A 112,498-nucleotide genomic window follows, 5' to 3' on the forward strand; every position below is an offset into this window, starting at 1 on the left:
TCGGCGTCGCGGCCGGCTTCTGCGAGCGCATCCACGTGATGCGACACGGGCGGGTCATCGAGGAGGCCCCGGTCGACAAGCTCTACGCCGAGCCGGAGCATCCGTACACGAAGGCGCTGCTCGGCGCCGTGGTCGACCTCACGATCGACGTGCACGAGCCGATCCGCACGGCCGCCGAGGTGCTCGAGCGCGGTACCGAGCCGGTGGCCGAGGCCGGGTCGATCAGCGCGGTCGACCAGGCTCGCGAGACCGGCGACGTGCTGGTCGACGTGCAGGGCGTGTCGAAGGTGTTCACCCTCGGCTCCGGCCGCCGTGTGACCGCGGTCGACGACGTGTCGTTCCAGATCCGTCGCGGCGAGACCGTGGGGCTCGTGGGCGAGTCGGGCTCGGGCAAGTCGACCGTGTCGAAGGCCGTGCTGGCGCTCGGCGGGATCGATGCCGGAGCCGTCGTCTTCGACGGGCACCGCCCGCACGAGATGCGCGGCGAGGAGCTGCGGCAGCTGCGGCGACGGATGCAGATGGTGTTCCAGGATCCGTTCTCCGCGCTCAACCGCCGGCAGACGGTGGCCCAGATCATCGAGGCGCCGCTGCTCGCGCACGGCATCGGGACCAGGGCGACCCGGGCCGAGAAGGTGCGCGAGGCCATGCACCGCGTGCGTCTGGACGAGGAGTTCACGCACCGGCTGCCCCGCTCGATGTCGGGCGGCCAGTGCCAGCGGGTGTCCATCGCGCGGTCGCTCGTGCTCGAACCGGAGTTCCTCGTCCTCGACGAGTCGGTGTCGGCGCTCGACGTGTCGATCCAGGCGCAGGTGCTCAACCTCCTCCGCGAGCTGCAGGCCGAGCTGGGTCTGACCTACCTCTTCATCAGCCACGACCTCGCCGTCATCCGGTACATGTCCTCCACGGTGGCGGTGATGCAGCAGGGCCGGATCGTCGAGATCGGCGCCCGTGACGCCCTGTTCGCGGATCCGCAGCATGAGTACACGCGCGGGCTGATGGCCGCGATCCCGGTGGCCGACCCGGTGCTGGAGCGTCGCCGACGTGCGGAGGCCGCGGCGCTCTGGCAGTCTCAGGGAGCGGTGACCGGCGCGGTTCCGGCCGGCGTGGGAAGGAAGGCATGATGACGAGCACGGCGATCGGCGATCGCATCCGCATCCCCCGCACCCGGGCGCGCATCGGCGTGGCCCGGCGCGACATCACGCCGCCCGTCGGCATCCGTGCGAAGAACTGGGGTCCCGCCGACTGGGAGCGCTCCGAGGGGGCGCACCGTCCGTTCGAGCTCACCGCGCTCGCCGTCATCGGGGGCGACGATCGTCCGCGCGTGCTGCTCGCGGTCGACGGAACCTGGTGGCGTCGCGTGGCCGACGAGCGGAGCGTGCGCGGGGCGATCCTCGACGGCCTCGGGCTCCAGCCCGACCAGCTGATGCTCTCGCTCTCGCACACCCATGCCGGTGCGGTGCTCTGCGCGGCCGACGCGCACCTGCCGGGCGGGGAGCTGATCCCGGGGTACCTCGAAGCGCTCGCCGCGGCGGGCATCGCGGCAGGACGCGAGGCACTGGACGGCGCGGTTCCCGGACTCATCGAGTGGACGACCGGCACCTGCACTCTGGCCGCCGACCGCGAGCTCGATGTCGACGGCCGACCGCTGGTGGGCTACAACCCCGCGGGAGCGGCCGATGACACGGTGACGGTCGGGCGCCTCAGCGTCGACGGCGCGGTGCGCGGCACGATCGTCAACTACGCGTGCCACCCGACCACGCTCGCCTGGCAGAACCGCGAGGTGTCGCCGGACTACGTCGGCGCCATGCGCGAGATCGTCGAGGCCGCCACCGAGGCGCCGTGCCTGTTCGTGCAGGGGGCCTCGGGGGAGCTGGCCCCGCGTGAGCAGTACACCGGCGATGTCGCGGTGGCGGACCGTCACGGACGCTCGCTCGGCCATGCGGTGCTCGCGGCGCTGGACGCGCTGCCGGTCCCGGGGGAGGAGTTGACGCTCGAGGGCGTCGTCGAGTCCGGTGCGCCGCTCGCGATCTGGGCCGGACGCGCAGCCGCCGGCGGGGAGGGCGCGGCGGGTTCCGTGACGCGCGTCGAGCTGCCCCTGCGCGACCTGCCGACGCTCGACGAGCTCGCCGAGGAGTGGAAGGACATCGACCCGCGCTCCCGCGAGGAGCGCCTCGGTCGTGCGCGCAACCTGCGTGACGGGTACATCGACGGCCCGACCGTGCAGCATCCGGTGTGGGCCTGGCGTCTGGGCGATGCCGTGATCGTCGGGCATCCCGGCGAGGCGTACTCGCGGCTGCAGACCACGTTGCGGGCGCGCTTCCCGGAGACGCCGATCGTCGTGATGAACCTCACGAACGGCCCCGGCTTCGTGTATCTGCCGACGCGCGACGCCTACGAGCGCGGGGCCTACCAGGCCTGGCAGACCCCGCTCGCGCCCGGAGCGCTCGACCTGCTCGAGGAGCACGCCGTCGTGGTCGTCGCGGCCCTGCTCGACCGCTGATCGCGCCCCGACTACACTTGCTATAGCAAATCTCGCCGACCCTGAGGAGAGCCATGACCGCCCCCGTCGCCATCGTCACCGGAGGATCCGCCGGCATCGGCTGGGAGATCGGCCAGCGCCTCGCGGCGGACGGGTATCTCGTCGTCGCGGCCGACCGCGTGCCCGGTCTCACGGCGCAGGAGAACCCCGCCGGCATCCTGTGGCGCGAGCTCGACGTGACCGACCATGCCGGTGTCGACCGGGTGTTCGGCGAGATCGAGGCCGAGCTCGGCCCGATCGAGGTGCTCGTCAACAATGCCGGCATCCAGCGCCACCGCGGCATCGAAGACCTCAGCTGGGACGAATGGGCTGCGGTGGTCGACGTCAACCTGCACGGCGTCTTCTCGGCGCTGCAGGCCGCAGGCAAGCGGATGCTGGAGCGCGGCGAGGGCCGCATCGTCAACATCTCGTCCATCTCGTCGCGCGGCTCGGCGGGACGCGCGCCCTACGCCACGACCAAGGCCGCGGTGATCGGGCTGACCTCGACCGCGGGTGCCGAGTGGGCCTCGCGCGGTGTGCGGGTCAACGCCGTCGCCCCCGGCTACGTCGACACCGGGGTGTTCCGTCAGGGTGTCGAGGCGGGCACGCTCAGCCTCGACACGATCCTGTCGCGCATCCCGGCGAAGCGCCTGGCCGAGGCGAGCGAGATCGCCGCGGCGGTCAGCTTCCTCGTCTCCGACCAGTCGCGCTACATGAACGGCCAGACGCTCTACGTCGACGGCGGCTTCATGGTCGACTACGGCGTGCCGCTGGCGAAGAAGCCCGAATGAGCACGATCGCCCGCATCGACACGGCCACGGCTGTGCTGCCGCTTCCGGCGCCCCTGCAGCTGGGCGCGATGACAGTGACGCGTCGCGAGTACAGCGCGGTGCGGGCGACCGCTGACGACGGCACGACCGGGGTGGCCTACTGCCTCTCGCGCGAGGCGCCGATGGCCGAGATCGTCGAGCGGCTCGTCGCAACGCACGCGGTGGGGGCGGATGCCGACGACCCCGCTGCGACGTGGGAGCGGATGCTGCGCGGCAGTGCCATCGTCGGACGGGTGGGTCTGGTGCGGCGGGCGATCGGCCTGGTTGACATCGCCCTGTGGGACATCGCGGCGCGGCGTGCGGGTGTGCCGCTGTGGTCGCTGCTCGGCACCGGCGATGCTCCCCGTGAGTCGATGCTGGTCGCCGCCTACCCCTCGCCGTCGCGCACCCCGCGCGAGGTCGCCGACGAGGTGCTGGCACAGGCGGACGGTTGGACGAACGTGAAGATCTCCCGCTCGCCCGACCCCGCCTACATGCGAGAGCTCATCGCGACCCTGAACGCGGAACTCCCCGCCGACACGGGACTCGTGGTCGACGTCGGCTTCGGCTGGCCTGACGCGGACGCCGCCTTGGCCGAGATCGCGCAGTGGGGCGATCCGCAGCTCGCCTGGCTCGAGGACCCCCTGCTCCCCGAGGACGCCGCGGGCGTCGCCCGCATCCGTCGCGAATCGGGGCTGACCGTCTCGGTCGGCGATGAGGTGACCGACCCCGCCGTGCTGAAGGCGCTGGTCGAGGTCGGCGGCGTCGACGTGCTGCGCCTCGACGTCGTCGCGATCGGCGGTGTGACCCCTGCCCGCGAGATGATCGCGTGGGCCGTGGAGCGCGGCGTGCCGGTGTCGGGGCACGTCTATCCTGAGGTCACCGCGCACCTGGGCATCGGCGTCGAGACCTTCGCGCGCGGCATCAACCCGTACGACCCGGCGCCCTCGTTCATCCTCGGCGGTCCGTCGTTCGAGGGGCGGGTGCACCCGACGGATGCCGTAGGCCTCGGCTTCGACCTCGACCCCGCCGTCTTCCGATTCGAGAGGGACTGAGATGACAGACTCCCCGCGCAGCGTCGTCACGAACCGCAGCGTCGTCACGAACCGCAGTGTCGTCACGAACCGCAGTGTCGTCGTGACCGGCAGCGGCAAGGGCATCGGCCGAGCCATCGCGGAGCGCCTGACCGCCGACGGCTGGATCGTGGTCGGGCTCGAGCGCTCGCCGGGGTCCGGCACGGTCGAAGAGGGCATCGTGGCGGAGGTCGTGCTCGGCGACGCCGCCGACCGCGCGACGCATGAGCGCGCCGCCGCAGCCGCCCGCGCCCGGGCGCCTCTCGCCGGCTGGGTGAACAACGCCGGCATCACGAAGCGCACGCCGCTGCACGACCTTGACGAGGACACCGTGCGCGAGATCCTCGGCATCAACGGCTTCGGATACATCTGGGGCTGCTCGACCGCGGTCTCGGCCTTCGTGGATCAGGGCGTCGCGGGGGCGATCGTGAACATCGGCTCGATCCACGGCCGCGCGTCCTTCACTGATCACGCGGCCTACGAGTTCACGAAGGGCGGCATCGACGCGCTGACCCGCAGCGTCGCCGTGACTTACGGCGGACTCGGCATCCGCGCCAACACCGTCGCGCCGGGCGGCGTGCGCACCCCGCACCTCGAAGCCCAGATCGCGCGGGCCGCCGACCCGGCCGCCGAGGAGCGCGCACTCGCCGAGGGACCGCCCATGGGGCGCATCGCCCGTGCCGAGGAGGTCGCGGCCGTCACGGCGTTCCTGCTCTCCGACGAGGCTCCGTATCTCTCGGGGCAGTCCATCGCGGTCGACGGCGCCTGGACGGCATCCTTCGGCGACATCGCGGTCGACCACGCGCTGCGGGAACGGTTCGGGGCCTGACGGTCGGGCAGCAAGAGGGACCGAGGCGATGGAGAGGTCCGTCACGGGTGACCTCGACGATCTTCCTCAGAGGAGAGATCGCACGACCGCATGAGCACCTGTCATGGCGTAGCGATCGCGAAGCTCGTCGAGCAGCGCGCCGGGAGTCGTGTTGCGTCGTGTCGACAGCTGCAGGAGGGACCGAGCCCCCGCATGTGGATGTGCTGCGACCGTGTTCGCCGCGAATTCTGCGGGGTTGAGCGTCTCGATATTGGCGTCGCGGAGAGCTCGCGACGTCCGGAATCCGGCTCGCTCGTCGTCCGTCACGATGGCGTCCGCCTTCCCGATGATCGCGGCGTGCGCGACATGTCCGTCGTCGCGATCCTCGAGCTGATAGTCGTACGCCCTGTTCTTCGGTGCCGTGATGGTCGACCCCGGGAAGGCTTTCGTCATCTCCTCGAACAGGTGGGCGCGAGCGTGATCGCTGTCGCCGGGATCGACGCCCCGCCGGTCATCGATCCGCGCGAGGACGTAGTCGAGTTCGAACAGGATCCCCGTGCCCCATAGGGGTGCGTATGCTCTCTCTGCCGCGAGCTGGAGCAGGAAATCACGCTGAAGGCCAGGCACGAGGGCGCAGGTGTCGAGGACGGCCGTGTACACCCGATGAGTGTTCCACAGCCGCTGCGCGTCTATCGCTGCGTCAGCGAGCTTTGCGGGCTTCTGTGAGCAATTCCGAGATGTCGTCGACGTCTGCGTCGCTGTACCGGGCGGAACTCTCCGCGATGAAAGCACGGCGACGCGACTGAATCTCATCCCGGTATGCCAGGACGTCGGAGAGGTAGAGCTTCCGCCTCACCGTTCCGGGGACGTGTGCAGGGAGTTCGCCGGCCTCGATCAGCTGCACGACGGTGGGCCGACTGATACCGAGGATCTCGCCGGCCTGCTGAGTCGTGAGCTCCTGATCACGAGCGGAGATGCTGACGGACTGACCGTGACTCAACGCAGCTGCTGCTTGTCTGAGGACGGCGTAGAGCTGTTCACTGAGCTCGACACGGTCATGTTCGCCCGCACCGCTGAGGAAGAAGCTCGGCTCCGGTGCTCCGCCGCGGCGCGCCTCGTGCGCTTCCATGAAGCTGAGCAGCGTGGCGATCTGATCCGCCTGTTCGGGTACCGGGGAAACGGTCGTGTCCTGCGCGCGTGATGCAGCCATGAACTTCTCCTCGGCCCGCCGGCTTGATGTGAACGGGACGTTTACAGGTTATCGCTGAAACGAAAGAAACGAAAGATGCGTAAGAAACGAAGGCGGCGACATCGCGGTCGACCCCGCCCTGCGGGAGCGGTTCGGGGCCTGACGGTCGGGCAGCCGCAGGCCGTCGTCAGCGGAGATACGCGTCCACGAGCAGCGCACCGCGGATGACGCGCAGCTCGTCGAGGATGCGCCTCAGGCTCTTCGCGCTCACCGAGGACAGCGCGAGGTCGTGCGGACCGAGAGGTTCGAGCTTTCCGGTCCGGATGCGGATGACCTCCCAGCCCGCGGCGCGGAGGGCGCGGTCCTTGCGCAGGTCGGCGTCCTGCCGCTTGCCGACGTGCTCCAGACCGTGGCGCCCGACGGTGTCGTACTCGAGCGCGACGCGCAGCTCCGGGGGCACGATGTCGGGCCAGACCTCGGTGTGACGGAAGAACGGGCGCGAGACCTTCACGGCGTTCACGGCCGGGTCGAACTCGATCAGGCTCTCGAGTTCCGCCCGCAGGCGTCCCTCCGCGGCGGAGGCAGGGCGCGGTGCGCACGCGCTCTCGAACGCAGTCCCCGCGGGCAGGTCGGGCGTCTTCGTGCAGATCGCGGGCGCCGGGCGACGGGGCTTGCGGGGCAGGGCGCGGGCTTCGCCGAGCACGACCGGCTGCGGGCGGGCGAGCGCGGAGCACTCCGGGCACCAGGCGGAGCGGCGTCGCACCTGTCCCGGACGCTCGCGCTGCTCTGCCGGGGTCGCGGCGAACCGGTGCCCGACCGCGCACTCCCAGCAGAGGAGCACATCGGCCGCGAGCGGGATCTGCGACAGGACGATGCCGTGGTTCAGCTCCGGATGGTACTGCCGAATCAGTTCCGGATACGCCGCCCACCCGGCACGGTAGGTGCCCACGTCATGTGGAACAGCGCGACCGCGGGAGAACTGCCGTCGCGCCCACCACTGCATCACCGCTTCCGGCACGCGCCGACCATACCCGCCGTCACAGACACCGCCTCGTGCCAGCTGACACCGATACCGATACCGATACCGGCACCGATACCGACGCCGATACCGCTTCCGGTGTCCCCGGTCCGTGCGACGATCCGCACGTCGACGGGAGAACGGGATGCGTGGGGAAGCCACGGTGCTGCATGCCGACCTCGATGCGTTCTACGCCTCGGTCGAGCAGCGTGATGCGCCGGAGCTGCGGGGCCGGCCCGTCATCGTGGGCGGCGGGGTCGTGCTGGCGGCGAGCTACGAGGCGAAGGCCCGCGGCGTGCGCACCGCCATGGGCGGACGGCAGGCGCGGGAGCTCTGCCCCGATGCGATCGTGGTCCCACCGCGCATGGACGCCTACTCTGAGGCCAGCAAACAGGTGTTCGCGATCTTCCGCGACACCACCCCGCTCGTGGAGGGGCTGTCGATCGACGAGGCGTTCCTCGAGGTCGGGGGTCTGAGGCGGATCGCGGGCAGCCCCGAGCAGATCGCGGCGCGGCTGCGCGAGCGCGTGCGCACGGAGGCCGGACTCGCCATCTCGGTCGGAGTCGCGCGCACGAAGTTCCTCGCCAAGGTCGCCAGTGCCGTGAGCAAACCCGACGGCCTGCTGGTCGTGGAGCCCGAGCGCGAGGAGGAATTCCTGCTTCCCCTGCCGGTGGAGAGGCTGTGGGGCGTGGGGGCGGTGACGGCGGAGAAGCTGCACCGCTACGGCGTCCGCACGGTGGGGCAGCTCGCCGAGCTCGAGGCGGCCACCGCCGAGCGGATGCTGGGCAAGGCGACCGGGGCCCATGTGCACGCGCTGGCCCGGCTGCGGGACCCGCGCCCGGTCGACACCACTCGGCGACGCGGGTCCATCGGCTCGCAGCGGGCGCTCGGCAGCCGACCGCGATCGGCCGAGGAGCTCGACCTCATCCTCACCCAGATCGTCGACCGGCTCGCTCGGCGGCTGCGCGACGGCGGCCGTGTCTGCCGCACCGTCGTGCTGCGTCTCCGGTTCGGCGACTTCTCGAAGGCCACGCGCTCCCGCTCGCTCCGCGCGCCGACCGACCGCACCGCCGTGCTGCTGACCCTCGCGCGCACGCTGCTCGCGGCGGCGCAGCCCGAGATCGCCGACCGCGGCATCACCCTGCTCGGCATCTCTCTGTCGCAGCTCGACCGCGCCGACCGTGTGCAGCCCGAGCTGCCGATCGACTGGGGCGACGAGGCGCGCCTCGACGGGGTGCTCGACACCCTGCGTGATCGCTACGGCGCGAGCTCGGTGTCGCGGGCGGCCCAGCTCGGCCGCGACCCGGGCTGGTCGTCCCCGATCCTGCCCGAGCACGAGTGAACCGGCACGATGCGCAGGGTTCCCGGGCCGGTCCGGTACCGTGAGCTCGACGCGCCGAGCCGAAGAAGGACGCAGCTGCATGAACGCACTCAGCCGGACGGGATGGTACCTGGTGGTGCTGGTGCGCGGGCTCCTGCTCTGGGTCCTGATCCCGTTCGCCGTCCTCGCCTGGCTTCTCGTCCATTCGTGGGCGCAGAAGGCCTCCCGCCGGCAGACGCTGTGCTGGTACGACACGCATCTGACCGTGGCGCTCGTGAAGGGTCCGTTCCGCCTGATGATCGCTCCCGAGCATCGGCGCTTCGAGCGGATTCCGAGGATGGCGGCCATGGAGTCCCGAAAGACCAGCTTCGTCGGCATGGACGCCGTCGAGCTCTTCGACCTGGTGTGATGGCGGGCGGTCCAGGACGGAGACGTGCTGCGGTTCAGGCCTTGAGCATCGACGCCCGCGCGATCAGGCCGTCCACCACGTCGAAGGTCGCGATGGTCTCGGTCGCGACGCCCGCGTTGATGACCTGCTCCTGCGCGACGACCCACCGCGTGCCGAACAGCACGCTGGTCTCGATCACGCACGACAGCTCGGGGTTCTGCAGCCGCGGCTCGTAGAAGGCGCGGATCGCGTCGGTACCCACCACGGGTTCCGGCGCGACGCCGGTGATCACGGCATCCGCGGCGTAGGTCGCGACGAACGCGTCGAGGTCGTGCGCGTTGAAGGCGTCGAGCTGCGCCTGCACGGTATCGAGGGCAGAGCGGTCGAGGGCGGTGCGGTCAGTCAATGCGAACTCCTCCGTTGACGTCGTAGGTGGCGCCGGTGATGAACCGGGCCCGCTCCGACGCGAGTGATGCGATGATCCAGGCGACGTCTTCCGGCTGCCCGAATGCACCGAGCGGGATGCCGGCCTCGAGCTTCTCGCGTCCGGCGCCCTGCAGCTGGTCGGTGATGGCGCTCGCGACCGGGCCCGGCGTGACGGCGTTCACGCGGATGCCCTCGGCGGCGAGGTGCCGGGCGAAGCTGCGTGTGATGGCGAGGATCGCGCCCTTGCTCGCGGCGTAGTGGATGCCGGTCTGCAGCGCGCCGACCTGGCCGGCGATCGAGGCGATGTTGATCACCGAGCGGTCGCCCTCGGCGGCCCGGAGCAACGGGAGAGCGCCGCGGGTCAGGAAGAAGGTGCCGCGGGCGTTGGTCTCGAGGACCATGTCCCATTCGTCGAACTCGATGTCGTCGTAGGGGGTGTACGGGCAGACGCCGCCGTTGTTGACGAGCACGTGCAGCGAGCCCCACGCGGCCGTGACCTCGGCGATGAGCGCGTCGATCGACGCGCGCTCGCGCAGGTCGAGGCGGGAGACGTGCACCTCGGGTGAGCCTGCGTCCCGGCACTCCTCGGCGATGCGGAGGGCTTCGGCCTCGCGCCCGGCATACGTGATCCAGAGGGCGGCGCCCTCGCGGGCGAGTTCGAGGGCGGCGGCGGTTCCGATACCGGAACTCGCCCCCGTGATCAGAGCGCGGCGAGCAGTCATGACTCGATGCTATAGCAAATTGTGAGGCTGTCCAGGATGTGCGGCTCGCGCTGTACAAGCATTTGCTAGATGCTATAGCATCGCTGTCATGACCGAGCCCTTCATCCTCGTCAGCGACTGCGACCTGCCAGGAACCGTCATCGAAGACACCCTCCGCCAGGCGGGACTGCGCGCCGAGCGTGCCGCATCCGGCAGCCTCGACGACATCGCCGCCGCCGGTGCCGACGCCGAGGGCCTCGTCGTCCAGTGGGCCCAGATCACCGGCGAGGTGATGGATCGGATGCCGAACCTCCGCGTCATCAGCCGCGTCGGCATCGGCTACGACATGGTCGACGTCGAGGCGGCGACCGCCCGCGGCATCGCCGTCGCGAACACCCCGAGCTACTGCATCGAGGAGGTCGCCGCGCACACCATCGCGATGATCATGACCCAGGCCCGCGGCCTCCCGGCCTACGACCGCGCCGTCCGCGCCGGCACCTGGAAGGCCGTCGACGCCCGTCCGCTCGCCGTCCGCCCGTCGACCACCACCGTCTCGGTGCTCGGCTTCGGTCGCATCGGCTCGATCGTCGCCCGCGGATGCCGGGCGCTGGGCTTCCGGGTGCTGGTCGCCGATCCCTACGCTCCCGCGGACGCCGTGCGCGAGGCCGGATGCGAGCTCGTCGAGATCCCGGACGCCGTGGCGCAGGCTGACATCCTGACCCTGCACGTGCCGCTCACCGACGCGACCCGGCACCTGATCGACGCCGCGGCCCTCGCGACCATGAAGCAGGGCGCGGTCGTGGTGAACACCTGCCGCGGTCCGCTCATCGATGAGGAGGCGCTCGCCGCCTCGCTGCGCGCCGGGCATCTGGGCGCCGCCGCGCTCGACGTGTTCGCGGGAGAGCCGCTCGCCGCGGACTCCCCCCTGCGCGACCTCGACGAGGTGCTGCTGACCCCGCACGCCGCGTGGTTCTCCCCCGAGGCGCTGGAGGATCTCCCCGTGCACGCGGCGGAGAACATCATCCGCTACCTGGCCGGCGAGTCCGTGCCGATCGTCAACCCGACCTACGCCGCCGCGCGCTGACCGAAGGATCATCATGGAACTGCTGCGACTCGGTCCCGTCGGCGACGAGCGTCCCTTCGTCCGTGACGAGGGCGTCGTGTACGACCTCTCGCCCCTCACCGTCGACATCGACGGTGCCTTCCTCGCGGCCGATGGCATCGCCCGCGTGCGCGAGGCTCTGGCCCGCGGTGAACTGAGCGCGGTCGCCGTCGACGGGCTGCGCATCGGCGCGCCCGTCGCGCGTCCGACCGCCGTGGTCTGCATCGGCCAGAACTACGCGGCCCACGCGGCCGAGTCGGGTTCGCTGCCGCCCGAGCATCCGGTCATCTTCTTCAAGCACCCGAACACGGTCGTCGGGCCGAACGACGTCGTGCTGCTGCCGCCGGGCGCCGAGAAGGTCGACTGGGAGGTCGAGCTGGCGGTCGTGATCGGCAAGACCGCGCGGTACCTGCCGTCGCCGGAGGCCGCGCGCGACGTCATCGCCGGTTACACGATCTCGAACGACGTGTCGGAGCGCGCGTATCAGCTCGACGTGTCGGGCGGACAGTGGTCGAAGGGCAAGTGCTCCGAGACGTTCAACCCGCTCGGACCCGCGCTCGTCCCCGCCGACGAGGTCGACCCGCAGGCGCTGCGACTGCGTTCGTCCGTGAACGGCGAGCCGCGTCAGGACTCCTCGACGGCGGACATGATCTTCCCGGTGCTGCAGATCGTCCACGAGCTGAGCCAGTACCTGGTGCTCGAGCCCGGCGACGTGATCAACACCGGCACCCCGCAGGGCGTCGCGCTGTCGGGCCGCTTCCCGTACCTGCAGGACGGCGACGAGATGACCATCGAGATCGAGGGACTCGGCCGTCAGCACCAGCGCACCGAGCGGGTGCACCTGGGCTGATCCGCAGTTCCCTCCCGGCGGCCTGTGTCCGGGGCACGGTTCCTTTTGCTGAGTGCACCGTGTCTCGGTCAGAGGCCGTCGGGGCGTCTCGGGGGCGGATGTCGCGTCAGCCCGCGAACGGCGTGACCGGGATGCCGCGCACGCCGGGCTGCACGGCGAAGACCGAACCGGCCTCGGTGCCGTGGTCCGCGGGCAGTCCCTGCGCGGACGTCGTGATGTAGAGCGTGTCGAGGTCGTCGCCGCCGAACGTGCAGGCGGAGGCCTGGGGCACCGGGAGCTCGATGGTCGCGATGAGCCCGCCCGTCGCGTCGTAGCCGTGCACCGCGCTGCCACCCCAGAGCGCGACCCACACGCTGCCGTCGGCGGCGACCGTCAGGCCGTCCGGCGAGCCCTGGTCGGCGGGGATCACGGCGAACGCGCGGCGGCCGCGAAGCTCGCCCTCGGCCACGTCGAACACATCGATCCGGTGCGTCGCGGTGTCGACGTAGTACGCCCGCCGGCCGTCCGGGGAGAACCCGACACCGTTGGAGATCGTGGCCCGCGGGAGCACGGTCGTGACGTTCAGGTCGGCGTCGAGGCGCAGCACGCTTCCGGCGTCCGCCGCCGCGTCGTAGGCCATGGACCCCGCGAGCAGGCGGCCGCGAGGGTCGCAGCATCCGTCGTTCATGCGCACGCACGGATCGTCGCCCAGCGAGGCGACCGCGCGGACGTCGCCGTCCACGTCATCCGCGAGGTACAGGGTGCGCGCCCCCACGGCCACGAGGCCGCCACCGGCGCGCGGCCGGGCGAAGGCGAGGTACTCGTCGTCGATGTGCTGACGGGTCACCCCGTCGGTGCGCAGCGTGAGCAGGTCGCCGGCGTTCCCGTCGACCCAGCGCAGTCCACCCCAGCCCGTCGACCACACGGGGCCTTCGGCGTGGTGCGCGACCGGGCCGGTGACGTTCTCGGGGGTCATGCTTCTTCGCGGGGCTGCGCGCGCGGCGGGGCGGGGCGCAGCGGATCGGCGACCGGGATGCGCTCGGGCTCCGGCTGCGGGGCGGTCTCGGCTGCGGGTGCGGCGGCGGGCGCGGACGCTGCCGACGGGGCGGTACCGGCCTGTGCCGGCAACTCCCGGGCCACCTGCTTCTCGAGCACGGTGACGGCCTCGTCGGAGAGCAGGATGAGCCCGTCGAGTTCCTCGCGGACGCGCTTGTAGGCGACGTTGCGCTCGGCCTGCGTGGCCGAGTCGTCGACGGCCACCTTGAGCAGCTGCTGCGCCCGCTCGAGCCGCTTGCGCTCCGGCTCGGTGAAGGTGGAGTCGCGCAGACGTCGCGCGTCCTTCTCGGCGATCTCGAACGCGACCGCGTAGTCGCCGACCGCCTGCAGGTACTCGGTGATCTGCTGCTCGGACACCTTCGCGTCGGGGGATGCCGGGCGCAGGGCGTCGGCGGTCTTCTTCGCCCGCAGGAAGGCGGCGGTCAGCGGCTGGCGTCCGTCGCTCATGGCCGGGAACGCGATGAGCTTCGCGACATCGAGCTCGTAATCGAGCCAGCGCGCGGTGATCTCGTCGTGCTCGGCGAACAGTCGCGCGACCAGGTCGTTCGGGGCGACGGATGCCGTCGTGTCGACGACAGAGGGCCCGCGGCGCTTGGACTGCTGGGTGAGGGCTCGGGCCTCGATCTCTGCGGTCTTCAGCTGCGCCTTCATGCGAAGGGTCTCCAGGCGGCGCTCGTGACGGCGCTTGGAGCCTTGCTCCCACGCCTTCGCCGCACCGCCGGCCATCCCCATGATGGGGAAGATGAGCCACCAGTAGTGCCCCGCGAAGGTCCAGAAGCCCTGGATGAACTCTTCCATGATGGGTTCAGCCTACTGCGGAGGGCCGTCGCGCCCGAGTGCAGTTGCGGGCGTGACGACCCTCGGGGTCACCAGTCGTGGACGGTGCCGTCGTGGAGGCGGTTGTAGGGGAGGTAGGCCTGCTCGTACGGGTACTTGCCCGCTTCGTCGAGGTCGAGGTCGACGCCGAGTCCGGGTTTGTTGCCGGGGTGCAGCATCCCGTCGGTCCAGGTGAACGACTGCTGGAACACCTGGTCGGTGCGGGAGCCGTGCTGCATGTACTCCTGGATGCCGAAGTTGTGGATCGACAGACCCAGGTGCATCGCGGCGGCCATCCCGACCGGGGAGATGTCGGTGGGGCCGTGCATCCCGGATTTGATCTGGTACATGGCCGCGTAGTCGAGAGTCTTCTTCAACGCGCTGATCCCACCCATGTGGGTGACCGCGCCGCGGACGTAGTCGATGAGCTGGTCGCGGATGATGTCCTTGAAGTCCCAGACCGTGTTGAAGATCTCCCCGATCGCGAGCGGCGTCGTGGTGTGCTGGCGCACCAGACGCAGAGCTTCCTGGTTCTCCGCCGGGGTGCAGTCCTCCAACCAGAACAGGTCGAACGGTTCGAGGTCCTTGCCCAGCCGTGCGGCCTGGATCGGTGTCATCCGGTGATGCCCGTCATGCAGCAACGGCAGGTCCGCCCCGAACTCGTTGCGCACCGCCTCGAACACCCCGGGCAGATGGTTCAGGTACGCCCGGGTGTCCCAGTCCTCCTCCACCGGACGCGCACCGCGGCGGGCGGGCTCGTGGTCGTACCGCGCCTCCCCACCCCCGGCGTCCGCGGCCTGCGACGCGATCCCGTAGATCGCCTTCAGGGTCGGCACCCCGGTCTGCACCCGGATCGCCCGGTATCCCTGCGCCTGGTGCGCACGGATCGAGTCGAACAGTTCGGGCAGCTCCTTCCCAGACGCGTGCCCGTAGGCGAGGAGTCCGTTCCGGCTCGCACCGCCCAGCAGTTGGTACACGGGGAGCCCGGCGACTTTCCCCTTGATGTCCCACAGGGCCATGTCGACCGCGGCGATCGCGGCCATCGTCACCGGACCCCGCCGCCAATAGGCGCTGCGGTAGAGGAACTGCCAGGTGTCCTCGATCCGCGACTCATCCGCCCCGATCAACAGCGGCACCACATGCTCGGTCAGATACGCGACCACCGCGAGCTCCCGCCCGTTCAACGTCGCATCCCCCAACCCCGTCACCCCATCCGCGGTCGTGATCTTCAACGTCACGAAATTCCGATCCGGACTGGTGACGATCACCTCAGCCTTATCGATGCTCATCGGGTGCCTCCTACGGTGGTGCGGGCGTCGGTCGTGTCGGACGCGGGTTCCCCGGCGATGAGCACCTCTCGGGGAGTGATCGAGCGGTCGCCGGGGGCCCAGTCGAAGAGCAGCACGTCGGCACGCGCGCCGACGGTCCAGTGGGGTCCGTCGTCGAGGACGGCTGCCGGGGCCGAGGTCGCGAGCCGCACGGCGGCGGCCAGAGACCCCGTCAGGCGCGCGACGGTCGCGACGCCGACGTCGAGGGTCTGTACGGACCCCGCGAGGAACCCGGTCGACACGTGCCGGAGGGCGCCGTCGTCGGCGAAGTGCACGCCGCCGCCCACGGTCGAGACGCCGCCGTCGAGCAGGGCTGCCGGTGTGGCCACGGCGTCGCTCACCAGGAAGAGGCCGTGATCGCGCTTGGCGGCGATCATGGTCGCGAGGGTGGCGTCGGGAAGATGATGGCCGTCGGCGATCACGCCGGCTGCGAGCCGCGGCTCCGCGAGCTGCGTCCACAGATAGTTCGGATGCCGGGGGAGCACCGCGTGGGCGCCGTTGCCGAGGTGCGTGGAGAGCGTGGCCCCGGCGTCGACGACCGCGGCGATCTCGGCATCCGAGGCGTGGGTGTGGCCGACCGCGACCCGCACGCCGTGCGCGACGAGGAAGCGCGTGGCCTCGACGGAGCCGGGGTGGTGCGGAGACAGCGTCACGATGCGCAGCAGGCCCGGGGCGGCGTCGAGCCAGGACTGCAGCTCGGCGATCGACGGCGGGCGGATGTGCTCGAGCGGATGCACCCCGCGAGGACCGTCCTGGTCGGACAGGCTCGGGCCTTCGACGTGGATCCCTGCGACCGCGCGGGAGGTCGTCGTCGAGTCGCGCACGGCCTCGGCGATCGCGCGGATGCGGGCGACCATCTCGGCGGGCGACGCGGTGATGACGGTGGGCAGGAAGCGGGTGACGCCGTGCCCCGCGAGTGAGCGGGCCATCGCGGCGATGTGCTCCGGGTCGGGCTCGGCGGCGTTGGCATCCCCCTCGAGATGCCCGTTCACCTGCAGGTCGATCAGTCCGGGGCCGATCCAGGGTGCGCCGTCGCCGGGGTCGGCGATCCGCGCGAGGGAGCCGATGCGGCCGTGCTCCACGACGAGTTCGAGTCCGCCGGAGCCGAGGGCGTCGCGTCCGCGCAGGACGGCCGCCGCGGTCATCGTGCCGCCTGCACGGCCTCGACGGGAGAGGGGTGCAGCAGCGAGGCGGCGTCGCGGTCCACGTGCACCTCGCAGTGGGAGTGCCGGCGCAGCACGGTGCACGGCCAGTGGGCGCTGATGGGCTCCTCGACGAGGGCGCGGACGGCTTCGGCCTTGCGCGCATCGGGGACGGCGCACACCAGGTGGGCACCGTTCATCAGGGCGGGGATGGTCAGCGTCAGCGCATGGGTGGGCACGGCGTCGAGGGTATCGAAGCACTCGTCGTCGACCTGCTGCACGCGGCTCGCCAGGTCGAGCTGCACGGTGCGCACGGGGCAGGGGTCGGTGAGGTCGGCGTCGGGCGGGTCGTTGAACGCGATGTGCCCGTTGACCCCGATGCCCAGGCACACCAGGTCGATGGGGCCCTCGGCGAGCAGCGCGGCGTACTCCTCGGTCGCGGCCTCCGTGCCGAGCTCGGTGCGCATCGGGTGGAAGGCGGCGGGCTGCACCGCGTCGACGAGGTGCGCGCGGAGCCAGTTGCCGAAGCGCTGGGGAGCCGCGACGTCGAGACCGATGTACTCGTCCATGTGCAGGATCGTGATGCGGTCCCACGGCACGTCGACCTCCGCGGCGAGGGCGCGGTAGACGTCGAGCTGACTCGGGGCGGCGGCGGCGATCATCCGTGCAGAGCCTCGCGCGGCCACGGCCTCGCGCAGCGTGTGCGCAGCCGATCGTGCGGCGGCGGCGCCCATCGCGGGGCGGTCGGGGTGGGCGTGCAGGGCGAACGTCGTCGTGCTCATGATTCGCAAGAGTAATGCAACCGCTTGCAAAGTCAAGCCCCGGATCGCGATCGGATGCGGGGTGCGACGGGCGCGTCCGTGCTCCGCGCGCCCCTCCGATCGCGCGCGGCGGCGGTGCACGGGCTTAGTGTGTGTGACGTGACAGGCAATAGGAAGCCGGCATCCGGTTCGGTGACGATCGGCGACATCGCGCGCGTGGCCGGGGTCTCGCGCTCGACGGTGTCGCGCGCGTTCAGCCGCCCCGAGCTGCTCAACCCCGAGACGGTCCGGCGCGTGAAGGCGGCGGCCGAAGAACTCGGGTACGTCGTGAACCACGCGGCCCGAGCGCTGTCCACCGGACGCTTCGGCAACGTCGCCGTGGTCGTGCCCGATATCGCCAACCCGTTCTTCCCGCCGCTCGTGCGCCGCGTGCAGACCCTGGCCGACGCCGCCGGGTACGCGGTGTTCCTCGGCGACTCCGACGAGATCGCCGACCGCGAGGCCAACCTCACGTCGCGGCTCAGCGCCCAGGTCGAGGGCTTCGTGCTCGCCTCGCCGCGACTCGACGAGGAGCGCATCCGCGAGCTCGATGCCGCGCGGCCCGTGGTGCTCGTGAACCGCGACATCGACGGCCTGGCGCGGGTGCTCATCGACCCCAGCGGCGGGCTCGACGAGGCCGTGGCGCACCTGCACCGCCTCGGCCACCAGCGCGTCGTGTACCTCTCCGGGCCCCGCGAGTCGTGGTCCGACCAGCAGCGTCGGTCGGCTCTCGCCCGGGCCGCCGAGCGTGCGGGTCTCGAGGTGATCGTGCAGGAGCTCGGGCGTCCGAGCTCGGCCGCCGGGCGCGACGCGGTGGGCGGCATCCTCGCGTCCGAGGCGACCGCCGTCATCGCGTTCGACGACGTGGTCGCGCAGGGCGTCATGGCCGGGCTGGCCCTTCGCGGCATCGACGTGCCGCGCGACATCAGCGTGATCGGATGCGACGACACCCTCGCCTCCGGCACGCATCCCGCACTCACCACGATCTCCGCGGCATCGGCTGCGGCGGGGGATGCCGCGGCCGAGCTGCTGCTCGGCATCCTCGCCGGCGGGGAGCGGTCGGATGCCCGCGTCACGATCGCCACGCACCTGGTCGTCCGGGCCACGACGGAGGCCGTGCACAGCATCGGCGGTTGACCATGCAACCGGTCGCATGATTTACTGTCGCCCATGCCTCGGATCGCGATCATCGGTGCCGCCCATCCGCACGTCGACTATGTGCTCGACGAGCTGACCCGGGCCGACCGCGCCGACTTCGTGCTCGTCGGGGTGCAGGACTCCGACCGTGCGGTCGCCGAGCACCACGCCGCCCGATTCGGCGTCCCGGCGTACGACCGGGCCGACGATCTGCTGGCCGAGGGCGTCGACATCGCGGTCATCGCCGGCGTGTACGGAGCTCGCGGCTCCGACGTCGTCGCCGCGCTCCGCGCCGGGGCCCACGTGCTCGCCGACAAGCCGCTGTGCACGACGCTTGACGAGCTCGACGAGATCGAGGCGGTCGCGGCGGAGGTCGGGCGCACCGTGAACCTGCTCCTCGAGAAGCGCGGCTACCCGGAGACGCTGGCCGCCCTCGACGTGGTCAGGGCGGGGGAGCTGGGCGACATCGTCGGCATCACCTCCTCCGGACCCCACAAGCTCAACCGCGACCAGCGTCCGGCGTGGTTCTTCGACCGCGCGCAGTACGGCGGCATCCTCACCGACCTCTCGGTGCACGATCTCGATGCCGCGCTGCTGTTCGCGCCCGCCGACGAGGGCGTCGTGCGCGGCGCCGTGTCCGCCCCGCTCGGCGGTGCGGAGGGATTCACCCGCTACGGGGCCGCGACTCTCACGACCCCGAACACGGTGGTCAGCGCGGAGGTCAGCTGGCTCACGCCGCAGGCCTCCGATGTGCACGGCGACTACCGCCTGCGACTGATCGGCACCCGCGGCACGGCGGAGATCTTCTGGGCACGCGGTCGCGTCGAGGTGACCACCGAGGACCGGGCGACGCGGGATCTCGATCTTCCGCCGGGTCTGCGTCCGGCGGAGGAGGCCCTCGACGCGTTCGCCGCCGGCCGCACCCCCGCGGTCGGCACGCGCGACTCCCTCGCGGCGACCCGGCTCGCGCTCCTCGCCCAGGAATCCGCCGACCGCGACGGCGCCGCGCTCCCCTGGTCGCGCCTCTCAGACTGACCCCGACGGACGCCCCGACGTCCATGACAGGAGACATCATGACCGAAACGCTGCGCATCGCGATCGTCGGCGCGGGGGTGATCGGCGCCGTCCACGCGCGTCTCGTCGCGGCCCTCGGCGACGCCGGTGCTCTCGCCGCGATCATCGACCTCGACGAGGTGAGGGGGCGGGCACTCGCCGAGCAGTACGGCGTCCCCTTCCACACCTCTGCGGCGGAGGCGTACCGCACGGAGGAGCTCGACCTCGCGGCGGTGTGCCTGCCCAGTGCCTTCCACGCGGACGCGGTGGTCGAGGCGCTGGAGGCCGGGCTGGACGTGATCGTCGAGAAGCCGATCGACGTCACCCTCGACGCGGCGGACCGCATCCGCGCCGCGGAGCAGGCCTCCGGGCGCACGGTCTCCGTCATCAGTCAGCGCCGGTTCCAGCCGGTGGCCTCGTTCATCCGCCGGTCGATCGATGCCGGTGCGCTCGGACGCGTCACCTCGGGTGTCGTGGAGTCGGCCTTCTTCCGTCCGCAGGAGTATTACGAGTCCGGCGACTGGCGTGGTACCGCGGCGATCGACGGCGGCGGGGCGCTCATGAACCAGGGCATCCACGCGCTCGACCTGCTGCTGTGGATGCTCGGCACCCCGGTGTCCGTGAGCGCGAAGACCGGTCGACTCGCCCACGAGGGCATCGAGGTCGAAGACGTCGCCGGCGCCACGATCGAGTTCGAGAGCGGAGCCATCGGGCTCCTGCTGGCCAGCACCGCCGCCTACCCCGGCCTGCCCGTGCGCCTCGCGGTGCACGGCTCGGAGGGGACCGCGGTGATGGAGAACGACGGGCTGTCGTTCTTCGCCTCGGCGACCGCGGACCAGCCGGAGGCGGACGCGCTGATCGAGCACGACGTCCCCGAGGGCTGGAGCGACGTCGACATGGCGCACCGTCGGCAGTACCTCGACGTGATCGAGGCGATCCGCGGCGGAAGCCGTCCCGCGATCACCACGGACGACGGGCGCCGCGCGCTGCAGGTCGTGCTCGCCGTGTACGAGTCCGCCCGCACCGGTCGTCCCGTCGACCTCCACGAGTGAAAGAGGATGAGAGACATGGAAACGAAGAACGTCGCGATCGTCGGCATCGAGAACAGCCACGCCGAGGAGATCATCCGGTATCTCAACGTCGAGCAGCCTGCCGATGTCCCGGTGCGCGTCGTCGCGCTCGTCGCCGGTGAGGACGAGCGCACCCGCGAGCTCGCGGAGCTCGGCGGCATCGAGCGGATCGTCGCCGCGTCGTCGGACCTGCTCGGGAGCATCGACGCCCTCATCGTCACGTCCCGCGACGGGGCGCAGCATCGCGCCCACGCGGTCCCCTTCCTCGAGGCCGGCACTCCCGTCTGGGTCGACAAGCCGCTCGCGGCGAGCGTCGCAGACGCGCAGGAGATCGTCGCCGCGGCCGAGCGCGGGGGCGTCGCCCTCACCTCGTCGTCCGCGCTGCGGTGGGTGGCCGACACGGATGCGGTCGCCGAGAGCCTGCGCTCGATCGGTGAGCTCCAGGCCGTCACCGTGACCGGACCGGCGGACGCCTCCAGCCCGCACAGCGGCATCTTCTTCTACGGCATCCACATCGCCGACGTCGCGCAGCGGCTGGTCCCCGGGGAGCCGGAGGATATCGACGTGCAGCGCCTTCCCGGGGGCGTCGTCGCGCGCTACCGGGTCGACGGGGTGCTCGTGACGCTGGAGTTCATCCGTCCCGACGGCGACGGTCAGGTGCCGTTCCGGGCGACGGCCGTCGGCGGCCACGGCGTGGTCGGTCGCGACATCGTGCTCGGCGCCGACTACGTGCAGCCGGGGGTGGACGCCTTCGCCCGGATGCTCGCATCGGGAGAGCGCCCGATCCCCGAGGCGCAGCTGCTGGCACCGATCGCGGTGCTCGAAGCGGTCGCCCGCGCGGAGGCCACGATCTCGGTCTGAGAGTCTGCAACGCGGTGCAGAGAGTTCGCGCCGCGGTGCTCGGGTCGGCTGCTCCGCGCGCTCCGAGAGCGCGAAAACTGCCTGGTAATCAAACAGAAACAAAACCGTTACACCCTCTTCAACGAAGAAGCCCTTGTAATGCAACCGATTGCACGTTAGCGTGAGATTCGGTTGGACCACCCGTTCATCGGGCTCCTGTCGGAGCCCGTCGAAGAAGACCATGGAGGAACGAGAATGGCAAGACGCACCCTGATCGCGGCCGCTGCTTCACTGGCCGCGGTGCTGGCCGTCACCGGCTGCAGCTCCGGCGCCGGGAACGACTCGGAAGGCGATGCCGAGAGCGGAGACCTCCGCGTGTGGCTGATGCAGGACTCCGTGTCCGAGGATGCGGTCGCGTGGCTCGAAGACGAGTTCGCCGCCCAGAACCCCGGATCCACGCTGACCGTCGAGATGCAGCCCTGGGACGACATCGTCTCGCGGCTGCAGACCTCGCTCGCGAGCAAGTCCGAGACGCCCGACATCGTGGAGATCGGCAACACCAAGACCGCCACGTTCGCCAACGTCGGCGCTCTCGCCGACATCTCCGACCTGTACGAGGAGGTCGACGGCGATGACCTGATCCCGAGCTTCATCGACCAGGCGACCCTCGACGGCAAGACCTACGCCTACCCGCTCTACGCGGGCACCAGCGTCGTGTTCTACCGCACCGACCTGCTCGAGAAGGCCGGCATCCCCGCTCCCGAGACGCTCGACGACCTCGTCGCCGCGGCCGGTGCCGTGCAGAAGGCGAACCCCGACGGCGTCGACGGCTTTAAGGGCATCTACTTCCCCGTGGTCGACGTGCACGGGCTCGAGGGGTGGCTGTTCTCCCACGGTGCGAACTACGCCGAGGAGAAGGACGGTGCCTGGGTCAGCGGACTCGACACCCCGGAGGCCAAGGCGGCTCTCGAGCAGATGCAGACCATCTGGCAGGGCTCCGCTCTCGGTGCGCTCGACGCCAAGGAGACCGCGGGCAACCCGTGGGTGCCGTACAACAACGGCGAGGTCGCGATGTTCTCCTACCGCGTCTTCGCGCAGGACAGCATCTCGCCCGAGCTCGCCGACGTCACCGGCGTCATGGCGCTCCCGCCCGTCGAGGCCGGCGGCGAGAGCCACCAGTTCCTCGGCGGATCGAACGTCGGCATCGCGGCGAACTCCTCCCAGCAGGGACTCGCCAAGAAGGCGATGAAGCTCATCCTCAGCAAGGACTTCATGAGCCAGCTCGCCGAGGACTCCGGATGGGTCCCGGGCAACACCACGTTCGCGTCCGCCATCCCCGACGGCATCGTCGACGCGGAGCTGCAGCAGCAGATCGCCGAGACGAGTGCGCTCACCCCGGCCGCCCCGAACTGGGCGATCGTGGAGGGCAACAACATCCCGGTCGATCTCTACTCGGCGATCGCGAAGGGTGAGGACATCGACGCGGTCGTCACGCGCATCGGCGCGAAGATCGAAGCGACCCTCAACGCCGACTGATGATGGCCACTCCCGTGATCGACCTCGAGGTCGCCCCCGAGGCACCTCCGCAGCAGTCCGTTCCCCGCGCGCGCGCCCGCCGCGCGCGGGGAGCGCTGCTCCCGTACCTGCTGATCACGCCGCTGCTCGTGGCCGTGATGATCGCGCTCGGCTGGCCGCTGCTGCAGCAGTTCCTGATGTCGCTGCAGAAGTTCGGGCTCGCCCAGCAGTTCGGCAAGGAGCCCGAATGGGTCGGCCTGGCGAACTACGGACGCATCCTAGCCGACCCGAACATGTGGGTCGTGTTCTTCCGCTCGGTGCTCTTCTGCGCCGTGTGCGCCTCGCTGTCGATGGTGATCGGGATGCTGCTCGCGCTGCTGCTGACCAAGGTGAGCAGGTGGGCGCGGATCGCCCTGCAGATCACACTGCTGCTCGTGTGGGCGACGCCGGCGCTGGTGACGATGGTCATCTGGCAGTGGCTGTTCGACGCCCGCTACGGACTGGTGAACTGGATCCTGGCGCGCATCGGCTTCCCCGACATGGCCGGCTTCCCGTGGACGTCCACCCCGATGGGAGTGTTCACGATCGCGGCGATCACCGTGATCTGGGGCAGCCTGCCGCTGATCGTGTTCATGATCTACTCCGCCCTCACCCAGGTGCCCAACGAGGTGCTCGAGGCGGCGCAGCTCGACGGCGCCGGGCCCTGGACGCGCTTCCGTCACGTCACGCTGCCGCTCATCACCCCGGCGGTAATGATCGTCGGACTGCTGCAGATCGTGTGGGACCTGCGCGTGTTCACGCAGATCTACGTGCTGCAGCAGGCGGGCGTCTCGATCGAGGAGACCAACCTCCTCGGCACCTACATCTACCGGATCGGCATCGGGCAGGGCGAGTACGGCGATGCGTCGGCCCTCGCCACGATCGTGCTGATCCTCACCCTGCTGCTCACCTGGAAGTACATCGCCAAGATGTTCGCCCAGCAGAAGGAGGTCTCGGAATGAGCGTCCCGACCATGACCAGGACCACCGACATCCCCGCCGTCGTCCCTCCGCGCTCGCGGCGGACGATCGGCAGCCGCAACGACACGCGGCGGCGCACCTGGAACGGTGTCGCGGTCGTCGCCGCGTTCTTCCTCGTGTTCCCCATCTACTGGATGGTGAACACCGCGCTCTCCGAGAACGAGGAGCTCTTCTCGCGCACACCGCGGTTCTTCCCCTTCCCGCTGAGCTTCGACAGCTTCGCCGGCATCCTCGCCGACCGCGGCTTCTGGTCGGCGCTCGGGATGAGTGCCGGAGTGACCGCCGTCGTGGTGGTCGTCGCGGTGCTGTTCGGGTTCTTCGCGGCGATCGCGGTGAGCCGGTTCCGCTTCAAGGGCGGCGGCTTCATCATCCTGCTCGTGCTCATCGTGCAGATGATCCCCACCGAGGCGCTGTTCATCTCGCAGTTCCGCATGCTGGACGGCTGGAACCTGCTGAACTCGGTCGGCGGTCTGTCGCTGCTCTACATCGGCGCGGTCGTGCCGTTCACGGTATGGCTGCTGCGCGGCTTCATCCACGGCATCCCCGCGGAGCTCGAGGAGGCCGCGATGGTCGACGGATGCAGCCGCTTCGGGGCGTTCATGCGGGTCACGCTGCCGCTGCTCGGACCGGGCATCGTCACGGCGTCCGTCTTCTCCTTCCTGCAGGCGTGGAACGAGTACACGCTCGCCCTCGTCGTCATGACGAAGCCGGGCAACGCCACCCTGCCGCTGTGGCTGCAGACCTTCAGCAGCGAGCTGTCGGCCACCGACTGGGCGGGCATCATGGCCGGTGCCACGCTGATCTCGGTGCCCGTCGTCATCCTGTTCCTGTTCGTGCAGGGGCGCCTCGGTGCCGGGATGATGGCCGGAGCCGTGAAGGGCTGACGCGCCGGACACGTCGAGAGCGCCGAGCCTCAGGGCTCGGCGCTCTTTCGTCTGTGGAGGGGCTTCGCCTGTGGACGAGCGTCGATGACGCGGGCGTCGGGCCCGTGTCAGGGCACGAGGAGGCCGAGCGCGGCCGCGACGTCGGGGTCGGCGGCGAGGTCGGGAGCCAGCAGGTCGAGCAGCGTGAGATGCGGATCGGGCGCGGACGCACGCGTCGCCAGCTCGTCCGCCGCGACGTCGTCGAGGGTGCGGCCGGCGTGCTGTTCCGTCACCACGAACCGGGCCCAGGCGGCGATCACGGCGAGCGCGGCCTCTCCCGTCTCCCCTCGCTCTCGGGCGCGGCGGATCGGATCGACCACGCGCGCCCGGAGCTTCTCGCTGCCGTCCACCGCGATCTGGCGCAGGTGATGGGCGATCGCGGGATTCTCGAACCGGGCGACGAGAGCTGCGCGGTAGGCAGGCAGGTCGAGGTCGGCGGCGGGCTCCAGCAGACTCGCGTCCAGATCCCACAGGGTGTCCACCGATGCGGCGCAGGCCGGATCGGCGATGGCCTCGGCGACGGTTGTGTGACCGCGGAGGATGCCGTCGTAGGCGAGGAGCGAGTGCGCGCCGTTGAGCATCCAGAGCTTCCGCCGCTCGAACGGCTCGATGTCGGAGACGAACGATGCCCCGGCATCCTCCCAGCGCGGACGTCCGGCGCGCGAGGGCCCGCTGAGGATCCAGCTGTGGAACGGCTCGGTGACCACCAGCGCCTCGTCGCGCAGGCCCCAGCGGGCGACCGTGGCGATGTCGGCGGGCGTCGTCCGCGGGGTGATGCGGTCGACGGAGGTGCTGACCACGTCGACCTGCGCCTCGATCCACGCGCCGAGCGCGGGGGAGGTGAGCGCGGCGAGGTCGAGGAGCACGGTGCGCAGCGCGGAGCCGTTGTCGTCGATGTTGTCGCACGGGATGAGCGTGATCGTGCTGTCGGGCAGTGCGCGTCGTCGGGCGTCGAGCGACCAGAGGAGACGGCCCGGCATCGTGCGCAGCGCGCCCGGAGCGATCGCCCCGCCCGCGTCGTCATGGCGATCGACGATCGCCTCCGCCAGTGCGCAGATGTCGGCGGCGATGTCGGGATCGGTGACGTCGAGGCGGCCGTCCGCCTCGCGGCGGTAGCCCTTCTCCGTCACGGTCAGGGTCACGACCGTGACCTCGGGACGTGCCAGGTAGCCGCGCAGCGCTTCGGTGTCGGCGCCGTCGTGCGCGGCCACGATGGCCTCCACGGTCTCCAGCTCGTCACCGTCGCGCCCGCGGGTGAGCAGCGTGTAGACGTCGTCCTGACGGGCAAGGGTCGTGGCCGCATCCGGCGAACGCCCCGTGAAGGCCGCGATGCCCCACTCCCGATCCGGGTCCGCCTGCGCGGTGTACCAGGCCTGGTGTGCGCGGTGGAAGGCGCCGAGTCCGAGGTGCACGATGCGCACGGGCGCGCGCGGGGCGGTGCGTCGGGGGTGGTGATCGGACACGGGACTCCTCTGACCGGCGGCGGTGCGCTCGGGCGGCGCTCCCTCCAACCTAAGATGCCGAAGAAGTCTTTGCAAGCGGTTGCACAGATCGGCGGGTGTTCGTAGTGGAGGCCCGCACCCGGACGACGGGTTGGAGCAGCATGCGCACGGGCGCTCGATCGTCGTGACGGCTCATCTGCCGCAGCACGGTCGCCGTGGCGAGCCGACCCACCTCGCGCTTCGGCGGCGACACGGCGGTCAGCGGCAATGCGGCGTCCGCGGCCTCCTCGTCGTCGTAGGCGACGACCGCGACGTCATCCGGTGTGGTGAGGCCCGCGTCGCGCAGGCGCGGCAGAAGAGCGGTGGCCTCCCGGTCGCCGAGGCACACGACACCGTCCAGGCCCGTGGACGCGGCGCGCTGGGCGTAGTCCGTGAGCGCGGCATGATCCCAGGTCTGCCGGCGGACGACGGCGCGGGGGATGTCGGGCAGCGCGAGGTCGTCCACCGCGCGCTGGAACCCGCGCCAGGCCGCGTCGGCGGATGCGGTGTCGCCACGACCGAGGAATCCGATCCGGCGACGTCCCTGACCCACGAGGTGCCGCACGGCCGCGTAGCCGCCGGCGACGACGTCGGTGCAGACCGCGGAGAGCCGGTCGTCCGGGGCGCCGTCTGTCGGCATCCGCTCCATCAGGACGACAGGTATCGGCAGCGACCGCAGCAGATCGAGCCGCGCGGCGGGGTCGGCCAGGTGCAGCGTCGGCGTGATCAGCAGCCCTGAGCATCCGGCCGCCAGGAGCTCGCGGATGCGGCGGATCTCAAGGGCGTCGTCGTATTCGCTCGACACGACGCGCAGGGCCACGCCCGCGGCGTCGGCGACCTCGGCGATGCCCTCCACGACGGCGGGGAAGTAGTAGCTGCGGGAGGGGACGATCACGCCGATGGTGCGTCGCGGCCGCCGTGACCGCGGAGACACGTAGGTGCCGGAGCCCTGCCGCCGCACCACGACGCCCTCGTCGACCAGCTGCCCCACGGCCCGCCGCACGGTGTTGATCCCGACGGTGTACGAGGAGGCGAGGGCCCGCTCGGCCGGGAGCCGCGCCCCATCGGGCCACTCGCCCGCGTCGACCCGCTCGCGCAGCTGCTGCGCCAGGCTGAGGAACAGCGGCTGCGTGTTCGGAAACGCCCCCATCCTGCCCTCCTCGGCCCGGGTGCCCACGAGTGCAACCGTATTCATTTCCCGGCCGACGGACAAGGGGTGCAGGGCTCGCGGAGGCCTGCCGGAAGGGTGCGGATCGGCCGAGTCATTCCCCCAGTCCTTCCCTCTCGCCCCGGTCTCGTTGACCGCGGGATGCCCGCGGGTCACGGTGGCAGTCACGACGACTCCGCACTCGGCGGAGCGGAAGGAGACACCGATGAGACGCACACGCTGGCTGTCGGCGCTGGTCGCCGCGAGCCTTCTGGCCGGAGGGGTGGTCGCCGCCGGCGGCGCCGCCTCCGCGCAGGCCGTCACGACAGAGCTCACCATCACCTCGCCGACCGACGGCGACACCGTCACCGGATCGACGCTCACGGTGGAGGGAACCTTCGCGAACACCTCCGAGCTCGTGCTGGTCGTCGGCGCCCAGGAGCTCGTCCCGATCCCGGTGGCCGGCACGGCGGGTACCTGGACCGTCGACCTCGACATCTCCGACGTGGACGGACGGCTCGACCTCGCGGTGCGCGCCCGTGACCTCACCACGCTCTACACGACGTGGTCGGAGTTCCTCGCGGTCGAGGTCGACAACCCCGCCGCATCGCGCCCCGTCGTCACCATCACCTCGCCGACCGAGGGCGCCTACGCGGGGTCATCGCTCGACGTCGAGGTCGACGTGGCGTCCGATCGTGCGCTCGACGCGGTCGAGGTACGGGTCAACGGCGGCGCCTGGCAGGCGGCCACGGCGCAGGGCGGAGGCGCGTACGCGGCATCCTTCCCGGTCTCGGGCTCCGGCTTCGCGAGCATCGAGGCGCGGGCGACGGACTGCTCCGACCACGTCTCGGACTCGTCGACCACGTACGTCGCGCTCGGTGGCGCCATACCCGCAGCGCCGGTCGTCTACCACCAGGACCGCGCGATGTGGATCTGGGAGCGCGCCTCCTACGAGGCCGTGTTCGATGACGACGCCCGCGATCGTCTCGGTGCCGTGATGGACGACACGACGACCTTCGGCTCCGACGCGATCCGCACGATCTACCTGGGCGTCGACCGATACGGCACCACCGACATGCTGCGCGACTCCCGCGATGAGGTCGCGGCGTTCGTCACCTGGGCGCGCGATCGCGGGTACCACGTGCAGGCCACGGTCGCCGGCGGCACCCGCCCGCCGTACCTCGGTGCCCTGGAGCAGTTCGAGCACTTCGCGGTCGACGAGTTCGAGAAGGTGCTCGACTACAACCTGGCCGTGCCCGAGGCCGCGCGCTTCGACGGCATCAACGTCGACATCGAGCCGTACATCCTCAGCGACTGGAAGCTGCCGGACAACGGCGGCCTCCCGAACCGGTGGCTCGAGATCCTCGACACGCTCATCGAGCGGCGCGACGCCTCCGGCCTCCCGGTCCTCGTCGGTCCGGCGATCCCCCGCTGGCTCGACTCCTCGGCCTGCTGCACGTCGATCACCTGGAACGGGCAGACGAAGGCGCTCAGCGACCACATCCAGGACATGACCGACTACATCGCGATCATGGACTACCGCGACACGGCCGACGGCAGCGCGGGCATCATCGCCCAGGCGCAGCACGAGATCGACTACGCGAACCAGATCGGCAAGCCCGACTCGGTCGTCATCGGCATCGAGACCAAGGACCTCTCCGGCACGGGCGACCCCGAGACGGTGACGTTCTGGGAGGAGGGGCGCACGTACCTGGAGGGCGAGCTCGACAAGACGTACGCGGCCTTCGCCGACGACGCCTCGTTCGGCGGCATCGCCATGCACCACTACGACGACCTGCTCATGCTGCCGTCGGCGTGGGACGACACCCCGCCCGTGTACTACCCGGTGCCGGGTGCGGGTCCGGGAGGTCCGGCGCTGCCGTGACGCCCCGTGCGGCCGCGACCCTGTGACGGGGTCGCGGCCGCACGTCGGTGCTGCCCGGCGTCCGGCACCGGCCCCTTTCGCCCGGCGCCTTTCGCCCGGCGAGCGTCAGCGCAGCGTCGGCACCGCGGTCTGCGGGTCGCGGACGATGCCCTCGAGATCGTCCCTCAGGGCGGTCGCCCGCTCGGGAACGCTCGGCAGCGCGACCTCCGCACAGCGACGGGCGAGTTCGAGGTCGCCGGCCAGCCCCGCGACCCGCGCCCAGGTGAGCAGGTGCGCCGGGTGCGAAGGGTTCGCGACGGCGGCGCGTGCCCCCTCGTGGAAGTCGTCCGGCCAGGCGGTGAGCGGTCCGAAGAAGTCTTGCGACTGCCGGTCCCACTCCGAGACGAGGAACGCGACCGACTCCGCGGCATCCGTCGCCGTGGCGCCGTAGACGAAGTCGGGATCGTGGTCGTTGCGGAAGCCCGGGATGATCGACGACCGCCAGGCGCAGTCGGCTTCGCGGATCTTCGTCGGGTTGATGGCATGGCGGGAGACATCGCCCAGGGGTAGCAGGTGCGCGCCCAGATCGACGCGGAACACCCCGCGCCGCGGCTGGTGCACGACCTCCACGACGTGGGCGACCGGATCGTCGACGCGCCGCAGCACATCACCGCTGCGCACGAATCCCTGCGCCTTCAGGACCGGGTAGAACTCGGCGCGGAGGAGGGTCGTCGTCGTCTGCTTGTCCACAGAGGAGAGCGTAGTCAGTCGGGGGTGTCGGCCGGTCAGCTCTTTGTGAGGTCCTGCGCGAACATCACGAGGATGCCGCTCGGGCCGCGCAGATAGGTGAGCTTGTAGACGTCCTGGTAGTTCGCGACGCCGCGGAGCGGGTGGTAGCCGTGGCGGGCGGCGATCGTCAGCGACTCGTCGATGTCGTCGACCGAGAAGGCGATGCGATGCATGCCGATCTCGTTGGGCAGGGTCGGCTCGGTCTCGATGGCGTCCGGATGGATGTACTCGAACAGCTCGATCTGGCCGTGACCGTCCGGGGTCTGCAGCACCGCGATCTTCGCGTGGTTGCCGTCGAGTCCGACCGCGGTCGACGCCCACTCGCCGCTGACCTCGTCGCGGCCGAGCACGGTGAGACCGAGATCGGTGAAGAAGGAGATGGTCGCTTCCAGGTCACGGACGGCGATGCCGACGTTCTCGAGTGTGATGGGCATGGGTGGGATGCTACTCGCGTCTGTCGTCGTTTCGTCCCGGTCTCTGAGTGAGCGGAGCGGGACGAAGGTCAGTGCCCGAGCCTCTCAGTGCCCGAGCTTCTCGGCACAGGCGACGCAGTACTCGGCGAACGGGCGAGCCTCCAGGCGGCCGGCGGGGATGGGTCTGCCGCAGTGGGCGCAGATGCCGTACGTGCCGGCTTCCACCCGGGCGAGCGCCTCGTCGACCTGCCGCAGCTCGGAGGCCGCCGCCTCGGCGAGCCCGGTCAGCCGCGACCACTCGGATGACAGGGTGACGCCCTCCGGATCGTGCTCGTCGTCATCGTTCGAGCCCTCGCGGTCATGGGTGAGCTCGTCGAGCGTCGCGGCCGTCGCCCGCACCCGCTCCTCGGCCTGCACGCGCAGCGCGAGCAGGCGTTCCCGGGCGTCGGCGGTCATGCGCCCACTCTAGGCACGGCCGCCGACGTCCGGAGTCGCGCTGTCAGGCGGAGTGTCCGCTCGTCGGCACCGAATCGGTCGTCGTCGGAACGGCCACGGCCTTCATCCCGGGGTGCTCGCGCTCGAGCGCCGCGCCCTCCATGTCGACGTTCGGCAGGATGCGGTCGAGCCAGCGCGGCAGCCACCAGGCCGAGCGTCCGAGCAGGTGCATGAGCGCGGGCATCAGCAGCATCCGCACCACGAAGGCGTCGAGCAGCACACCGAACGCGAGACCGAATCCGATCGACCGGATGATCGTCGACTCCGAGAAGATGAACCCGCCGAACACCGACACCATGATGAGCGCCGCGGCGATCACGACCGAGCGACCGGCCCGGAAGCCCTGGGCCACGGCATCCCGCGCCGAGGCTCCGTGCACATACGCTTCGCGCATGCCGGAGGCGAGGAACAGCTGGTAGTCCATCGCGAGCCCGAACAGGATGCCGACGAGGATCACCGGCAGGAAGCTCAGGATCGGTCCCGTGCTGTGCAGCCCGATGATCTCGGCGCCCCAGCCGAACTGGAACACCGCGACGATCAGGCCGTACGTCGCGAACAGCGAGAGCACGAAGCCTCCGGTCGCGATGATCGGCACGAGCAGCGAGCGGAACACCACGATCATGATGAGCAGGGAGAGCCCGACCACCACCACGAGGTAGAGCGGCAGGACTCCCGCGAGGGCCTCGGAGATGTCGATGTTGATCGCGGCCTGACCCGCGACGCCGAGGGTGATGCCGTCGTCGATCGCCGGCATCGAACGCAGATCCTGCACCAGCTTCTCGGTGGACTCGCTGTTCGGGCCCTCCTTCGGGACCACCTGGAACGCGAGCAGCGTGTTGTCGTCCGACGTCGCGATCGGTGCGACCGCCGCGACGTCGTCCTGGTCGGCGATGGCCTGGGCGATCGTGACCTGCGTGGAGAGCAGGTCGTCGTCGCTGACGGCGTCGTCGAGGGTGGCGGTGACGAGCAGGGGTCCGTTCGCGCCCTCGCCGAACTGGTCGTCGACGGTCTGGAACGCGCGGTAGCTGGTCGAGTCGCTGGGCTCGCTCGATCCGTCCGGCAGCCCGAGGCGCATCGACATCGCGGGGATCGCGATGATCAGCAGGGCGACGACGCTCACGAGGGCGGTGACGACGGCGCGGAGGGTCGACATCCGCTTCACGGGCTTGCCCGCGGCGTGCTCCTGGCCGATCGTGGCGCGCGCGCGACGGCTCAGGAGTCGCGGGCCGACGAGGCCGAGGATGGCGGGCGCGAGGGTGATCGCGACGAGCACCGCGACGGCGACGCAGACGGCACCGACCGTGCCCATGAGTCCGAGGAACGGCACGCCGGTCACGTTGAGGGCGAGCAGTGCGACGATCACGGTCGTCCCGGCGAACACGACGGCCGTGCCGGAGGTGCCCGTGGCGAGGCCGATCGACTCGCGCACCGGAACCCCGGCCAGCAGCTGCTTCCGGTGCCGGTTGACGATGAAGAGCGAGTAGTCGATGCCGACCGCGAGCCCGAGCATGACGCCCAGCACCGGGGTGACCGAGGCCATGTTCACGACGCCGGAGAAGGCGAGGGATGCCGTCACGCCCACGCCGACGCCGACGATGGCGGTGACGATCGGAAGGGCGGCGGCGATGAGGGAGCCGAGCATCACGATGAGGACGATGGCGGCGAACGCGAGGCCGACCGCTTCGCCGACGCCGAAGATCTCCGGGACACCCTGGGCGATGTCAGTGCCGAAGTCGACCTCGACGCCGTCGATCGGGGCGGACTCGAAGTGATCGATCGCGCCCTGCTTGACCTCTTCCGAGAGCTCGAGGCGCGGGTCGACGAAGGAGATGTTGACGATGGCGGTCGAGTCGTCGTCGGAGACCACGCCGATCCCGTCCGCGAGGCCGAGGAGGGTCGAGCCCAGCTTCACCTGGTCGGCGTTCTCGTCGAGTTCGGTGCGCGACGCCTCGATCTTGGCCTCCTGCGCGGAGAGGTCGGCCGACTGCGCGTTCAGCGCCGCCAGCTGCGCATCCAGGGCGGCGAGCTGTTCGGGCCCGGCGCCGGACTGCTCCGCCTGAGCGCGGGCCGCCGTGAGCTGCGTGACTCCCGCGTCGAGCTGGGCCTTGCCGTCGTCGATCTGCTTCTGGGCGGCGTCCAGCTGCGCGCGGCCGTCGGTGATCTTCTTCTCGCCGTCGGCGAGCTTCTGCGCCTGTTCTTCCTGCTGCTTCTGCGCATCGAACGGATCGATCACGCGGGCGACGCCGTCGAGATCCTCGGCGCTCGCGGCGAGGGCGGAGATCTCCTTCTTCTGCTCGTCGGTGAAGGCCGAGCCGTCGTCGGTGCGATAGACCACGGTGCCCGTGCCGCCGGCGGTGTCCGGCAGCTTGTCGGCGAGCTCGTCGATCACCGCGCCCGAGGCGGTGCCCGGGATGTCGAAGCTGTTGCTCAGCGTGCCGCCGAGGGTGAGGAAGGCGCCGACGCCGATACCGAGGATCAGCACCCACGAGACGATCACCGTCCACGCCTTGCGTGCAGCGAACGAACCCAGACGGTAAAGCAGTGAAGCCACGTGGTCTCCTTCAGACTCGAAGATCATACGGCACGTCTCGTCTAGGGATCTGTGGCTATCCTGAATGGATGGTCAACGAGCATCGGAGCGGACCCGTGCGCAGCACGGCGGCGCGCGAAGCGATCCTCGATGCGACCTCCCGACTGTTCCACGCACAGGGCTACGACCGGCTCACGATCGAGGGGATCGCCAAGGAGGCCGGGGTCGGCAAGCAGACCATCTACCGGTGGTGGCCGTCGCGCGGGGCGCTGATCGCCGACTGCCTGGTGGACGGCCGACTCATCCCCGTGGACTTCGTCGTGCCCGACACGGGTGACCTGCAGGCCGACGTCGAGACCTGGCTGGGTTCGGTGTTCGGGATCCTCGCGACGACGCAGGGGCAGGCGCTGCTCCAGTCGCTCGTCGCGGCCGCGGCCGAGGATGCGGCCGTCGGTGCGCACCTGGGCGGGAGCCTCGGGGTGGAGCAGCATCTGTCCGAGCGGCTGCGGGGCGGGATCCGCGACGGTCAGCTGCCGGAGGATGCGCCGATCGCGCAGATCGGGCGGGCGATCCTGGGCGCGATCATCGTCGAGTCGCTCGGACGTGAATCGCACGGCCCCCAGGGGATCATCGACCTGATCCGGTACCTCTTCACGCGCTGATCTCTCGGACGCCTCCCGAGCGCGACTACTCGAGCCACTCGGTGACGAAGCGGTCGTTCGCGTGGATGTGCGTCGCCTCGTATGTGCGCCGTCGAGAACCTCGAAGCGGTGCGAGACGAGCGCGGGAACGACGAGGATCTGGCCGCCGACGCCCACCACCTGTTCCTCGCCGACCGTGAACAGCGCGCGGCCGTGGTGGATCACGAACGTCTCGGCGTACGGATGCCGGTGCAGACGCGGGCCTCGTCCCGGGGAGGTGATGAACTCGCGCATGATGCTCACGGGCGAACCGAGCAGATACCCCTCGATGTCCTCGTCGCGGGCGACGTCTCTCGGCTGGATGGTCATGGTGCCTCCGTTCCCGCCCGAGGGTACGCCTGCGGACGGGCGCGGTCGAGGGGCGGCGCGCCTCAGCCGAGGAGCAGCGTGATCACGGTCGCGCCGCCACCACCGAGGATGAGCGCGATGATGACGGTCCAGGCGACGATGCGGATGCGCCGGTTGCGCCTCTCGCCGAGGTCGCCGTAGTCCTCTTCGTTCGGGTTCTGGCGGCTGAGGTCGCTCATGCGGTCACCGGCTCCGTGACGGTCGGGCCGAAGTACGAGGGCAGCGTCGCCTGCGAGCGCTCGCGCAGCTCGGCGGCCGAGACGGTGAAGACGCTCTGCACCTCGAGCTGGGGCTCGGTGTCGGTCACGCCGATGCGGGCCACGGGGTAGTTGCGTCCCTCGCAGAGACCGCGGAACTTCACGTCGTCCTCGCGGGGAACCGTGACGAGCACGCGACCGGTCGACTCGGAGAAGAGGGCGGACGCGGCATCCACGCCATCGCGCTCGATGATCTCGTTCAGCCAGACACGAGCGCCGACGCCGAAGCGCATGACGCCCTCGGCGAGAGCCTGCGCGAGGCCACCCTCGGAGAGGTCGTGGGCCGAGGAGATGAGCCACTCGTCGCGGGCGGCCGCGAGGAGACCCGCGAGGCGCTTCTCGCCGGCGAGGTCGACCTTCGGGGGCAGTCCGCCGAGGTGGTCGTGCACGACGTCAGCCCACGCCGAGCCCGAGAGCTCGGTCGAGGTGGTGCCGAGCAGGTAGATGTTCTGGCCCTCGTCCTGCCATCCGGACGGGATGCGGCGGGACACGTCGTCGATGATGCCGAGCACGCCGACCAGCGGGGTCGGGTGGATCGGCACGTCGCCGGTCTGGTTGTAGAACGAGACGTTGCCACCGGTGACCGGGGTGCCGAGTTCGTAGCAGCCGTCGGCGAGGCCGTCGACCGTCTGGCCGAACTGCCACATGACCTCGGGGTTCTCCGGCGAGCCGAAGTTCAGGCAGTCGGTGATGGCGGTGGGCACGGCGCCGGTGACGGCGACGTTGCGGTAGGCCTCGGCGAGGGCGAGCTGCGCACCCGCGTAGGGGTCGAGCTGGCAGTAGCGGCCGTTCGCGTCGGTCGAGATCGCGAAACCGAGACCCGACTCCTCGTCGACGCGGATCATGCCGGCGTCGTCGGGGAAGCTCAGGGCCGTGTTGCCGAGCACGTAGTAGTCGTACTGGTTGGTGATCCAGCTCGTGTCGGCCAGGTTCGGGGAGGCGACGAGGTTCAGGAACTGCTCGCGCAGCACCTCGGGGTCCTCGCTGCGGGGGAGGTTCTCCGCGGCATCGGCCTGGAGGGCGTCGATCCACGTCGGGTAGGCGACCGGCCGGTCGTAGACGGGGCCGTCGACCGCGACGGTCGAGGGGTCGACGTCGACGATGCGCTCGCCCTGCCAGTCGATGATGAGGCGTCCGTCGCCGGTGACCTCGCCGAGCACGGAGGTCTCGACCTCCCACTTGTTCACGACCTCGAGGAACGCGTCGAGCTTCTCGGGGGCGACGATCGCCATCATGCGCTCCTGCGACTCCGACATGAGGATCTCCTCGGCCGTGAGCGTGGGATCGCGCAGCAGCACGTTGTCGAGCGAGACCTTCATGCCGCTGTTGCCGTTGGCCGCGAGCTCGCTGGTCGCGCAGGAGATGCCGGCGGCGCCCAGGTCCTGGATCGCCTCGACGAGTTCGCCGCGGTACAGCTCGAGGCAGCACTCGATGAGCACCTTCTCGGCGAAGGGGTCGCCCACCTGCACCGCGGGGCGCTTGGTCGGACCGCCGTCGGCGAACGTGTCGGAGGCCAGGATGCTGGCGCCGCCGATGCCGTCGCCACCCGTGCGGGCACCGAACAGGACGACCTTGTTGCCGACGCCGGTGGCGTTGGCGAGCTTGAGGTCTTCGTGGCGCAGCACGCCCACCGCGAGCGCGTTCACGAGGGGGTTGGCCTGGTAGACGGAGTCGAAGACCGTCTCGCCGCCGATGTTCGGCAGGCCCAGGCAGTTGCCGTAGAAGCTGATGCCGCTCGTCACGCCGTGCACGACGCGGGCGGTGTCGGGGTGGTCGACCGCACCGAAGCGCAGGGCGTCCATGACCGCGACCGGGCGGGCGCCCATCGAGATGATGTCGCGGACGATGCCGCCGACGCCGGTGGCCGCACCCTGGAAGGGCTCGATGAACGACGGGTGGTTGTGCGACTCGGCCTTGAACGTGACGGCCCAGCCTTCGCCGACGTCGACGACGCCCGCGTTCTGGCCCATGCCCACCATGAGCCGTTCCTTCATCTCGTCGGAGACCTTCTGGCCGAAGCGGCGCAGGTAGTTCTTCGACGACTTGTAGGAGCAGTGCTCCGACCACATCACGGAGTACATGGCCAGCTCGCCCGAGGTGGGGCGGCGTCCGAGGATCTCCTTGATGCGCGCGTACTCGTCGTCCTTGAGGCCGAGGGCGCCGTAGGGCTGCTCCTTCTCGGGCGTCGCGATCGCGTTCTCGACGGAGTCGGGGACGTGCTGGGGGGAAGGTGCAGGGGCGGTGGTCACGCGCACTCCAAAGGAAGGGGCCGGCGGGGCAGGTTCAGTCTACCGGCGCGGGTGGGGCGGCTCTCCCGCGCCGCCTTCCGCCTGCACACGCGGCCCTCCCCTCACGAGAGATCGGCCAGTACCAGGCCGTGTGCGCGTGCCGCCGCCGCGAGTTCGTCGTCGTAGGTGAGAACGGACGTGACCACATCACTCAGTTCGAGCGCCGTCGCCAGGTGCAGGGCGTCGAGGGTGCGCAGGCCACTGCGGGTACGGATGGCCCGGGCGATCGTGTCGTCGTCGAGGGAGACGAGTGCGACGTGCTCGAGCAGGTCATCGGCACTCTCGTGATCGAGGGAACGGCGATCCGCCACCGCGTGCAGCTCGACGGCGAGGAGGCGGGAGGCGACGAACTCCGTTCCGGCGCTGAAGGCATCGAGGATCGCCGTGGACTCCGCTTCTCGGACGAGCGCCTTCACCGCTGCCGAGGCGTCGAGGTAGATCACAGGTGGTCCGCGCGGAGGTCGCGGAGGATCTCGGCGGTCGACATCGTGTCGGGAACCGGGGCGTGGGCAAGAGGTCCGCTCTTCGTGGGGAGCGTCACGCGGCCGCTGGCGATCATGCGTGTCCATGCCGTCTCGGCCGGCGGCGTCAGCTCCGCGATCGGACGGCCGCGATCGGTCACCGTCAGATGCTCGCCTGCGGTGACACGCGCCAGTACCCGCGCTGTCTGCTGATTGAGTTCCGTCTTCGTCACTGTCCCCATCCTCCGATTCTACGGCGGCACTACTAGAAGTACTAGATCGATGAGTGGCCGCCCCTGGCCCGCAGTTGGTCGAAGTAGTCCTGGTCCACTTCGGATCGTTCGCCCGAGGCGATCCCGTCCGTCACCAGCCTTCGCAGCTTCTCGTCGGAGGATTCGTCTTCGGGCAAGTCCGTGGTCATCGGGCCATTCAAGCGAACGGAGAGGGGCGTGACCACCGGATCGAAAGCGTCGTTCCGGGATTGGGGGAAAGGTCCTGAAACCCCTCGGATCAGGAGGAGGAGTCGGCCGCTTCGGCGAATCGTCCGGCCAGCATCCCCGCCGCCTTTCGCAGCGCCGGCGGACCCAGCACGGTGAACGCTGCGTCGAACCGTGCGACCGCGGCGAGCACGCCGACCCATGACCATGAGCCGACCGTCACGCGGCACGACCCGTCGGGGAGTTCCTCGAGCTCGTCCTCGCCGACCCAGGGCGCGACCTCGCGGGCCGGGAGCGCGATCACGACCTCGCCGACGCAGGGCCAGCGGTCCTCCGTCGTCGAGCCCTTGGCGCGTGCGGCGAGGTAGGTCTGCGCATCCGCGGCGGGGAGCGGGCGTGGGGTGAAGGACGGTCCGGTCGGGATGCGCGGATGCATCCGGTCGAGGCGGAACGTCCGCCAGTCCTCCGCCTCGCGGTCCCATGCCAACAGGTACCAGCGCCCCTCGCGGGCCACGACCGCGTGCGGCTCCGTGCGGCGGGCGGGGCGATCGTGGTCGGAGCCGTAGTCGAAGCGCAGCACCTGTCGGTCGCGGACGGCCGCGCTCGCCGCCTCGAGCACTGCGGGGTCGACCCTGGTCGCGCTCCCGGCGCCGGTGAAGCGGATGCCGTCGACACGGTGGCGCAGCCGGGAGGGCATCACCTGGCGCACGGTGGCGAGTGCTCGTGCCGCGCCCTCCTCGATGTCGACCCCGCTCGACCGCACGGTCTGCAGCGCGACGGCGATCGCGACGGCCTGGTCATCGTCGAACAGGAGCGGCGGCAGCTCCGATCCGGCGGCGAGCCGATAGCCGCCGTCGGGGCCCTTGATCGCACCGATCCGGTATCCGAGCTCGCGCAGGCGGTCGACGTCGCGGCGCACCGTGCGCGGACTGACCTCCAGGCGCTCGGCGAGCACGTGGCCCGGCCAGTCGCGCGGCGTCTGCAGCAGCGAGAGCAGAGCCAGCATCCGCGACGAGCTTCCGGTCATGCGCTCAGTCTGCCCGAAGTAGAGGACAGAAACCGACCTCTCCTCCTGTGATCGTTGTCGCCAGGCGGTTCCGAACGGCGGACCGCACAAGAAGGAGACAGCTCATGAGCATCACCACCACGACTCACCTGAACTTCCGCGGCACGGCGCGGCAGGCGCTCGAGTTCTACCGGTCCGTGTTCGGCGGCGAGGTCACGCTCGCGACCTACGGGCAGTTCGGTCTGCCCGAGGGAGTGCCCGGCTTCGACAAGGTCGTGTTCGGGCAGCTCGAGTCCGCCGACGGCATCCGCCTGATGGCCTACGACGTTCCCGGTCACGATGACCAGGACCCGGCGGCCGTCGCGGGGACGACCCACCGGGAGAACGGTGCGACGATCACCGACCGCACGTTCTTCCAGTCGCTGCGGGCCGAATCGCTCGACGAGCTGCAGCGCTACTGGGACGGCCTCGCAGAGGGGGCGACCGTCGTCGAGCCGCTCGCCGCGTCGGCGTGGTCGGCGGGCTTCGGGATGCTCACCGACCGCTTCGGCGTGACCTGGGTGCTCGACGTGCAGGCCGGTTGAGCGGGCGGGACGCGATTCAGTCCGCGAACTCCACCACGACGCCCGCGGCGAAGCGGTAGGGCGAGGCGGCGATCAGGGTGCCCAGCGTCCGGCGCAGGCGGCTGATCTCGGCGCGCACCGTCACGTCGCGCTCGGGCGTGCCGTAGAGCTGTGCGCTGAGCTCGGCCGCGCTGAAGCCATGGTCGGAATGGGCGAGCAGCACGAGGATGTCGGCCTGGCGGGGAGTGACGGCGATGGCACGGCGGCGGGTTCCGGTGAACACCGTGATCTCGCGGCCGGTGTCGCCCCGGCGGATCTCGACGAGGGCCGTGGCGTCGTGCTCGTCGGTTCCGCCGTCGCGACCGCGCAGCAGCCATCCGTGTTCGAGGGGGATCACGTCCACCTCGCCGAGCGGGGCGATCCACTCGTCTCCGGCCGTGATCGTGCCGGGGATGCTGATGCGCCGCCGGGCGTCGACGCCGGAGGAATCGGCCACCCAGCCGCTGTCGTCGATCACGGCCCAGGGTGTCGCGAGCCCTCGGGTCTCGGCGACGGAGCGGGCACGCAGCAGGTCGAGGTCGCGGCGATGCGCGGCGGCGAGTTCGAGGCTCGCGGTGCGGGCGATGGAGGAGGCGAGGGCGAGGAGTGCGGGGTGCGCCTGGTCGAGGGGCAGCGAGAGGTCGACGACGCCCTGGATCACGCCGGTCCACGGGTCGCGGATGGGGGCGGCGGCGCAGCTCCATCCGTGCTGGCCGATGAGGAAGTGCTCCGCTCCGTGGACGGCGACGGGGCGCTTCGTGACCAGCGCCGTGCCGATCGCGTTGGTGCCGACGTTCTGCTCCGCCCAGAAGTGTCCCGGGAGGAAGCCGATCTCCTCGGCGCGGTCGCGGCTGCGTCGGTGTCCGGCGGTGTCGATGAGGGTGCCGTCGGCATCCGCCAGCACCAGCAGGGTGTCGTTGTCGTCCACCAGGGGCTGCGCGTGGGTGAGCAGCTGGGGGAAGAGTCGCCGGAGACGATCGGCGTGCGGGGCGGAGGTGTCGCCGCGCAGCGAGGCGGCGGCCGTGTTGCGGTCGGGGCGCAGGCCGCGCTGCCGCAGTCGTCGCCAGGACTCGGCGATGGTCTCGCGCGGGCGGGCCGGTGCAGCCGTGCCGGTGGCCATGGCTTCGTGGACGCGGGACAGGAGGCGGTTGTACGCGGCGCCGTCAGCGCCGGTGATGACCGCGGAATCGGCCGAACCGAGCATGTCGCCTCCTGGGGGAGCCCTCCTCTCCAGTCAACCATCCCGCGTGGTCGTGGGGGTCGATCCGTTCCCGCCGTCCTGGGCGCCTGCCGCCGGAGGGAAGACGTTGCCGGGGGTTGCAGGGGCGGGAGTCCAGCGGAATCACGCGGGTCGGGCCGAGCATCGGTCTTCGCGCCGGGGCATCCGACGTCGGCTGACGTAGCTTCGCGGTGATGCCGGGGTGAACCGACTTCGGCGCACCACTGTCACAAGGAGATAGCAATGTCGGACAACAAGGTCGCGCTCGTCACCGGTGCCGGGCAGGGGATCGGCCGCGGGATCGCTCTGCAGCTGGCGACGGACGGCTACGACATCGCCGTCGTCGACCTCGGATTCCAGCAGGAGAAGGGGGAGGCGGTCGTCGCCGAGATCGAGGCGCTGGGTCGACGCGCGTTCTTCGCCGCGGCCGATGTGAGCGAGAAGGCCGACATCGATGCCGCGGTCGCGCGCACGGTCGAGACCCTCGGCGGCTTCGACGTGATCGTCAACAACGCCGGCATCGCGCAGGTCAAGCCGATCCTCGAGATCACGGGCGAGGAGCTCGACAAGATCTTCCGCATCAATGTGAACTCCGTCGTCTACGGCATCCAGGCGGCGGCGACGTCCTTCATCGAGCGCGGCGTGAAGGGCCGGATCATCTCCGCGGCCTCGATCGCGTCGATCAAGGGCTTCCCGATCCTCGGTGCGTACTCGGCGTCGAAGTTCGCCGTGCGCGGCCTCACGCAGGTCGCGGCGCAGGAGCTCGCCGTGCACGGGATCACGGTCAACGCCTATGGTCCGGGCATCGTCGGCACGGGGATGTGGGATCTGATCGACGAGCGTCTGCACGAGATCAACGGCAAGCCGCTCGGGCAGAACCTGAAGGAGAACGTCGACGCGATCGCGCTCGGGCGTATCGAGACGCCGGAGGATGTCGCCGGTGTGGTGTCGTTCTTCGCGAGCCCGAAGTCGGGCTACGTGACCGGGCAGGTGCTGCTGGTCGACGGCGGCATCCTCTACAACTGAGCTGGGGGCGCAGGGCGAAGGCGCGGGCCGGAGGGCGGCCCGCGCCTCGTCGTATCCGGGCGCTGCTCGTATCCGGGCGCTGCTCGTATCCGGGCGCCGCTCGTATCCGGGCTCTGCTCGAATATGGCGCTGCGGCGTTACGCACCGACACGCGATGTGCGGGGCGTCGAGGGCGTCCGTAGATTGGTGGAGTCCCCGCTGAGAAGGAGTCCTGCCGTGACCGAGATCCAGACCTCGAGCTGTCGTTCCTGTATCGACGCCGTCGGCTGAGCCGGCGAGGACCACGACCATGACTGCGGACCGTTCTCTTCCGTCGCATCCGTTCGATGCGCGCACCCGCCTGTACCTCGATCGGCCGCAGAGTCGGAAGTGGAGCCTGCACCCCGGGCGCATCGGGGCGTGGGTGGCGGAGATGGACTTCGGGGTCGCGCCCGAGATCGCCGGGGCGCTGCATCGGGCCATCGACGACGAGAACCTCGGCTACCTCTCTCCGCCGCAGGCCGCGGAGCTGGGCGTGGCCACGGCGGGGTGGATGCAGGACGAGTACGGATGGGCGGTCGACCCGGAGCGGGTGCATCCGGTCTCCGATGTCATGGCTGCGCTCGGGGTCGCGGTGCAGGAGTATGCGCCGGCCGGGTCGCCCGTGATCGTGCCGACTCCGGCATACATGCCGTTCCTGACATACTTGCCCGCGATCGGGCATCCGGTGATCGAGGTGCCGGGTGTCGAGGTCGACGGGCGCTGGCAGCACGACCTGCAGCGCATCGACGAGGCGTTCGCCGCCGGGGCGCGCACGCTGGTGCTCTGCAATCCGCACAACCCGACCGGCACGATCGTGGGCCGGGAGGAGCTCGAGGCGATCGCGGAGATCGTGGAGCGTCGCGGCGGGCGGGTGTTCGCGGACGAGATCCATGCGCCGCTGCGGTACGACGGTGCGCCGTTCGTCCCGTATGCGTCGGTGTCCCCGGCGACGGCCGCGCACACGGTCACGGGCACGAGCGCATCGAAGGCGTGGAACATCCCGGGCCTGAAGACCGCGCAGCTGATCACCTCGAACGACGCCGACCAGGAGCTGTACAAGCGGTTCGGGTTCGCGGTGCAGCACGGTGCGGCGACGCTCGGGGTGGTCGCCTCGACGGCGGCGTACCGCGAGGGGAAGCCGTGGCTGTCGGACGTGATCGAGTACCTCGACGGGTCGCGGCGGCTGCTCGCATCGCTGGTGGAGGAGAATCTGCCCGGCGCCGTGTATCGGGTGCCGGAGGCGACGTACATCGGATGGATCGACACCCGTGCCCTGGGGATTCCCGGCCCGCCCGCCGAGTTCTTCCGGGAGCAGGCCGGGGTCGTGCTCACCGAGGGGCGGCTGCTGGGGCGGGGCGCGGAGGACTTCGTCCGGGTCGTGTTCGCCACGCCGCGACCGATCCTCGAGGAGGCGTTCGCGACGATGGGTGATGCGGTGCGCCGGGCCGGTCTCGTGCGCTGAGCTCCCGTGGTCGGACGCCCGTCGCGCGGGTGTCAAGGGGCTCTGCGGTGTCGGTCGTGTCGCGTAGACAGGAGTCAGACAGAAGGGATCCCGCATGGCCGCAGGAGATATCGAGACGTTCCAGCGCAACGGCATCTGGTTCAACCGCATCGAGGGCGAATCGCGCACGTTGGGCAGCAGCTTCGAGAGCGAAGAGTATGCGGTGAAGGTCGGTCGCAGTGCGGCGGTCGCCCGTCAGGTCGGGCACACCGTGCGGTCCGACGAGGGTCCGTCGAAGGACTCCCTCGCGTACGACCTGCACCCGCGCGAACTGATCGGCTGATGGCGCCGCCCTCCGATCCGCCTCGCGTCGTCGACCCCGAACGACGGATGCTGTTGCAGGCATGCGTCAACGGCGCCCGTGATCCGGCGGAGCATCCGTGGTTGAGTGCGGACGCGTCGGTGGTCGCCGACGATGCCGCGCGGGCTGTGGCGGCCGGGGCGCACGAGGTGCATGTGCACCCGAAGGATGCGGCCGGACGGGACAGCCTCGCGCCCGCCGATGTCGCGCGGTGGGTGTGGGCCGTGCGTGCGGCGCACCCCGGTGTTCCGGTCGGGGTGACGACCGGGGCGTGGGCTGAGCCCGAGGTGGAGCGTCGTCTCGCGGCTATCGAGGGGTGGACAGAATTGCCCGATCACGCGTCCGTCAACTGGCACGAAGCCGGCGCCGACGAGGTGGCCGCCCTGCTGCTGAGACGCGGCGTCGGGGTGGAGGCCGGGCTGTGGGATGCGGCGGGCTTCGAGGTGTGGAAGCGTTCGCCGTTGCGGGGCGACTGCCTGCGGGTGCTGATCGAGCTGCCGGACGAGCCGGCCGAAACGGTGCGCGAGCATGCCGAGGCGATGATTGCGCATGTCGAGCTCGAGGAGCCCGGCATCCCGATCCTGCTGCACGGCGAGGAGGGTTCGACGTGGCCTGTCTTCGACCTGGCCGTGGAGCTCGGGTTGGAATCGCGCATCGGGCTGGAGGACACGCTGCTGCTGCCGGACGGCTCGACGGCGCCGGGCAACGCGGCGCTGGTGCGCGCGGCGGTGGGGCGGATGCGAGGCCGAGTCGCGTCGTGATCTGGGGCGACGGACCAGGAGCAACCGCCCCCGTTGATGCGGAACGCGGAGCTGCGCGCGAGAGTGGTCGGAGACGGGCGCTGCCGCGGCCGGTTCGACCGGAGGTCGCATGACACGCTCATCCCTGCAGATGGCCCCGGACTCGTACACGAACTCGTTCCGCACGCGGGCGCGGATCCTGTTCTCGCCCGTGCGCCTGTCGCTCGCCGTGGCGGCGATCATGTTCGCGGTGGTCGCGAATGTGATCTACATCCGTAACGGTGGCGAGCCGGAGATGCTCGGTCTGGCGTCGATCATCCCGCTCTTCGCCCTGCTGGCGTGGCAGCTGGTGACGGATGCGAAGATGCGGCGTCTCGACCGCGAGAGCCCCGCCGGAGGATGATCTTCCGCCGCGACGCGGTTCAGACGGTCACGAGCCCTCGGTCCAGCCGGACCAGTCAGCGGCATCGACGACGCAGAACCGGTTGCCTTCCGGATCCTCCATGATCACGTAGTCGGCGTCGGCGGGCTTGCGGTCCCAGTGCACTTCGCGCGCGCCCAGAGTGGTGAGCCGGCGGACCTCGGCGGCCTGGTCGTCGGCGTAGATGTCGAGGTGGATGCGCGGCGGCAGCGCCCGTTCGGAGGCGTGGGCGTCGAGGGAGATGCCGGCTGTCTCGCCGTCGCGGGGCTTCAGCATGACCCAGTCGTCGTCCGGTGGGTACCGTTCGACGTAGTCCAGCGCCGCTTTCCAGAACGCGGTCTGTGCGGCGAGATCCGTCACGCGGATCACGATCGAGCCGATCTTCAGCATGGGGTCGAGTGTAGGTCGGGGCGAGTTCGAAACTCATCCCCCTTGCGTCCGGGTCGGTAGGGTGCAGGCTCGTCGGCATCTCGCAACGATCACCTGTTGCCGCCGCGGCGCCGACATGGGATCCTGGCCGCATTGATCGTCGAGCTGATATGAGGGAGCGAGTATGACAGTCGCGGAGCAGAGAGGCGGGGTCATACGCACCCGGTCGCGCCTCGTCAGCCGTCTCGTGATTCCTGCGGCCGCCGTCGTTCTCGCACTTCTCGCGGGCATCGCGACAGCGGCGGTACTGCCGGATCTCGCCATCCGCGCCCTGAGCTTTGCGACGATGATCGCAGCAGCTCTTTCCGGTGTGGGCGCCGTGCGCCGCGGAACGGCGTGGGTGAGGGCCGTCAGTGCGATCGTCGCCGTCCTGGCCCTCATGCTCGGATCCACCTTCTTCGGCTTGACCTACTCGTAGACATCGATCGGACGCGAGACGGGTTCGTCCGTCAAAGTCGACGCATACGCGAAACGCCCCGCCGTTCGGGTCGGCGGGGCGTTGGTCTCGCGGGTGCGGGTTACTGCACCGACCATCCGCCGTCGGAGGCGAGGATGGCGCCGTTGATGTTCACGGCGTCGTCCGACAGCAGGAACGTGATCGATGCGGCCAGGTGCTCGGCCGTCGCCACCGTCGGGATGGACTGCTGGAACGGAGCGAGGCGACCGGAGCCGTACTCCGACATGTTCGGGGGCATCGGGATGCCGGTGGCGACGCCGCCCGGAGCGACGGAGTTCACGCGGATGCCCTTCGGTCCGTACATGAAGGCGGCCGACTTGGTGACGCCGATGATGCCGTGCTTGCTGGCGGTGTAGGCGTTGCCCGAGGCGTTGCCACGCAGGCCGGCCTCGCTCGAGACGTTGAGGATCGCACCGCGACCCGCAGCTTCCATGACGGGGATGACCGCGCGCATGAGCTTGAACGGAGCGGTGAGGTTGATCGCGATGACGCGGTCCCAGACGGCATCCGGAGTCTCGCCTGCGGGGGAGAAGTCGTCGTTGATGCCGGCGACGTTCGCGAGGCCGTCGATGCGGTCGCCCGCGGCGGCGAGGACGGCGTCGATCGCGTCCTGCTTCGTGAGGTCGCCCGCGACCGTGATGATGTCGGCATCCGGGTTCTCGGACTTCAGGGCGTCGAGCTTCTCGGCGGCGATGTCGCTGGCGATGACACGTCCGCCTTCACGGGCGATGCGCGAGGCGGTGGCCTTGCCGATGCCGGAGGCGGCGCCCGTGACGATCACGGTCTTGCCGGCGAAGCGACCGGAGGTGACCTTCTCGGTCCAGCCCTCGGAGGCGTCGTCCTCGGGGATCTCGCCGCCGTTGGCCGCGCGCACGAGGTCGTCGACGACCGACTGGGGGAGCTGGCCCTGGCTCATGGCGACGAGCTGCTGCAGGGGCAGGCCGAGCACGGGGGTGAGGAGCTCGGGGTCGGCGCCCGTCTGCTCGAAGAGTCCGCGGATGAGAGGCCCGCCGGTCGGGTCGTTCATCCAGTCGCCGATGGTGGAGTGTGCGGTGAGGGCCATGCTCTTTCTCCTTGTTCGGGGTTCTTTCGGTTTCGCAACGGTGCGTCTACTTATGTTCCAGTGTACGCCTGAGTACGCTCGAAAGGTGCCCCGTCCCCGCAGTGAAAAAGCCCGTCAGTCCGTACTGGAGGCGATGCGTCGCGCGCTCGCCGCAGACGGGTACGAGGCCGTGACGATCGAGGGCCTCGCGGAGTCTGCGGAGGTGTCGAAGCAGACGATCTACCGGTGGTGGCCGTCGAAGGCCGCGATTCTCGGTGAGGCGCTGCTCGAGGGGGCGCTGCCCGGTGCCGAGGTGTCGGTGCCGATGACGCCCGATCTCGGGGCGGATCTGCGGGCGTGGTTCTCGGCGATGTCTGACGGGCTGGCTCGTCCGGAGGGTGTGGCGCTGGCGCGGGCGCTCATCGAGGTGACCGCGGCCGATCCCGAGTTGGGCTTGGTGCTGAATGAGCGGCTCGCGGCGCCGATCCGTGAGTGGGTGGCGGAGCGGGTGTCGCACGGGCGCGCCGACGGCGACGTGCGGGCGGACGTGGATGCTGCCGCGATCGCGGACCAGTTCATCGCGATGGCGTCGTACTCCGCCCTGATCGGGCAGCCGCTGAGTGCGGAGCGGGTGGAGGAGACCGTGGTGCGTTTGCTGCGGGGGATCGCCGCCCCGGTCGTGGAGTGACGAGGCGAGACGAAACTCTTCGCCCGCCCTAGGTCGTTGAGCGAGCGGAGCGAGACGAAACGACTCGCTCCTGGGTGGGCAGCGAGTCGTCTCAGTGGCGGGCCAGGAGTCGCGGGGTCGTCGGCCGTGACGGGTGGTGGCAACGGCCAGAGCCAACGCGCCGACGATGAAGGCGAGAGCGATCACCCTCCCGGGTTCGACTGGCCCTGGTGAGCAGAGCTCGTCTTCGACCGACGCTGCCTCAGAGTTGTAATCACAACGAACCCTGCGAAGAGGATGCCGCCGACGACGAGGGCGACGGTCGTGAGCCAGGCGAGTAATGCGATGACGTCAAGTCCGCTTCCAAACATTGGGCTTCCTTTCTTCCTGAATGCGCGACCGCTAGTAGGTGGTCACGCTGGTGCCGCTGACGCGGATGCCGAAGGAGCCCTTCGTGTGGACCCACCCGGCGCTTGCTGCGTAGGAGAGCTCGGCCCATGCGGGTCCGGCGGCGCTCTGGGTTGCTCGCTTGATGCCGCCTGAGCGAGTGCACGGACCCGCGATGTTGTCGCATGTCAGGGCTCGCATGTCCCGCACCTTCGCCCTAGCGCTGGTGCTGGTCTGGTAGTCGATCACGAAGGTCGCGCTGCTGATGAGGTCATAGATCCCGACACGACATCCGACCTTCCAGCCTCCAGAGCTTCGACATCCGCTGATCGAAGCGTTGATTGTTGGGCCCGACGGTTTCGCTGAGGTCGTCTGGATCTCCGTCCACGTGCGAGAGCCGTCCTCAAAGATCTGGATCGTTCGGGTGCCGGACGGGGTGCGCTCGGTGACGATGTCGACAGGGCTCGCCTCTCCGAGGGAGTCGGGCGCGATGCCCGCCTCGATCTTTTCGATGAGCGCATCTTGGATGTGTGGGGAGATGCCACCCCTGGTCATGTTGACGCGCACTGCTGCCTCTTGGCTGTCTGTCAGCGCGGCCGTATCAGCCGAGGCTGCGGCGGTTCCCGCGAGCGGGATGACGCCTGCGGCGAGTGCGGCGAGAAGTATCGAGAGTCGGAAGTGTGCCTTCATGGGTCCCCCTTAGGTTGGTCCGGTTGAACCGATGTGGTCCATCAAAGACCACATATGAGGGCTTAAGCAATATATATGAGGGCAGAGACGATTGAAGGCTGTCCCCGGGAGGAGTTGATGTCGTGCGCCTGGAAGCGGGACAGCCCGAAGCGGGCGGCGTCTCGACCACCGGCCCGCCACCGCTTGAGCTGTCGACGCGTTCGGTCGGGTGCGAGGCGGTGACGAGAGGGCCGCCCTGATCGGGCAGCCGTTGAGTGCGGAGCGGGTGGAGGAGGCGGTGGTGCGTTTGCTCCGGGGGATCGCCGCCCCGGTCGTGGAGTGACGAGGCGCAACGCTCGCCGTCAACGGTACGTGAGGTCCTCGCAGGTCACGGCGTCGCGGAAATCTCCTGCCTTGACCTCGTTCTTCACCGACGCCGTGTAGGCGGCCTTGGGGATGATCGCGATCTCGACGGATTCTGCGCTGTTGATCTCCGAGTCGTCGGCGCAGATGGCGACGATGATCCACTCCTTCGGGTCCGACGTCGACAGGGCGAAGGAAGCGCGCTCCCCTACCCGCGTCGAAGAGTCCTGGATGAGGAGCCCCGCGTGATCCGCCGCGCTTCGATTCAAGGAACTGAGGGGCTGGCCCACAGCTTCGTCGGTTCTCAGAGTGGGTGTCGCGGAGCACGCCGCGACAGTCGCAATGAGAGCTGCCACGACTGCGCCGGAGGTCGCGACCCTCGCTAGAAGCCGCACGAGATCGCTGAGCGATACGGATTGAATGCGGTGAGCGATCCGCTCGTTGCGATGGTGCGCCAGTTGACGGGTCCCCCGATTCGGGGCCGCGACCCCTGCTGCTTCTGCAGCTTGTACGTGTACTTGGTGCCGAGTGAGTTCTCTGATTCCTCCATTAGATACACATATGAGTGCAGTATAAATATATTTGACGACACTCCTCGGAGCGGGTCGATGCCCGGTCGATCTGCGCTCATCGCGCATCTACCACCGCTTGAGCTGTCGACGCGTTCAGTCGGGTGCGAGGTGATGACGAGAGGGCGGCCTACTTGTTCGCAGCCGTCTGGTGCCGCGGACTGTCCGGGTTCATCAGCGAGTGGCGGCGGCCGTAGGTGAAGTAGATGACGAGTCCGATCACCAGCCACACGGCGAAGCGCAGCCAGGTCTCCCAGTGCAGCTGCGAGATGAGGAACAGGGAGAACCCGACGCCGATGATGGGCACGACCGGCATGAACGGCAGGCGGAAGGTGCGTGGGGCATCCGGCTTCGTGTAGCGGAACACGATCACGGCGACGCAGACGACCACGAACGCCGCGAGGATGCCGATGTTGGTCAGATCGGCCACGGCGCGGATCGGGAAGATGCCGGCGAAGACTGCCGAGGCGATGCCGGCGATCCAGGTGACGCGCTGGGGCACGCCTCGGCGGTCGACCTTGCTGAACCAGCCGGGGAGCAGCCCGTCGCGGCTCATCGAGAACCACACCCGGGTCGCCCCGAGGAGGAAGGTGAGCATGACGGTGAGGATCGACAGGACGGCGAAGACCGAGATGATGGCCGCGACCACCGGGAGTCCGACGCTGGAGAAGGCCGAGGCGAAGCCGGCCTTCGGGTCGATCTCGGTGTAGTTCTGCATGCCCGTGAGCACCAGAGTCGCGGCGACGTAGAGCAGCATCGCGATGATGAGGGAGAGGATGATCGCCTTCGGCATGTGCTTGCGGCCGTCCTTGGCTTCCTCGGCGGCGGTGCTCATCGCGTCGTAGCCGAAGACGGCGAAGAACACGGTCGCCGCGCCCGTGAACACCGGGCCGAAGCCGCTGGGCATGAACGGGTTGTAGTTCTCGGTGTTGATGTAGAAGATGCCGAGGCCGACGATGCCGAGGATCAGGGCGATCTTGATCGCGACGGCCACCAACTCGAAGCGGCCGAACGTCTGGGTTCCGCGGCTGAGGAGGAAGGTGACGAGCAGGCAGATCACGATTGCGGGGATGTTGACGAGGCCGCCCTCCACGTCGGCCGTCTCGGTCACGGCGAGCGGCAGGTGGATGCCGAAACCCGAGAGGAATGCGTCGAGATAGCCCGAGATGCCGATGGCGACGACGGCGACGATGGCGACGTACTCGAGGAGCAGGTCCCAGCCGATGAACCATCCGACGACCTCGCCGAGGGCCACGTATCCGTAGCTGTAGGCGGAGCCGGCTCGAGGGATCATGCCGGCGAACTCGGCGTAGGAGAGGGCGGCCGCGGCGGACGCGAGTCCGGCGATGAGGAAGGAGATCAGCACCGCGGGTCCGACGCCGGGGTTCGCTGCGTCACCGTGGGCCACGAGTCCGGCGAGGGAGAAGATCCCCACTCCGATGATGCCGCCGACGCCGATGGCCGTGAGCTGCCACAGGCCGAGCGATTTGTGCAGGGTGCTGTGTTCGGCATCCTCCGTCATCTCGCTGACGGGCTTGCGGCGCCAGACCGAGCGGCTCCGGGCGATCGGGTCAGTGTTCGGCATCATTGCCTTCCTGTCAGGACCGGGCGTTCGTGGGCACCGATCGGACTCTCGGATCGTCAGATGCGGGCTGATGAACCTCGCTTGAGGCGCAAGTGACGTGTGGAACGTTACTCCGCGGATCGAGGGGCGGCAATGTATTGCGGGCGCGTCGGCGCGAGGGCGGTTTCCGAGCGGCTAGAAGTCGCCCTCGGCCACCTGGAAGCAGGTGAGTCCGCGGGCGCGCCACATCTCGACCACGCTGCGGCGGTCGTCGACGACGCCGATCACGGCGAAGTGCGGTTCGATGTGGGCATCGTAGATCTCGGCCTTGACGATGTTGTCGGCGCGCTGGTCGCCCGTGCGGCGCAGGAGTAGCCGGTCGAACGGGATCTCGTTGAAGGTCAGCCAGGCCTCGGTGGCGCGGCGGGCGGTCTCATCGCGGCCGGAGACGACGATGAGCGCGTCGACATCCGGATGCGCGGCGAAGGCCTGGGCGGCGATCACGACCGGGTGGTTCGGGGTGTCGATCGCGACGTTTCGCATGTCGTACGGCGAGCGGTCACCGATGAGGGCGAGCGTGCCGTCGACGTCGAAGATCCAGGCGCGCGGGCGATCGGTGGGCATGGTGCGAGGGTAGTGGCTCGCCCCGCCTCGGTCGTTGAGCGAGGAGCGCAGCGGCGCCTCCCGGTCGTTGAGCGAGGAGCGCAGCGACGAGACGAAACGACCTACCGCGCCGCCTCGGCCTTCCCCGCATCCGTCCGCCCCTCCGCGAAGCGTGCCTGCGCCCGATCGTGCCGCTTGCCGACCGGGACGAGTTCCGTCGCCTTCGGCAGGCCCATCGGCTTCGTCGAGACATAGACGCTCTCGGCGGTGTCGACGCGGAAGGTCTCGTGCCAGATGCCGACTGCTCCCGGGGCCTTGCGGGCTGCGCGGGTGAAGGCGCTCCAGGCGGGGCGGTGCTGCTGGTTCGGGCTGGAAGCGTAGGCGTAGAGCTTGTCGACGGATGACCAGTACTGCACGACGTAGGGTCCGCCCGAGCCGAAGAGCAGGTGGTAGCCGAGCATGCCCGAGTCGGGGTCGGTGCTGAGTTCGCGCAGCATCCCGGGCATGGCGAAGAAGGCCGGCATCCACAGATCGGGGCGCCACCAGCGGTTGATCTGCATCCCGATGTGGAACACGACGAGCTCGCCCTCGTGGCGGTGGGTCATGCGGCCCGTGATGACTTTCGACATGATGACTCCTTGATTGGATAGCTTCACTATCCATAATGGATAGCGCTACTATCGAAGTCAAGAGGTGGCCATGAGAATTTCCGAACTGTCAGCCCAGACCGGCGTGACCGTGCCGACGATCAAGTACTACCTGCGCGAGGGTCTGCTGCCCGAGGGCGAGCGCAGTGCGCCGACTCAGGCCGCGTACGGCGAGAAGCACGTGGAGCGGCTGCGGGTGATCCGGGCGCTGCTCGATGCGGGGGTGAGCATCGCCGAGACGCGGCGGGTGCTGGGGGCGCTGGATGATCCGCCCGAGAGCGCGCACGACCTTCTCGGGACGGCGCATGCGGCGATCACTCCGCCGGTGGATGAGTCTTTGGATTTGACGGATGCTGAGGCTCTTGTCGCGGGGCTCGGGTGGAAGCCGGGGATGTGCGACGAGGCGGTGCTGCACGCGGTCGCGCGGGCGCTGCAGGGGTTGGAGCGCGTCGGGTTCACCGTGCCGGATGCGGCGATGGCGGAGTACCTCGCGAGCATGCGGCGGATTGCGGATGCTGAGGTGGCCGGGGTGCCGGAGGGGTCTGCGGAGGCTGCGGTGCGCTACGTGGTGCTGGGCTCGGTGCTGGTGGAGCCGTTGTTGCTGGCGCTGCGGAGGGTGGCGCAGCAGGTGAGCTCGGGGGAGCGGTTTGGTGGTGCAGCGCGGCGCTGATCTCGTGCGGCGGTCGGCGCTTTCGTTCAGTTGCCCGACGCCGTATGCGAAGGCCGCTCTACGCGCCGGCTAGGTCTCGAACAATGATCCGCGTAGCGATCAGGTACTGATCCAAGACCCGGGGCTTCACTCGTGGAGACAGTAGAAGATGCCCCGGAGCGATTCCGTTGGGCGTGCCGCCGTAGTGGCGCCGAAGCACCGTGTTGTATCGGGCGCGTGACCGCGTGTTCTTATGGGCTATCCGGTTGCGCACGGCTTGCATATCGGAGATCGTCAAGGTGTGGGCGTTGGCGGCAGCGATGAAACGTTCGCTCGGGTCGATCACAAACCTTGTTGTCTTTACGATGTAAGGTGCTGTCGACCACTTGGGCTCCCAGTACTTGCCCGCGCGGTTGTGGTCCCGAAACAGAAGGCGAGCGCTTTTCGCGGATCGCGCCGGTGTGGTCTGCAACGAGACAGGCGAGCCGTTCAAGTAGTCAGCCCCGCACGCGAGGCGATACGCGATTCCGGCAGTCGTTTCTAAGAAGTCGTCAAAGAGTCGGATCATGACCAGTTCAGCCAGAGCCTTTTGAAGGGTCGGGCTCAGGTCCGTAAGTTGGCCCGCGATCGAAGCATGTGCGGAATTTCGCCTCAGAAATTCTTGGTAGGGGACCCCGACAGAGGGCGCGGGCATCGCTAGGATCCCAGGTGTCGACTAATGAATGCATCTCGCACAGTGCGCTGACGGATGCGCTGGGTCGTAGAGGTTGACGCATTGACGAAGTCAACAACGTCTTGGGGCTTTTCGGTTGCCGGACGAGGGTCGTTGAAGGCGGCATCGATTCCGAATAGCTCGTCTTCGAGCTTTGCGGGACTAGGTAGCTGTGACATGCGGTCCAGGCAAATGAAGAGCGAATAGAAGAGCGGTGAACGACTGAAGATCGTATCTGCGAGTGAGGTTGGGCGAAGCGTGGACAACAGATTGAAGACGCGATCGAAACGGCCTGAGAGCTCCTCCTTGAGTGGGAACTCTTCATCCCACTGATGATAGGCGCGCGTTATGCGCGCAGCCCCAAAGTCGGTAATTCCCTCAATCATGGAGATCGCTAGATCCGCAACGAATTGCACTTCCTGCATCCGAGAGATCTCCGCGGCGCTGAAGATACTGCGGTCTCTCCAGAGCGCGAGGTGGGATGTAGACGTATTGAGACAGAACTGATGGAACTCCCCGCTGTACTGTGCTGCTCGCTTTTCCTGAGGGTTGAGCGACTTTGAGACAGCGTTGAGGCGGCCGAAGATATCTATAACGTCAGCGTCATCGGCACCAATGAGCTGCGCTGTTGGCAGCTTGGCCATCAGGAACTGTTCGCGTTCAGTTGCCGTCAGGTCGCGATAGAACAAGCGCCGGTTGCGAACGGGGTGCCTCGCGCTGAACTCGTTGTTCCGATACTCGATGATCGAGCGGCACCGCTGCTGCCCGTCCACGACCTCCTTGACGGTGCGTTCTGCCTCCAGATCGATCGTGTGGCGAAGATAGATTGTCGGAACCGGAGCGCTGAGAAAGATCGAGTTTATGAGATACGACTTGTGAGGAGTCGACCAAACGCTGCGTCTCTGGTACCAGGGCGACACATTCAATTCGCCTCGTTGGTGGGCGTTGAGCAAGTCCTGCACCAACATCGACTCGTAGTCCACGCGATCCATTTTCGGTTCTCCTCAGGAAGGTAGTGTCTGGTCACAGTATCGTGTCGCGTGGAGTCGACCGGCGGCGTACGTTCTCGTGGTGCGCAGGCGAAGCCCTCTGGGCGAATCGTCGCCCGGGACCGGTCAAGACGATTTCGAGCGCGCTCGGCACGATCGTCGAGCAGGTTCACCGTTGGTTGACCGCTGTGTCGCGCATAAGCGGGCGTGGTCGACGGGGCGCGACCTGGAGGGACGTTTCGGTTCAAGCGAGTGATGTATGTGCTTGGTCGCCGCTGTCTTGATCTCTCGGGTGGGCTCGGTCGATCGAGTATCAGCGTTCGCCGGCATGGCGGCTCCGCTATACCGGGACGGTCCGAGCCTTCGCGCCCTGACTTACGCCCGGCGGATGATCTGCGGGATGGTGGGCATAAGGTCGGTACGTAGAGCGCACAAGGAGGGCTTCCGTCATGTCTATGCGCGTGGGAGGGATCGCTTGCTCGGGTGACGTGATCCTGGTCGAGGATACTGAGCGGTCCAACCTGGCTCCTGTCCTCCCCCGCATCGGGCCAAGGAGGACGGCGGGCAACCTGAAGTGCACGCCACCGATGCTCCACCCACGCGGACTGTGCAGGAGCAGCTAGTGGACGATCTCGAGCACCAGCGCCAAATGCGGCTGAAACGTGACGCATTCCTTAACACGCCCAACTGCCCAGACTGCCTGCATCGGATGGACCCGGCGGAAGCCGACGGCGAGCCGGTCTGGCGGTGCCACGTCTGCAACCTCAACCGCAGCGCTGACTAACGCCTGTTTGCGCCGGGTGCTTCACCAGCTCGAAGAACGGTGGGGCGCAACATGAGTCCGGCTCAGGCCAACAATCGTTGCCGCTGCAACGACACTCCGACGGGCCTACCTACGCGTCGTCGTAGGTCTGCGGCGGCCTGAGTCCTGTCGGACACACACAGCTTTGCGGGCCCTGTGGGGGTGGTAGTCGGTACGCTGGCCACATGGGAGAACTGACGCCGATCAACGCCGCCCGTCCGAAGGTGCTGGAGTTCTTTGCAGGGATCGGACTGGCTCGGATGGGGCTCGAGTCAGCGGGATTCCGCGTGGCGTGGGCGAACGACTTCGAGCCCGACAAGAAGGCGATGTACGACGCGCAGTTTGGCGACGCGGAGGTCCATGCTTTCGCACTTGGCGACATCGGAAAGGTTGAGGGTGAAACCCTCCCGCGCGACGCCTCTCTCGCTTGGGCCTCCTCGCCCTGCACAGATCTTTCCCTCGCCGGCGGACGCGCTGGACTTGCCGGGATTCAGTCGGGTACGTTCTGGCACTTCATCCGGGTCCTCAGGGAGCTAGAGGGCGACGCCCCCGAGGTAGTGGTGCTGGAGAATGTGACAGGTCTCGCGACTTCCCATGGCGGAGATGACCTTTGTGCGGCGATCCGTGCCTTCAACGAGCTGGGCTACTCGGTCGATGTGCTCGCGATGGATGCGCGACGATTTGTACCACAATCGCGCCCTCGGCTATTCCTGGTTGGCGCAAAGAACCCGCCTGAGGACATCGCCGACCCCAACTCGGAGTTGCGCCCTGATTGGCTCCAGTGGGTCTACGGCGACAAGACCCTCCGCACTCACCGAGCGCCGCTCCCCGCTCCACCGGTACCACTTGTCGAGGGTTTCGGTGAGCTCGTCGAGCAGATGCCTGATGATGACGAGCGGTGGTGGGATGCCGAGCGCACGGAGAAGTTCGTTGGTTCCCTCTCCCCCATGCAGCACGAGCGGGTTGCTGCTTTGCGTCGCAGCCCTGGAGAAAAATTTCGCACGGCCTACCGCAGAACGCGCGCAGGCGTTGCTGTGTGGGAGGTACGTGCCGACGACATCGCGGGTTGCCTCCGCACGGCGCGAGGTGGGTCGTCGAAGCAGGCCGTCGTGCGGCTCGGGAGTAATCGGCTACAGGTCCGCTGGATGACTCCTCGGGAGTATGCCCGTCTGATGGGTGCGGGCGACTACGACCTCACCGCAACTCGAACGAACCAAGCTTTGTTCGGTTTCGGCGACGCGGTTGTCGTCCCCGCAGTCGCGTGGCTGAGCGAGAACTACCTAATGCCAATGGTGCGAGGTCAGTTTGAAGCCCGTGATCTGCGCGCCACAAAGGCACTGTAATGGCAAGCACCAGCAGGCCGCGCACGACTCCAACGCAAAAGAAACCCAGGAAAAAGGATCTTCCCGCCGAGGTCGTGAAAGAATTTAGGTCACTATTCGACGCGGCCAAGAAGGCAAAGGATGAGCAGGGGCGTCGTGTGACCGGGGCCAAATGGGGCGTGTACGCCTTCTACGATTATGACGGCGAACCCATCTATGTCGGCCAGACGAAGGAGAGCCTCGCAACTCGACTCAATCGACACCTCACCAACCAGCGGACTGATGCAGTTGCAATGCGCATCCTCGACGTGTTCGAAGTCGCAGAGCTGGAAGTGTGGCCGCTGTGGGAACTGCAAGACACCCCCAGCCAGCGTGACGACAGGGCAGCGTTCGATGCTTCGCAAACTTTGCTCGACAAACACGAGTACTCGGCCTACCTGCAAGCAATCGAGAACAGCAAATTTGGCGCGATACTGAATGAGAAGATCCCGCCGGCATCGCGGCCGATCGATCTCCCTCAATCGTTCAGGTTTGCGCTGATCTCCGAGGAGACTCGTGAGGAACGGGGACACCCCGATGTTCGTATTGCTCGGCGTGCCGAGACTATAGCTCGGTTAGCTGCAGTAGCCCACGAGCGCGGTGAAGTGTCTGCAGGCCTCCGACGCGTGCTCGTGGTTCAAGCGGTGCGCCTCGCGTACAAGGCTGCGGAGCGGTTCAAGTTTGCTGAAGGTGAGGAGTCGCCGGACCCTGGTGCGATTTCTGTCGAAGGTCTCATTGGATCTGTTCTCTACCCCACAAACGATGAAGGCAGCGGAGATTAGCTAGGTGATGGTCGTGGCGGGGATCTCGAGCAAGCTAACAACCTCGGTTGTTCTGCTCGGTACACACGAGCTATCGCCTGCTGGCACCTTGAGCGCAAAACCACTCGCTTTGGGCAAGAGCTTCGTACGCTGCACCTCTTCGGCTGTTGGTATCCACTGCGAACGAACGGTTAGCTTCCTCCATTAAGATCTGAGCTACCTCGATGGCTGAACGCGTCGTCTGGCGTCTGGCATCTTCGACGCCGGACGCACCTGCGTCCTGACCGCGTACGACTGAGCGCGCTTCCGCGAGGTCGCGCCCAGAAACGCCGGCGAAGAGCAGCTCCAGTCCAAGTAGTTCAAACTGAGCAACCACTCGAGCGCGGAGCGCCGGGTCCAAGTCCACAGACGGATCAGCGCGGAATCGCAGTCCGCCCGGGCCGTCCTCGATCACCTGCGCATAAAGCCAACGCGACTCGACGGCCTCGAGGTACGGGTGAATCATCTGATCTGCACCGGTGCCAGGTTGCCAATCGAGTAGCTTCTTATTGCACTGTTGGCAAGCAGGAACCAGGTTTAGGGCCGTGATCGCCAGACCCCCGACCTTTGTCTGTGGAACTACATGGTCGAGTGTCGTGGCCTGACCGTACTGACAATAGCTACACAGGCCGTATCTGGCGCCGGCGAGAATCCGCTCGTACTGCTTCCGAGAGCCGCCACCGGAGTCGGACATGTGTCGCAAGTAGAACCAGCGGAGTTCATCATCGGTGACCGTGTCCAGTTCGAAGTCTTCCTGCGACGCCTCGTGAACAGAACCTCGAAGAACGAGCGCCTCCAGTAGAAGCTCATTCGTCACCAGATAGGGAACTGCTGCCGTCAGACGCCGAGCTAAGTCGCGGTTGCGAACACGTTTCGCACCGCCAGCCACGATCTCCGAAGGTGCCAAGCACGGATGCTCAACGCTCCACATTCTGCCGCCCCAGCACATCAACAAGCGAGCGGAGGATCGACCGCCCCTCTGTGCCAACCTCGCCACCAATAGCCGCTAAAGCAGCTTCGTATCCTTCCGTGGCATGCTTCTCCGCGACTTCGCGGAGAATTCGGTGAAAGCCCGTCGACACAACTTCCAAGCCGAAAATCTCGTTCGTCAACGTGCCAACGTTCTCTCCGAAGGTCTCGATTGTCGGACGGCTGACTCGTGCCGTGTCCCCGACGCGATCGATCTTCCACACGCAACTGCGAGGAACCTCCTGTAACACCACGGGCGAATGGGTCGCCATGATCGCGATTCCGTTCCGGTTGACAAGCAGGTCGCTCAAGGCCCGCACGAATGCCGAGAGCAGCGGCGGATGTAAGTGTGCCTCTGGTTCGTCAAGGAGGACAAGGCTCTTCTCGGACACAGTCTCAACCAAGCGGGTGACGGTGAGGAGCACCAATTTGTGTCCTGAGCTGAGGCGTTTGAACGTAGCGCTGATCGAATCCAGTGTGTCCTCGTCTTCTACCCCCTCGCTGGAAACCGGGTCAGCGGCATCAGCTATGCCTGCTGCGGAGAAGATTGGATCACTTTCCAAAAGGCGAAGGGCTCTGACCCATCTCGCTCGCCGGGCACCTTGGAGGCAAGCGCGCGCGGATTTGGTCATCTCCGATGCGATGGCTCGCGGTCCCTTGATACGGTCCGATTCTTCCTTCGATGCGCCTACTCGCTTGAGCCCTACGTAGTGATATGTGAGTCCCTTCGTGCGGTCCTGCGGAACGGAAAGAGGCTCGAAAGAATCGAATGCGCTGAACGACACGGAGACAAGGTTTGAGACGACGGCATCGGAGTCGTCAGATTCCTCCCGCGACTTTTTGACATGGAACGCGGCGAGTTTGTTTAAGAACGTGCTTTTCCCTACTCCATTCCGCCCGACAATCACATGTATGTTTGTCGGCGGTATCGACTCGGGAACGACCGCGAACGTCACCCTCGGTGCCCCTTCGAGGTATTTGAGTCGGTATCCTAGATCGTAGGGTGTGAGCCTCGCGCCACCGCGAGCCAGGCGCGTGAACTGTTCTTGGACGGTAAGAAGAGGGACATAGCGAAGTAGCGAGACCTTGGTGACATCCTCTTTTGCTGCCTTCTCAAGAAGATGTGGCAGGAAGGCGACATCCCGGAGACCTTTAAGAACAGCATCGCGAATATGATCACCTAGTTCGGTGAGCTCCTCGTAAAAGTCTGAATCTTGACCGACCGAGAAGAAGTCTCTCGGCAGGGTCTTGAACGCTTCTGGTGGTGCCGGATGACGAGCTACCCCCGGAACGCCGTCGCCGCGACCAGCTGGCTTTAGGCCAAACTTCCCGATCTTAGTGTTACCGATTTGGTGTCGGTCCCCAAAGGCATCGACGTAGTCGACGCTGTAAGTGGTCGCATACTTGAACCAATCATCCCAATCGATTAGCCGTAGGTACACGGTGTTTGGCTGATGGGGTGATCTGAGATCGCTCCGAATAACGAAGTCCAAGGGGAACTCCAGCCTAGAAAGTGAGGGGCGGGCAGAGGTAGCGCTAGTTGCACAGTACTGAGTCGAGGAGTCTCCGGGCAACGCCCGACAAGTACTACAGGAGCATGGATCGTCCGTCCGTCTGGATGGTGTCGGGTTGGCTACGGTGCAGCACGCGATGATTCCTTGCTGCGGCAAACGAGTCCCGCTTCAAGCGGATGTCGGCGCGCTCTGTGTTGAATGCCTGGCTTTTTCTCCGGTCGACGACCTTTCGCAGTACGGAGGCGAGGCAGGGGCAGGCGGAGGAAGAGCATAATTGCCAATGTGCCTACGTCTACCGCGGAGCGCTGGCTGCGTTAGGCGGCTATACCCCCCCAATGGCTCCCGCATTTCGTGGCCCCTGGGCCTCGTATGGTGTGTGAAGGGTCGGGCCCTACTCGAACCCACCCGTCAACCGCCCGCGCATCCGCGAACTACTCTCATTCATCCCGACGATCTCCACCGTCTTCCCCAACGCCTGGTACTTCGTCTCGATCGCATCCAACGCGGCAACGGTCGACGCATCCCAGATATGCGACCCCGGCAGATCGACGACAACCCGCTCGGGATCGTCGGAGTAAGAGAACAACGTCGTCAGATCGTTGCTCGACGCGAAGAACAACTCCCCCTCCACGACGTACGTCACCACGTCACCCGCCTCACCGAGAACCCGAGTTACCGTCACGAAGTGCGCCACTCGCCGCACGGTCGCCACGGACGCCACCAGCACCCCACCGACAACGCCGACCGCAAGGTTGTGCGTCAACAGCACCAGCACCACCGTCGCGACCATAACGTCTCGCTCTTCGGCATCCGCTCCAACGTCGACGGACGCACGCTGTGCCAGTCGAACGCTCCGATCGCGACCATGATCATCACGGCCACGAGCGCGGCCATCGGAATCGTCCCGACGAAGTCGCCGAACACGACGACCAGCAAGAACAAGAAGAGACCCGCGCAGAACGTCGAGATGCGGGTCCGCGCACCGGACGCCTTCACGTTGATCATGGTCTGACCGATCACGGCGCAGCCGCCCATGCCGCCGAAGATCCCCGACAGCACGTTCGCCACACCCTGGCCCCACGCCTCACGACGCTTGCGCGAGTGGGTGTCGGTGATCTCATCGACGAGCTTCGCGGTGAGCAGCGACTCCAGCAGTCCGACCACCGCAACTCCGAGCGCGAACGGCGCGATGATCGTGAACGCCTCCCACGTCAGCGGAACGTTCGGGATGAACAGCGACGGCAGGCTCCGCGGCAGCTCGCCCTGGTTGCCGACAGTCGGCACGGTGATGCCGAACGCGAGCACGACACCCGTCACGATGATCACCGACACGAGCGGCGCCGGCACGATCTTGGTGACCCTCGGCATCACGATCATCACGACGATCCCGAGCGCCACCAGCGGATACACCAGCCACGGCACGTCGATCAGCTGGGGGAACTGCGAGCTGAACACGAAGATCGCCAGCGCGTTCACGAACCCGACCATGACGCTGCGGGGGATGAAGCGCATGAGCTTCGCGACTCCGACCACTCCGAGGATCACCTGGAAGATGCCAGCGAGGATGACGGTGCGCCACGGCATCCGTCTTCAGGCGTATCTCGGCCGTCGTCGAGTGACGGCGCTGGTCACTCGCCGGTGTCGCCCTTCGGAGCGCGGCGACGGAACGTGCGTCCGGCGAAGTCGGCGAACGATCCAGCGATCTCCTTCGCCTTGTCCACGCTTTCAGCGCCAACCCGTGCAGCAGTCTCAACGCCTTCAGCGCCGATGCGGAGCGCGGCCTCCACACCCTCTCCGCCGGCTCTGAGCAGGTCATCGCGCGTATCGGCGACCGCCGCTGACCATCGTCGCGACTCCAGCGCGTCTGCGGCAGAGGTGATGCCGAGATGACCGTGGAAGGTTCCCACGGATTCATTGACCGTGTTCCTCGACCGGACGATAGCCGGCGACTCGATCGGGTTGAAGAGCACTTTCGAGTTCGCCAGCGACGCTGCTGCGTCCATCCGGTCGATGAGTTGCCGCGTGGTTCGCGTGATCAGCTCGGCGCGGTTCGTGCGAGCTGTGCGGAGCGCGATTCGGTGACGGTCGAGTTCTTCCGGGGATGCCTGGAGGACGCGGTCGAGTTCGATGAGCCCCGTCGCCTCCTGCAGATAGAAACAGTGTGCGAGCACGGCGAGCCAATCCTGCACTTGACGGTCGACGCTCTTCGACAGATCGGCGAGTTCGTTGACGGACTTGCTCTCGAGCTTCTCCGCGAGCGCGTCGATCTGGCGCAAGGCATACGCCTGGGTGCGCGCGATCGTCATCGCCGATCCCTGCACCTTCGACCAGGTCACGTCAGAAACCCCGCCGACTTCCTTGCGGATGGTCAGTGCCTCTTCGAGCATCATGTCGACGCCGATCATGTCGGCGAGGACCGCATCCTTCTGCGCGCGAAGCACATCGTCGACCTTCTCATCGATGACGGCGAGGTAGTCGGTGATCTCGTCCATGGCCTGCTGCATCGCGACCTGGGCCATGATCCCTGCCACGCCCGCCAGCATGGCGGGATTCGTGAGCATCGATCCGGGTGTCTTCAGAAACTGCAGGTTCTTGGCAAACTGCCCACCGGGAGCCCGAAGAGTCGCCTGGAGATTCCCGCTCGATGAGTTCGTCACCTTGGGCAGCTTTTGCGCGGCGGCCCACGATTCCTCGGTCAGCTTCATCCAGCGCCCGGAGTTGGCTGTGATCTCGGACCCTGCCTTGAGGGCGGCGGCACCTCCCCCGAACGCGGTGCCGAGCCGCGGGAGTTCGAGGTCGCGAGACTCGAGGCGGTGGGAGGTCAAGAACTGTTCCACGCTGGACGCTGGCCCGATCAGTGCCAGTCCGTCGCCATCGGTCACCAGTTCGATTCCGGCGAGATCTACGTCATCCATGCGCCATGCCCCTTCGTGCGCGGCCCGCCTGTGGGCCTATTAAAGATCATGGCCCAAGACGCCGCACCGAAGGGCTAAGCGCCATTCGGACCCTTCCGCCGGCCCCTCTACTGCGTCAGCTTCACAAAGTACTCATACCGGTCACCCGGCGATGAGCTCGATACGTACTCCACCGGCCGCCCGGACGTATCGCTCGTCCACCGGTTGATCGTCAGCAGCGGAAACCCTTCCGCCACCCCGAGCGCTCCCGCCTGCTCCGGTGTCGCCGCCTCGGCGCGGATCTTCTCGCTCGCCTCTTTCAGGTAGATGCCGAGCTCCGCGAACAGTGCATACAGCGACTGAGTCCGCTCCAACTCCGACGCCTTGAGCCGCGCGCCGATCTCGTCCGGCACCCACGACACCATGAGGCAGAACGGGCGGTCGTCGTTCATGCGCACGCGCGAGATGCGCCAGAGGTGCGCTCCGGGCAGGAAGTCGGTGGCGTTGAGCGGCGGCGACGGGTCGGGCTCGATCACGATGTCGCGGATGCCGGGCCGCAGGCCGAGGTCGCGCATCACGTCGGTGAAGCTGCGAAGGTCGCCGAGCGTGTGGGTCATGCCCTGCTCGCTGACGTAGGTGCCCGAGCCGCGCTGGCGCCGCAGCAGGTTCACCTGCGTGAGCACGTTGAGCGCCTGGCGAACCGTGTTGCGGCTGACGCCGAAGAGCTCGCCCAGCTCCAGCTCGCCGGGGAGGCGTTCACCCGACTTCCACCGGCCGTCCGCGATCTCCTGTCGCAGCTGGTCGGCGATCTGTTGATAGGCCGGCTTCGTCACCCTGTCACTGTGCCACACGGAAGATGTACCTACACATATTTCTAAATGTACCTACACCTATTGAAGTTGTACCCACAACTTGGTATCGTCATGTCACGCTCGAATCGATCCACACGATACAAGCGACCCGAACCCCTCGATCAATGAAGAGAAGAGATCATGCAACGACGCACCCACTTCCGCCGCACCGCTGCGACGGCCGCCGCTCTGCTCGCCACTCTCGGCCTTCTCGCCGCCTGCACGGCCCCGGACTCCTCCACCTCGCCCGGATCGACGTCGGGAAGCGGCGACGGTGACACCCGCATCGCCTTCGTGTCGCAGGTCGAGGGCATCCCCTACTTCTCCGGGTTCAAGGCCGGCGCCGAGAAGGCCGCGGAGGAGTTCGGCGTCTCGTACACGCAGTCCGGCCCCGCCAAGGCCGACTCCGCCGAACAGAAGCGCATCGTGGACGGACTGGTCGCCCAGGGTTACGACGGCATCGCGATCTCTCCCCTCGACCCCACCTCGATGGACGGCTCGATCTCCGCCGCATCCTCCGCCGGCCTCGCCGTGATCACCTCGGATGCCGACGCCCCGAACAGCAAGCGCAGTGTGTTCGTCTCCCAGGCGAGCGATGAGGAACTCGGCCAGACGGCCATGGATCAGATCGCCGATCAGGCCGGCGGCAAGGGCCAGTATGCGATCGTCTCGGGAGCCGCGGATGTCGCGACCTTCAACTCCTGGTCGCAGGCGGCCGTCGACCGCCAGGAGTCCGAGTACCCCGACATGGAGCTCGTGGGCGGCATCCGCCACACCGCCGACAGCGCCGAAGCCCTGCGCGAGGCCCAGGATCTGCTGACCGCCTACCCCGACCTCGCCGGCATCATCGCCGTCCCCTCCACCGCGGTTCCGGGTGTCGCTCAGGCCGTGCAGAACGCGGGCAAGGCGGGCGACGTGGCCGTGACCGGCTTCGGCAGCCCCAAGACCGTCGCCCCCTTCATCAAGTCCGGCGTCATGAAGTCCAGCGTCCTCTGGAACGTCGAAGACCTCGGCTACCTGACCGTCTGGGCACTCACGCAGGTCATCGACGGCAAGGAGTTCGCCGCCGAGAACGACGTCCCTGGACTCGACGAGCCGGTTCGCTACGACGAAGCCACCCAGACCCTGCTGCTCGGCCAGCCCACCGTGTTCACCAAGGAGAATGTCGATGACTTCGACTTCTGACCCGTCCCCGCTCCTCGCGGTCGGCGGCCTCTCGAAGAGGTTCGGCGCGGTCGTCGCGCTGGAAGACGTCTCCCTCGAGGTCCGTCGCGCGGAACGCCTCGCCATCATGGGCGAGAACGGCGCCGGCAAGTCCACCCTCATGAAACTCCTCGCCGGGGTGTACAGCCCCGACGAGGGGACCATGACCCTCGACGGCGAGACGTACGCCCCCGCCGACCCGCACGCCGCCCTCGCCCTCGGCGTCTCGACCGTCTACCAGGAGCCCGCGTTCTTCGCCCACCTCTCGGTCATCGAGAACCTCTTCATGGGCAACCTGCCCCGCACCCGGCTCGGCTCGGTCGACGCGGGAGCCATGCGCCGCGAGGCCACCGCGCTGCTCCGTCGGCTCAACCTCCCCGAGAAGCTCCTCGACCGGAAGATGGGGGAGCTGTCGCTCGGCGAGCAGCAGCAGGTGCTCATCGCGCGGGCGGTCCGGGTCGACGCGCGCATCCTCATCCTCGACGAGCCGACCTCGATCCTCACCCGTGCGGAGTCGGAGCGCCTCTTCGACATCGTCGACACCCTGATCGCCGCGGGCACGTCCGTCGTCTCGATCACCCACCGCTTCGACGAGCTCGAGCGCCTGGGCGACCGGTTCATCGTGCTCCGCGACGGCCGGTACGTCGGCGAGACCGACGACCCCGCCCAGGAGCCCCTCCTGAAGATGATGGGCGGACGCTCGGGTGCGGCCCTGGCCCCGCTCGCCGCCGAGGAGCGCCCGCCCCTTCCCGAGGGCACCGCCCCCACGCTGACCGTCGATGCGCTGACGGTCGACGGGCAGTTCGAGGACATCTCCTTCGAGGTGTTCCCGGGCCGCATCACGGGTCTGTACGGACTCGTCGGCGCCGGCCGCAGCGAGGTCGCCCTCACGATCTTCGGCGCGACCGGGGTCACCTCCGGAGCGATGACCCTCGGTGGGCGACCCTTCACCCCGCGGAGCACCCGCGACGCGCTGAACCACGGCGTCGCCTACGTGCCGGAAGACCGCAAGACCCAGGGCGTCTTCCCGTTCATGAACGTCACCGAGAACCTCACGGCGTCCACGCACGAGAAGATCACCACCACCGGCGTCATCCGCGTCGCCAAGGAGCAGGGGTTCGTCTCCTCCTGGATCTCGAAGTTCTCCATCAAGACCGCGACAAGCCGCGCCGGCATCCTCACCCTGTCCGGCGGCAACCAGCAGAAGACGCTCCTCGCGCGGGCCGTCGCCACCGAGCCGAAGCTGCTCATCCTCGACGAACCCACCCGCGGCATCGACGTCGCCACCAAGGCCGAGATCCACCGGGACATCCGAGAGCTCGCGGCGACAGGAGTGGCCGTGCTCGTCATCAGCAGCGAGCTGCCCGAGCTGATCGCCCTGTCCGACCACGTCCACGTCCTGAGAGAGGGGCACATGACCTCCTCGTTCACCCGCGAGCAGGCGACAGAGGATGCCGTGCTCCGCGCCGCCGTCGGAGCGGGGGTGAGCGCAGGTGGCTGACTCCCGAACCCTCCGGCGCGTCCAGCTCGCGCTGCTCCCGGTGCTCCTCGTCGTCGAGTTCATCGTCTTCTCGCTGCTGTCTCCGCGCTTCTTCACGCCGGAGAACCTCGCGAACATCGCCTACAACTCCGCCGACCTCGCCCTGGTCGCCGCCGGTGTCACGCTCGTCGTGATCCTGGGAGGCATCGACGTCTCGACCGGCTTCGCCGTCGGCATCGTCGCCTGGACCGTCGCGAAACTGAGCGGCGCAGGCCTCCCCGCCTTCGTGGTGGTCTTCGCGGCCCTCGTCGTGGGGGCGATCCTCGGCGCGATCAACGGCAGCCTCGTCACCTTCGGCAAGGTGCCGCCGATCATCGCGACTCTCGGCACGGCGGCCATCTTCCAGACCGCGCTCTTCGCGCTCTGGAACAGCAACGACCTGTTCGCCAGCCCCGTCGCACCGATCTTCTCGGGCGAGCGCGTGCTGGGCGTCCCGATGGTCGTCGGCCTCGTGATCGTCGTCTACGCCTTCCTCGCCTGGTTCATGCACAAGCGCCCCTCTGGCCGTGAGCTGTATGCGACCGGCTCCAACCCCGAGGCCGCCCGCCTCGCGGGCATCCGGGTCCGCAGACTCACGTTCCTGAGCTACCTCACGATCGGCGTGCTCGTCGGACTCGCGGGCCTGATCTACGTCGGCCGCGTCGGCGTGGTGCAGGCCTCGAGCGGCAACGAGCTGACGCTCCTCGCCATCGCCGCGGTCGTCGTCGGCGGCACCTCGATCCTCGGCGGCGAAGGATCCTTCCTCCGCACGCTCGGGGGACTGGTCTTCATCGTCGTCCTGCAGAACGGCATCGTCCTCGCCGGCGTCCCGCCGCTCTGGAACGGACTCATGGTCGGCACCACGATCATCCTCGCCGTGGCCATCGACGTCCTCGCGGCCCGCAAGGCCAACCGCCCCCTCCTGAGAGGTCTCGCATGAACCGCGTGATGAGGTCCGTTCCGTGGAGTGACCGCCGCGTCTCGCTGGCGCTGCTCATCGTGATCGCCGTCGTCGTGATGAGTCTGCTGTCGCCGTACTTCCTGCGCCCCGACAACCTGCTCTCCATGACGCAGTACGGCGCCGTGCTCGGGCTGCTCGCCCTGGGACAGAGCATCGTGATCCTCGGCGGAGGTGGCGGCATCGATCTCTCGGTCGGCTCGACCATGAGCCTGTCGGGTGTGGTCTTCGGACTGCTGGCGGTGAACGTCGGGCTCGACCCCTGGGTCGCCGCCCTCGGCGCGATCGCCGCCGGAGCGGTGCTGGGCGGTGTGAATGCGGCGCTCATCACTCTGCTGCGCATCCCGCCGCTGATCGCGACGATCGCCACCCTCTACCTGTTCGCCTCCGCGGCGCTGGTGCTCACGAACGGCATCGACATCAACGGCTTCGACCGCTCCGGCTTCGCGTTCCTCGGGCAGAGCAAGATCGCCGGATTCCCGACGCAGGTCATCCTGGTGCTCCTGCCCGCCTACGTGATCGCGGCGATCATCCTGTCCCGGACCCCCACGGGGCGCCGGATCTACGAGACCGGGAACAACGCGCAGGCCGCTCTGCTCACGGGAGTGAACGTGCGGGCGACGCGAGCGGGTCTCTACATCACCTCCGGAGCGCTCGCCGGCCTCGCCGCTGTCGTCAACGCCTCGTGGCTGCTGAACGCCAAGGCCGCGGCGGGCGCAGGCATGGAGCTGCAGTCGATCACCATCGCGGTCCTCGGCGGCATCGTCATCACCGGCGGGATCGGTCGGGTGTCGGGCACGCTGCTGGGCCTCGTGCTGGTCGTGATCCTGAACTCGGGACTGCAGCTGGCCGGCGTGAGCAACACCTGGCAGATCGGACTGCTCGGCGCGGTTCTCATCGTCAGCGTCCTGATCGACACCCTGCGAGTACGGAGGCAGCGCACATGAGCGAGCTCAGCATCCTCGTCCCCTCGACACCGGCGCGCGGCGATCGGCCGATCGACCTGCTCGTCGTCGGAGACACCGGCATCGACCTCATGGTCGACGTCGATGCCCTCCCCGGCCGCGACGCGAAGTCCATCGGACAGAGCCTCGGCATCCACCCCGGAGGTATGGGCGCGAACTTCGCCGTCGCCGCCGGGCTCGCCGAACCCCTGCTGCGGGTCTCGCTGTTCTCCCGTGTCGGCGACGACCCCTTCGGCATCGGATGCATCCGCGCCCTTGCCAGCGCCGGCATCGCGACCGACCACGTCGAGGTGATGCCCGACGAGCTCACCTGGTGGTGCGCCGTCGCGGTCGCGGCCGATGGGGAGAAGAGTCTCCTCGGAGGACGCACGCCCGCCTCGCTGCCGGATGCCTCCCGCGTCGGATCGGATGTGCTGTCGGCCACCCGGTGGCTGCACGTGCTCGCCGACGTTCCGGGGTCGGACGAGCTCATCCGCCGTGCGCGCGCCGCAGGGGCCGGAACCAGTGTCGACGTGGAAGGCAGCTTCGTCGCCGAGGATCCGGACCGGGCCCGAGCCCTCATCGCCCTGGCGGATCTCGCCATCGTGAACACCGGCGCCGCGCAGACGCTCACCGCGACCACGGATGACGAGGCGGCGCTCGCCGCCCTGTTGCACGACACCGCGCACCGCGTCGTCGTGCTCACGCGGGGAGCCGGGGGATCGATGCTCGGCGCATCGGACGGGGAAGGCGCTGTCGAGGTGTGGTCCCAGTCGAGCGTCGACGTCCCCCGCGTCGTCGACACCACCGGAGCGGGCGATGCCTTCGCCGGCACCGTGGTCGCCGCACTGCTCGCCGGGCGCGGGGTCGACCACGCGCTCACTGCCGCAGCCGCACACGCGGCCCGCACCATCCGGCACCTCGGTTCCCGCTCCGGCGGGTTACCCGGCTGGCCGCATGCCCATGACTCACAAGAAAGAGGAGAGATCCATGACTGAACCGACCGCCACGACCCCGCAGACCGACCCGACGAGGTTCACGCGCCTCGAGGACAAGATCCTCGGATCGCTCGCGACGGCGGTGATCGGCGACGCCCTCGGCGCACCGACCGAGACACGGAGCATCTCGCAGATCCGTGCGCTGTTCGACGGCCCGGTGACCGAGTTCCACAAGCCGCTGCCCGACTCCCCCTACTCCAAGGGGCGTCACGCCGCGCAGATCACGGACGACAGCAGCCAGCTGCTCATGCTCGCCGAGGTGTTCATCCGCACCGGCACCGCCATCACCTCGCGGGACGTGGCGGACATGATCCTCGAGTGGTCGACGAACACCGACTACTTCCCGCACTTCGCCGGGCCCACGACCCGTCGCGCCGTCGCCGCGCTCAAGGAAGGGGCAGACCCCGAGACGATCGGCGCGGCCGGTGACGAGGCGACGACGGGCGCGAGCAACGGCGCCGCGATGCGCGCCGGTGCGGCGGGGCTCGCCCACCCGGGTGACGTGAACGGAGCGGTGCAGGCCGCGCTGATCACGGCCCGCCCGAGCCACTTCACCTCCGTCGGCGTTGCCGGTGCTGCGGCCGTGGCGGGTGCGGTCGCCGCCGCCCTCGTCGACGACGCGACGGTGACCGACGTCGTGGATGCCTTCCTCTGGGCGGCGCTGGAAGGCGAGCGGCTCGGGCGCGAGCTCGGACGCGAGGTCCCGGCCCCCAGTGTCTACGAGCGAGCCAAGCGTGCTGCCGAGATCGCCATCGTGGAGCGCGACCAGGACCGTCTCGTCACGCGCATCGCTGCCGAGATCGGCACGGGCCTGCCGGCGGCGGAAGCGGTTCCCGCCGCGCTCGGGTTCTTCGTCGCCGCTGCGGGCGACCCCTGGCTCACGGTGCAGGCTGCCGCGAACGGAGGCGACGACACCGACACGGTCGCGTGCATGGCCGGCTCGATCGCCGGGGCGTTCTCGGGCTTCGCTGCGGTGCCGCGCGACAAGTATGCACAGGTCCTGGAAGCCAACCCGATCGACATCGCCGACGTGGCGAAGCGGCTGTACGAGACCGTTCGCTGACGGAAGCGCGCGTGGGCCCGAGGCGTGATTCGCCTCGGGCTTATGCGCCTGTGGGGATGGATATGCCGTCCCGCATCTGGGTGAGCCGACGTGCAATGTGCCTGGTCACTCCCGGACCGGCATCCGCTATCGTCTGGATGAATGAATGTTCAATGACGAACGGCGTCACGGTGGGGATACGCCTCCCCGCCGGGATCTCCTCCCACGCAGTGGCGATTCGTGAAGCCGTCCGTCGATATCTGCAGGGGGAAGCATGGCCGGATCGGACGAACGCGAGAATCGCGCTGAAGCACGTGCGACCGGCGAGGCTGCGGCGGCAGGTACAGCGCTGGAGGAGACGTTGCCGCCGCTCCCCAGCGCATCGAGGCGCCGCATCGGGCTGGGTGTCGCCATCGCAGCGGGGGTCATCGCGGTGGGCCTCGGCGCGTGGGCTGCGATCGCGGCGCTGCAGACTTCGCCGCTGGAGAGGGCGGCGGATGCGTGCGGGGGAACGAAGCCCCTGAGCGTCAGCGAGGTGGACTACGGAGATGTGGAAGGCGCCGAAGGAGGACCGACGCTCGACGAGCTGTTCGAGGGTGCCGTCACCATCGCCGACGACGGCAAGACCCTGACCCTGCAGACCAGCTCGCTCGAGGTTGATCGCCGTGGCGTGACCGCGCTCGTCTTGGACTGTGTGTATGAGGAGCTCGACGTACCCGAGCGGGTGACGGAGAGCATCGCCGACACACGGGCGGTCGACGGCCGACAGTCCGACGGGTGGGGCGACTTCGCCATCGAGTGGAGCTTCGGCCATGACACCGGCACCAACGTGGTGATCACCCAGCGCTGAAATCGGGGGCCAGAGGTGCGACACGCCCGGCGGTCAGCCCTGATTTGCCCGATCCCCGGGATCCGCGTAACTTATTACTTGTTCGCCCCAAACGGTTGAGCGGAGGTCCTCGGACCGGCTCCCGTCAAGCAGCAAACACCTCCCGAATCCCAGACACTCACTGAGTGAACAGGATGAAGGTGCTGATCCGTTCCCACGGTCAGGCCGAGAAAAACTCGGACTTGACAACGGAAACGAGATCGGTAAGATAGAGAAGTTGCCCTTCGGGCCTGGCTGTGATGGCTGGGTCGTGGGAGCATCCGATCCTTGAGAACTCAACAGCGTGCACTTGTCAAATGCCAAATTATCCTCGTCTAGCTTCGGCTAGGTGAGAATTCCTTTGGATCAAAGACCAACCTCCTTTGGGGGTTGGCAACGGATGAAGTCAGCAATGAATTTGTCTCTTTGGTCAGCATCAAACTCGCTGCGTCACCGTTTTCCCGGTGTCGTATGCATTTCTTTTTTACGGAGAGTTTGATCCTGGCTCAGGATGAACGCTGGCGGCGTGCTTAACACATGCAAGTCGAACGGTGAACACGGAGCTTGCTCTGTGGGATCAGTGGCGAACGGGTGAGTAACACGTGAGCAACCTGCCCCTGACTCTGGGATAAGCGCTGGAAACGGCGTCTAATACTGGATATGTGACGTGACCGCATGGTCTGCGTCTGGAAAGAATTTCGGTTGGGGATGGGCTCGCGGCCTATCAGCTTGTTGGTGAGGTAATGGCTCACCAAGGCGTCGACGGGTAGCCGGCCTGAGAGGGTGACCGGCCACACTGGGACTGAGACACGGCCCAGACTCCTACGGGAGGCAGCAGTGGGGAATATTGCACAATGGGCGCAAGCCTGATGCAGCAACGCCGCGTGAGGGACGACGGCCTTCGGGTTGTAAACCTCTTTTAGCAGGGAAGAAGCGAAAGTGACGGTACCTGCAGAAAAAGCGCCGGCTAACTACGTGCCAGCAGCCGCGGTAATACGTAGGGCGCAAGCGTTATCCGGAATTATTGGGCGTAAAGAGCTCGTAGGCGGTTTGTCGCGTCTGCTGTGAAATCCGGAGGCTCAACCTCCGGCCTGCAGTGGGTACGGGCAGACTAGAGTGCGGTAGGGGAGATTGGAATTCCTGGTGTAGCGGTGGAATGCGCAGATATCAGGAGGAACACCGATGGCGAAGGCAGATCTCTGGGCCGTAACTGACGCTGAGGAGCGAAAGGGTGGGGAGCAAACAGGCTTAGATACCCTGGTAGTCCACCCCGTAAACGTTGGGAACTAGTTGTGGGGTCCATTCCACGGATTCCGTGACGCAGCTAACGCATTAAGTTCCCCGCCTGGGGAGTACGGCCGCAAGGCTAAAACTCAAAGGAATTGACGGGGACCCGCACAAGCGGCGGAGCATGCGGATTAATTCGATGCAACGCGAAGAACCTTACCAAGGCTTGACATATACGAGAACGGGCCAGAAATGGTCAACTCTTTGGACACTCGTAAACAGGTGGTGCATGGTTGTCGTCAGCTCGTGTCGTGAGATGTTGGGTTAAGTCCCGCAACGAGCGCAACCCTCGTTCTATGTTGCCAGCACGTAATGGTGGGAACTCATGGGATACTGCCGGGGTCAACTCGGAGGAAGGTGGGGATGACGTCAAATCATCATGCCCCTTATGTCTTGGGCTTCACGCATGCTACAATGGCCGGTACAAAGGGCTGCAATACCGCGAGGTGGAGCGAATCCCAAAAAGCCGGTCCCAGTTCGGATTGAGGTCTGCAACTCGACCTCATGAAGTCGGAGTCGCTAGTAATCGCAGATCAGCAACGCTGCGGTGAATACGTTCCCGGGTCTTGTACACACCGCCCGTCAAGTCATGAAAGTCGGTAACACCTGAAGCCGGTGGCCTAACCCTTGTGGAGGGAGCCGTCGAAGGTGGGATCGGTAATTAGGACTAAGTCGTAACAAGGTAGCCGTACCGGAAGGTGCGGCTGGATCACCTCCTTTCTAAGGAGCATCTGACTCTTCGGAGTCCAGAACCCAGATCGAAGGCATACGTTCTTCGCTGGGAGCTCATGGGTGGAACATTTGACATGGCATCGAGATCTGATCTCGGAACTAGTACGCCGCTTGCGGTTGGAAAGTTCTGGGTGAGGGGGCCGGTGCCTGCACGCTGTTGGGTCCTGAGGGACCGGATGCGGATCCTTTGGGATCTGGTCTGAACCTCTGGACCTCTTTCTGTTTCCCCCGTGTGGGGTTGTGGATGGGGGTACCGCCCGTACTTTGAGAACTACACAGTGGACGCGAGCATCTTGCAACAGCCTTCGGGTTGTTGCACAAGATGATCTTAAAGATCATTAGTCAATTTCAGATTCCATCTTCGGATGGGGTCGAGTTTTTGATTCAAACTCATGTGATTTCAAGTCTTTAAGAGCAAACGGTGGATGCCTTGGCATCTGGAGCCGAAGAAGGACGTAGCAATCTGCGATAAGCCTCGGGGAACTGATAAGCAAGTTTTGATCCGAGGGTGTCCGAATGGGGAAACCCCGCTGGGCGGCGTGCCGACCTAGTGACTCCCGCCTGAATATATAGGGCGGGTAGAGGGAACGTGGGGAAGTGAAACATCTCAGTACCCACAGGAAGAGAAAGCAACCGCGATTCCGTTAGTAGTGGCGAGCGAAACCGGAACAGGCTAAACCTAGCGTGTGTGATAGCCGGCAGGCGTTGCACGTTGGGGGTTGTGGGACTTTTCAGTCATCTCTGCCGAGGTGGCGGCGTTACAAGAAGGTATAGACGAACGGTCTTGAAAGGCCGGTCATAGAGGGTGCCAACCCCGTAGTCGAAATGCCTCTCTTGGCGCGAAGAGTATCCCAAGTAGCACGGGGCCCGTGAAATCCCGTGTGAATCTGTCAGGACCACCTGATAAGCCTAAATACTCCCAGATGACCGATAGCGGACAAGTACCGTGAGGGAAAGGTGAAAAGTACCCCGGGAGGGGAGTGAAATAGTACCTGAAACCGTTTGCTTACAAACCGTTGGAGCCTCCTTAGTAGGGGTGACAGCGTGCCTTTTGAAGAATGAGCCTGCGAGTTAGCGATATGTGGCGAGGTTAACCCGTGTGGGGTAGCCGTAGCGAAAGCGAGTCTGAATAGGGCGATTCAGTCGCATGTCCTAGACCCGAAGCGAAGTGATCTATCCATGGCCAGGTTGAAGCGACGGTAAGACGTCGTGGAGGACCGAACCCACTTAGGTTGAAAACTGAGGGGATGAGCTGTGGATAGGGGTGAAAGGCCAATCAAACTTCGTGATAGCTGGTTCTCTCCGAAATGCATTTAGGTGCAGCGTTGCGTGTTTCTTGCCGGAGGTAGAGCTACTGGATGGCCGATGGGCCCTACAAGGTTACTGACGTCAGCCAAACTCCGAATGCCGGTAAGTGAGAGCGCAGCAGTGAGACTGTGGGGGATAAGCTTCATAGTCGAGAGGGAAACAACCCAGACCACCAACTAAGGTCCCAAAGCGCGTGCTAAGTGGGAAAGGATGTGGAGTTGCCTTGACAACCAGGAGGTTGGCTTAGAAGCAGCCACCCTTGAAAGAGTGCGTAATAGCTCACTGGTCAAGTGATTCCGCGCCGACAATGTAACGGGGCTCAAGCACGCCACCGAAGTTGTGGCATTGACATTATTGGTAGGCCTTCGTGGTCCAGCCGTGTTGATGGGTAGGAGAGCGTCGTGTGGCCAGCGAAGCGGCGGTGTAAACCAGCCGTGGAGGCTACACGAGTGAGAATGCAGGCATGAGTAGCGAATGACGTGTGAGAAACACGTCCTCCGAAAGACCAAGGGTTCCAGGGTCAAGCTAATCTTCCCTGGGTAAGTCGGGACCTAAGGCGAGGCCGACAGGCGTAGTCGATGGACAACGGGTTGATATTCCCGTACCGGCGAAGAACCGCCCAAGCTAATCCAGTAGTGCTAAGTGTCTGAATCCCAGTGACTGATCCCTTCGGGGTGACGCTCTGGGCCTAGCGCACGACCCCATTCTGGTGCGGTTAGCGTATTAACAGGTGTGACGCAGGAAGGTAGCCCAAGCCAGGCGATGGTTGTCCTGGTGCAAGTGCGTAGGCCGAGTCGTAGGCAAATCCGCGATTCATTAAGGCTGAGACACGATGCGGATAAAAAGTGGGTGATCCTATGCTGCCAAGAAAAGCATCGACGCGAGGTTCTAGCCGCCCGTACCCCAAACCGACTCAGGTGGTCAGGTAGAGAATACCAAGGAGATCGAGAGAATCGTGGTTAAGGAACTCGGCAAAATGCCCCCGTAACTTCGGGAGAAGGGGGGCCTTCGGCGTATAGGGATTTACTCCCGAAAGCGTTTGGAGGCCGCAGAGACTAGTGGGTAGCGACTGTTTACTAAAAACACAGGTCCGTGCCAAGTCGCAAGACGATGTATACGGACTGACGCCTGCCCGGTGCTGGAAGGTTAAGAGGACCGGTTAGCCGCAAGGCGAAGCTGAGAATTTAAGCCCCAGTAAACGGCGGTGGTAACTATAACCATCCTAAGGTAGCGAAATTCCTTGTCGGGTAAGTTCCGACCTGCACGAATGGCGTAACGACTTCCCAACTGTCTCAACCGCGAACTCGGCGAAATTGCATTACGAGTAAAGATGCTCGTTACGCGCAGCAGGACGGAAAGACCCCGTGACCTTTACTACAGCTTGGTATTGGTGTTCGGTGTGGCTTGTGTAGGATAGGTGGGAGACTTTGAAGCATGGACGCTAGTTCGTGTGGAGTCATTGTTGAAATACCACTCTGGTCACTCTGGATATCTAACTTCGAACCGTAATCCGGTTCAGGGACAGTGCCTGGTGGGTAGTTTAACTGGGGCGGTTGCCTCCCAAAAAGTAACGGAGGCGCCCAAAGGTTCCCTCAACCTGGTTGGCAATCAGGTGTCGAGTGTAAGTGCACAAGGGAGCTTGACTGTGAGACTGACAGGTCGAGCAGGGACGAAAGTCGGGACTAGTGATCCGGCAGTGGCTTGTGGAAGCGCTGTCGCTCAACGGATAAAAGGTACCTCGGGGATAACAGGCTGATCTTGCCCAAGAGTCCATATCGACGGCATGGTTTGGCACCTCGATGTCGGCTCGTCGCATCCTGGGGCTGGAGTAGGTCCCAAGGGTTGGGCTGTTCGCCCATTAAAGCGGTACGCGAGCTGGGTTTAGAACGTCGTGAGACAGTTCGGTCCCTATCCGCTGCGCGCGTAGGAAATTTGAGAGGATCTGACCCTAGTACGAGAGGACCGGGTTGGACGAACCTCTGGTGTGTCAGTTGTTCCGCCAGGAGCACCGCTGATTAGCTACGTTCGGGATGGATAACCGCTGAAAGCATCTAAGCGGGAAGCCGGCCTCAAGATGAGATTTCCATACCTTCGGGTGAGAGGCTCCCAGCCAGACTACTGGGTTGATAGGCCAGATGTGGAAGTGCAGTAATGCATGCAGCTGACTGGTACTAATAAGCCGATGACTTGATAACACACCGTTTGTTGGTGCTACGCGTCCACTGAGTGGTTCTCGATGTACGGTCGAGAACCGCATAACAACAATGACTTTGTTATGTGTTTGATTGAAACATCAATAGTGTTTCGGCGGCCATAGCGTGAGGGAAACGCCCGGTTACATTCCGAACCCGGAAGCTAAGCCTCACAGCGCCGATGGTACTGCAGGGGGGACCCTGTGGGAGAGTAGGACACCGCCGGACTCCTTTTAGACAAGAAAGCCACCCAATGCTGGGTGGCTTTCTTGCGTTGTGCTCGAGAAGAGCAAGAAGAGCCATCCCTCGCGGGGTGGCTCTTCTGCGTTAACACGACCGCGGCCGCACGATTCAGCGCTTCAAGCGCGCCTCGAGCATCGCCGCGCACTCCTGCACAGCTGCAGCGATCAGCTCCTCATCCAGATCCCCACGGCCCCACGTCACCGCCACCGCAGCAACCGGCCACCCGGCAGCGTCGAGAACCGCGGCGCCCACGCTGCGCAGGCCATCCGCGATCTCGCTGTTCTCCGTCGCATATCCTCGCGTCCGCACATCCTGGAGCAGCTCACGCAATTCGCGTGGCGTCCGGGGGCCGAGTCCCGTGCGATCGGGGAACGCGGACACATCCGGATAGAGCGCCCGCACCTGCTCCCGGGGGAGCGCGGCCAGCATCGCCCGTCCCGAGGCCGTCAGGTGCGCGGGAAGCCGCACGCCCACATCCGTCACCAGCGCCGGCCTCCGAGGTGCACGTTCCTCGACGATGTACAGCACGTCCCCACCGCTCATCACCGCGAGGTGCGCGCTCTCCCCCAACCGGTCCGAGAGCGCCGCCACTAGAGGGCGGCCCCTTCGCGCCAGGGGCTGCTGGCGTGTGTACCCACCGGCGAGCTCGAAGGCAGAGGTGCCGAGTCCCCAGCGTCTCTCCTCGCGCAGGTGAAGGACGAAGCCGTGAGCGGCCAGCGTCGTGAGCAGGTGATAGACCGTGGACCGCGGGAGCTCGAGCTCGCGCGCGATCGCCGACGCCGCCACGGGCGCGGGCCGCCCGGCGAGGTAGCTCAGGATGCGCAGGGTGTTCTCCGCGGCAGGGACCTGAGAGCTCTCGCGCTTGTCTGGGATCACAGACACATCATCGCACGAACGGGTGTCCGTGATGAGACGTCGGGTGTGGAATCGAACCATGACCGAACTTGCCCCCGTGCTCGTCGGAGCGGCCCCGCTGTCGCCCGCCGATGTCGTCGCTGTCGTCCGTCACGATGCCCCGGTGCGGATCGACGCGGACGCGCTCGCGCGCGTCGCCGACACCCGTCACGTGATCGACGGCCTCGCCGCAGACCCGAACCCGCACTACGGTGTCTCCACCGGATTCGGCGCCCTGGCGACCACCTTCATCGCCCCCGACCGCCGCCTCCAGCTGCAGGCCAGCCTCATCCGCTCGCACGCCGCGGGCACCGGCGCTGAGGTCGAGCGCGAGGTCGTCCGCGGACTCCAGCTCCTGCGCCTGCAGACCCTGGTCTCCGGACGCACCGGCGTGCGCCCGGTCGTCGTCGAGACCTACGCCGCCCTGCTCAACGAGGGCATCACCCCGGTCGTCCGCGAGTACGGCTCGCTCGGGTGCTCCGGAGACCTCGCACCTCTCGCGCACATCGCCCTGGCCGCGATGGGGGAGGGAGAGGTCCGCGATGCATCCGGAGCACTGCTCCCCGCCGCCGAGGCTCTCGCGGCCGCCGGCATCGAGCCGCTGACCCTCGTCGAGAAGGAGGGGCTCGCGCTCATCAACGGCACCGACGGCATGCTCGGGATGCTCGTGCTCGCACTCCACGACCTCGAGACGCTCCTGCTCACCGCCGACATCGCCGCGGCGATGTCGGTCGAGTCGCAGCTCGGGACCGACGCGGTGTTCGCGGCCGACCTGATGGCGCTCCGCGCGCAGACCGGCCAGGCCGAGTCCGCCGCCAACCTGCGCGCCTTCCTCGGCGACTCCCCCATGGTCGCGAGCCACAAGGGTCCTGATGACGGACGCGTGCAGGACGCCTATTCGCTGCGCTGCTCGCCCCAGGTGCACGGCGCCGCCCGCGACACGATGGCGCACGCGGCGCTGATCGCCGGCCGCGAGCTCGCCAGCGTGATCGACAACCCCGTCATCACCCTCGACGGCCGCATCGAGTCCAACGGCAACTTCCACGGCGCACCCGTCGCAGCGGTCCTGGACTTCCTCGCCATCTCGGTCGCCGACGTCGCCTCGGTCTCCGAGCGCCGTACGGACCGCGCGCTGGATCCGGCCCGCAGCCACGGACTCCCGCCGTTCTTGGCGGACGAGGTCGGCGTCGACTCCGGCCTCATGATCGCCCAGTACGCGGCCGCCGGGATCGTCTCCGAGCTCAAGCGCCTCGCGGTGCCGGCATCCGTCGACTCGATCCCGTCGTCTGCCATGCAGGAGGATCACGTGTCGATGGGATGGGCCGCCGCCCGCAAGCTGCGTCGCGCGATCGACGGCCTCGGCCGGGTGCTCGCGATCGAGATCCTCACCGGCGCTCGCGCCCTCGACCTGCGCGCTCCGCTGCAGGCCGGCCCCGCGACCGGAGCCGTGCGCGACCTGGTCCGCACCGTCGCCGCAGGTCCCGGCCCCGATCGCTTCCTCTCCCCGGAGATGGAAGCCGTCACCGCCCTCGTCCAGTCGGGCGACGTCGCCCGCATCGCAAAGGAGCACGCTCATGGCTGAGCCCACCGCCGCATCCGACACCGTCGCATCCGACACCGCAGCATCCGACACCGCAGCATCCGACACCGCAGCATCCGGGACCGCTGTATCCGGCACGACGCGGTCCGGACCGCGCGTCGTCCGGGCCGCCCGCGGCAACCAGCGCACGGCCAAGAGCTGGGGCGCCGAAGCCGCGAAGCGGATGCTGATGAACAACCTCGACCCCGAGGTCGCCGAGCACCCCGAAGACCTGGTCGTCTACGGCGGAACCGGCAAGGCGGCCCGCAGCTGGGAGGCGTACGACGCGATCGTGCGGACCCTCGACGAACTCGAGCCGGATGAGACCCTGCTGGTGCAGTCGGGCAAGCCGGTCGGCGTCTTCCGCACGCACGAGTGGGCGCCGCGGGTGCTCATCGCCAACTCCAACCTGGTCGGGGACTGGGCGACCTGGCCGGAGTTCCGCAAGCTCGAAGAGCTCGGCCTCATCATGTACGGGCAGATGACCGCCGGTTCCTGGATCTACATCGGCACCCAGGGCATCCTGCAGGGAACGTACGAGACGTTCGCCGCCGTCGCCCGCTCGCTCGGTCGCGACTCGTTGCGCGGCACCCTCACCCTCACCGGAGGAGCCGGCGGGATGGGCGGCGCTCAGCCGCTCGCGGTGACCATGAACGACGGGGTGGTGCTGATCGTCGACGTCGACGAGTCGCGACTCACCCGGCGCGTGGAGCACGGCTACCTCGACGAGTACACGACCGACCTCGACGCCGCCGTCGCCCGCGTGCTCGCGGCGAAGGATGCGGGCGAGGCCCTCTCGGTCGGCGTCGTCGGCAACGCGGCCGAGGTCTTCCCCGAGCTGCTGCGCCGTGGCGTGCCGATCGACATCGTCACCGACCAGACCAGCGCCCACGACCCGCTCGCCTATCTCCCGCTCGGCACCGCGGTCGCCGACTGGAAGGCCGAGGCCGAGCGCGACCCCGAGGACTTCACACGGCGGTCGCGTGAGTCGATGGCCGCGCACGTGGCGGCGATGGTGTCGTTCCAGGATGCCGGGGCTGCCGTGTTCGACTACGGCAACTCCATCCGCGCCGAAGCACAGCTGGGCGGCTTCGACCGGGCATTCGCGTTCCCCGGATTCGTGCCGGCGTACATCCGTCCGCAGTTCGAAGAGGGACGCGGGCCGTTCCGCTGGGCGGCGCTCTCCGGCGACCCCGAGGACATCTACAAGACCGACCGCGCCATCGCCGAGCTCTTCCCCGAAGACGCGGCGCTGCACCGCTGGCTGGAGAAGGCCGCCGACAAGGTGCACTTCGAGGGGCTGCCCGCCCGCATCTGCTGGCTCGGCTTCAAGGAGCGGCACCTCGCCGGCCTGAAGTTCAACGAGATGGTCGCCTCGGGAGAGCTCTCGGCCCCGATCGTGATCGGTCGCGACCACCTCGACTCCGGCTCCGTGGCCTCGCCCTACCGGGAGACCGAGGCGATGAAGGACGGCTCCGACGCGATCGCCGACTGGCCCCTGCTGAACGCCCTGCTGAACACGGCCTCCGGCGCGTCCTGGGTGTCGCTGCACCACGGCGGCGGCGTCGGCATCGGTCGCTCGATCCACGCCGGGCAGGTCACCGTCGCCGACGGCAGTGCCCTCGCAGCGGAGAAGCTGGAGCGTGTGCTGACCAACGACCCGGGTACCGGCGTGATGCGTCACGTCGACGCCGGATACGAGCACGCCCGCGAGGTCGCCCGCGAGCGCGGCCTCAAGGTGCCGATGCTCTGAGAGGCTCAGGACATGGCAACGCTGATTACGAACATCGCGGAACTGACCACGAACGTCGCCGGAGACGGTGACCGGACCGGAACCGTGCTGGACGCGGCCCTGCTGATCGAGGACGGACGGATCGCCTGGGTCGGGAGCGCCACGGATACTGCGGATGTTTCGTCTCGCTTCGCTCGCTCGACGAACGAGACGGAGGTGGGCGTTTCGTCTCGCTCCGCTCGCTCAACGGACGAGGCACTCGAAGTCGTGGACGCCGGCGGTCGCGCCATGATCCCTGGGTTCGTCGACAGCCACAGCCACCTCGTCTTCGCGGGCGACCGTGCCGCCGAGTTCGAGGCGCGCATGGCGGGGCAGAAGTATGCCGCGGGCGGCATCCGCTCCACCGTCGCCGCGACCCGGGCGGCGAGCGACGACGAACTGCGCGCACGACTGCGCGGCTTCCTCGACGAGATGCTCGCGCAGGGCACCACGACCGTCGAGATCAAGAGCGGCTACGGGCTGAGCGTCACCGACGAGGAGCGCCTGGTGCGCCTGGCCGCCGAGGTCACGTCCGAGGTGACGTTCCTCGGCGCGCACGTGGTCCCCGCCGAGTACGCCGACCGTCCGGACGAGTACGTCGACCTGGTCGCCGGGCCCATGCTCGACGCCTGCGCTCCGCACGCCAAGTGGGTCGACGTGTTCTGCGAGACCGGTGCCTTCACGGTCGCCCAGTCACGTCGAGTGCTGGAAGCCGGCATCTCGCGCGGACTCGTCTCCCGCGTGCACGCCAGCCAGCTCGGCCCGGGCGAGGGCGTGCGTCTGGCGGTCGAGCTCGGCGCGGCATCCATCGACCACGGCACATACCTGACGGATGCCGACATCGACGCGCTCGCCGGCTCCGACACCGTGCTCACCCTTCTGCCCGGTGTCGAGTTCTCGACGCGGCAGCCGTATCCGGATGCTCGTCGCCTGATCGATGCGGGCGTGACCGTGGCCCTGGCGTGCGACACGAACCCGGGGTCGAGCTTCACCTCGTCGATGCCGTTCTGCATCGCGGTCGCCGTGCGCGACATGGGGATGACCCCCGCCGAAGCCGTGTGGGCGGCGACCGCCGGTGGGGCGAAGGCGCTGCGACGCGACGACGTCGGCGTGATCGCGCCCGGCGCACGGGCCGACCTCGTGCTGATGGAGGCGCCGACGCGCATCCATCTCGCGTATCGGCCGGGAGTCCCGCTCGTGCGGCGGGTGTGGAAAGACGGTGCCGCGGTCGGCTGACCACGACACCGCCCTCCAGGTGGGTGCGCCGAATCAGGCGAGAGCCTGCGCGGTCACCACCGCCGCAGCCGCCGACCATGCCTGCGGGCGGCAAGCAGCGGGATACGGCACGGGGCGTCCGCCCGGGATGCGGGTGTCGCCGGAGTGCAGTTCGGGGACGCGGTAGTGGAAGCCCTCGGCCACGTCGAGCAGCTGCCCGGCGATCGCCTGTGCGTCGTCCACGAGACCGGCCCGCAGCATCCCGTGCACGGCGATGGCGGAGTCATGCGTCCAGACGCTCCCGCCGTGATAGCTCAGCGGCCAGTAGCCCGCGGCGCCGGTGGACATGGTGCGGATGCCGTAGCCGCTCGACATGCTGTCCGCCGTGAGGAGCTCGGCGCACGCGCGCTCCTCCTCGGCGTCGAGGATGCCGGTGCCGAGGAGATGTCCGATGTTGCTGGTGAGCGTGTCGACCGCGGCACCATGGGCGTCGAGGGCGATCGCGGGGTAGTGCCCCTCCGTCGTCGTCACCCAGAACGCGTCGCGGAAGCGCGCGCGCAGGTCGGCGGCCCACGTGCGCAGCTCGTCGGCACCGGGCTCGTCGAGGGCGTCGAGCAGAGCGGCACCGCGCACGGCCGCCTCATACGCGTAGGCCTGCACCTCGCTCAGAGCGATCGGGCCGTCGGCGAGATGTCCGTCGCGCCACTGGATCGAGTCGCCGGAGTCCTTCCAGCCCTGATTGGCGAGGCCGTGTCCGGACTCGTCCGCGTAGTCGATGAAGCCGCTGCCCGAGGCGTCGCCGTGCTCGGTCATCCAGTTCAGGGCCGCACGGAGCGCGGGGAGGAACTCGCGCAGCTCGTCGGTCGAGAGAGCGGCGTCGTGCACGTCGGCGAGGAGGCAGACCCAGAGCGGCGTCGCGTCGACCGTGCCGTAGTACAGCGGCGGCAGGTGCACGCCCTCGTTCGGGAGGGACAGGGCTCCGCTGCGCAGCTCGTGCGGGATCTTGCCCGGAGCCTCGGCGGTGGTGGCGTCGTGCTTCGTGCCCTGGAGGCGAGCCAGTACGCGCAGGGTGGAGACGGCGATGCGGGTATCCACGTCCAGCGCGAGACGCGCCGCCCAGATCGAGTCGCGGCCGAACAGGGTGAAGAACCACGGAGCGCCCGCCGCGTAGAACGCGTCATCGGGGTGGTCCGGGATCGCGAGGCGGAGGGCGGCGAGGTCGGCCGTCGCCTGCTGGAGCCAGCGCGCCGCCCGCGGATCGACGGGAGCCTCGAGGGCCTCGGCCACGGAAGCCGCCGGGGAGGTGACCACGAGGGTGGGGTCGGTGAGCACGAGCGACCAGTCGACGGAGGCCGCGCCGTGCGGCGCCACCTCGACGTCCCATCGCAGGGTGAGCCGTTCCCCGTCGGACGACACGGACGCGCCAGGGGCGCTGAGCGTGAAGGCGGCCTCCCCGGCGCGGCAGGTGGTGCCGTCCCACTCCCAGACCGTCTCCGCGCTCATCCCGGCCTTCACCAGCTGCATGGGAGCGAAGTCGGGGGTCAGGTGCACGGTCAGGGCGATGCGCGCCGGACCTCCGAGGTGGCGGGCGAGCAGGATCCGCTCGGAGAACGCGCCGGGGGCGACCACGCGCTCACGGTCCAGGCGCACCTTCGGATCGGCCGACTCGTCGTCGAGGCCGCGGAGCACGTCGGTGAGGATCACCCGCTGCGGCGTCGGCGAGGAGCACGCGATCGATTCCAGGGACGACCCGTCGACGCGCATCTCCACGGCGCGGATCTGTCGGACGTCACCGTGGTAGATCCCGTGGATCGGTGCGGTGCCCATGCGTCCGGCATCGTCCGCCCACACCTGGGTCGGTGCGTCGAACGCGATCACGGCGTCGGCCAGCAGCGGCTGGAGGGGAGGGGTGGGGGTCATTCCTTGACGGCTCCTTCTGTGGAATTCATGATGCGGCGCTGGAAGATGAAGAACATCACGGCGACGGGGATCGTCATGATGAGCGCGGCCGCCAGCTTGAGGGGGTACTGGGTGCCCTGGCTGAGGCCACCGCTGGCCAGCGAGGCGACGCCCTTGGTCAGGGTCGTCAGCGCGGGGTCGTTGGTCGAGACGATGAAGTGGCTGAGCTCGTTCCAGGAGCCCTGGAACGACAGGATCACGATGGTCACCAGCGCCGGCGTGGCCATCGGCAGCACCACGGACCAGAACAGCCGGAACGTGCCGGCGCCGTCGATCCGGGCCTGCTCCTCCACCGATTCGGGGATCGACTCGAAGAAGTTCTTCATGATGAACACCCCGGCCGCGTCGACGAGCAGCGGCAGGATCATCCCGGCGTAGGAGTTGAAGATGCCGAGCTGGTTGATCACGAGGAACTTGGGGATCAGCAGCACCACGGTCGGCACCGACATCACGGCGACGAGCGCGGCGAAGACGACACCGCGACCGCGGAACCGGAGCCGGGCGAGCGCGTAGCCGGCGAGCGAGTTGAAGAACACGCGGCCGGCCGTGACGAAGACCGTCACGATCGCGCTGTTCACGAACCACGAGGGGAAGTCGGAGTTCCGGAACAGGCGTTCGTACGCCGCGAACGTCCACACATCCGGGATGAGCGTGATCCCGCTGGTCGCGGCATCCTCGTCGGTCTTGAAGCTCGTCGCGACCTGGATGAGGAACGGGTAGATGTAGATGATCGCGAGGACGATCAGCAGGGCGTAGAGCAGCACCTGCCAGGTCAGCTGCTTGCGGGAGAGCCGCCTCATGACGAGGCTCCCTTCGACGGCGACTGGTACGCGCGGATTCGGCGCTTCGAGACCGGGCGATCACGCAGCACCCAGCGCTGCACGAGCGTGAGGATGACGATGATGACGAAGAGGATGAACGCGATCGCCGCGCCCTGACCCCACTCCTGGTTCTGGAACGCGGTCTGGTACGAGAGGTAGGCGGGGGTGAGCGTGGTCTTGCTCGGCGCTCCCCGAGTTCCGGTGTAGATCTGGTCGAACACCTGCCAGCAGCCGATGAGGCCGAGTGTGAGCACGGTGAACAGGGTCGGGCGCAGCTGCGGGAGGGTGATGCGCCAGAACCGCTGCCAGCCCGTCGCGCCGTCCATCATGGCGGCCTCGTCGACGTCGGCGCCGAGGTTCTGCAGACCCGCGAGGAAGATGAGCATGAACGTGCCGGACGTGGTGAAGACGGCCATCATGATGTAGGCGCTCATCGCGACCGACGGTCCGGCGAGCCAATCCCACCAGGAGACGCCCAGTGCTCCACCCTGCGTGAGGGCTGCGGGGCCGGCGTCGGCGCCGACCGTGCTGAGGGCGAGGTGCAGGATGCCGCGGGGGTCGTTGAACCAGTTCGGGCCGTTGATGCCGAACCAGGAGAGCACGTCGTTGACGGCGCCGCTCGAGGTGAAGAGGAACATCCACAGCACGGTGATCGCGACGGTGCTGGTCACCGAGGGGAAGTAGTAGGCGGTGCGGAAGAATCCGCGGCCGCGGAGCATGGCGCGGTTCACGAGAACGGCCAGGAACAGGGCCAAGGCCGTCTGCAGGGGCACGACGAGCAGCACGTACCAGGCGTTGTTGCGCAGCGCCGTGCCGAAGTCCTTCGTCGCGAGACCGCCGTCGGTGAGGGCGGCGGAGAAGTTGTCCGCTCCGACGAACGACACCGAGCCGGAGAGGGGGCTCCCGCGCCCTCCCCAGTCCGAGACGCTCACCCAGAGCGCCATCAGGACGGGGATCAGGAGGAAGACGCCGAGGATCACGATCACCGGCGCGGTGAACAGCCATCCGGCTGCCGCCTCGCCGCGGCGGAGCCCGGAGGCCCCACCGCGGCGAGGCGTTGCCTTGACCGCCATGGTTACTTGACGACCGCTTCGAGGTTCGACTGGACGGAGTCGAGGATCTGCTTCGGGTCGGCGCTCTTCAGCGACTCGAGCTGCGAGTTGAAGTCGGCGATCACGTCGGCGGATCCGGCCTGGTTCGGCGGGAACTGCGCGTAGTCGGCTCCGGCGAGGAACGGCTCGAGAGCCGCGTTCGCGGAGGTCCAGTCGTCAGCGGCGGACTTGACGGACGGCATGGGGCCGAACGCCTGGGAGAACGCGAGCTGGCTGTCGACGCTCGTCAGCGACTGCACGAGGTCGAGGGCGGCCTTCTGGTTGGGGCTGTCGGCGGCCATGCCCCAGCAGTTCGTGAACTGCAGGGTGCCCTTGCCGCCGGGGCCCTCGGGGAGCTCGGCGACGGTGTAGTCGACGCTGCCGAAGTCGTTCGCCATGGCGCCGGTGATCCAGTTGCCCTCGATCACCATCGCGGCGGACTGCTTGCCGAGGGCTTCGCCGCCCCAGCCGGCGCCGACGTCCTTCGCGAACGCGAACGTGCCGTCGGCGAGGTGGCTCTTCACGTAGTCGAGTGCTTCGACGTTGGCGGGGTCGTCGGCGATGACCTTGCCGTCGCTGACGAGGCCGCCTCCCGCCTGCGCCATGAAGACGCCGACGCGCTGGTACTCCGCGCCGAACGCCAGGCCGACGTGGTCGGCCGTCGTGAGCTTCTTCGCGACGGCGGCGAGGTCGTCCCAGCTCTTCGGCAGGTCGGCGTCCGTCAGGCCGGCGTCGGCCCACATCTTCGAGTTGATGATGAGGGCGAGGGTGGAGAAGTCCTTGGGCGCGCAGTAGAACGTGCCGTCGACGGTGAAGTTCTCGACGAGCGAGGGGTAGAAGTCGTCCTTGTTCTCGAGCTGATCCCCGTAGGCCTTCAGCGAGCCCTTGGCGGCGTACCCCGCCGCCTGGTCGGTGGACAGGTAGAAGAGGTCGGCGGGCGCTCCGGCCGCGAAGCCCTGCGAGAGCTCCTGGTCGAGGTTGCTGGCGACCTGGACGGTGACCTTGGTGCCGGAATCGGCGGACCAGGCGTCGACTGCGGACTGCACGGCGGCCGTCTCCGCGTCGCCCGAGGAGCCGATCAGGACCGTGAGCGCGTCGTCGGAGGAGGTGAGCCCTTCCGCATCCGGCTTGTCCTCGTCGCCGGCGAAGCCGGAGCCGCACCCCGTGAGGACGAGCGTGCTGGCGAGCAGGACGGCTCCGGTGCCGAGGACTGCGCGAGTCGTGTGCCGGGTCATGGTCTCTCTCCTTTGATGAGGTGCTGCGGCGATGGCCGAGGGGGCTTCCCGCGAGGGTGTGGCAGGAATTTGAACGATCAAACTCTGCGTGGAATAGGCTAGGCGCGAGGTTCGGGACTGTCAAGCCCGGCAGGGAGCGAGGAGGTGTGATGGCGAAGGCCCCGACCGTCGAAGACGTCGCGGAGCGCGCGGGAGTCTCGCGCCAGACCGTCTCGAACGTGCTGAACACCCCCGACATCGTGCGGCCGGCGACCAGGGAGCGGGTGCTCACCGCGATCACCGAACTGGGCTACCGGCGCCATGCGGCCGCGCGACAGCTGCGACTGCGCCGCAGCTCCACGATCGGCATCCGCCTCGACCCCTACGTCGGCGGGATCTCGGGTGTCGTCCTCGACCGCTTCGTGCACGCGATCACCGAGCGCGCCAGCGAGCGCGGGATGCGCATGCTCGTCTACTCCGCCCGCACACGCGAGGAGGAGATCACGCGGCTGTCGGAGCTCTGGGAGGGCTCGGAGATCGACGCGGCCATCATCACCGGCACCTCGCGGGACGACCCCCGCGTGCGCAGCCTGGACCAGGACGGGCTGCCGTTCATCTCGTTCGGCCGCCCCTGGGGTGAGGACGACATCGCCGACCCGCGGCATCTCTGGGTCGACGTCGACGGAGCCGCGGGCACGCGCGCGGCCACCGCGCACGCGCTCACCCACGGCAGACGCGTGGCCTTCCTCGGCTGGCCGTCCGGCTCCGGAACAGGAGACGACCGGGAGCGCGGCTGGCGGGAGGCGATGGAGGCGGCCGGCGCGCCGGGTCTCCGGCTGACGGCGGAGGAGGGCGTGCCGCTCGCACGGGCCTGCATGGATGCCGCGCTCGCCGCGGGACCGGCTCCGGATGCGGTCGTCTGCGCCAGTGACTCGCTCGCCGTCGGCGCCCTGCTGTCCGTCGCGGCCGCCGGGCTCACGCTCCCGGTGATCGGCTTCGACAACACCCCGACCGCGGAGGCCCTGGGGTTCTCCAGTGTCGAGCAGCGCCCGGAGGATGTGGCGACGGCGATCCTCGAGCTCCTGATGGGTCCGACGGGCGAGATCGTCGCCCCGCGTACCCTGCAGGCAGGCTCCGCACATGCGCTGATCACCCCGGAGCTGGTCGTGCGCTGAGGCGCCGAAGAGCGCCGTGCCGACCGGTGCCCCGCCTACGCCGCGCGCCGCATCCGCAGGCCGAAGGCGATCCCGGCGAGCGCGATCACGACGATGCCGTATCCGACGCACACGGCTTCGAGTCCGACCACACCGACCAGCGCTCCGGCGACGACCGCCGGCACCCCGAACGCCAGGTACGCCAGCAGGTAGATCACCGCGAAGGTGTCGGCCCGCTGCGTCGCCGGGATGCGCGGCGCCAGCGATGCCACCACTCCCGAGAACGCGGTGCCGAATCCCATGCCGGTCACGGCGGCGGCGACGAGGTAGAACGGCAGCGAGCCGAGGCCGAGCGCGATCAGCGACAGCAGGGTCCCGACGGCCAGCGCCGAGGTGCCGAACAGCACCATCGACCGCGCTGCGATCTTCCGCAGCAGGAACGCGGTCACGGCTCCGACACCCGCGAGCAGCACGACGCCGAGTCCCTGCCACACGTGCGCCTCGCCGCCGAGCTCACCGCGCACGATGTTGGCGCCGAGGGACAGGAACAGTCCGCCCGTCGCCCACCCTGCGATCACGGCCGGTGCACCCCGCCAGAAGTCGGCCCGGATCGCGGACGGGATCGACAGGCGGAAGCTCAGCGACGCCCACACCCCGGGCTTGCGCGGAGCGGTCTCGGGGACGAGGAAGAACAGCGCCGCGAGCACGATGTAGGCCGAGCTCAGCGGGGCGAACACGTCGAGCAGGGCCTCGCCGCTGACGTCGAGCATCACGCCCGAGACGAGCGCCCCGAGCGCGAGCCCGATCCCCGGGCTGAGCGCGTTCCACAGGGCCGCGACCCCCGCACGGCCGCCCGGGGCGAAGTCGAGCACGGTCGCCGACAGTGCCGAGATGAGCAGACCGCTCGCGATGCCCTGGAGGATGCGGGCGAGGAACAGCATCGCCACGGCATCCGCGTGCCAGAACAGGAACATGCTCCCCGCCAGCAGCAGGAGCCCGGCGATCACGACCGGACGCCGGCCGACGTGGTCCGAGAGGGAGCCCGCCGTGAGGAGCGTGAGCAGCAGGGCGACGGCATAGACCGCGAACACGGCGCTGATCACGATCGCATCGAAGCCGATGTCCTGCGCGAGCACCGGGTAGAACGGCGACGGCGCGCTCGCCCCGACCATCATCAGGATCTGCGCGACGATCGCCAGCGCGAACCCGAACCGGGTGCGCGGCGCGGCGCCGGACGAAGCGCGTTCGACGACCGACGGGCGGACGATCGGCTCGGTGGTGGTCATGGCGACTCCTCATAAGGTTCGAGAATCATCGAACTATCGGAGCGTACTCGCCATTCGTCGATTGTTCAACTATTCTCGAACCATGCCCGGCGATCTTCCTCACCCGGAGCGCTCCGAGATCCAGCTCACGGACGTGCTCTTCGCGCTCAGCGACCCTGAGCGCCTCGCCATCACGCGCCAGCTCGCCGACGGCCCGCTCGACATGGCCGCCTGCCACGCCACCGATCCGAACCTGCCGAAGTCGACCAAGTCGCACTTCATGAAGGTGCTGCGCGAGGCCGGCGTCATCCGCAACGAGCCCCACGGCCGCCGACGGATGCTGACGCTGCGGCGCGAGGATCTGGACGCGCTCTTCCCCGGGCTGCTGGAGTCGGTGCTGCGCGGCTGATCATCGGGCGAGATCGATCTGACAAGAGATCGTCGTCTTGCTGAACATTTCCTCCTGACTCTGTTCCTCCTGTTTGTCGCATCGCTCTGGGATTTGTCGCGGATGCCGTGAGGGGCGGATACTTCTGGCATCCGCGCCGCCCCCATCCGGCCCGGGGAATCGACATGCAGCCCGCCTCTTCGCTCGCGCCAGGTACGACCATCGCCATCGTCGGCGCCGGTCGTCTCGGCCGCGTGCTCGCGCGGGCCCTCCGAGGGGCGGGGGTCGATGTGCTCGGACCACTCCGGCGCGATCAGTCCATGCCGACCGTCGACATCGCGCTGCTCTGCGTCCCCGACACCGCGATCGCCGCCGTGGCCTTCGTCGCCCGACCGCACGCCCGTCTCGTCGGTCACGTCTCCGGTGTCACCCCGCTCACGCACGTCGACTTCAGCCTCCACCCGCTGCAGACCTTCACCGGCGCGGAGACGCCGGACGTGTTCCAGGGCATCGGCGCCGCGGTCGACGGCCGCACCGATGATGCCCTCCTCCTGGCGGAGCAGCTCGCGCGAGCGGTCGGAGCCGAGCCGTTCCGCATCGACGACGCGCACCGGGCGAGCTATCACGCCGCGGCATCCTTCGCCTCGAACTTCACGCTCACCGTGCTGGATGCGGCGGAGCGGCTCGCTTCGGCCGCGGGCATCCCGAGCACCGACGCGCGCGAGCGGCTGGCCCCGCTCGTCCGGCAGACCGTGGAGAACTGGTCGGCGAGCGGCGCGGCATCCGTCCTCACCGGTCCCATCGCACGCGGTGATGAGGAGACGGTCGCGCGACAGCGGGAGGCGGCCCGCGAGATCGATCTCGACGTGCTGTTCGACGCGCTCGCGACCGCCACCCGGGAGATCGCGACGCGCTCGGCGGATGTGGGGGCTCCTGCCGCAGAGGGCTCGGGTGCGTCCGCGGAGAAGAAGGAGTCACCGGCATGAGGATCCTCCGCACGATCGCCGCCGTCCGAGCCGCGGTGCGCGACGCCCGCAGCGCCGGCGGGACGGTGGGCCTCGTCCCCACGATGGGCGCGTTCCACGACGGCCACCTCTCCCTCATGCGCGCGGCGCGCGCGGCATCCGACCTCGTCGTGGTCTCGCTCTTCGTCAACCCGACCCAGTTCGGCGCGAACGAAGACCTCAGCGCCTACCCCCGTGACGAGGCCCGCGATGCGGCGCTCGCCGAGGCCGAGGGCGTCGACATCCTGTTCGCCCCGGAGCCGTCGGAGATCTACCCGGACGGGTTCGCGACGAACATCCACGTCGCGCGCCTCACCGACGTGCTCGACGGCGCGAGCCGGGGCGCGCACCACTTCGACGGCGTGGCCACCGTCGTCACGAAGCTGTTCGGGATCGTGCGACCGGACACCGCGTACTTCGGACAGAAGGATGCGCAGCAGATCCTGGTGGTGCGCCGCGTCGTGAGCGACCTCGACCTCGATGTGCGCATCGTCCCCTGCCCGATCGTGCGGGAGGCCGACGGGCTCGCCATGAGCTCGCGCAACGTCTACCTCGACCCTGCTGCCCGCGCGCAGGCGACCGCGCTCAACCGTGCTCTCGACGCCGGGGCGGCGGCCTTAGAGGCGGGGCATCGCGACGCCGGAAGCATCCTCTCCGCCGCGCGAGACGTGCTCGGCGACGCGGCGATCGATCCCGAATACCTCGAACTCCGTGATGCCGAGACGCTGCGTCCCCTCGCCCGTGTCGACCGGGATGCCCTGCTCGCCGTCGCGGCGCATGTGGGGGCCGCCCGACTGATCGACAACCACCTCCTGCGCGTCGCCGACGCCCCGACCCCCACCGACACGGAGGCCAGCGCATGAGCGCTCACACCGCTCCTCGTAAGCGCGTCACGCTGGCCGGCCTCGCCGCGCTGAAGCAAGCTCGCGAGCCCATCGTCATGGTCACCGCCTATGACCACCCGAGCGCGCAGATCGTCGAGGCGGCGGGGGTGGACGTCGTGCTCGTCGGCGACTCCGCCGCGATGACCGTCCTCGGCTATGAGAGCACGGTACCGGTCACGGTCGACGAGATGCTCATGCTGACGAAGGCCGTGCACCGCGGGCTGTCGGCTCCGCTGCTCGTGGGCGACCTGCCCTTCGGGTCGTACGAGGCCTCGGACGCGCTCGCCATCGCCACCGCGCAGCGCTTCATCAAGGAGGCGGGGTGCGACCTCGTGAAGATCGAGCGCGGCGGCACGACCGTCGACCGCGCCCGGGCGCTCGTGCAGGCCGGCATCCCCGTCGTGGGGCACGTCGGCCTCACCCCGCAGACCGCCACGGCGCTCGGGGGCTATCGAGCACAGGGCCGCAACGCCGAGGCCGCCCTCGCCGTGATCGACGACGCCCTCGCGCTGCAGGCGGCCGGGTGCTCGATGCTCGTGATCGAGGCCGTGCCGTCGGAGGTGACCGCCGCGCTCGCGCCGCTCCTCGACATCCCCATGATCGGCATCGGCGCCGGCGCGGATGCCGACGGGCAGGTGCTCGTGTTCCACGACCTGCTCGGCCTGTACGACGGTGGTGGTGCCAAGTTCGTCAAGCGCTACGCCGAGCTGCGCCGTGCCGCGATCACGGGTGTCGAAGCGTATGCCGCGGAAGTGCGCGAGGGAGGGTATCCCGCAGCGCAGCACGGGTATGCGATGGTCGAGGGGGAGGCTGCGCGGTTGCGGGAGCTGCTGGCGCGGCGGTGAGGTGCGGTGAGATCTCCTGCACCGAATGCCGGCGCGACGAGTTCTGGACAGGTCGCGGTTTCGTGGTCCGGGGGCCGGTCGGCGGCCGCTTAGCGTTGCGCGGATGAACCTCGCACAGCACGTCCGCGTCACCCAGACCCTCCATGTCCAGCTGTCGGTGGCGGATGAGCCCGCGCTCACCCGGACCATCGGAGTGCCGGCCGATGCCCCGTCCTACTGGATCGTCGAGGCCTATCAGCTCAGCCTCGGGATCGAGCCCGAGGCGCCGGAACTCGATGACATGGACGACCCCTGGCCGCTGATCGACCTCGCGGCGTGGAGAACGCGGGCGCAGTGCATCTCGATACCGGGGATCGCCGCCTCCATCGAGGTGGTGGTCACCGGGCCGTTCATCGCGCGGATGGGCGAGCCGCGGGTCACCATCGTCACGGACGGAAGCGACGGCGGAAGCGCTGGCGGAGACACGGGCGGCGGGCGTGAGGAGGATGCCGGGGCGTGGCCGGCGGCGGGTTCGCCTGACGACCGGGCCTCCGCCGTCGGGTGGCAGACGGAGCGGCCGGCGTTCCACGCCGAGCACGTGGCGTTCGAGCTCGCGCAGCGATTCGGCCTGGTCCAGCCGCAGTTCTCGCCCGAGGTGAACGGCGACCTCGTCTCCGGCCTGCGCGCGTCCTCGCCGATCGCCGTGCTGTGCGAGTCGCTGCCTCCGGTCCGTCGGCTCGCGCTTCTCGCGCACCTCGAGGGGTCTCGGGTCCTCGAGCCGACGCCCATCGACGCGGCGACCGCGGAGCGAGCCACCGCCGGCCTACGGGCACTCGTCGCACGGATCGGCCCGGACGGCGTCGCGCAGGACCCGACGGACGGCTGGCTGCCCCACGACGTCCTGCGCGACGCCGTCGACAGCCTCGAGTGGGCGCGCGACCCGGGATCGCAGTGCGCCGACCCCGCGGAGGTGCTCATCGCGTTCGCTCGACGGGTGAAGGCGATCCGGCGGCTGCGAGGACGCGTCGTGGTGACGAACCTCGGTCGGTCTCTGGCCGCCGGCGAGCTTCGGGCGTTCCCCCGCATCGTCGACGCCGTCGGAAGCGCCGGTCAGGAGGGCCTGTTCGTCTCCGGTCGGCCGCGAGAGGTCACCCTCGCCCTCCTCGCCCTCGCCGACGGGACGGCGGAGACCTTCGACGACCTGGCCGGGGCCGTGGAGTTCGGTGAGGCCGCGATCGCCCTGGTGCCCGGCGGCACGTGGCGCTACTCCGAATCGTCGACACGGTCGTACCGGGACCGTGCCCGCGGGCCGGAGGACCCGAACGCCGTGCAGCGCCTGCTGGACGGTCTGTGCGCACTCTCCTCGCCGGGCGCGTACGGCGAGATCACGCCGGAGATCCGTGCCGTCGCCCGCGCGGCTCTGCGGTGACCTGCGTGGGCGCGGGCGGTCAGGCGGTCGCGGTGTTCGAGTCCGGCCTTTCCGGCTCCCACCGCAGCAGGTCGCCCGGCTGGCACTCCAGCACCGCGCACAGAGCATCGAGGGTGGTGAAGCGGACCGCCTTGGCCCGACCGTTCTTGAGCACGGCGAGGTTCGTCGGCGTGATGCCGATCCGCTCGGCCAGCTCCCCGACACTCATCTTCCTGCGTGCCATCATCACGTCGATGTCGACCACGACCGGCATCAGATCACCTCGTTGTCGAGCTCGGAGCGCAGGGAGCGCGCCTCGGCGTCGCGATCGATCGCCTGCCGCAGCAGGGCCTTCATCACGACGACGAGCAGCGCCATCCCGGCGAGCACCACTCCGGCACCACCGATCAGCGCCACCATCCCCGGTGCGGTCGTCCCCGGCGCGAGGATCGCGGCCAGGACCCACGTGAGAGCGGCGGCCACGAGGATCGCGCCGATGATCACGTCCACATACCGGAACGACGACTCCGAGAAGATCGACCCGCGCCGCACCTTGGTCAACAGCATCCATACGCACACGCCGAACACTTGCAGCGTGCCGACGCCCAGGACGACGATCGACACCAGGACGATCCGCCCCCACAGTTCGTCGTCGGCGAGGTCCAGCCACAGCAGCGGCACGATCAGTGCCTGCACCACCAGCGAACCGAGCAGCGCGATCGCGATCACGATGCGCAGCACGACGATCGTCGCCTTCCCCATGGCTCCACCTTTCATCGAAGAACAACAGGAATCTATCGTTATTCGTTCGATCAGGCAAGAGGGGTCAGTGGCGCCGGAGGGCACCGCGGAGTCGACGGACGGTGCGTCCGGCGAAGTCCTTCACGCGTCCGCCGGGCCATTCGCGGCGCAGCTCGACCGTCCCGTCGTCGCCCACCACGACGTGGCAGGTGCGCCCGGCGAGGAAGGGGGAGCGCGCGGCTCGGGCGAGGGCTGCGGGGTCGGCCTCGAGCGGAGCCTCGAAGGTCCAGCCCGCACGATGGACCTTCACCGCGAGAGTTCCACCGGGGGACTCGTCGCTCGCGTCGAAAGCCTTCAGGGGGTCGACCGCGACGGCGACTTTGCTGAGGTCGCGCAGGCGCCGACCGCCGACGTAGCGCTCGCCGCCGGAGACGGTGGTGGGGGAGGCGCCCGCGCGGGTCGTGTCCTCGCGGAGGAAGACGTCGACGCGGTCCTCGCGGAGCTCGCGGTCGACGACCAGGAGGCCGTCGGGCAGGCCGTCGAGCGACGACAGGGGCAGCGACGTCAGGCGGGTGGACTTCTTCCCGCCGGCGCTCTCGGCCGCGCTCTTGCCTCCGTCCGTCGTCGCGCCGGAGCCCGGGCTCGGAGATGCGACGCGCGACTCGAACACCAGCGCGTCCTCGCCGTCCCGTGTGAGGGTCACGCGGAGCGTGAGGTGCAGTCCGCCTCCCCGGGACCAGCTGGCAGCGGTTACGACGGCGCGGCAGTCGACCTCGGTCTCGAACTGCGCCAGGCGGAGGAGGTCGTCACGGCGGCCGGCTCGAAGCAGCGCCGCCCGGATCCGGTTCGGGAACCCGAGGCCCGCGTCCACGCCCGGTCCGAACCGGCGCTGGACGAGCGGCGTGACCACGTCGAGGAGTCGGTCGCGATACTCGGCCGGATACCGCACCATCTGGCGCCCGGTCACGCGCTTCAGGATCTTCCCGCGGAACCAGTGGCGGAGCAGGCGATCACGCAACCGCCCCGGTTCGGTGTGGGCTTCGACGACATCGAGCACCGTCTCCAGGTGCGGGAAGTAGGTCTCCGGGTCGATGCGCGACGAGCTCGCACTGCCCGGCTGCTTGATCCAGGCGTAGCAGGGTTCGCTCGCCAGGATCGAGATGGTCGACGCCGCGAAGTACGCCTGCATCACGAACAGGTGGTCCTCGAGACGCACCTTCCCCTCGGGGAAGCGGATGCTGTTCTCGCGGAGGAATGCCGTGCGGAACATCTTGTGCGGGGTGAGCATCTCGAGCAGCGGGTCGGTCCCGAGGGTCGCGTGAGGGACGTCCCTGCGGAAGATCCGAGCGGGGAGGCGTCGGCCGATCCCCACCTCCTTGCCCACGATCACGTCGGAGCCGTTCGCGTCGGCGTAATCGCACAGCTTCTCGAGCGCGCCCGGGAACAGGCGGTCGTCCTGGTCGACGAACTGCACATAGGTGCCGCGAGCGGCGTCGACCCCGTGGTTGCGAGGCATGCCCGGCCACCCGGAGTGCTCGAGCGACAGCACGCGCACGTTCGGCCGGGTGCGAGCGACCTCCGCCAGGCGTGCGCCGGTCGGCTCGCCGGAGCCGTCATCGCAGAGGAGCACCTCGAACGCGGACGGATCGAGGGTCTGCTGATCCAGGGAGGCGATGAGGTCGTCGAACGACGGGCCGGGCCGGAAGACCGGGACGACCACGCTCACGCGGATAGGGCCGGTCCTGCTCGTACTGCTCGCGGGTGCGGGACCCTCTGCAGGCGTGTTCTGCGACGACGTGTTCTCTGGCATTCGGCCCCCCGGCACTGTGCGCTCCGATAGTCCGTCGAGCTAAACACGACTTCCTGTGTGGGGCACCAGGGTTGCGCATCCGCCCGGGCGTGTGCAGGTGGCGGGCGGAGGGAACCCGAGGTGCACAGCGCGGGCGGAAGGAGGAGCGACCGGTCGCGGATCCGCCCGGAGCTCAGGACGCGACGCGACGCGAGTGGAGGTCTGCGGCGTGTGGGCCGACCTCAGCCCACACGGCATCCAGCGAGAGGTCGAGGATGTCGGCGATCGCGGCGATCGTCGAGAAGGCGGGGGTGGCCACGCGGCCCGACTCGATCTTCCGCAGAGTCTCGGGGGAGATGCCGGCGTCGAGTGCGACGCTCAGCATCGACCGTTCGCCGCGGGCCTGGCGAAGCAGTGTTCCGAGTCGCTCGCCGCGCTCGATCTCGGCGGGGGTGAGCGGCATCCGAACCATCATGCGCCCATTCTAATACCGGGATAGTATTACCGGGATAGTTATTGGTCGGAATGGAAGAAGCCCATGATCGAGATCCTGAACACCGACGAGCTCGCCCGAGCGAGGGCGACCGGCGCACTCGTCGGCGACATCCTCCACGCGCTGAAGCAGCGCGCCGAGGTCGGCGTGAACCTGCTCGATCTCGACCGATGGACGCGGGAGATGATCGAGGATGCCGGCGCCGAGTCCTGCTACGTCGACTACGCGCCGTCGTTCGGCCGCGGCCCCTTCGGGCACTACGTCTGCACGGCCGTGAACGATGCCGTGCTGCACGGCATGCCGCACGACTACCGGCTCGCGGACGGCGACCTGCTCACCCTCGACCTCGCGGTTACCTTGCGCGGCGTCTCCGCTGACGCGGCCATCAGCTTCGTCGTCGGTGAGGCCGCCGCGCCGGATGACCTTGCCATGATCGCGGCCACCGAGCGGGCGCTCGCCGCGGGCATCGCGGCGGCGCGCCCCGGAGCCCGCATCGGCGACCTGTCGCACGCGATCGGATCGGTGCTCGACGACGCCGGGTATCCGATCAACCTCGAGTTCGGCGGTCACGGCATCGGCTCGACCATGCACCAGGACCCCCACGTCGCGAACGACGGACGCCCCGGCCGCGGCTACAAGCTGCGGCCGGGCCTCCTGCTCGCGCTCGAGCCCTGGGTCATGGCCGACACGGATGAGCTCCGCACCGATGACGACGGCTGGACCCTGCGCAGCGCGACCGGATGCCGCACCGCCCACAGCGAGCACACGATCGCGATCACCGAGGATGGGGCCGAGATCCTCACGCTGCCGACACGTGCCGGATGACGTCTAGCGGAGCACGAGCCCGATCTCGAACGACCGCCGCCAGGGCAGCGTCAGCTCCTCGATGCGCACGCCGTCGGCCGGCAGCATCGACTCCAGCAGAGCCGTCAGCTCCTCGCGGATGACCCGTTCCGCCGTCGTGACGAGCGCGTCGTCGGCCATCGGGTAGATGTCGGGGAACAGCGAGGGTCCGGTGTCGGTGCGCACGACGGACTGATACGCGAAGTCGTCGAGCAACCGGGTGAGGAGGGCGACGCGGGCGGCGCGCTCGTCGAACCGCCCGGAGGCGCGTCCGACGACGGCGGCCGCCGCCACCGCGACGACGCTGCCGAGCGTGTTGCCCGCCGTGTTCCACCCGCCGAACGCCTCGAGCCGTCCGAGCAGGTCCGCCTCGGCCAGCGCGCGCACGAGCGCCTCATCTGCACCGTTCGGGAAGCGCACGTCCGCGAGTGCGACCTGCTCCCCCGCATCCAGGCGCTCGCGGACCAGCGCGACCGTACCGGTGACGGCATCGGCATCGACCTCGTCCGGCCGGCCGCGGAACATGTCGTGACGCGCGGGATCGGGGGCGTGCAGCACCAGGGTGACGTCGCCGCCCTCGGTGACCTCGGTCGCTCCGGCCGCACGGATCTGGCGGCTCGCCGATGCCGCGAGCGACATGTTCTCGTACGGCGGGATGCGGGTCATGCCCTCGGCATCCGCGCACGCGACCGAGAACGAGGCGGTCGCCCCGGCGTCGGCGGCCAGCGCCCTGGCGACCAGCGCCGCCCCGACCTCGTCCGCGCCGGGATACATCAGCACGTTCCGTCCGGAGGGCAGCATCCGCATCCAGTGACGCAGCCACACCTGCTCCGCACTGCCGGCGGCGAAGGGGGCCGTGTCGTCGGCGGTGATCGCCAGGAAGTCGAGCGTCGCATCCTCGACGAGCGCCAGCGTCGACAGGTTGACGATGTGGTTGCGCAGTCGTCGCGTCGAGTAGTCCGAGACGATCTCCGCCGGCACCGGCGTCAGTTCCGCCAGCGGCAGCACGTCGGACTCGTCGAGCAGGCGATGCGCGTCCCCGCCGAGGGCGTGGATCTCCTTGCCGTGCTCCGTCCAGTACTCCGGCTCCTCGGCGGCGGAGTAGGAGTTGCTGGCGCGGGTCACCAACGACACCGCTGAGATCGGCAGCTCGGGGCGTCGGCGGCGCACCTCGCGGAGCACATCGAGCCGCTCCAGCACCTCGCGCGTCGTGTCATCGCTCGTCCGGCTCGCGATGAGTCCGCCGTAGAGCAGCATGTCGATCGAGACGACCACGTGCACCGTCGCGGGGTCCGCGGCACGCTCGAGCAGCCATGCTCCCAGCGCGGCGGCGTCGCCGGCGGTCCGATAGGAGGGCAGCACGTCGGCGGGCGGAACGTCGAGGACCACCCCGGCGACCGCCGCGACGTCACCGGGGAGCCGCACGTTCACCGGTCGGTCGTCGAGCGGGAGCAGGGCGATGCGCGGACGCGCGGTCGTGTCGGACACGGAGGGACTGCCTTTCATCGGGGGCGGGGCGGGGTGGGTCGAGGTCGGGTCGGGATCAGAGGGACGAGTTCGGTCGGGATTCAGGGGCGTGAGATCGACACGAGGTACGAGTACCGGTCTCCGCGATACACCGACTCGGCGTACTCGATCGGGCGGCTGCGCGCGTCGTACGTCGTGCGCTTCACCAGGAAGGCGGGCGAGAACGGCGGCGTCTGCAGCGCGGCCGCCTGCTCCTCGTCGAGGACGACCGCGTGGATCTCCTGGTCCGCGCGCACGGCCGAGATGTGGAAACGGGTACGCAGGTCGTCGTAGAGGGAGTCGCCCACGATGCCGTCCTCGAGACCGGGCACGGCATCGGCGGCGATCGAGCAGACCTCGAGGCAGATCGGGATGTCGTCGGCGGTGCGGATGCGGCGGATGCGGACCACGGGCGACTGGGGGCTGAGGTTCAGCGCGTAACCGGCCGTCTGGCCGGCGGAGGCCGTGCCGACGTCGACCGACAGCGACCCCGGACGCATGTTGCGCAGATGCATGTCCTCCGAGAACGAGGTCAGCTCGAAGGTCTTGCTGATGCGCGAGGCGCTCACGAACGTGCCCGCTCCCTGCAGGCGGTAGACGAGGCCGTCCCGCTCCAGCTCATCGAGCGCGCGGCGCACGGTCTGACGGTTCACCTCGAGCGACTCGGCGAGGTCGCGCTCGGTCGGCAGCTTCTCGTGCGGGGCCAGTCCCTGCTGGATGACCTCCTCCAGATGCCGGCGCACCCGCTCGTGCTTCGTCACACCCTCGATCGACGACATGTCATCCCCCTCATTTGGACTAACCCAATCTTGACGATTGCCGCCGCATGTGTCAATGTCTGTTCTCAGCGGTTCCGAATTGGTCTATTCCAATCCTTTTGCAAGGTCAATGATGAGCGGAGAACTCCCATGCACACGAAGCAGCACATGCGCCGGCGCGCCCTGATCGCCGGCGCTCTGACCACAGCCACGGTCGTCGCCCTGACCGGATGCGGTGCGGGCGGCGGCGACGCCGACGGCCCCACCGAGATCACGTTCTCGTACCTCTGGGGCGGCGAGGAGGCCAAAGTCCTCGAGCAGATCATCGCCGACTTCAACGGCAGCCAGGACGAGATCGTGGTGAAGGGCGTCTCGAGCCCCGACACCCAGAAGCAGCTGACGTCGATGTCGTCGTCGAACGGGGCGTTCGACATCTCGGACAACTTCGGCAACACCGTCGGCGCGTGGGCGTCGAAGGGCATCCTCGCCCCGCTCGACGACGCGATCGCTTCCGAGAAGATCGACGTCGACGACTTCGTGCCCAGCGCCATGGAGCAGATGACCTACGACGGCAAGGTCTACTCGCTGCCGATCGCCATCCACAGCTTCCAGCTGCTCTACAACACGAAGCTCCTGGAGGAGGCGGGCATCACCCCGCCGACCACCATGGACGAGCTCGCGGCCGCGATCGAGAAGCTCACCGTGGTCGACGACTCCGGAAAGATCACGCAGCTGGGCCTCGGCTCGGCCAACGACAGCACCACGCTGACCACCCTCGGCTACGCGTTCGGCGGCACCTGGGACGGCGAGGACGGACCCACCCCGGCCGACGCCGGCAACCTCGAGGCCCTGCAGTGGTACCAGGACAACGTGGTCGAGCCCGTCGGCGCCGAGGCCATGGCGACCTTCGTCTCCGGTCAGGGCGAGTACCTCTCCGCGCAGGACCCGTTCTTCAGCGGCAAGGTCGCGATGATCATCGACGGGGAGTGGCGCTCGGCCAGCGCAGCCAAGGTCGCGTCCGACTTCGACTGGGGCGTCACGGCCATCCCCGCCGCATCCCCCGCGCTGGAGAACAGCACGCAGGTCACCGCCAGCACGCTGTTCATCCCGGCGAACTCGAAGCACAAGGAGGAAGCGGCCACCTTCCTCGCGTACCTCGTGAGCCCTGAGCCGATGGAGAAGTTCGCCGTCGCCCTCGGCAACCTGGCCGGGCGCACCTCGCTCGCCGGCAGCGCCGCCTTCGACAGCCTGCAGGACTTCGACGTCTGGGCGGACGCGGCATCCTCGCCCAACGCGAAGTCGCTCTCGAGCCTCCCGTACAGCGCCGAGTACGCCACCGACCTCGCCACCGCCTTCGACGAGGTGGTCCGCCTGACGGCCACCCCGGAAGAGGCGATCGCGACGGTCGAAGAGCGCATGGCCAACTACTCGACGAAGTGATCGAGGCTCCGTGACCTCTGCAACAGCGCGCCGGGTCCGGCAGGAGAGCACTCCTGTCGGACCCGGCGGTCGCGCCCGACGGCGGCGCACCCGCCGGTCCACGCTGATCGGGCTCGCCTTCGCGTCCCCGTTCATCGTCGGATTCCTGTTCCTCTTCGCCTACCCGATCGCGGCGTCGGCGTTCTACAGCTTCACCGACTTCAACCTCTTCCAGTCCCCGGAATGGGTCGGCTTCGCGAACTACGTGCAGATGTTCAACGACGGCGTCTTCTGGAAGTCGCTCGCGAACACCGCGATCCTCACCGTCTTCGGTGTTCCCCTCGCGATCGGCATCGCGCTCGCCGGAGCCCACCTCCTGAACACCCCCGTCCGCGGGCAGCCGCTGTACCGGGCGCTCGTCTACCTGCCCTCGATCGTGCCCGTGGTCGTGGGCGGCTACCTGTGGCGCTGGCTGCTGAACGCCCAGTACGGCTTCATCAACTACTTCCTGTCGTGGTTCGGTATCGAGGGTCCCGCCTGGCTGCAGCAGCCGGAGTGGACCAAGCCGGCCATCATCCTGATGTCGTTGTGGACGGTCGGCGGGACCATGATCATCTACCTCGCCGCCCTCCAGGAGGTGCCGAAGGAGATGTACGAGGCCGCCGAACTCGACGGCGCGGGCGTGTGGCGCCGCTTCACCAACGTCACGTGGCCGACGGTCTCCCCGGTCACCCTGTTCCAGGTGATCGTGAGCATCATCGGATTCCTGCAGATCTTCACGCAGCCGTACATCCTGTCGCAGGAGCGGCTCAATCAGGCGGGGTCCGGCCCCGGCCAGTCGATGCTGTCGTACGCGATGTACCTGTATCAGAACGCCTTCGTGTTCCTGAAGATGGGGTACGCGTCGGCCATGGCCTGGACCCTGTTCATCGTCACGCTGATCGTGAGCCTGATCGTGCTCGCGACCTCGAGGAAGTGGGTGCACGATGGCACACGCTGATGTCACGGTCCTCCGCAAGCGCCCGCGGCGCGTACGCCGCACGGTGCGCCGGGTCCGGCAGCAGGTGTCGGTGGCGCTGCTCGCGCTGCTGTTCCTGTTCCCGCTGCTGGTGATGCTGTCGACCGCGTTCAAGACGCCCGGCGACGTGTTCTCCTCCCCGCCCTCGCTGCTGCCGACCGACTGGACGATGGACAACTTCGCCAAGGCGTTCGAGCAGATCCCGGTGTGGCGCTACCTCGCCAACACGCTGTTCGTCTCGGGGATGAGCATCCTCGGCACGGTCATCTCCTGCCCGCTCGTGGCCTACGCGCTCGCCAAGGTGCGGTGGCGCGGCGCACGTCCGCTGCTCATCCTCGTGCTGGCCACGATGATGCTTCCGCCGCAGGTCACGCTCATCCCGCTGTTCCTCGTCTGGAACGGGTTGGAGGCGACGAACACCTACCTGCCGCTGATCGTCCCCGCGTTCCTCGGGACTCCGTTCTTCATCTTCATGATCCGGCAGTTCCTGCTGGCCGTGCCCGATGAGCTGATCGAGGCCGCACGACTGGACGGCGCCTCGGAGTTCCGTACCTACGCGACGATCGTGCTGCCGCTGGCCCGGCCCGCGATCGTGACCGCGGCGATCTTCCAGTTCGTCTGGGCGTGGACCGACTTCCTCAATCCCCTCATCTATCTCAACGACCAGTCGACCTATACGCTGTCGATCGGTCTCTACGCCTTCTTCGGTGAGAACGATGTGGCCTGGGGGCCGCTGATGGCCGCGTGCGTGATGTTCACGCTCCCGGCCGTGGCGATCTTCCTCCTCGGCCAGAAGTTCTTCATCGGCGGCGCCAGCGCAGGAGCTCTCAAATGACCCACGGCCCCCTCGAACTCATCACCGGTCGCCTGATCGCGTCCGTGCAGGCGCAGGCCGGAAGCCCGGTGCGCGACACGGAGGTGATCGCCGCGCTCGCCGAATCCGCGCTGCTCGGGGGTGCGAGCGGTCTGCGGCTGAACGGCCCCGGCGACGTCCGGCGGATGCGGGCGGCGACCACCGTGCCCCTCATCGGGCTCCACAAGGTGTGGGGCGGGGTGCGCAACATCATCACACCCGACGTCGCGCTGGCGGTCGGCCTCGCCGAGGCGGGCGCCGACATCATCGCGGTGGACGCGACGGTGGAGCAGCTGGGTGGGAGCTTCGCGCTGCTGGGGGAGATCGCCGAGGCGACGGGCCGCCCCGTGATGGCCGATGTGTCGACCTTCGACGAAGGTGTGCGCGCCGTGGAGGCGGGGGCGGCGGTGGTCGGCACCACGCTGTCGGGATACACGCCCCAGTCCACGCCCGGAGAGGGGCCGGATCTGCGGCTCGTCGCGGCGTTGGTCGAGGCCGGCATCCCCACCATCGCGGAGGGGCGCTATCAGACGCCGGAACAGGTGCGCGCCGCCTTCGACGCCGGAGCGCTCGCGGTGGTCGTGGGCGGTGCGATCACGGATCCGATCGCGATCACCCGGCGCTTCGTCGCGGTCACCCCGGCGGTGCGGACCACGGCATGATCATCGGCATCGACATCGGCGGCACGAAGATCGCGGTCGCGGGCTTCATGCTCGACGCCGGGCTCGGGCGCGTCCGCGTCACCGAGGCGCACACGTTCCCCACGCCCGCGCGCGAGGGCGGCCCGGCCATCGTCCGCGCCGTCGTCGATGCCGTGCGCGTGGTGTGCGGCGGTGGGGTGGTGGATGCGGTCGGCGTCGGCACCGCGGGGGTCGTCGGTCCGGACGGTGCGATCACCTCGGCCACCGATGCGATCAGCGGATGGGCCGGATTCCGCCTGCAGGACGAGCTCGCGCACGCCCTCGGTGCGCCGGTCACGGTGATCAACGACGTGCACGCGGCCGCGGTCGCCGAGTCGGAGCAGGGAGCCGGGCGAGGGGCGGACGGGATGCTCATGGTCGCGGTCGGCACGGGGATCGGCGGGGCCGTGGTCCTTCCGGACGGACTGCGTCGCGGTATCACCGGGACCGCCGGCTCGGTCGGTCACATGGAGGTCGCGCTGCCGCCCCGTCTCGCCGAGCGGCGCTGCCCGTGCGGCGGTCTCGGCCATGTCGAGGCGGTGGCCTCCGGGCCGGGTCTGGAGCGGACCTACTTCGAGGAGAGCGGTGTCGCCCTCCCGCTGCGCGAGGTGCACGCGGCGGCCCTGCGTGGCGATGTGCGGGCCGAGCGGGTGATCCTCGACGGCGCCCGCTACCTCGGCCGCGCGCTGGCCGGCGCCAACGCGGTTCTCGACGTGGAGGTGATCGTGGTCGGGGGCGGTGTCGCCGAGGTCGGCGAGCGCTATCTGGCGGAGGTCGGTGCCGCGTACCGGGCGGCCGCCATGCCCGGGCCGTCGAGGGCCCGAGTGGTGCCGGCGCAGCGGGGGATCGAGGCGACGCTCACGGGGGCCGCACTCGTCGCGCGGATCGTCTGATCACCCCGGCCGCGTCCGTGGCGGCGAACGCGGCAGGGCTCTAGCATGGCTGCCATGCCCGAAGTCGTGCCTCGCGAGTGGACCCAGATCGACCTGACCAGCCGTCGCGGCGTGTGGGGCCAGCGCTTCACGGCGGGCCTGCTGGTCGCGGCCGGGGCGATCGGCTTCGTCGTCGGCTTCCCCGCGCTGGCCTGGGGCTGGTGGCCCCTGGCCCTGCTCGCGTTCAGCTGTCTCCTCATGGTGGTGCTGGGGATCGGGCTCTGGATCAACGCGAGCCTGAACGGCAGGGAGACGGTCACCCTCAGAGACTCGGGGACCCGAGCAGACGCGCCCGTGGTCGGCGCGTTCGAGACGACGGACGAGGCCGTCCGCTACCAGCTGCGGCTGGAGCTTCCGGCAGTCGGCGGCGATGCCGACGGCGAGCGGCAGTATGTGGTGCACTCGTGCGGCGACCACCGCTGCGTGGCGGCGGGCAGGGCTGTGCCGAACGCTGCGCTGCCCATCCTGATCGACCCCGCGAAGCGCACCTGGGGCGTCATCCACGGGTCGAACGCGTCCTGAAACTCCCACCCCACCTTCAGGATGAACGATATATCGTTGAGTATCGTTCACCACAGCAGGAGGTCATCATGAACAACGCATTCCCCTCCAACCCGTTCGGCGGCGACGGCGGTTCCGGGAGCAACGGCGGACCCGGCGGGCTCTTCGGCGGATCCGGCTTCGGCACGGGCCCCGGCGGTCCGGCATCCGCGATCTTCGAGGCGATGGACCAGCTCCGCAAGTCGTTCGAGTCCCGCCCGTCCGGCGGCTCGCGCATGGCCCGCGGCGACGTCCGCACCGCCGTGCTCTCCCTGCTCGCCGAGAAGCCGATGCACGGCTACCAGATCATCAACGAGATCGCCGAGCGCAGTGGCGGCACCTGGAAGCCGAGTGCCGGCTCCGTGTACCCCACCCTGCAGCTGCTCGCCGACGAGGGCCTGATCGAGGCCGAGGAGCAGAACGGTCGCAAGACGTACTCGCTCACCGAGGCCGGTCGTGCCATCGCCGACGAGACCGCAGAGACCCCCGCCCCGTGGGAGTCGTCGTCCGGCAAGGACGGACACCGCGACAACGCCCGGTTCAGTGCCCTCCCCAAGGCCGGTGTCGACCTCGCGGCCGCCGCGGCCCAGGTCGGTCGCAGCGGTTCGCCGGAGCAGGTGCAGCAGACGATCGAGATCCTCGATGAGGCTCGCCGTAGGCTGTACTCGATCCTCGCGCAGGACTGACCGCGCAGTGCGGCATCGAGTGGGGGCCTGCGAAAGGACCACGCGATGACGGATGCTGCGGCACAGGGCGTCCATCGCGCCAGGTACCGCCGCATCCTGTCGTTCGCGGGTCGGGAATTCCTCAAGATCTGGTGGTTCGAGCTCGTCCTCCCGCGCTTCGGGATGAGCAGGATCTCCGAGCGCACGCGCGGGCCGCGGATGCAGAGGTTCGCGCGTCGCTTCCACGTCCTCGCGGTCGAGCTCGGCGGCCTCATGATCAAGGTCGGACAGTTCATGTCGTCGCGCCTCGACGTGCTGCCCCCCGAGATCACGAAGGAGCTCGAAGGGCTGCAGGACGAGGTCCCCGCCGTGCCCACCCCGGCGATCCGCGCGCTCGCCGAAGCCGAGCTGGGCATCCCGCTCGAACGCGCCTACGCGTGGTTCGACGAGACCCCGGTCGCCGCGGCATCCCTCGGACAGGTGCACCGCGCCCGGCTCTCCGACCTCGATGCGGCCGACACCGGGCTCGAGGACGTCGTGGTCAAGGTGCAGCGGCCGGGCATCGACGAGATCGTGGCGGTCGACCTCGCCGCCCTCCGCCGCGTCGCCCGCTGGCTCACCCGGGTGCGCATCGTGGCCGACCGGGTCGACGCGCCCGCGCTGGTCGAGGAGTTCGCCGCGACCAGCCTCGAGGAGATCGACTACCTGCACGAGGCCGCGAGCGCCGAGCGGTTCCGCGAGAACTTCGCCGACGACCCGCGCGTCGACACCCCGGAGATCGTGTGGGAGCGGTCGACCCGTCGCGTGCTGACCCTGTCCGACGTGACCGCGATCAAGATCAACGACACCGACGCCCTCCGGGCCGCCGGCATCGACCCGTCCGACGTCGCTGCGGTGTTCGCCGAGGTGATGTTCGACCAGGTCTTCACGCACAGCTTCGTGCACGCCGACCCGCACCCCGGGAACATCTTCGTCACGCCCGTCCCCCCGGTCGCCGGCCAGTCGGGGCGCGGGTTCCGCCTCACGTTCATCGACTTCGGGATGATGGCCGAGATCCCCACGAGCCTCCGCGACGGACTGCGGACCCTGCTCATCGCGGTCGCCGGGCGCGACAGCCGCGGCCTCGTCGCCGCCGCGCAGGAGATCGGGGTGCTGCTGCCGTCGGCCGACACCAACGAGCTCGAACGCGCCCTCACCGCCCTGTTCGCGCGCTTCGGCGGCATGGGCTTCGCCGAGCTCAGCAAGGTCGACCCGCGGGAGTTCCGCGACTTCGCCGAAGAGTTCGGCGACATGGTGCGCTCGCTTCCGTTGCAGCTGCCCGAGAACATGCTCCTGCTCATCCGCGCCGTCTCGCTGACGTCGGGCATGTGCAGCGGACTCGACCCCGCGTTCAACGTGTGGGATGCCGCGGAACCCTACGCCGGTCGACTGCTGCGCGATGAGAGCGGCAACATCGTGCAGGCGTTCGCGAGCCAGGCGATGGGCACGATGAGCACGACCTGGAATCTGCCGGGTCGCATCGACAGGATCATCACCCGGATCGACGACGGCAACGTCTCGTTCGACACCTCGCGCCTGGAGCGACGCCTCGACCGGCTCGAGGGCATCGCCCGTCGCATCGCCTCGGGCGTGCTCTTCGCGGCACTGCTCATCGGCGGGGCCTTGCTCGTCCCGGCCGTACCGCCGCTGGGCATCACCCTGGTCTGCGTCTCGGCCCTCCCGCTGCTGCACTCCCTGTTCGGCGGGCGCCGCTCGCGCTAGACGCGGCACGCCCGGGAAACCCAGGCCATCCGGCATCCGTCCGGCGCGCCGTGCGCCGACACGCCGCGGATCGCGCGGATCGTCTGGGTTTGCGCTTCCGTGCGCAGCCGCCTGCCGTGACAGGATGGTGTGCCATGGAGACCCCTGACGAGAAGCCCCCCACACGCTCCCCAGGAACGACTCCTCCGCGCTCCCACACGGACGCCGCCGGCACGGGAGCGAACCGCCTTCCGACCAAGGCCACCGAGACAGCGCGCAAGATCGTCCGCGACATCGCCGCCGTCCCGCCGCGCAGTGTGCATCCGGCCCTCGTGCCCGGCGTCTCGGTCGAGGAGACCGGGCGCACCTACCGCACCGACCCGCTCGTGTTCGGCGTTGCGGTCGCCCTGACCCTGGCGTTCATCGCCTGGGGTGTGTTCGCGGGTGACAACCTCGCCGGCACCACCCGCACGGTGCTCGACTGGGTCGTGGAGTACTTCGGATTCTTCTTCACCACCATCGCCACCGTCATCCTGGTGTTCATGCTGTTCGTCGGGTTCAGCCGCTACGGGCGCATCCCGCTCGGCCGCGACGACGAGGAGCCCGAGTTCTCGATGTTCTCGTGGATCTCGATGCTGTTCGCCGCGGGCATGGGCATCGGCCTGGTGTTCTGGGGCGCGGCCGAGCCGCTGACGTTCTTCGAGAACCCGCCGCCCGGCACCGTCGAGGCGAACACCCTCGACGCCATGCACACCGCGCAGGCCCAGGTGCTCTACCACTGGGGGCCGCAGGCCTGGGCGTTCTACGCGCTCGTCGGCGGGGCCATCGCGTACGGGGCGTTCCGCCGCGGACGCACCCCGCTGATCTCCTCGATCTTCGCGCCGCTCCTCGGCGAGGGCCGCACGACCGGACCGCTCGGCCGCATGATCGACATCTTCTCGATCATCGTCACGCTCTTCGGCACGGCCGCGTCCCTGGGACTCGGTGCCCTGCAGATCGGCCACGGCGTCGAGATCGTCAGCGGCGCCGGTCCTCTCGGCAACGGCGTCCTGATCGCCGCGATCGCCGTGCTCACCGCCTGCTTCATCGCCTCCGCGGTGTCGGGCGTCTCGAAGGGCATCCGCGCGCTGTCGAACATCAACGCCGTCGTGGCGCTGCTGCTGGCCTTCTTCGTGTTCTTCGTCGGGCCGACGCTGCTCATCCTCAACGTGATCCCGTCGGTCGCGGTGCAGTTCCTCGGCGACCTGCCCCAGATGATCGGCCGCTCCGCATCGCAGGGTGAGGCGGCGCAGACGTTCCTGTCGAGCTGGACGATCTTCTACTGGGCGTGGTGGATCTCCTGGTCGCCGTTCGTGGGCATGTTCATCGCGAAGATCTCGCGCGGTCGCAGCCTGCGCCAGTTCGTCTCGGTCGTGATCGTCGTGCCGTCGGCGATCTCGCTCGTCTGGTTCGCGATCTTCGGCACCACCGCCATCCAGCAGCAGATGGACGGCGCGAACCTCACGGTCGATCCGCCCGAGGAGGTGCTGTTCGGGGTGCTCGAGAACCTGCCGTTCTCGCTGATCACGAGCATCGTCCTCATCCTGCTGATCGCGATCTTCTTCGTCACCGGAGCGGACTCCGCCTCGCTCGTGATGGGCACGCTCTCCCAGCAGGGCCGGCCGGAGCCTGCGCGCTGGGTCGCGGTCGTCTGGGGTGTGCTGGTCGGCGTGATCGCCGCGGTGCTGCTCGTCACCGGCGAGGAGGGGAGCGGTCTGCGATCACTGCAGAACGTGACCATCATCGCCGCGCTGCCGTTCGCGATCATCATGACGTTCATGATGATCGCCTTCATGAAGGATCTCCGGCGTGATCCGCTGATCCTGCGCGAGCGCTATGCCCGCGCCGCGGTGCGGCACAGCGTCATGGCCGGTCTCGAGGAGTATGGCGACGACTTCGCGCTCGTACCGGTGGAGTACGACCACTCCGAGGACGACCTCGACTGGATCGACGAGTCGACCGTCGACGACTCGCTCGCCGAGGTGTACGAGGCGGCGACCGAGGCGATCGACATCATCCCTCCCGCTGAGGTGGATGCGGTGGTCGACGCGGCGCTGGAGGACGGCCCGACCGCGCCGGACGACGTCGACCCGAGCGACCCGGCGGAGCCCCGCACGGACTGACCCCCGCCCCGGCCGCGGTCGTTGAGCGCGCGACCCCCCCGGTCGTCGAGACCGCGCGACCCCCGGTCGTCGAGCGAGCGCAGCGAGACGAAACGTCCACCCACGCGTTTCGTCTCGTCGCAGGCTCCTCGCTCAACGACCGAGGTCCTGCATCACACGGGGTCGCTCGTCGTCGTCTCGGCACCCTCCGCGGCGGCGGTGATCCGTGCTGCCATGCCCGCGAAGATCAACCCGTGGAAGGGCAGCACCGCCAGCCAGTACAGCCGTCCGGTGAGGCCCCGCGGGAAGAAGATCGCGCGCTGCTCGTAGCGGGCGCCGGCGCCGTCGGGCACCGCCCGCAGCTCGAGCCAGGCGTCTCCCGGCACCTTCATCTCGGCGCGGAGGCGCAGCAGCGACCCGGCATCCGTCGTCTCGACGGCCTCGACGCGCCAGAAGTCGATCGCGTCGCCGACCCGTGCGGCGGTGCGGCTGCGACGCCCGCGACTCAGGCCCACGCCGCCCACGATGCGGTCCATGAAGCCGCGCACGGCCCACAGCAGCGGTGACGAGTACCAGCCGTTCTCACCGCCGATGCCGAGGACCACGCGCCACAGCTCCGCGACCGACGCCGTGGTCGCGACCGAGCGTGCGTCGGTGAAGACGGTGCGCCCGGCCCACTCCGGGTCGCTCGGCAGGGGATCGCTCGGGGCGCCGGAGACCTCGGAGTCCTGCCAGCTCGTCTCGATCGTGTCGGCCTGCAGCCGTCCGAGCGCCAGTCCGACGGCCCGGCGATAAGGCGTCAGCCCTCCCGCGGGGCGCGGGATCAGCTCGTCGACCGCGTGGTCCTTCATGATGCACTCGTTCTGCAGGGACGCGACGAGCGGTCGGGCGATCGATCGCGGCACCGGGGTGACCAGGTTCACCCAGTGCGAGGCCAGGCCCGGGGTGAGGACGGGGAGGGCGGCGATCGCACGCTGCCGGAGCCCGGCTTCGACCGCGTAGCCGTTCATCATCTGGCCGTAGCGCAGCACGTCGGGGCCGCCGATGTCGACGGCGCGGTTCACGTCGGCGTCCACGCGGGCGGCGCCGAGCAGGTAGTGCAGCACGTCGCGCACGGCGATCGGCTGGATGCGGTTGCGCACCCACTTCGGTGCCGGCATGTACGGGAGCACGTCGGTGAGGTGGCGGATCATCTCGAACGACGCCGACCCCGATCCGATCACGACGCCGGCCTGCAGCACGAGGCTCGGCACGCCGGAGTTCAGGAAGATCTCGCCCACGTGCACGCGTGAGCGCAGGTGCGGCGACAGCTTCACGTCGTCGGGATGCAGGCCGCCGAGGTAGACGATGCGCCGGACTCCCGCCCGGGCGGCGGCCTCCGCGACGGTCGTCGCCGCGCGTTCGTCGCTCTCCTCGAAGCCCTTGCCCGCCGACATCGAGTGGATCAGGTAGTAGACGACGTCCACGTCGTCCATGGCCTCGGCGACGGCATCCGCATCGTCGGCCGACCCCTCGACGATCTCGCAGTCGGCGCCCCAGGGGAAGGATGCCGCGCGCACGGCGTCGCGCGCGAGGACGCGCACCCGGTAGCCGGCGTTCAGGAGCCGCGGGGTCAGCCGTCCGCCGATGTATCCGGTGGCACCGAGCACGAGCGCGCGGGGTGCGGATCCGTCGTCGCGGGGAACGGCGCGCAGTGCCTCTTCGCGGCCGGTGGGCTGGGTGAGCTCGGTCATGGCACGAGCGTATGG

At 68.5% G+C, this 112,498-nt stretch carries 103 protein-coding genes, 3 rRNA genes and 2 pseudogenes (1 of these 108 cut by a window edge); 58 read left to right on the top strand and 50 right to left on the bottom strand.

All coding sequences use genetic code 11. The features are described from left to right. The 5 genes in view from MME74_RS01095 to MME74_RS01115 are tightly spaced (at most 53 nt apart) and all read left to right on the top strand, a layout consistent with a single transcriptional unit that may run on beyond the window. A protein-coding gene (locus MME74_RS01095; RefSeq protein WP_267416800.1) for an ABC transporter ATP-binding protein crosses the window boundary here: on the top strand, positions 1–1,121 show its 3' portion. The gene continues 634 nt to the left of window position 1, outside the view; only the last 1,121 of its 1,755 coding nucleotides appear in the window; its start codon lies beyond the left edge, outside the window; it ends in the stop codon at positions 1,119–1,121. Beyond that, positions 1,121–2,500, top strand: a complete 1,380-nt coding sequence (locus MME74_RS01100) for a hypothetical protein (RefSeq protein ID WP_267416801.1) — start codon at positions 1,121–1,123, stop codon at positions 2,498–2,500. Before MME74_RS01095 ends, MME74_RS01100 begins: the two co-directional genes overlap by 1 nt. 53 nt (positions 2,501–2,553) lie before the next feature. After that, a complete protein-coding gene (locus tag MME74_RS01105) occupies positions 2,554–3,309 on the top strand; it encodes an SDR family NAD(P)-dependent oxidoreductase (protein ID WP_267416802.1) in 756 nt (251 codons plus the stop codon). After that, positions 3,306–4,382 (top strand): enolase C-terminal domain-like protein, encoded by a 1,077-nt coding sequence (locus MME74_RS01110; RefSeq protein WP_267416803.1) that lies wholly within the window; start codon positions 3,306–3,308, stop codon positions 4,380–4,382. The genes MME74_RS01105 and MME74_RS01110 overlap by 4 nt, the downstream gene beginning before the upstream one ends. Before the next feature lies 1 nt (position 4,383). Then, positions 4,384–5,229, top strand: coding sequence for an SDR family NAD(P)-dependent oxidoreductase (locus MME74_RS01115; protein ID WP_267416804.1), 846 nt, complete (start codon positions 4,384–4,386; stop codon positions 5,227–5,229). 66 nt (positions 5,230–5,295) lie between these two features. On the opposite strand, the gene MME74_RS01120 is transcribed toward MME74_RS01115, so the two are convergent. From MME74_RS01120 to MME74_RS01130, 3 genes are all read right to left on the bottom strand, one after another. Continuing rightward, on the bottom strand, positions 5,296–5,868 hold the full coding sequence (locus tag MME74_RS01120; RefSeq protein WP_267416805.1) for a PIN domain-containing protein: 573 nt from the start codon (positions 5,866–5,868) through the stop codon (positions 5,296–5,298). Between the two features lie 40 nt (positions 5,869–5,908). Then, the gene (locus tag MME74_RS01125; RefSeq protein ID WP_267416806.1) at positions 5,909–6,418 is read right to left on the bottom strand and encodes an excisionase family DNA-binding protein; all 510 of its coding nucleotides are present in this window, start codon (positions 6,416–6,418) and stop codon (positions 5,909–5,911) included. A 166-nt stretch (positions 6,419–6,584) separates the two neighbouring features. Beyond that, a complete protein-coding gene (locus MME74_RS01130; protein ID WP_267418615.1) occupies positions 6,585–7,400 on the bottom strand; it encodes a zinc-ribbon domain-containing protein in 816 nt (271 codons plus the stop codon). Between the two features lie 160 nt (positions 7,401–7,560). Here MME74_RS01130 and dinB point away from each other — a divergent pair, with 160 nt between their 5' ends. Together dinB and MME74_RS01140 are read left to right on the top strand one after the other, a co-directional pair. Next, on the top strand, positions 7,561–8,757 hold the full coding sequence (dinB, locus tag MME74_RS01135; protein ID WP_267416807.1) for a DNA polymerase IV: 1,197 nt from the start codon (positions 7,561–7,563) through the stop codon (positions 8,755–8,757). 79 nt (positions 8,758–8,836) lie between these two features. Beyond that, positions 8,837–9,145 (top strand): hypothetical protein, encoded by a 309-nt coding sequence (locus tag MME74_RS01140; protein ID WP_267416808.1) that lies wholly within the window; start codon positions 8,837–8,839, stop codon positions 9,143–9,145. Between the two features lie 34 nt (positions 9,146–9,179). Here the strand turns inward: MME74_RS01140 and MME74_RS01145 are convergent, their stop codons facing one another. Then, positions 9,180–9,530, bottom strand: a complete 351-nt coding sequence (locus MME74_RS01145; protein WP_267416809.1) for a nuclear transport factor 2 family protein — start codon at positions 9,528–9,530, stop codon at positions 9,180–9,182. Next, a complete protein-coding gene (locus MME74_RS01150; protein ID WP_267416810.1) occupies positions 9,523–10,272 on the bottom strand; it encodes an SDR family NAD(P)-dependent oxidoreductase in 750 nt (249 codons plus the stop codon). Before MME74_RS01150 ends, MME74_RS01145 begins: the two co-directional genes overlap by 8 nt. Before the next feature lie 88 nt (positions 10,273–10,360). On the opposite strand from MME74_RS01150, the gene MME74_RS01155 reads away from it, so the two are divergent. Together MME74_RS01155 and MME74_RS01160 are read left to right on the top strand one after the other, a co-directional pair. Next, positions 10,361–11,335 (top strand): C-terminal binding protein, encoded by a 975-nt coding sequence (locus tag MME74_RS01155; protein WP_267416811.1) that lies wholly within the window; start codon positions 10,361–10,363, stop codon positions 11,333–11,335. Between the two features lie 13 nt (positions 11,336–11,348). Next, positions 11,349–12,203, top strand: coding sequence for a fumarylacetoacetate hydrolase family protein (locus MME74_RS01160; protein ID WP_267416812.1), 855 nt, complete (start codon positions 11,349–11,351; stop codon positions 12,201–12,203). A 106-nt stretch (positions 12,204–12,309) separates the two neighbouring features. Here the strand turns inward: MME74_RS01160 and MME74_RS01165 are convergent, their stop codons facing one another. The 5 genes from MME74_RS01165 to MME74_RS01185 all read right to left on the bottom strand — a co-directional run bounded on the left by MME74_RS01165 (position 12,310) and on the right by MME74_RS01185 (position 17,306). Then, on the bottom strand, positions 12,310–13,158 hold the full coding sequence (locus tag MME74_RS01165) for an SMP-30/gluconolactonase/LRE family protein (RefSeq protein WP_267416813.1): 849 nt from the start codon (positions 13,156–13,158) through the stop codon (positions 12,310–12,312). Continuing rightward, positions 13,155–14,036 carry a hypothetical protein gene (locus MME74_RS01170; protein ID WP_267416814.1) on the bottom strand — a complete coding sequence of 294 codons (882 nt, stop codon included), beginning with the start codon at positions 14,034–14,036 and terminating at the stop codon, positions 13,155–13,157. The genes MME74_RS01165 and MME74_RS01170 overlap by 4 nt, the downstream gene beginning before the upstream one ends. 68 nt (positions 14,037–14,104) lie before the next feature. Then, positions 14,105–15,343: a D-mannonate dehydratase ManD gene (manD, locus tag MME74_RS01175; RefSeq protein WP_267416480.1), complete on the bottom strand. Its 1,239-nt coding sequence runs from the start codon at positions 15,341–15,343 to the stop codon at positions 14,105–14,107. After that, entirely contained in the window at positions 15,340–16,527 is a 1,188-nt protein-coding gene (locus MME74_RS01180) for an N-acetylglucosamine-6-phosphate deacetylase (RefSeq protein ID WP_267416815.1), read from the bottom strand. The genes manD and MME74_RS01180 overlap by 4 nt, the downstream gene beginning before the upstream one ends. Next, a complete protein-coding gene (locus tag MME74_RS01185; RefSeq protein ID WP_267416817.1) occupies positions 16,524–17,306 on the bottom strand; it encodes a 6-phosphogluconolactonase in 783 nt (260 codons plus the stop codon). The genes MME74_RS01180 and MME74_RS01185 overlap by 4 nt, the downstream gene beginning before the upstream one ends. A 138-nt stretch (positions 17,307–17,444) precedes the next feature. On the opposite strand from MME74_RS01185, the gene MME74_RS01190 reads away from it, so the two are divergent. From MME74_RS01190 to MME74_RS01220, 7 genes are all read left to right on the top strand, one after another. Beyond that, positions 17,445–18,461 (top strand): LacI family DNA-binding transcriptional regulator, encoded by a 1,017-nt coding sequence (locus tag MME74_RS01190; protein ID WP_267416818.1) that lies wholly within the window; start codon positions 17,445–17,447, stop codon positions 18,459–18,461. A gap of 33 nt (positions 18,462–18,494) precedes the next feature. Continuing rightward, on the top strand, positions 18,495–19,496 hold the full coding sequence (locus MME74_RS01195; protein ID WP_267416820.1) for a Gfo/Idh/MocA family protein: 1,002 nt from the start codon (positions 18,495–18,497) through the stop codon (positions 19,494–19,496). Between the two features lie 38 nt (positions 19,497–19,534). Beyond that, positions 19,535–20,566 (top strand): Gfo/Idh/MocA family protein, encoded by a 1,032-nt coding sequence (locus tag MME74_RS01200; RefSeq protein ID WP_267416821.1) that lies wholly within the window; start codon positions 19,535–19,537, stop codon positions 20,564–20,566. Between the two features lie 15 nt (positions 20,567–20,581). Continuing rightward, entirely contained in the window at positions 20,582–21,445 is an 864-nt protein-coding gene (locus MME74_RS01205; RefSeq protein ID WP_267416822.1) for a Gfo/Idh/MocA family protein, read from the top strand. A gap of 234 nt (positions 21,446–21,679) precedes the next feature. Beyond that, the gene (locus MME74_RS01210; RefSeq protein WP_267416823.1) at positions 21,680–22,960 is read left to right on the top strand and encodes an extracellular solute-binding protein; all 1,281 of its coding nucleotides are present in this window, start codon (positions 21,680–21,682) and stop codon (positions 22,958–22,960) included. Continuing rightward, positions 22,960–23,940, top strand: a complete 981-nt coding sequence (locus MME74_RS01215) for a carbohydrate ABC transporter permease (protein ID WP_267416824.1) — start codon at positions 22,960–22,962, stop codon at positions 23,938–23,940. The genes MME74_RS01210 and MME74_RS01215 overlap by 1 nt, the downstream gene beginning before the upstream one ends. Beyond that, complete coding sequence (locus MME74_RS01220) at positions 23,937–24,842, top strand: carbohydrate ABC transporter permease (protein WP_267416825.1); 906 nt, start codon at positions 23,937–23,939, stop codon at positions 24,840–24,842. The genes MME74_RS01215 and MME74_RS01220 overlap by 4 nt, the downstream gene beginning before the upstream one ends. Positions 24,843–24,949: 107 nt before the next feature. Here the strand turns inward: MME74_RS01220 and MME74_RS01225 are convergent, their stop codons facing one another. After that, positions 24,950–26,344, bottom strand: a complete 1,395-nt coding sequence (locus tag MME74_RS01225; protein WP_267416826.1) for a mannitol dehydrogenase family protein — start codon at positions 26,342–26,344, stop codon at positions 24,950–24,952. Positions 26,345–26,393: 49 nt separating this feature from the next. Then, entirely contained in the window at positions 26,394–27,512 is a 1,119-nt protein-coding gene (locus MME74_RS01230) for a substrate-binding domain-containing protein (protein ID WP_267416827.1), read from the bottom strand. Between the two features lie 223 nt (positions 27,513–27,735). Between MME74_RS01230 and MME74_RS01235 the strand changes: the two genes are divergently transcribed. Further along, positions 27,736–29,394: an Ig-like domain-containing protein gene (locus tag MME74_RS01235; RefSeq protein ID WP_267416828.1), complete on the top strand. Its 1,659-nt coding sequence runs from the start codon at positions 27,736–27,738 to the stop codon at positions 29,392–29,394. Between the two features lie 105 nt (positions 29,395–29,499). Here the strand turns inward: MME74_RS01235 and MME74_RS01240 are convergent, their stop codons facing one another. From MME74_RS01240 to MME74_RS01255, 4 genes are all read right to left on the bottom strand, one after another. After that, the gene (locus MME74_RS01240; RefSeq protein ID WP_267416829.1) at positions 29,500–30,123 is read right to left on the bottom strand and encodes a hypothetical protein; all 624 of its coding nucleotides are present in this window, start codon (positions 30,121–30,123) and stop codon (positions 29,500–29,502) included. A gap of 35 nt (positions 30,124–30,158) precedes the next feature. Continuing rightward, positions 30,159–30,596: a VOC family protein gene (locus MME74_RS01245; protein ID WP_267416830.1), complete on the bottom strand. Its 438-nt coding sequence runs from the start codon at positions 30,594–30,596 to the stop codon at positions 30,159–30,161. An 84-nt stretch (positions 30,597–30,680) separates the two neighbouring features. Then, entirely contained in the window at positions 30,681–31,031 is a 351-nt protein-coding gene (locus MME74_RS01250; protein WP_267416832.1) for a TraR/DksA family transcriptional regulator, read from the bottom strand. Positions 31,032–31,074: 43 nt separating this feature from the next. Further along, on the bottom strand, positions 31,075–33,621 hold the full coding sequence (locus tag MME74_RS01255) for an MMPL family transporter (protein ID WP_267416833.1): 2,547 nt from the start codon (positions 33,619–33,621) through the stop codon (positions 31,075–31,077). 68 nt (positions 33,622–33,689) lie between these two features. Between MME74_RS01255 and MME74_RS01260 the strand changes: the two genes are divergently transcribed. Then, positions 33,690–34,262 (top strand): TetR/AcrR family transcriptional regulator, encoded by a 573-nt coding sequence (locus tag MME74_RS01260; RefSeq protein WP_267416834.1) that lies wholly within the window; start codon positions 33,690–33,692, stop codon positions 34,260–34,262. A gap of 159 nt (positions 34,263–34,421) precedes the next feature. Here MME74_RS01260 and MME74_RS18340 read toward each other — a convergent pair. From MME74_RS18340 to MME74_RS01295, 7 genes and pseudogenes are all read right to left on the bottom strand, one after another. Then, a pseudogene (locus tag MME74_RS18340) lies at positions 34,422–34,610 on the bottom strand (cupin); the annotation flags it as partial. Between the two features lie 62 nt (positions 34,611–34,672). Further along, the gene (locus MME74_RS01270; RefSeq protein WP_267416835.1) at positions 34,673–34,828 is read right to left on the bottom strand and encodes a hypothetical protein; all 156 of its coding nucleotides are present in this window, start codon (positions 34,826–34,828) and stop codon (positions 34,673–34,675) included. Beyond that, on the bottom strand, positions 34,825–37,155 hold the full coding sequence (gene purL, locus MME74_RS01275) for a phosphoribosylformylglycinamidine synthase subunit PurL (protein ID WP_267416836.1): 2,331 nt from the start codon (positions 37,153–37,155) through the stop codon (positions 34,825–34,827). The genes MME74_RS01270 and purL overlap by 4 nt, the downstream gene beginning before the upstream one ends. Before the next feature lie 101 nt (positions 37,156–37,256). Further along, positions 37,257–37,637: a type II toxin-antitoxin system VapC family toxin gene (locus MME74_RS01280; protein WP_267416837.1), complete on the bottom strand. Its 381-nt coding sequence runs from the start codon at positions 37,635–37,637 to the stop codon at positions 37,257–37,259. Next, the gene (locus tag MME74_RS01285; protein WP_416383329.1) at positions 37,634–37,888 is read right to left on the bottom strand and encodes a type II toxin-antitoxin system Phd/YefM family antitoxin; all 255 of its coding nucleotides are present in this window, start codon (positions 37,886–37,888) and stop codon (positions 37,634–37,636) included. Before MME74_RS01285 ends, MME74_RS01280 begins: the two co-directional genes overlap by 4 nt. Before the next feature lie 41 nt (positions 37,889–37,929). Continuing rightward, positions 37,930–38,076 carry a hypothetical protein gene (locus MME74_RS01290; RefSeq protein ID WP_267416839.1) on the bottom strand — a complete coding sequence of 49 codons (147 nt, stop codon included), beginning with the start codon at positions 38,074–38,076 and terminating at the stop codon, positions 37,930–37,932. An 89-nt stretch (positions 38,077–38,165) separates the two neighbouring features. Then, positions 38,166–39,119 (bottom strand): helix-turn-helix transcriptional regulator, encoded by a 954-nt coding sequence (locus tag MME74_RS01295; protein WP_267416840.1) that lies wholly within the window; start codon positions 39,117–39,119, stop codon positions 38,166–38,168. A gap of 104 nt (positions 39,120–39,223) precedes the next feature. Between MME74_RS01295 and MME74_RS01300 the strand changes: the two genes are divergently transcribed. Beyond that, complete coding sequence (locus MME74_RS01300) at positions 39,224–39,682, top strand: VOC family protein (protein ID WP_267416841.1); 459 nt, start codon at positions 39,224–39,226, stop codon at positions 39,680–39,682. 16 nt (positions 39,683–39,698) lie between these two features. On the opposite strand, the gene MME74_RS01305 is transcribed toward MME74_RS01300, so the two are convergent. Then, a complete protein-coding gene (locus MME74_RS01305; RefSeq protein ID WP_267416842.1) occupies positions 39,699–40,904 on the bottom strand; it encodes a helix-turn-helix domain-containing protein in 1,206 nt (401 codons plus the stop codon). Between the two features lie 258 nt (positions 40,905–41,162). On the opposite strand from MME74_RS01305, the gene MME74_RS01310 reads away from it, so the two are divergent. The 5 genes from MME74_RS01310 (at position 41,163) to MME74_RS01330 (ending at position 44,911) form a co-directional block, all read left to right on the top strand. Further along, positions 41,163–41,945, top strand: coding sequence for an acetoin reductase (locus MME74_RS01310; RefSeq protein WP_267416843.1), 783 nt, complete (start codon positions 41,163–41,165; stop codon positions 41,943–41,945). Positions 41,946–42,234: 289 nt separating this feature from the next. Continuing rightward, positions 42,235–43,428 (top strand): MalY/PatB family protein, encoded by a 1,194-nt coding sequence (locus MME74_RS01315; RefSeq protein ID WP_267416844.1) that lies wholly within the window; start codon positions 42,235–42,237, stop codon positions 43,426–43,428. Positions 43,429–43,522: 94 nt separating this feature from the next. Beyond that, entirely contained in the window at positions 43,523–43,750 is a 228-nt protein-coding gene (locus MME74_RS01320) for a hypothetical protein (RefSeq protein WP_267416845.1), read from the top strand. Beyond that, a complete protein-coding gene (locus MME74_RS01325; RefSeq protein ID WP_267416846.1) occupies positions 43,750–44,529 on the top strand; it encodes a 3-keto-5-aminohexanoate cleavage protein in 780 nt (259 codons plus the stop codon). The genes MME74_RS01320 and MME74_RS01325 overlap by 1 nt, the downstream gene beginning before the upstream one ends. A gap of 109 nt (positions 44,530–44,638) precedes the next feature. After that, positions 44,639–44,911, top strand: coding sequence for a hypothetical protein (locus tag MME74_RS01330; protein WP_267416847.1), 273 nt, complete (start codon positions 44,639–44,641; stop codon positions 44,909–44,911). A gap of 27 nt (positions 44,912–44,938) precedes the next feature. On the opposite strand, the gene MME74_RS01335 is transcribed toward MME74_RS01330, so the two are convergent. Next, the gene (locus tag MME74_RS01335; RefSeq protein WP_267416848.1) at positions 44,939–45,319 is read right to left on the bottom strand and encodes a VOC family protein; all 381 of its coding nucleotides are present in this window, start codon (positions 45,317–45,319) and stop codon (positions 44,939–44,941) included. Between the two features lie 163 nt (positions 45,320–45,482). Between MME74_RS01335 and MME74_RS01340 the strand changes: the two genes are divergently transcribed. Next, on the top strand, positions 45,483–45,776 hold the full coding sequence (locus MME74_RS01340; RefSeq protein ID WP_267416849.1) for a hypothetical protein: 294 nt from the start codon (positions 45,483–45,485) through the stop codon (positions 45,774–45,776). Between the two features lie 100 nt (positions 45,777–45,876). Here the strand turns inward: MME74_RS01340 and MME74_RS01345 are convergent, their stop codons facing one another. Beyond that, on the bottom strand, positions 45,877–46,878 hold the full coding sequence (locus MME74_RS01345) for an SDR family NAD(P)-dependent oxidoreductase (RefSeq protein ID WP_267416850.1): 1,002 nt from the start codon (positions 46,876–46,878) through the stop codon (positions 45,877–45,879). A gap of 85 nt (positions 46,879–46,963) precedes the next feature. On the opposite strand from MME74_RS01345, the gene MME74_RS01350 reads away from it, so the two are divergent. Next, positions 46,964–47,545, top strand: coding sequence for a TetR/AcrR family transcriptional regulator (locus MME74_RS01350; protein ID WP_267416851.1), 582 nt, complete (start codon positions 46,964–46,966; stop codon positions 47,543–47,545). Between the two features lie 381 nt (positions 47,546–47,926). Here MME74_RS01350 and MME74_RS01355 read toward each other — a convergent pair whose 3' ends face one another. The 5 genes from MME74_RS01355 to MME74_RS01375 all read right to left on the bottom strand — a co-directional run bounded on the left by MME74_RS01355 (position 47,927) and on the right by MME74_RS01375 (position 52,308). Continuing rightward, positions 47,927–48,601 carry a hypothetical protein gene (locus MME74_RS01355; RefSeq protein WP_267416852.1) on the bottom strand — a complete coding sequence of 225 codons (675 nt, stop codon included), beginning with the start codon at positions 48,599–48,601 and terminating at the stop codon, positions 47,927–47,929. Between the two features lie 341 nt (positions 48,602–48,942). Then, complete coding sequence (locus MME74_RS01360) at positions 48,943–49,233, bottom strand: hypothetical protein (RefSeq protein ID WP_267416853.1); 291 nt, start codon at positions 49,231–49,233, stop codon at positions 48,943–48,945. 409 nt (positions 49,234–49,642) lie between these two features. Continuing rightward, positions 49,643–51,097: an APC family permease gene (locus MME74_RS01365; protein WP_267416854.1), complete on the bottom strand. Its 1,455-nt coding sequence runs from the start codon at positions 51,095–51,097 to the stop codon at positions 49,643–49,645. Between the two features lie 174 nt (positions 51,098–51,271). Next, entirely contained in the window at positions 51,272–51,700 is a 429-nt protein-coding gene (locus tag MME74_RS01370; RefSeq protein WP_267416855.1) for a polynucleotide kinase, read from the bottom strand. 101 nt (positions 51,701–51,801) lie between these two features. Continuing rightward, complete coding sequence (locus MME74_RS01375; protein WP_267416856.1) at positions 51,802–52,308, bottom strand: DUF4188 domain-containing protein; 507 nt, start codon at positions 52,306–52,308, stop codon at positions 51,802–51,804. 70 nt (positions 52,309–52,378) lie between these two features. On the opposite strand from MME74_RS01375, the gene MME74_RS01380 reads away from it, so the two are divergent. Next, entirely contained in the window at positions 52,379–52,996 is a 618-nt protein-coding gene (locus MME74_RS01380) for a MerR family transcriptional regulator (protein WP_267416857.1), read from the top strand. Between the two features lie 675 nt (positions 52,997–53,671). On the opposite strand, the gene MME74_RS01385 is transcribed toward MME74_RS01380, so the two are convergent. Continuing rightward, the gene (locus MME74_RS01385) at positions 53,672–54,679 is read right to left on the bottom strand and encodes a DUF262 domain-containing protein (RefSeq protein ID WP_267416858.1); all 1,008 of its coding nucleotides are present in this window, start codon (positions 54,677–54,679) and stop codon (positions 53,672–53,674) included. 984 nt (positions 54,680–55,663) lie between these two features. Between MME74_RS01385 and MME74_RS01390 the strand changes: the two genes are divergently transcribed. Both MME74_RS01390 and MME74_RS01395 read left to right on the top strand, forming a co-directional pair. Continuing rightward, positions 55,664–56,821, top strand: a complete 1,158-nt coding sequence (locus tag MME74_RS01390; protein WP_267416859.1) for a DNA cytosine methyltransferase — start codon at positions 55,664–55,666, stop codon at positions 56,819–56,821. Continuing rightward, the gene (locus MME74_RS01395; RefSeq protein WP_267416860.1) at positions 56,821–57,621 is read left to right on the top strand and encodes a GIY-YIG nuclease family protein; all 801 of its coding nucleotides are present in this window, start codon (positions 56,821–56,823) and stop codon (positions 57,619–57,621) included. The genes MME74_RS01390 and MME74_RS01395 overlap by 1 nt, the downstream gene beginning before the upstream one ends. Positions 57,622–57,691: 70 nt before the next feature. Here the strand turns inward: MME74_RS01395 and MME74_RS01400 are convergent, their stop codons facing one another. The 5 genes and pseudogenes from MME74_RS01400 to MME74_RS01420 all read right to left on the bottom strand — a co-directional run bounded on the left by MME74_RS01400 (position 57,692) and on the right by MME74_RS01420 (position 63,849). Beyond that, on the bottom strand, positions 57,692–58,546 hold the full coding sequence (locus MME74_RS01400) for an HNH endonuclease (protein WP_267416861.1): 855 nt from the start codon (positions 58,544–58,546) through the stop codon (positions 57,692–57,694). Positions 58,547–58,556: 10 nt separating this feature from the next. Next, entirely contained in the window at positions 58,557–60,050 is a 1,494-nt protein-coding gene (locus MME74_RS01405; RefSeq protein ID WP_267416862.1) for an AAA family ATPase, read from the bottom strand. A 463-nt stretch (positions 60,051–60,513) separates the two neighbouring features. Then, positions 60,514–61,694: pseudogene (locus tag MME74_RS01410) on the bottom strand (SulP family inorganic anion transporter); the annotation flags it as partial. A 56-nt stretch (positions 61,695–61,750) separates the two neighbouring features. Then, entirely contained in the window at positions 61,751–63,037 is a 1,287-nt protein-coding gene (locus MME74_RS01415; protein WP_267416863.1) for a hypothetical protein, read from the bottom strand. A gap of 107 nt (positions 63,038–63,144) precedes the next feature. Further along, positions 63,145–63,849: a GntR family transcriptional regulator gene (locus MME74_RS01420; RefSeq protein WP_267416864.1), complete on the bottom strand. Its 705-nt coding sequence runs from the start codon at positions 63,847–63,849 to the stop codon at positions 63,145–63,147. 159 nt (positions 63,850–64,008) lie between these two features. Here MME74_RS01420 and MME74_RS01425 point away from each other — a divergent pair, with 159 nt between their 5' ends. The 10 genes from MME74_RS01425 to rrf all read left to right on the top strand — a co-directional run bounded on the left by MME74_RS01425 (position 64,009) and on the right by rrf (position 77,146). Beyond that, positions 64,009–65,052 carry an autoinducer 2 ABC transporter substrate-binding protein gene (locus MME74_RS01425; protein WP_267416865.1) on the top strand — a complete coding sequence of 348 codons (1,044 nt, stop codon included), beginning with the start codon at positions 64,009–64,011 and terminating at the stop codon, positions 65,050–65,052. Next, positions 65,036–66,571, top strand: coding sequence for a sugar ABC transporter ATP-binding protein (locus MME74_RS01430; RefSeq protein WP_267416866.1), 1,536 nt, complete (start codon positions 65,036–65,038; stop codon positions 66,569–66,571). Before MME74_RS01425 ends, MME74_RS01430 begins: the two co-directional genes overlap by 17 nt. Further along, positions 66,564–67,529 (top strand): ABC transporter permease, encoded by a 966-nt coding sequence (locus tag MME74_RS01435; RefSeq protein ID WP_267416867.1) that lies wholly within the window; start codon positions 66,564–66,566, stop codon positions 67,527–67,529. The genes MME74_RS01430 and MME74_RS01435 overlap by 8 nt, the downstream gene beginning before the upstream one ends. After that, on the top strand, positions 67,526–68,494 hold the full coding sequence (locus tag MME74_RS01440; protein ID WP_267416868.1) for an ABC transporter permease: 969 nt from the start codon (positions 67,526–67,528) through the stop codon (positions 68,492–68,494). Before MME74_RS01435 ends, MME74_RS01440 begins: the two co-directional genes overlap by 4 nt. After that, positions 68,491–69,489: a carbohydrate kinase family protein gene (locus MME74_RS01445; RefSeq protein WP_267416869.1), complete on the top strand. Its 999-nt coding sequence runs from the start codon at positions 68,491–68,493 to the stop codon at positions 69,487–69,489. The genes MME74_RS01440 and MME74_RS01445 overlap by 4 nt, the downstream gene beginning before the upstream one ends. Further along, positions 69,482–70,552, top strand: a complete 1,071-nt coding sequence (locus MME74_RS01450; RefSeq protein ID WP_267416870.1) for an ADP-ribosylglycohydrolase family protein — start codon at positions 69,482–69,484, stop codon at positions 70,550–70,552. Before MME74_RS01445 ends, MME74_RS01450 begins: the two co-directional genes overlap by 8 nt. A gap of 253 nt (positions 70,553–70,805) precedes the next feature. Continuing rightward, the gene (locus MME74_RS01455) at positions 70,806–71,381 is read left to right on the top strand and encodes a hypothetical protein (protein WP_267416871.1); all 576 of its coding nucleotides are present in this window, start codon (positions 70,806–70,808) and stop codon (positions 71,379–71,381) included. A 501-nt stretch (positions 71,382–71,882) separates the two neighbouring features. Beyond that, positions 71,883–73,406, top strand: a 16S ribosomal RNA gene (locus tag MME74_RS01460). A gap of 410 nt (positions 73,407–73,816) precedes the next feature. Continuing rightward, a 23S ribosomal RNA gene (locus tag MME74_RS01465) occupies positions 73,817–76,921 on the top strand. Positions 76,922–77,029: 108 nt separating this feature from the next. Further along, a 5S ribosomal RNA gene (gene rrf / locus MME74_RS01470) occupies positions 77,030–77,146 on the top strand. The 16S, 23S and 5S rRNA genes sit together here, the layout of an rRNA operon. A 123-nt stretch (positions 77,147–77,269) precedes the next feature. Here the strand turns inward: rrf and MME74_RS01475 are convergent. After that, positions 77,270–78,043 (bottom strand): IclR family transcriptional regulator, encoded by a 774-nt coding sequence (locus tag MME74_RS01475; protein ID WP_416383330.1) that lies wholly within the window; start codon positions 78,041–78,043, stop codon positions 77,270–77,272. A gap of 52 nt (positions 78,044–78,095) precedes the next feature. On the opposite strand from MME74_RS01475, the gene hutH reads away from it, so the two are divergent. Genes hutH through hutI form a run of 3 tightly spaced genes read left to right on the top strand, consistent with a single transcriptional unit; the run spans position 78,096 to position 82,641 of the window. Next, positions 78,096–79,637 carry a histidine ammonia-lyase gene (gene hutH, locus MME74_RS01480; protein WP_267416873.1) on the top strand — a complete coding sequence of 514 codons (1,542 nt, stop codon included), beginning with the start codon at positions 78,096–78,098 and terminating at the stop codon, positions 79,635–79,637. Continuing rightward, entirely contained in the window at positions 79,630–81,387 is a 1,758-nt protein-coding gene (gene hutU, locus MME74_RS01485; protein ID WP_267416874.1) for a urocanate hydratase, read from the top strand. Before hutH ends, hutU begins: the two co-directional genes overlap by 8 nt. Before the next feature lie 12 nt (positions 81,388–81,399). Beyond that, positions 81,400–82,641: an imidazolonepropionase gene (hutI, locus tag MME74_RS01490; protein WP_267416875.1), complete on the top strand. Its 1,242-nt coding sequence runs from the start codon at positions 81,400–81,402 to the stop codon at positions 82,639–82,641. 33 nt (positions 82,642–82,674) lie between these two features. Here the strand turns inward: hutI and MME74_RS01495 are convergent, their stop codons facing one another. The 4 genes from MME74_RS01495 to MME74_RS01510 are packed head-to-tail and all read right to left on the bottom strand — an operon-like array spanning position 82,675 to position 87,726. Further along, entirely contained in the window at positions 82,675–84,540 is a 1,866-nt protein-coding gene (locus MME74_RS01495; RefSeq protein ID WP_267416876.1) for a glycogen debranching N-terminal domain-containing protein, read from the bottom strand. After that, the gene (locus MME74_RS01500; RefSeq protein ID WP_267416877.1) at positions 84,537–85,379 is read right to left on the bottom strand and encodes a carbohydrate ABC transporter permease; all 843 of its coding nucleotides are present in this window, start codon (positions 85,377–85,379) and stop codon (positions 84,537–84,539) included. Before MME74_RS01500 ends, MME74_RS01495 begins: the two co-directional genes overlap by 4 nt. Beyond that, positions 85,376–86,473, bottom strand: coding sequence for a carbohydrate ABC transporter permease (locus MME74_RS01505; RefSeq protein ID WP_267416878.1), 1,098 nt, complete (start codon positions 86,471–86,473; stop codon positions 85,376–85,378). The genes MME74_RS01500 and MME74_RS01505 overlap by 4 nt, the downstream gene beginning before the upstream one ends. 2 nt (positions 86,474–86,475) lie before the next feature. Next, positions 86,476–87,726 (bottom strand): sugar ABC transporter substrate-binding protein, encoded by a 1,251-nt coding sequence (locus tag MME74_RS01510; protein WP_267416879.1) that lies wholly within the window; start codon positions 87,724–87,726, stop codon positions 86,476–86,478. 149 nt (positions 87,727–87,875) lie between these two features. On the opposite strand from MME74_RS01510, the gene MME74_RS01515 reads away from it, so the two are divergent. Continuing rightward, the gene (locus MME74_RS01515; protein WP_267416880.1) at positions 87,876–88,880 is read left to right on the top strand and encodes a LacI family DNA-binding transcriptional regulator; all 1,005 of its coding nucleotides are present in this window, start codon (positions 87,876–87,878) and stop codon (positions 88,878–88,880) included. A 35-nt stretch (positions 88,881–88,915) separates the two neighbouring features. Here MME74_RS01515 and MME74_RS01520 read toward each other — a convergent pair whose 3' ends face one another. Further along, complete coding sequence (locus MME74_RS01520) at positions 88,916–90,145, bottom strand: MFS transporter (RefSeq protein WP_267416881.1); 1,230 nt, start codon at positions 90,143–90,145, stop codon at positions 88,916–88,918. Positions 90,146–90,227: 82 nt separating this feature from the next. Here MME74_RS01520 and MME74_RS01525 point away from each other — a divergent pair, with 82 nt between their 5' ends. The 5 genes from MME74_RS01525 (at position 90,228) to MME74_RS01545 (ending at position 94,653) form a co-directional block, all read left to right on the top strand. Then, positions 90,228–90,533: an ArsR/SmtB family transcription factor gene (locus MME74_RS01525; protein WP_267416882.1), complete on the top strand. Its 306-nt coding sequence runs from the start codon at positions 90,228–90,230 to the stop codon at positions 90,531–90,533. A gap of 164 nt (positions 90,534–90,697) precedes the next feature. Continuing rightward, positions 90,698–91,498 (top strand): DUF2520 domain-containing protein, encoded by an 801-nt coding sequence (locus MME74_RS01530; protein ID WP_267416883.1) that lies wholly within the window; start codon positions 90,698–90,700, stop codon positions 91,496–91,498. Further along, complete coding sequence (gene panC / locus MME74_RS01535; protein ID WP_267416884.1) at positions 91,495–92,379, top strand: pantoate--beta-alanine ligase; 885 nt, start codon at positions 91,495–91,497, stop codon at positions 92,377–92,379. Before MME74_RS01530 ends, panC begins: the two co-directional genes overlap by 4 nt. Then, positions 92,376–93,245, top strand: coding sequence for a 3-methyl-2-oxobutanoate hydroxymethyltransferase (panB, locus tag MME74_RS01540; RefSeq protein ID WP_267416885.1), 870 nt, complete (start codon positions 92,376–92,378; stop codon positions 93,243–93,245). Before panC ends, panB begins: the two co-directional genes overlap by 4 nt. Positions 93,246–93,348: 103 nt before the next feature. Next, entirely contained in the window at positions 93,349–94,653 is a 1,305-nt protein-coding gene (locus MME74_RS01545) for a hypothetical protein (protein WP_267416886.1), read from the top strand. A 19-nt stretch (positions 94,654–94,672) separates the two neighbouring features. Here MME74_RS01545 and MME74_RS01550 read toward each other — a convergent pair whose 3' ends face one another. From MME74_RS01550 to MME74_RS01565, 4 genes are all read right to left on the bottom strand, one after another. Further along, positions 94,673–94,906 (bottom strand): helix-turn-helix domain-containing protein, encoded by a 234-nt coding sequence (locus MME74_RS01550; RefSeq protein ID WP_267416887.1) that lies wholly within the window; start codon positions 94,904–94,906, stop codon positions 94,673–94,675. Beyond that, positions 94,906–95,394 carry a DUF2975 domain-containing protein gene (locus tag MME74_RS01555; protein ID WP_267416888.1) on the bottom strand — a complete coding sequence of 163 codons (489 nt, stop codon included), beginning with the start codon at positions 95,392–95,394 and terminating at the stop codon, positions 94,906–94,908. Before MME74_RS01555 ends, MME74_RS01550 begins: the two co-directional genes overlap by 1 nt. A gap of 64 nt (positions 95,395–95,458) precedes the next feature. Then, positions 95,459–97,099 (bottom strand): glycosyltransferase family 2 protein, encoded by a 1,641-nt coding sequence (locus MME74_RS01560; RefSeq protein ID WP_267416890.1) that lies wholly within the window; start codon positions 97,097–97,099, stop codon positions 95,459–95,461. A 256-nt stretch (positions 97,100–97,355) separates the two neighbouring features. Further along, positions 97,356–97,634 carry a helix-turn-helix transcriptional regulator gene (locus MME74_RS01565; protein ID WP_267418503.1) on the bottom strand — a complete coding sequence of 93 codons (279 nt, stop codon included), beginning with the start codon at positions 97,632–97,634 and terminating at the stop codon, positions 97,356–97,358. Positions 97,635–97,700: 66 nt separating this feature from the next. Here MME74_RS01565 and map point away from each other — a divergent pair, with 66 nt between their 5' ends. Next, the gene (map, locus tag MME74_RS01570) at positions 97,701–98,480 is read left to right on the top strand and encodes a type I methionyl aminopeptidase (protein WP_267416891.1); all 780 of its coding nucleotides are present in this window, start codon (positions 97,701–97,703) and stop codon (positions 98,478–98,480) included. A gap of 3 nt (positions 98,481–98,483) precedes the next feature. Here the strand turns inward: map and MME74_RS01575 are convergent, their stop codons facing one another. Together MME74_RS01575 and MME74_RS01580 are read right to left on the bottom strand one after the other, a co-directional pair. After that, positions 98,484–99,986: a DUF4127 family protein gene (locus MME74_RS01575; protein ID WP_267416892.1), complete on the bottom strand. Its 1,503-nt coding sequence runs from the start codon at positions 99,984–99,986 to the stop codon at positions 98,484–98,486. An 80-nt stretch (positions 99,987–100,066) separates the two neighbouring features. After that, positions 100,067–100,783 (bottom strand): GntR family transcriptional regulator, encoded by a 717-nt coding sequence (locus tag MME74_RS01580; RefSeq protein ID WP_267416893.1) that lies wholly within the window; start codon positions 100,781–100,783, stop codon positions 100,067–100,069. Between the two features lie 129 nt (positions 100,784–100,912). On the opposite strand from MME74_RS01580, the gene MME74_RS01585 reads away from it, so the two are divergent. The 9 genes from MME74_RS01585 (at position 100,913) to MME74_RS01625 (ending at position 110,771) form a co-directional block, all read left to right on the top strand. Then, positions 100,913–102,202 carry an ABC transporter substrate-binding protein gene (locus MME74_RS01585; RefSeq protein ID WP_267416894.1) on the top strand — a complete coding sequence of 430 codons (1,290 nt, stop codon included), beginning with the start codon at positions 100,913–100,915 and terminating at the stop codon, positions 102,200–102,202. 10 nt (positions 102,203–102,212) lie between these two features. Beyond that, entirely contained in the window at positions 102,213–103,181 is a 969-nt protein-coding gene (locus tag MME74_RS01590) for a carbohydrate ABC transporter permease (protein WP_267416895.1), read from the top strand. Next, positions 103,168–104,034: a carbohydrate ABC transporter permease gene (locus MME74_RS01595; RefSeq protein WP_267416897.1), complete on the top strand. Its 867-nt coding sequence runs from the start codon at positions 103,168–103,170 to the stop codon at positions 104,032–104,034. Before MME74_RS01590 ends, MME74_RS01595 begins: the two co-directional genes overlap by 14 nt. Next, positions 104,031–104,714: an N-acetylmannosamine-6-phosphate 2-epimerase gene (locus MME74_RS01600; RefSeq protein ID WP_267416898.1), complete on the top strand. Its 684-nt coding sequence runs from the start codon at positions 104,031–104,033 to the stop codon at positions 104,712–104,714. Before MME74_RS01595 ends, MME74_RS01600 begins: the two co-directional genes overlap by 4 nt. Next, positions 104,711–105,625 (top strand): ROK family protein, encoded by a 915-nt coding sequence (locus MME74_RS01605; protein WP_267416899.1) that lies wholly within the window; start codon positions 104,711–104,713, stop codon positions 105,623–105,625. Before MME74_RS01600 ends, MME74_RS01605 begins: the two co-directional genes overlap by 4 nt. A gap of 54 nt (positions 105,626–105,679) precedes the next feature. Next, positions 105,680–106,186, top strand: a complete 507-nt coding sequence (locus MME74_RS01610) for a hypothetical protein (RefSeq protein WP_267416900.1) — start codon at positions 105,680–105,682, stop codon at positions 106,184–106,186. Positions 106,187–106,254: 68 nt separating this feature from the next. After that, complete coding sequence (locus MME74_RS01615) at positions 106,255–106,890, top strand: PadR family transcriptional regulator (protein WP_267416901.1); 636 nt, start codon at positions 106,255–106,257, stop codon at positions 106,888–106,890. A gap of 45 nt (positions 106,891–106,935) precedes the next feature. After that, the gene (locus MME74_RS01620; protein ID WP_267416902.1) at positions 106,936–108,630 is read left to right on the top strand and encodes an AarF/UbiB family protein; all 1,695 of its coding nucleotides are present in this window, start codon (positions 106,936–106,938) and stop codon (positions 108,628–108,630) included. A 134-nt stretch (positions 108,631–108,764) separates the two neighbouring features. Beyond that, a complete protein-coding gene (locus tag MME74_RS01625; RefSeq protein WP_267416903.1) occupies positions 108,765–110,771 on the top strand; it encodes a BCCT family transporter in 2,007 nt (668 codons plus the stop codon). Positions 110,772–110,923: 152 nt separating this feature from the next. On the opposite strand, the gene MME74_RS01630 is transcribed toward MME74_RS01625, so the two are convergent. Continuing rightward, a complete protein-coding gene (locus MME74_RS01630; RefSeq protein WP_267416904.1) occupies positions 110,924–112,483 on the bottom strand; it encodes an SDR family oxidoreductase in 1,560 nt (519 codons plus the stop codon). Positions 112,484–112,498 lie beyond the last annotated feature (15 nt).

It is taken from the genome of Microbacterium oxydans, assembly GCF_026559675.1.
In the GTDB taxonomy this organism is placed as follows: Bacteria; Actinomycetota; Actinomycetes; order Actinomycetales; family Microbacteriaceae; genus Microbacterium; species Microbacterium oxydans_D.

What these genes read in the sequence shown, in the direction of transcription:
- MME74_RS01580 (WP_267416893.1), bottom strand. Translation starts at nt 100,783, where the DNA reads ATGTCGTCGATCGAGGGTGTGACGAAGCACGAGCGGGTGCGCCGGCAT.
- MME74_RS01320 (WP_267416845.1), top strand. Translation starts at nt 43,523, where the DNA reads ATGGCCGCAGGAGATATCGAGACGTTCCAGCGCAACGGCATCTGGTTC.
- MME74_RS01530 (WP_267416883.1), top strand. Translation starts at nt 90,698, where the DNA reads ATGCAGCCCGCCTCTTCGCTCGCGCCAGGTACGACCATCGCCATCGTC.
- hutH (WP_267416873.1), top strand. Translation starts at nt 78,096, where the DNA reads ATGACCGAACTTGCCCCCGTGCTCGTCGGAGCGGCCCCGCTGTCGCCC.
- MME74_RS01595 (WP_267416897.1), top strand. Translation starts at nt 103,168, where the DNA reads ATGGCACACGCTGATGTCACGGTCCTCCGCAAGCGCCCGCGGCGCGTA.
- MME74_RS01295 (WP_267416840.1), bottom strand. Translation starts at nt 39,119, where the DNA reads ATGACCGGAAGCTCGTCGCGGATGCTGGCTCTGCTCTCGCTGCTGCAG.
- MME74_RS01395 (WP_267416860.1), top strand. Translation starts at nt 56,821, where the DNA reads ATGGCAAGCACCAGCAGGCCGCGCACGACTCCAACGCAAAAGAAACCC.
- MME74_RS01340 (WP_267416849.1), top strand. Translation starts at nt 45,483, where the DNA reads ATGACAGTCGCGGAGCAGAGAGGCGGGGTCATACGCACCCGGTCGCGC.
- MME74_RS01455 (WP_267416871.1), top strand. Translation starts at nt 70,806, where the DNA reads ATGGCCGGATCGGACGAACGCGAGAATCGCGCTGAAGCACGTGCGACC.
- hutI (WP_267416875.1), top strand. Translation starts at nt 81,400, where the DNA reads ATGGCAACGCTGATTACGAACATCGCGGAACTGACCACGAACGTCGCC.
- MME74_RS01170 (WP_267416814.1), bottom strand. Translation starts at nt 14,036, where the DNA reads ATGGAAGAGTTCATCCAGGGCTTCTGGACCTTCGCGGGGCACTACTGG.
- MME74_RS01125 (WP_267416806.1), bottom strand. Translation starts at nt 6,418, where the DNA reads ATGGCTGCATCACGCGCGCAGGACACGACCGTTTCCCCGGTACCCGAA.
- MME74_RS01585 (WP_267416894.1), top strand. Translation starts at nt 100,913, where the DNA reads ATGCACACGAAGCAGCACATGCGCCGGCGCGCCCTGATCGCCGGCGCT.
- MME74_RS01450 (WP_267416870.1), top strand. Translation starts at nt 69,482, where the DNA reads ATGACTGAACCGACCGCCACGACCCCGCAGACCGACCCGACGAGGTTC.
- MME74_RS01235 (WP_267416828.1), top strand. Translation starts at nt 27,736, where the DNA reads ATGAGACGCACACGCTGGCTGTCGGCGCTGGTCGCCGCGAGCCTTCTG.
- MME74_RS01380 (WP_267416857.1), top strand. Translation starts at nt 52,379, where the DNA reads ATGAGAATTTCCGAACTGTCAGCCCAGACCGGCGTGACCGTGCCGACG.
- MME74_RS01100 (WP_267416801.1), top strand. Translation starts at nt 1,121, where the DNA reads ATGACGAGCACGGCGATCGGCGATCGCATCCGCATCCCCCGCACCCGG.
- MME74_RS01500 (WP_267416877.1), bottom strand. Translation starts at nt 85,379, where the DNA reads ATGAGGCGGCTCTCCCGCAAGCAGCTGACCTGGCAGGTGCTGCTCTAC.
- MME74_RS01375 (WP_267416856.1), bottom strand. Translation starts at nt 52,308, where the DNA reads ATGTCGAAAGTCATCACGGGCCGCATGACCCACCGCCACGAGGGCGAG.
- MME74_RS01515 (WP_267416880.1), top strand. Translation starts at nt 87,876, where the DNA reads ATGGCGAAGGCCCCGACCGTCGAAGACGTCGCGGAGCGCGCGGGAGTC.
- MME74_RS01230 (WP_267416827.1), bottom strand. Translation starts at nt 27,512, where the DNA reads ATGGGGGCGTTTCCGAACACGCAGCCGCTGTTCCTCAGCCTGGCGCAG.
- MME74_RS01330 (WP_267416847.1), top strand. Translation starts at nt 44,639, where the DNA reads ATGACACGCTCATCCCTGCAGATGGCCCCGGACTCGTACACGAACTCG.
- dinB (WP_267416807.1), top strand. Translation starts at nt 7,561, where the DNA reads ATGCGTGGGGAAGCCACGGTGCTGCATGCCGACCTCGATGCGTTCTAC.
- MME74_RS01620 (WP_267416902.1), top strand. Translation starts at nt 106,936, where the DNA reads ATGACGGATGCTGCGGCACAGGGCGTCCATCGCGCCAGGTACCGCCGC.
- MME74_RS01160 (WP_267416812.1), top strand. Translation starts at nt 11,349, where the DNA reads ATGGAACTGCTGCGACTCGGTCCCGTCGGCGACGAGCGTCCCTTCGTC.
- MME74_RS01290 (WP_267416839.1), bottom strand. Translation starts at nt 38,076, where the DNA reads ATGACCACGGACTTGCCCGAAGACGAATCCTCCGACGAGAAGCTGCGA.
- MME74_RS01200 (WP_267416821.1), top strand. Translation starts at nt 19,535, where the DNA reads ATGACCGAAACGCTGCGCATCGCGATCGTCGGCGCGGGGGTGATCGGC.
- MME74_RS01325 (WP_267416846.1), top strand. Translation starts at nt 43,750, where the DNA reads ATGGCGCCGCCCTCCGATCCGCCTCGCGTCGTCGACCCCGAACGACGG.
- MME74_RS01220 (WP_267416825.1), top strand. Translation starts at nt 23,937, where the DNA reads ATGAGCGTCCCGACCATGACCAGGACCACCGACATCCCCGCCGTCGTC.
- MME74_RS01210 (WP_267416823.1), top strand. Translation starts at nt 21,680, where the DNA reads ATGGCAAGACGCACCCTGATCGCGGCCGCTGCTTCACTGGCCGCGGTG.
- MME74_RS01345 (WP_267416850.1), bottom strand. Translation starts at nt 46,878, where the DNA reads ATGGCCCTCACCGCACACTCCACCATCGGCGACTGGATGAACGACCCG.
- MME74_RS01440 (WP_267416868.1), top strand. Translation starts at nt 67,526, where the DNA reads ATGAACCGCGTGATGAGGTCCGTTCCGTGGAGTGACCGCCGCGTCTCG.
- MME74_RS01335 (WP_267416848.1), bottom strand. Translation starts at nt 45,319, where the DNA reads ATGCTGAAGATCGGCTCGATCGTGATCCGCGTGACGGATCTCGCCGCA.
- MME74_RS01565 (WP_267418503.1), bottom strand. Translation starts at nt 97,634, where the DNA reads ATGGTTCGGATGCCGCTCACCCCCGCCGAGATCGAGCGCGGCGAGCGA.
- manD (WP_267416480.1), bottom strand. Translation starts at nt 15,343, where the DNA reads ATGAGCATCGATAAGGCTGAGGTGATCGTCACCAGTCCGGATCGGAAT.
- MME74_RS01130 (WP_267418615.1), bottom strand. Translation starts at nt 7,400, where the DNA reads ATGCAGTGGTGGGCGCGACGGCAGTTCTCCCGCGGTCGCGCTGTTCCA.
- MME74_RS01615 (WP_267416901.1), top strand. Translation starts at nt 106,255, where the DNA reads ATGAACAACGCATTCCCCTCCAACCCGTTCGGCGGCGACGGCGGTTCC.
- MME74_RS01430 (WP_267416866.1), top strand. Translation starts at nt 65,036, where the DNA reads ATGACTTCGACTTCTGACCCGTCCCCGCTCCTCGCGGTCGGCGGCCTC.
- MME74_RS01180 (WP_267416815.1), bottom strand. Translation starts at nt 16,527, where the DNA reads ATGACCGCGGCGGCCGTCCTGCGCGGACGCGACGCCCTCGGCTCCGGC.
- MME74_RS01215 (WP_267416824.1), top strand. Translation starts at nt 22,960, where the DNA reads ATGATGGCCACTCCCGTGATCGACCTCGAGGTCGCCCCCGAGGCACCT.
- MME74_RS01525 (WP_267416882.1), top strand. Translation starts at nt 90,228, where the DNA reads ATGCCCGGCGATCTTCCTCACCCGGAGCGCTCCGAGATCCAGCTCACG.
- MME74_RS01415 (WP_267416863.1), bottom strand. Translation starts at nt 63,037, where the DNA reads ATGGATGACGTAGATCTCGCCGGAATCGAACTGGTGACCGATGGCGAC.
- MME74_RS01425 (WP_267416865.1), top strand. Translation starts at nt 64,009, where the DNA reads ATGCAACGACGCACCCACTTCCGCCGCACCGCTGCGACGGCCGCCGCT.
- MME74_RS01610 (WP_267416900.1), top strand. Translation starts at nt 105,680, where the DNA reads ATGCCCGAAGTCGTGCCTCGCGAGTGGACCCAGATCGACCTGACCAGC.
- MME74_RS01260 (WP_267416834.1), top strand. Translation starts at nt 33,690, where the DNA reads ATGGTCAACGAGCATCGGAGCGGACCCGTGCGCAGCACGGCGGCGCGC.
- MME74_RS01520 (WP_267416881.1), bottom strand. Translation starts at nt 90,145, where the DNA reads ATGACCACCACCGAGCCGATCGTCCGCCCGTCGGTCGTCGAACGCGCT.
- MME74_RS01625 (WP_267416903.1), top strand. Translation starts at nt 108,765, where the DNA reads ATGGAGACCCCTGACGAGAAGCCCCCCACACGCTCCCCAGGAACGACT.
- MME74_RS01140 (WP_267416808.1), top strand. Translation starts at nt 8,837, where the DNA reads ATGAACGCACTCAGCCGGACGGGATGGTACCTGGTGGTGCTGGTGCGC.
- panC (WP_267416884.1), top strand. Translation starts at nt 91,495, where the DNA reads ATGAGGATCCTCCGCACGATCGCCGCCGTCCGAGCCGCGGTGCGCGAC.
- MME74_RS01155 (WP_267416811.1), top strand. Translation starts at nt 10,361, where the DNA reads ATGACCGAGCCCTTCATCCTCGTCAGCGACTGCGACCTGCCAGGAACC.
- panB (WP_267416885.1), top strand. Translation starts at nt 92,376, where the DNA reads ATGAGCGCTCACACCGCTCCTCGTAAGCGCGTCACGCTGGCCGGCCTC.
- MME74_RS01505 (WP_267416878.1), bottom strand. Translation starts at nt 86,473, where the DNA reads ATGGCGGTCAAGGCAACGCCTCGCCGCGGTGGGGCCTCCGGGCTCCGC.
- MME74_RS01300 (WP_267416841.1), top strand. Translation starts at nt 39,224, where the DNA reads ATGAGCATCACCACCACGACTCACCTGAACTTCCGCGGCACGGCGCGG.
- MME74_RS01600 (WP_267416898.1), top strand. Translation starts at nt 104,031, where the DNA reads ATGACCCACGGCCCCCTCGAACTCATCACCGGTCGCCTGATCGCGTCC.
- MME74_RS01555 (WP_267416888.1), bottom strand. Translation starts at nt 95,394, where the DNA reads ATGGGGAAGGCGACGATCGTCGTGCTGCGCATCGTGATCGCGATCGCG.
- MME74_RS01315 (WP_267416844.1), top strand. Translation starts at nt 42,235, where the DNA reads ATGACTGCGGACCGTTCTCTTCCGTCGCATCCGTTCGATGCGCGCACC.
- MME74_RS01550 (WP_267416887.1), bottom strand. Translation starts at nt 94,906, where the DNA reads ATGCCGGTCGTGGTCGACATCGACGTGATGATGGCACGCAGGAAGATG.
- MME74_RS01185 (WP_267416817.1), bottom strand. Translation starts at nt 17,306, where the DNA reads ATGAGCACGACGACGTTCGCCCTGCACGCCCACCCCGACCGCCCCGCG.
- MME74_RS01105 (WP_267416802.1), top strand. Translation starts at nt 2,554, where the DNA reads ATGACCGCCCCCGTCGCCATCGTCACCGGAGGATCCGCCGGCATCGGC.
- MME74_RS01385 (WP_267416858.1), bottom strand. Translation starts at nt 54,679, where the DNA reads ATGGATCGCGTGGACTACGAGTCGATGTTGGTGCAGGACTTGCTCAAC.
- MME74_RS01250 (WP_267416832.1), bottom strand. Translation starts at nt 31,031, where the DNA reads ATGACCGCCGACGCCCGGGAACGCCTGCTCGCGCTGCGCGTGCAGGCC.
- MME74_RS01510 (WP_267416879.1), bottom strand. Translation starts at nt 87,726, where the DNA reads ATGACCCGGCACACGACTCGCGCAGTCCTCGGCACCGGAGCCGTCCTG.
- MME74_RS01205 (WP_267416822.1), top strand. Translation starts at nt 20,582, where the DNA reads ATGGAAACGAAGAACGTCGCGATCGTCGGCATCGAGAACAGCCACGCC.
- MME74_RS01270 (WP_267416835.1), bottom strand. Translation starts at nt 34,828, where the DNA reads ATGAGCGACCTCAGCCGCCAGAACCCGAACGAAGAGGACTACGGCGAC.
- MME74_RS01110 (WP_267416803.1), top strand. Translation starts at nt 3,306, where the DNA reads ATGAGCACGATCGCCCGCATCGACACGGCCACGGCTGTGCTGCCGCTT.
- MME74_RS01605 (WP_267416899.1), top strand. Translation starts at nt 104,711, where the DNA reads ATGATCATCGGCATCGACATCGGCGGCACGAAGATCGCGGTCGCGGGC.
- MME74_RS01390 (WP_267416859.1), top strand. Translation starts at nt 55,664, where the DNA reads ATGGGAGAACTGACGCCGATCAACGCCGCCCGTCCGAAGGTGCTGGAG.
- MME74_RS01365 (WP_267416854.1), bottom strand. Translation starts at nt 51,097, where the DNA reads ATGCCGAACACTGACCCGATCGCCCGGAGCCGCTCGGTCTGGCGCCGC.
- MME74_RS01630 (WP_267416904.1), bottom strand. Translation starts at nt 112,483, where the DNA reads ATGACCGAGCTCACCCAGCCCACCGGCCGCGAAGAGGCACTGCGCGCC.
- MME74_RS01545 (WP_267416886.1), top strand. Translation starts at nt 93,349, where the DNA reads ATGAACCTCGCACAGCACGTCCGCGTCACCCAGACCCTCCATGTCCAG.
- MME74_RS01310 (WP_267416843.1), top strand. Translation starts at nt 41,163, where the DNA reads ATGTCGGACAACAAGGTCGCGCTCGTCACCGGTGCCGGGCAGGGGATC.
- MME74_RS01115 (WP_267416804.1), top strand. Translation starts at nt 4,384, where the DNA reads ATGACAGACTCCCCGCGCAGCGTCGTCACGAACCGCAGCGTCGTCACG.
- MME74_RS01305 (WP_267416842.1), bottom strand. Translation starts at nt 40,904, where the DNA reads ATGCTCGGTTCGGCCGATTCCGCGGTCATCACCGGCGCTGACGGCGCC.
- MME74_RS01150 (WP_267416810.1), bottom strand. Translation starts at nt 10,272, where the DNA reads ATGACTGCTCGCCGCGCTCTGATCACGGGGGCGAGTTCCGGTATCGGA.
- MME74_RS01495 (WP_267416876.1), bottom strand. Translation starts at nt 84,540, where the DNA reads ATGACCCCCACCCCTCCCCTCCAGCCGCTGCTGGCCGACGCCGTGATC.
- MME74_RS01355 (WP_267416852.1), bottom strand. Translation starts at nt 48,601, where the DNA reads ATGAAGGCACACTTCCGACTCTCGATACTTCTCGCCGCACTCGCCGCA.
- hutU (WP_267416874.1), top strand. Translation starts at nt 79,630, where the DNA reads ATGGCTGAGCCCACCGCCGCATCCGACACCGTCGCATCCGACACCGCA.
- MME74_RS01445 (WP_267416869.1), top strand. Translation starts at nt 68,491, where the DNA reads ATGAGCGAGCTCAGCATCCTCGTCCCCTCGACACCGGCGCGCGGCGAT.
- MME74_RS01195 (WP_267416820.1), top strand. Translation starts at nt 18,495, where the DNA reads ATGCCTCGGATCGCGATCATCGGTGCCGCCCATCCGCACGTCGACTAT.
- MME74_RS01165 (WP_267416813.1), bottom strand. Translation starts at nt 13,158, where the DNA reads ATGACCCCCGAGAACGTCACCGGCCCGGTCGCGCACCACGCCGAAGGC.
- MME74_RS01370 (WP_267416855.1), bottom strand. Translation starts at nt 51,700, where the DNA reads ATGCCCACCGATCGCCCGCGCGCCTGGATCTTCGACGTCGACGGCACG.
- MME74_RS01245 (WP_267416830.1), bottom strand. Translation starts at nt 30,596, where the DNA reads ATGCCCATCACACTCGAGAACGTCGGCATCGCCGTCCGTGACCTGGAA.
- map (WP_267416891.1), top strand. Translation starts at nt 97,701, where the DNA reads ATGATCGAGATCCTGAACACCGACGAGCTCGCCCGAGCGAGGGCGACC.